Source organism: Peribacillus sp. N1 (genome assembly GCF_054600815.1).
This window is the reverse complement of sequence record NZ_BAAHZO010000001.1, coordinates 173,014-288,356: the sequence shown is the minus strand read 5'-3', so window position 1 is coordinate 288,356 and position 115,343 is coordinate 173,014. Positions and strand designations below refer to the sequence as shown.

The 115,343-nt window shown below is 38.5% G+C and carries 106 protein-coding genes and 6 pseudogenes (2 of these 112 only partly in view); 29 read left to right on the top strand and 83 right to left on the bottom strand.

The genetic code is table 11. The features are described 5' to 3' along the window. The 8 genes from ACYP5M_RS01355 to ACYP5M_RS01320 all read right to left on the bottom strand — a co-directional run. On the bottom strand, positions 1-420 hold the 5' portion of the coding sequence (locus ACYP5M_RS01355) for a PTS sugar transporter subunit IIA (RefSeq protein WP_157830959.1). 45 nt of this gene lie to the left of the window's left edge; only the first 420 of its 465 coding nucleotides appear in the window; it begins with the start codon at positions 418-420; its stop codon lies beyond the left edge, outside the window. Positions 421-442: 22 nt separating this feature from the next. After that, positions 443-2,497: a BglG family transcription antiterminator gene (locus ACYP5M_RS01350; protein WP_434169295.1), complete on the bottom strand. Its 2,055-nt coding sequence runs from the start codon at positions 2,495-2,497 to the stop codon at positions 443-445. Positions 2,498-2,864: 367 nt separating this feature from the next. Continuing rightward, a complete protein-coding gene (locus ACYP5M_RS01345; RefSeq protein WP_434169294.1) occupies positions 2,865-3,059 on the bottom strand; it encodes a YkvA family protein in 195 nt (64 codons plus the stop codon). Between the two features lie 364 nt (positions 3,060-3,423). Then, positions 3,424-4,539: an o-succinylbenzoate synthase gene (gene menC / locus ACYP5M_RS01340; protein WP_459734521.1), complete on the bottom strand. Its 1,116-nt coding sequence runs from the start codon at positions 4,537-4,539 to the stop codon at positions 3,424-3,426. 96 nt (positions 4,540-4,635) lie between these two features. Continuing rightward, the gene (locus ACYP5M_RS01335) at positions 4,636-5,466 is read right to left on the bottom strand and encodes a GNAT family N-acetyltransferase (RefSeq protein ID WP_459734520.1); all 831 of its coding nucleotides are present in this window, start codon (positions 5,464-5,466) and stop codon (positions 4,636-4,638) included. 143 nt (positions 5,467-5,609) lie between these two features. Beyond that, complete coding sequence (locus ACYP5M_RS01330; RefSeq protein ID WP_101221686.1) at positions 5,610-7,094, bottom strand: amino acid permease; 1,485 nt, start codon at positions 7,092-7,094, stop codon at positions 5,610-5,612. A 27-nt stretch (positions 7,095-7,121) separates the two neighbouring features. After that, positions 7,122-8,252, bottom strand: coding sequence for an amidohydrolase (locus ACYP5M_RS01325; RefSeq protein WP_459734519.1), 1,131 nt, complete (start codon positions 8,250-8,252; stop codon positions 7,122-7,124). A 34-nt stretch (positions 8,253-8,286) separates the two neighbouring features. After that, positions 8,287-9,141 carry a MurR/RpiR family transcriptional regulator gene (locus ACYP5M_RS01320; protein WP_459734518.1) on the bottom strand — a complete coding sequence of 285 codons (855 nt, stop codon included), beginning with the start codon at positions 9,139-9,141 and terminating at the stop codon, positions 8,287-8,289. Between the two features lie 643 nt (positions 9,142-9,784). Between ACYP5M_RS01320 and ACYP5M_RS01315 the strand changes: the two genes are divergently transcribed. Further along, positions 9,785-10,201 carry a PaaI family thioesterase gene (locus ACYP5M_RS01315; protein WP_459734517.1) on the top strand — a complete coding sequence of 139 codons (417 nt, stop codon included), beginning with the start codon at positions 9,785-9,787 and terminating at the stop codon, positions 10,199-10,201. 152 nt (positions 10,202-10,353) lie between these two features. Here ACYP5M_RS01315 and ACYP5M_RS01310 read toward each other — a convergent pair whose 3' ends face one another. The 6 genes from ACYP5M_RS01310 to ACYP5M_RS01285 all read right to left on the bottom strand — a co-directional run bounded on the left by ACYP5M_RS01310 (position 10,354) and on the right by ACYP5M_RS01285 (position 16,708). Continuing rightward, positions 10,354-10,929 carry a hypothetical protein gene (locus ACYP5M_RS01310; RefSeq protein WP_459734516.1) on the bottom strand — a complete coding sequence of 192 codons (576 nt, stop codon included), beginning with the start codon at positions 10,927-10,929 and terminating at the stop codon, positions 10,354-10,356. 549 nt (positions 10,930-11,478) lie between these two features. Further along, the gene (gene rbsK, locus ACYP5M_RS01305; protein WP_137018012.1) at positions 11,479-12,393 is read right to left on the bottom strand and encodes a ribokinase; all 915 of its coding nucleotides are present in this window, start codon (positions 12,391-12,393) and stop codon (positions 11,479-11,481) included. A 13-nt stretch (positions 12,394-12,406) separates the two neighbouring features. After that, on the bottom strand, positions 12,407-13,432 hold the full coding sequence (locus tag ACYP5M_RS01300) for an aldose 1-epimerase family protein (RefSeq protein ID WP_459734515.1): 1,026 nt from the start codon (positions 13,430-13,432) through the stop codon (positions 12,407-12,409). 78 nt (positions 13,433-13,510) lie between these two features. Further along, positions 13,511-14,857: an L-fucose:H+ symporter permease gene (gene fucP / locus ACYP5M_RS01295; RefSeq protein WP_137018013.1), complete on the bottom strand. Its 1,347-nt coding sequence runs from the start codon at positions 14,855-14,857 to the stop codon at positions 13,511-13,513. A 60-nt stretch (positions 14,858-14,917) separates the two neighbouring features. Then, the gene (deoC, locus tag ACYP5M_RS01290) at positions 14,918-15,583 is read right to left on the bottom strand and encodes a deoxyribose-phosphate aldolase (protein ID WP_459734514.1); all 666 of its coding nucleotides are present in this window, start codon (positions 15,581-15,583) and stop codon (positions 14,918-14,920) included. A 102-nt stretch (positions 15,584-15,685) separates the two neighbouring features. Further along, positions 15,686-16,708: a LacI family DNA-binding transcriptional regulator gene (locus tag ACYP5M_RS01285; protein WP_137018015.1), complete on the bottom strand. Its 1,023-nt coding sequence runs from the start codon at positions 16,706-16,708 to the stop codon at positions 15,686-15,688. A 443-nt stretch (positions 16,709-17,151) separates the two neighbouring features. On the opposite strand from ACYP5M_RS01285, the gene ACYP5M_RS01280 reads away from it, so the two are divergent. Further along, positions 17,152-17,889, top strand: coding sequence for a hypothetical protein (locus ACYP5M_RS01280; RefSeq protein WP_459734513.1), 738 nt, complete (start codon positions 17,152-17,154; stop codon positions 17,887-17,889). Between the two features lie 92 nt (positions 17,890-17,981). Here the strand turns inward: ACYP5M_RS01280 and ACYP5M_RS01275 are convergent, their stop codons facing one another. The 7 genes from ACYP5M_RS01275 to ACYP5M_RS01245 all read right to left on the bottom strand — a co-directional run bounded on the left by ACYP5M_RS01275 (position 17,982) and on the right by ACYP5M_RS01245 (position 26,911). After that, the gene (locus ACYP5M_RS01275; RefSeq protein WP_459734512.1) at positions 17,982-19,589 is read right to left on the bottom strand and encodes a long-chain-fatty-acid--CoA ligase; all 1,608 of its coding nucleotides are present in this window, start codon (positions 19,587-19,589) and stop codon (positions 17,982-17,984) included. Between the two features lie 62 nt (positions 19,590-19,651). Then, entirely contained in the window at positions 19,652-20,056 is a 405-nt protein-coding gene (locus tag ACYP5M_RS01270; protein WP_101221671.1) for a PaaI family thioesterase, read from the bottom strand. Positions 20,057-20,142: 86 nt separating this feature from the next. Then, complete coding sequence (locus ACYP5M_RS01265) at positions 20,143-21,327, bottom strand: thiolase family protein (RefSeq protein WP_459734511.1); 1,185 nt, start codon at positions 21,325-21,327, stop codon at positions 20,143-20,145. A 69-nt stretch (positions 21,328-21,396) separates the two neighbouring features. Beyond that, a complete protein-coding gene (locus ACYP5M_RS01260; protein ID WP_230176518.1) occupies positions 21,397-22,545 on the bottom strand; it encodes an acyl-CoA dehydrogenase family protein in 1,149 nt (382 codons plus the stop codon). Positions 22,546-22,682: 137 nt separating this feature from the next. Beyond that, positions 22,683-23,855, bottom strand: coding sequence for a thiolase family protein (locus tag ACYP5M_RS01255; RefSeq protein WP_459734510.1), 1,173 nt, complete (start codon positions 23,853-23,855; stop codon positions 22,683-22,685). Positions 23,856-23,950: 95 nt separating this feature from the next. Beyond that, positions 23,951-25,219 (bottom strand): MFS transporter, encoded by a 1,269-nt coding sequence (locus tag ACYP5M_RS01250; protein WP_434169282.1) that lies wholly within the window; start codon positions 25,217-25,219, stop codon positions 23,951-23,953. A 93-nt stretch (positions 25,220-25,312) separates the two neighbouring features. Further along, positions 25,313-26,911: a long-chain-fatty-acid--CoA ligase gene (locus ACYP5M_RS01245; protein WP_459734509.1), complete on the bottom strand. Its 1,599-nt coding sequence runs from the start codon at positions 26,909-26,911 to the stop codon at positions 25,313-25,315. Positions 26,912-27,787: 876 nt separating this feature from the next. Here ACYP5M_RS01245 and ACYP5M_RS01240 point away from each other — a divergent pair. After that, the gene (locus tag ACYP5M_RS01240; protein WP_137024611.1) at positions 27,788-28,579 is read left to right on the top strand and encodes a GntR family transcriptional regulator; all 792 of its coding nucleotides are present in this window, start codon (positions 27,788-27,790) and stop codon (positions 28,577-28,579) included. A 141-nt stretch (positions 28,580-28,720) separates the two neighbouring features. Here ACYP5M_RS01240 and ttdB read toward each other — a convergent pair whose 3' ends face one another. Continuing rightward, positions 28,721-29,332, bottom strand: a complete 612-nt coding sequence (ttdB, locus tag ACYP5M_RS01235; RefSeq protein ID WP_101221665.1) for a L(+)-tartrate dehydratase subunit beta — start codon at positions 29,330-29,332, stop codon at positions 28,721-28,723. Then, complete coding sequence (ttdA, locus tag ACYP5M_RS01230; protein ID WP_230176523.1) at positions 29,329-30,240, bottom strand: L(+)-tartrate dehydratase subunit alpha; 912 nt, start codon at positions 30,238-30,240, stop codon at positions 29,329-29,331. Before ttdA ends, ttdB begins: the two co-directional genes overlap by 4 nt. 936 nt (positions 30,241-31,176) lie before the next feature. Between ttdA and ACYP5M_RS01225 the strand changes: the two genes are divergently transcribed. Together ACYP5M_RS01225 and ACYP5M_RS01220 are read left to right on the top strand one after the other, a co-directional pair. After that, positions 31,177-32,541: a citrate:proton symporter gene (locus tag ACYP5M_RS01225; protein ID WP_459734508.1), complete on the top strand. Its 1,365-nt coding sequence runs from the start codon at positions 31,177-31,179 to the stop codon at positions 32,539-32,541. A gap of 771 nt (positions 32,542-33,312) precedes the next feature. Beyond that, positions 33,313-33,720: an Hsp20 family protein gene (locus tag ACYP5M_RS01220; protein WP_101221663.1), complete on the top strand. Its 408-nt coding sequence runs from the start codon at positions 33,313-33,315 to the stop codon at positions 33,718-33,720. A 63-nt stretch (positions 33,721-33,783) separates the two neighbouring features. On the opposite strand, the gene ACYP5M_RS01215 is transcribed toward ACYP5M_RS01220, so the two are convergent. From ACYP5M_RS01215 to ACYP5M_RS01180, 8 genes are all read right to left on the bottom strand, one after another. Beyond that, complete coding sequence (locus ACYP5M_RS01215; protein WP_459734507.1) at positions 33,784-36,915, bottom strand: AAA family ATPase; 3,132 nt, start codon at positions 36,913-36,915, stop codon at positions 33,784-33,786. Beyond that, on the bottom strand, positions 36,912-38,057 hold the full coding sequence (locus tag ACYP5M_RS01210) for an exonuclease SbcCD subunit D (protein WP_101221661.1): 1,146 nt from the start codon (positions 38,055-38,057) through the stop codon (positions 36,912-36,914). The genes ACYP5M_RS01215 and ACYP5M_RS01210 overlap by 4 nt, the downstream gene beginning before the upstream one ends. Positions 38,058-38,219: 162 nt before the next feature. Then, positions 38,220-38,648, bottom strand: coding sequence for a DUF2621 domain-containing protein (locus ACYP5M_RS01205; RefSeq protein WP_137018029.1), 429 nt, complete (start codon positions 38,646-38,648; stop codon positions 38,220-38,222). An 80-nt stretch (positions 38,649-38,728) separates the two neighbouring features. Further along, positions 38,729-39,034, bottom strand: coding sequence for a DUF3219 family protein (locus ACYP5M_RS01200; RefSeq protein ID WP_101221659.1), 306 nt, complete (start codon positions 39,032-39,034; stop codon positions 38,729-38,731). Positions 39,035-39,162: 128 nt separating this feature from the next. Beyond that, the gene (locus ACYP5M_RS01195) at positions 39,163-39,390 is read right to left on the bottom strand and encodes a sulfurtransferase TusA family protein (protein ID WP_048685981.1); all 228 of its coding nucleotides are present in this window, start codon (positions 39,388-39,390) and stop codon (positions 39,163-39,165) included. A gap of 40 nt (positions 39,391-39,430) precedes the next feature. Further along, positions 39,431-40,486, bottom strand: a complete 1,056-nt coding sequence (locus ACYP5M_RS01190) for a YeeE/YedE family protein (RefSeq protein ID WP_202190537.1) — start codon at positions 40,484-40,486, stop codon at positions 39,431-39,433. Between the two features lie 157 nt (positions 40,487-40,643). After that, positions 40,644-41,120: a CcdC family protein gene (locus tag ACYP5M_RS01185; RefSeq protein WP_101221658.1), complete on the bottom strand. Its 477-nt coding sequence runs from the start codon at positions 41,118-41,120 to the stop codon at positions 40,644-40,646. 411 nt (positions 41,121-41,531) lie between these two features. Beyond that, entirely contained in the window at positions 41,532-42,239 is a 708-nt protein-coding gene (locus ACYP5M_RS01180; RefSeq protein ID WP_434169275.1) for a cytochrome c biogenesis protein CcdA, read from the bottom strand. A gap of 256 nt (positions 42,240-42,495) precedes the next feature. Here ACYP5M_RS01180 and ACYP5M_RS01175 point away from each other — a divergent pair, with 256 nt between their 5' ends. Further along, positions 42,496-42,669, top strand: a complete 174-nt coding sequence (locus tag ACYP5M_RS01175; RefSeq protein ID WP_101221656.1) for an aspartyl-phosphate phosphatase Spo0E family protein — start codon at positions 42,496-42,498, stop codon at positions 42,667-42,669. 184 nt (positions 42,670-42,853) lie between these two features. Here ACYP5M_RS01175 and ACYP5M_RS01170 read toward each other — a convergent pair whose 3' ends face one another. Next, positions 42,854-43,234 (bottom strand): DUF4183 domain-containing protein, encoded by a 381-nt coding sequence (locus ACYP5M_RS01170; RefSeq protein ID WP_101222215.1) that lies wholly within the window; start codon positions 43,232-43,234, stop codon positions 42,854-42,856. Positions 43,235-43,370: 136 nt separating this feature from the next. On the opposite strand from ACYP5M_RS01170, the gene ACYP5M_RS01165 reads away from it, so the two are divergent. Together ACYP5M_RS01165 and ACYP5M_RS01160 are read left to right on the top strand one after the other, a co-directional pair. Further along, positions 43,371-43,757 (top strand): DUF4183 domain-containing protein, encoded by a 387-nt coding sequence (locus ACYP5M_RS01165; RefSeq protein ID WP_434169274.1) that lies wholly within the window; start codon positions 43,371-43,373, stop codon positions 43,755-43,757. Between the two features lie 463 nt (positions 43,758-44,220). Beyond that, positions 44,221-44,619 (top strand): DoxX family protein, encoded by a 399-nt coding sequence (locus tag ACYP5M_RS01160; protein WP_101221655.1) that lies wholly within the window; start codon positions 44,221-44,223, stop codon positions 44,617-44,619. Between the two features lie 923 nt (positions 44,620-45,542). Here ACYP5M_RS01160 and ACYP5M_RS01155 read toward each other — a convergent pair. The 5 genes and pseudogenes from ACYP5M_RS01155 to ACYP5M_RS01135 all read right to left on the bottom strand — a co-directional run bounded on the left by ACYP5M_RS01155 (position 45,543) and on the right by ACYP5M_RS01135 (position 48,489). Beyond that, entirely contained in the window at positions 45,543-46,664 is a 1,122-nt protein-coding gene (locus tag ACYP5M_RS01155) for an NADH-dependent flavin oxidoreductase (RefSeq protein ID WP_434169273.1), read from the bottom strand. 68 nt (positions 46,665-46,732) lie between these two features. Further along, on the bottom strand, positions 46,733-47,047 hold the full coding sequence (gene trxA, locus ACYP5M_RS01150) for a thioredoxin (RefSeq protein ID WP_434169272.1): 315 nt from the start codon (positions 47,045-47,047) through the stop codon (positions 46,733-46,735). Positions 47,048-47,098: 51 nt separating this feature from the next. Further along, positions 47,099-47,482 carry an IDEAL domain-containing protein gene (locus ACYP5M_RS01145; RefSeq protein ID WP_434169271.1) on the bottom strand — a complete coding sequence of 128 codons (384 nt, stop codon included), beginning with the start codon at positions 47,480-47,482 and terminating at the stop codon, positions 47,099-47,101. A gap of 100 nt (positions 47,483-47,582) precedes the next feature. Beyond that, positions 47,583-48,002 carry an RrF2 family transcriptional regulator gene (locus ACYP5M_RS01140; RefSeq protein ID WP_459734506.1) on the bottom strand — a complete coding sequence of 140 codons (420 nt, stop codon included), beginning with the start codon at positions 48,000-48,002 and terminating at the stop codon, positions 47,583-47,585. Between the two features lie 179 nt (positions 48,003-48,181). Beyond that, positions 48,182-48,489: pseudogene (locus ACYP5M_RS01135) on the bottom strand (spore coat protein). Between ACYP5M_RS01135 and ACYP5M_RS01130 the strand changes: the two are divergent. Together ACYP5M_RS01130 and ACYP5M_RS01125 are read left to right on the top strand one after the other, a co-directional pair. Beyond that, positions 48,489-48,827, top strand: a complete 339-nt coding sequence (locus tag ACYP5M_RS01130) for a spore coat protein (RefSeq protein WP_459734505.1) — start codon at positions 48,489-48,491, stop codon at positions 48,825-48,827. The pseudogene ACYP5M_RS01135 and the gene ACYP5M_RS01130 sit on opposite strands and share 1 nt — an antisense overlap. 13 nt (positions 48,828-48,840) lie before the next feature. Beyond that, positions 48,841-49,978, top strand: a pseudogene (locus ACYP5M_RS01125) (zinc-dependent alcohol dehydrogenase). A gap of 323 nt (positions 49,979-50,301) precedes the next feature. Here the strand turns inward: ACYP5M_RS01125 and ACYP5M_RS01120 are convergent. The 6 genes from ACYP5M_RS01120 to yneA form a co-directional block, all read right to left on the bottom strand. After that, a complete protein-coding gene (locus ACYP5M_RS01120) occupies positions 50,302-50,517 on the bottom strand; it encodes a YneF family protein (RefSeq protein ID WP_034312934.1) in 216 nt (71 codons plus the stop codon). Positions 50,518-50,601: 84 nt separating this feature from the next. After that, a complete protein-coding gene (sirA, locus tag ACYP5M_RS01115) occupies positions 50,602-51,042 on the bottom strand; it encodes a sporulation inhibitor of replication protein SirA (RefSeq protein WP_101221647.1) in 441 nt (146 codons plus the stop codon). A 296-nt stretch (positions 51,043-51,338) separates the two neighbouring features. Then, complete coding sequence (gene tkt, locus ACYP5M_RS01110; protein ID WP_260357268.1) at positions 51,339-53,342, bottom strand: transketolase; 2,004 nt, start codon at positions 53,340-53,342, stop codon at positions 51,339-51,341. Between the two features lie 231 nt (positions 53,343-53,573). Further along, complete coding sequence (locus ACYP5M_RS01105) at positions 53,574-53,807, bottom strand: DUF896 domain-containing protein (protein WP_137020072.1); 234 nt, start codon at positions 53,805-53,807, stop codon at positions 53,574-53,576. Between the two features lie 65 nt (positions 53,808-53,872). Next, positions 53,873-54,529 carry a YneB family resolvase-like protein gene (locus tag ACYP5M_RS01100; protein ID WP_101221645.1) on the bottom strand — a complete coding sequence of 219 codons (657 nt, stop codon included), beginning with the start codon at positions 54,527-54,529 and terminating at the stop codon, positions 53,873-53,875. Between the two features lie 19 nt (positions 54,530-54,548). Next, positions 54,549-54,860 (bottom strand): cell division suppressor protein YneA, encoded by a 312-nt coding sequence (gene yneA / locus ACYP5M_RS01095; RefSeq protein ID WP_434169269.1) that lies wholly within the window; start codon positions 54,858-54,860, stop codon positions 54,549-54,551. A 155-nt stretch (positions 54,861-55,015) separates the two neighbouring features. Here yneA and lexA point away from each other — a divergent pair, with 155 nt between their 5' ends. Continuing rightward, entirely contained in the window at positions 55,016-55,639 is a 624-nt protein-coding gene (gene lexA / locus ACYP5M_RS01090) for a transcriptional repressor LexA (protein WP_101221643.1), read from the top strand. Positions 55,640-55,844: 205 nt separating this feature from the next. Here lexA and ACYP5M_RS01085 read toward each other — a convergent pair whose 3' ends face one another. Continuing rightward, the gene (locus ACYP5M_RS01085) at positions 55,845-56,459 is read right to left on the bottom strand and encodes a glucosaminidase domain-containing protein (protein WP_459734504.1); all 615 of its coding nucleotides are present in this window, start codon (positions 56,457-56,459) and stop codon (positions 55,845-55,847) included. 364 nt (positions 56,460-56,823) lie between these two features. Between ACYP5M_RS01085 and ACYP5M_RS01080 the strand changes: the two genes are divergently transcribed. Beyond that, the gene (locus ACYP5M_RS01080) at positions 56,824-57,111 is read left to right on the top strand and encodes a hypothetical protein (RefSeq protein WP_101221642.1); all 288 of its coding nucleotides are present in this window, start codon (positions 56,824-56,826) and stop codon (positions 57,109-57,111) included. Positions 57,112-57,491: 380 nt separating this feature from the next. Here the strand turns inward: ACYP5M_RS01080 and ACYP5M_RS01075 are convergent, their stop codons facing one another. After that, positions 57,492-59,024, bottom strand: coding sequence for an esterase/lipase family protein (locus tag ACYP5M_RS01075; RefSeq protein WP_459734889.1), 1,533 nt, complete (start codon positions 59,022-59,024; stop codon positions 57,492-57,494). 771 nt (positions 59,025-59,795) lie between these two features. Then, positions 59,796-60,020 (bottom strand): helix-turn-helix transcriptional regulator, encoded by a 225-nt coding sequence (locus ACYP5M_RS01070; protein ID WP_101221641.1) that lies wholly within the window; start codon positions 60,018-60,020, stop codon positions 59,796-59,798. 134 nt (positions 60,021-60,154) lie between these two features. Between ACYP5M_RS01070 and ACYP5M_RS01065 the strand changes: the two genes are divergently transcribed. Next, the gene (locus ACYP5M_RS01065) at positions 60,155-60,793 is read left to right on the top strand and encodes a LexA family protein (protein ID WP_459734503.1); all 639 of its coding nucleotides are present in this window, start codon (positions 60,155-60,157) and stop codon (positions 60,791-60,793) included. Positions 60,794-61,814: 1,021 nt separating this feature from the next. On the opposite strand, the gene ACYP5M_RS01060 is transcribed toward ACYP5M_RS01065, so the two are convergent. Both ACYP5M_RS01060 and ACYP5M_RS01055 read right to left on the bottom strand, forming a co-directional pair. Beyond that, the gene (locus tag ACYP5M_RS01060; RefSeq protein ID WP_452444832.1) at positions 61,815-62,504 is read right to left on the bottom strand and encodes an N-acetylmuramoyl-L-alanine amidase family protein; all 690 of its coding nucleotides are present in this window, start codon (positions 62,502-62,504) and stop codon (positions 61,815-61,817) included. A 312-nt stretch (positions 62,505-62,816) separates the two neighbouring features. Further along, complete coding sequence (locus ACYP5M_RS01055; RefSeq protein WP_452444831.1) at positions 62,817-63,581, bottom strand: alpha/beta fold hydrolase; 765 nt, start codon at positions 63,579-63,581, stop codon at positions 62,817-62,819. A gap of 144 nt (positions 63,582-63,725) precedes the next feature. On the opposite strand from ACYP5M_RS01055, the gene ACYP5M_RS01050 reads away from it, so the two are divergent. Next, a complete protein-coding gene (locus ACYP5M_RS01050) occupies positions 63,726-64,646 on the top strand; it encodes an aminoglycoside phosphotransferase family protein (protein WP_459734502.1) in 921 nt (306 codons plus the stop codon). 131 nt (positions 64,647-64,777) lie between these two features. Then, the gene (locus ACYP5M_RS01045; RefSeq protein WP_434169264.1) at positions 64,778-65,080 is read left to right on the top strand and encodes a CotD family spore coat protein; all 303 of its coding nucleotides are present in this window, start codon (positions 64,778-64,780) and stop codon (positions 65,078-65,080) included. A gap of 71 nt (positions 65,081-65,151) precedes the next feature. On the opposite strand, the gene ACYP5M_RS01040 is transcribed toward ACYP5M_RS01045, so the two are convergent. Beyond that, on the bottom strand, positions 65,152-65,613 hold the full coding sequence (locus tag ACYP5M_RS01040) for a GNAT family N-acetyltransferase (RefSeq protein WP_452444829.1): 462 nt from the start codon (positions 65,611-65,613) through the stop codon (positions 65,152-65,154). 252 nt (positions 65,614-65,865) lie between these two features. Here ACYP5M_RS01040 and ACYP5M_RS01035 point away from each other — a divergent pair, with 252 nt between their 5' ends. From ACYP5M_RS01035 to ACYP5M_RS01025, 3 genes are all read left to right on the top strand, one after another. Continuing rightward, positions 65,866-66,357, top strand: a complete 492-nt coding sequence (locus ACYP5M_RS01035; protein WP_452444828.1) for a DEAD/DEAH box helicase family protein — start codon at positions 65,866-65,868, stop codon at positions 66,355-66,357. A 758-nt stretch (positions 66,358-67,115) separates the two neighbouring features. Beyond that, positions 67,116-67,445, top strand: a complete 330-nt coding sequence (locus ACYP5M_RS01030) for a DMT family transporter (protein ID WP_101221634.1) — start codon at positions 67,116-67,118, stop codon at positions 67,443-67,445. Positions 67,446-67,470: 25 nt separating this feature from the next. Next, positions 67,471-67,818: a DMT family transporter gene (locus tag ACYP5M_RS01025; protein ID WP_452444827.1), complete on the top strand. Its 348-nt coding sequence runs from the start codon at positions 67,471-67,473 to the stop codon at positions 67,816-67,818. 117 nt (positions 67,819-67,935) lie between these two features. Here the strand turns inward: ACYP5M_RS01025 and treR are convergent, their stop codons facing one another. The 3 genes from treR to treP all read right to left on the bottom strand — a co-directional run bounded on the left by treR (position 67,936) and on the right by treP (position 71,884). Further along, positions 67,936-68,649, bottom strand: a complete 714-nt coding sequence (gene treR, locus ACYP5M_RS01020; RefSeq protein ID WP_402942096.1) for a trehalose operon repressor — start codon at positions 68,647-68,649, stop codon at positions 67,936-67,938. Between the two features lie 31 nt (positions 68,650-68,680). Next, positions 68,681-70,351: an alpha,alpha-phosphotrehalase gene (gene treC, locus ACYP5M_RS01015; RefSeq protein WP_452444826.1), complete on the bottom strand. Its 1,671-nt coding sequence runs from the start codon at positions 70,349-70,351 to the stop codon at positions 68,681-68,683. An 81-nt stretch (positions 70,352-70,432) separates the two neighbouring features. Continuing rightward, positions 70,433-71,884, bottom strand: a complete 1,452-nt coding sequence (gene treP, locus ACYP5M_RS01010) for a PTS system trehalose-specific EIIBC component (RefSeq protein WP_101221630.1) — start codon at positions 71,882-71,884, stop codon at positions 70,433-70,435. Positions 71,885-72,205: 321 nt separating this feature from the next. Here treP and ACYP5M_RS01005 point away from each other — a divergent pair, with 321 nt between their 5' ends. Together ACYP5M_RS01005 and ACYP5M_RS01000 are read left to right on the top strand one after the other, a co-directional pair. Next, positions 72,206-72,790, top strand: a complete 585-nt coding sequence (locus ACYP5M_RS01005) for a CGNR zinc finger domain-containing protein (RefSeq protein ID WP_452444825.1) — start codon at positions 72,206-72,208, stop codon at positions 72,788-72,790. 327 nt (positions 72,791-73,117) lie between these two features. Further along, a complete protein-coding gene (locus tag ACYP5M_RS01000; RefSeq protein WP_452444824.1) occupies positions 73,118-73,672 on the top strand; it encodes an HPP family protein in 555 nt (184 codons plus the stop codon). A 426-nt stretch (positions 73,673-74,098) separates the two neighbouring features. On the opposite strand, the gene ACYP5M_RS00995 is transcribed toward ACYP5M_RS01000, so the two are convergent. Next, positions 74,099-75,211, bottom strand: coding sequence for a DNA alkylation repair protein (locus ACYP5M_RS00995; protein ID WP_452444823.1), 1,113 nt, complete (start codon positions 75,209-75,211; stop codon positions 74,099-74,101). Positions 75,212-75,302: 91 nt separating this feature from the next. Here ACYP5M_RS00995 and ACYP5M_RS00990 point away from each other — a divergent pair. Beyond that, a pseudogene (locus ACYP5M_RS00990) lies at positions 75,303-75,391 on the top strand (IS6 family transposase); the annotation flags it as partial. 340 nt (positions 75,392-75,731) lie between these two features. Here the strand turns inward: ACYP5M_RS00990 and ACYP5M_RS00985 are convergent. From ACYP5M_RS00985 to ACYP5M_RS00965, 5 genes are all read right to left on the bottom strand, one after another. Continuing rightward, complete coding sequence (locus tag ACYP5M_RS00985; protein WP_063592958.1) at positions 75,732-76,526, bottom strand: XdhC family protein; 795 nt, start codon at positions 76,524-76,526, stop codon at positions 75,732-75,734. Between the two features lie 26 nt (positions 76,527-76,552). Beyond that, positions 76,553-77,419, bottom strand: a complete 867-nt coding sequence (locus ACYP5M_RS00980; protein WP_427572937.1) for an FAD binding domain-containing protein — start codon at positions 77,417-77,419, stop codon at positions 76,553-76,555. Next, the gene (locus ACYP5M_RS00975; RefSeq protein WP_034312987.1) at positions 77,416-77,880 is read right to left on the bottom strand and encodes a (2Fe-2S)-binding protein; all 465 of its coding nucleotides are present in this window, start codon (positions 77,878-77,880) and stop codon (positions 77,416-77,418) included. The genes ACYP5M_RS00980 and ACYP5M_RS00975 overlap by 4 nt, the downstream gene beginning before the upstream one ends. After that, positions 77,877-80,036 carry a xanthine dehydrogenase family protein molybdopterin-binding subunit gene (locus tag ACYP5M_RS00970; protein WP_452444822.1) on the bottom strand — a complete coding sequence of 720 codons (2,160 nt, stop codon included), beginning with the start codon at positions 80,034-80,036 and terminating at the stop codon, positions 77,877-77,879. Before ACYP5M_RS00970 ends, ACYP5M_RS00975 begins: the two co-directional genes overlap by 4 nt. 135 nt (positions 80,037-80,171) lie before the next feature. Beyond that, positions 80,172-80,771, bottom strand: a complete 600-nt coding sequence (locus ACYP5M_RS00965) for a nucleotidyltransferase family protein (protein ID WP_452444821.1) — start codon at positions 80,769-80,771, stop codon at positions 80,172-80,174. An 826-nt stretch (positions 80,772-81,597) separates the two neighbouring features. Here ACYP5M_RS00965 and ftsZ point away from each other — a divergent pair. Continuing rightward, positions 81,598-82,620, top strand: a complete 1,023-nt coding sequence (gene ftsZ / locus ACYP5M_RS00960) for a cell division protein FtsZ (RefSeq protein WP_452444820.1) — start codon at positions 81,598-81,600, stop codon at positions 82,618-82,620. A 423-nt stretch (positions 82,621-83,043) separates the two neighbouring features. On the opposite strand, the gene ACYP5M_RS00955 is transcribed toward ftsZ, so the two are convergent. The 6 genes from ACYP5M_RS00955 to ACYP5M_RS00930 form a co-directional block, all read right to left on the bottom strand. Continuing rightward, complete coding sequence (locus ACYP5M_RS00955; protein ID WP_434169253.1) at positions 83,044-83,946, bottom strand: aldo/keto reductase; 903 nt, start codon at positions 83,944-83,946, stop codon at positions 83,044-83,046. Between the two features lie 279 nt (positions 83,947-84,225). Next, positions 84,226-84,552 (bottom strand): PTS lactose/cellobiose transporter subunit IIA, encoded by a 327-nt coding sequence (locus tag ACYP5M_RS00950; RefSeq protein ID WP_459734501.1) that lies wholly within the window; start codon positions 84,550-84,552, stop codon positions 84,226-84,228. 24 nt (positions 84,553-84,576) lie between these two features. After that, positions 84,577-84,882, bottom strand: a complete 306-nt coding sequence (locus tag ACYP5M_RS00945) for a PTS sugar transporter subunit IIB (RefSeq protein ID WP_434169648.1) — start codon at positions 84,880-84,882, stop codon at positions 84,577-84,579. 30 nt (positions 84,883-84,912) lie between these two features. After that, positions 84,913-85,995, bottom strand: a complete 1,083-nt coding sequence (locus tag ACYP5M_RS00940; protein WP_459734500.1) for a DUF871 domain-containing protein — start codon at positions 85,993-85,995, stop codon at positions 84,913-84,915. Further along, entirely contained in the window at positions 85,992-86,288 is a 297-nt protein-coding gene (locus tag ACYP5M_RS00935; protein WP_053534586.1) for a hypothetical protein, read from the bottom strand. The genes ACYP5M_RS00940 and ACYP5M_RS00935 overlap by 4 nt, the downstream gene beginning before the upstream one ends. Then, the gene (locus ACYP5M_RS00930; protein WP_459734499.1) at positions 86,281-87,609 is read right to left on the bottom strand and encodes a PTS sugar transporter subunit IIC; all 1,329 of its coding nucleotides are present in this window, start codon (positions 87,607-87,609) and stop codon (positions 86,281-86,283) included. The genes ACYP5M_RS00935 and ACYP5M_RS00930 overlap by 8 nt, the downstream gene beginning before the upstream one ends. Positions 87,610-87,988: 379 nt before the next feature. Between ACYP5M_RS00930 and ACYP5M_RS00925 the strand changes: the two genes are divergently transcribed. Continuing rightward, on the top strand, positions 87,989-88,258 hold the full coding sequence (locus ACYP5M_RS00925) for a ribbon-helix-helix domain-containing protein (protein WP_459734498.1): 270 nt from the start codon (positions 87,989-87,991) through the stop codon (positions 88,256-88,258). 287 nt (positions 88,259-88,545) lie between these two features. Here the strand turns inward: ACYP5M_RS00925 and ACYP5M_RS00920 are convergent, their stop codons facing one another. Next, positions 88,546-88,971, bottom strand: coding sequence for a VOC family protein (locus tag ACYP5M_RS00920; RefSeq protein WP_459734497.1), 426 nt, complete (start codon positions 88,969-88,971; stop codon positions 88,546-88,548). A 204-nt stretch (positions 88,972-89,175) separates the two neighbouring features. On the opposite strand from ACYP5M_RS00920, the gene ACYP5M_RS00915 reads away from it, so the two are divergent. Next, a complete protein-coding gene (locus ACYP5M_RS00915) occupies positions 89,176-89,523 on the top strand; it encodes a potassium channel family protein (RefSeq protein ID WP_434169246.1) in 348 nt (115 codons plus the stop codon). Positions 89,524-90,204: 681 nt separating this feature from the next. Here the strand turns inward: ACYP5M_RS00915 and ACYP5M_RS00910 are convergent. The 8 genes from ACYP5M_RS00910 to ACYP5M_RS00875 form a co-directional block, all read right to left on the bottom strand. Then, entirely contained in the window at positions 90,205-90,792 is a 588-nt protein-coding gene (locus ACYP5M_RS00910; protein WP_459734496.1) for a cupin domain-containing protein, read from the bottom strand. Between the two features lie 438 nt (positions 90,793-91,230). Next, the gene (abc-f, locus tag ACYP5M_RS00905; RefSeq protein WP_459734495.1) at positions 91,231-92,859 is read right to left on the bottom strand and encodes a ribosomal protection-like ABC-F family protein; all 1,629 of its coding nucleotides are present in this window, start codon (positions 92,857-92,859) and stop codon (positions 91,231-91,233) included. 451 nt (positions 92,860-93,310) lie between these two features. Next, a complete protein-coding gene (locus ACYP5M_RS00900) occupies positions 93,311-94,180 on the bottom strand; it encodes a cation diffusion facilitator family transporter (RefSeq protein ID WP_434169244.1) in 870 nt (289 codons plus the stop codon). Between the two features lie 207 nt (positions 94,181-94,387). After that, positions 94,388-95,383, bottom strand: a complete 996-nt coding sequence (locus ACYP5M_RS00895; RefSeq protein WP_459734494.1) for a sensor histidine kinase — start codon at positions 95,381-95,383, stop codon at positions 94,388-94,390. Next, on the bottom strand, positions 95,380-96,051 hold the full coding sequence (locus tag ACYP5M_RS00890) for a response regulator transcription factor (RefSeq protein WP_434169242.1): 672 nt from the start codon (positions 96,049-96,051) through the stop codon (positions 95,380-95,382). The genes ACYP5M_RS00895 and ACYP5M_RS00890 overlap by 4 nt, the downstream gene beginning before the upstream one ends. Before the next feature lie 18 nt (positions 96,052-96,069). Then, positions 96,070-97,035 carry an alpha/beta fold hydrolase gene (locus ACYP5M_RS00885; RefSeq protein WP_459734493.1) on the bottom strand — a complete coding sequence of 322 codons (966 nt, stop codon included), beginning with the start codon at positions 97,033-97,035 and terminating at the stop codon, positions 96,070-96,072. Between the two features lie 144 nt (positions 97,036-97,179). Continuing rightward, positions 97,180-97,731 carry a dihydrofolate reductase family protein gene (locus ACYP5M_RS00880; RefSeq protein ID WP_459734492.1) on the bottom strand — a complete coding sequence of 184 codons (552 nt, stop codon included), beginning with the start codon at positions 97,729-97,731 and terminating at the stop codon, positions 97,180-97,182. Positions 97,732-97,796: 65 nt separating this feature from the next. Further along, entirely contained in the window at positions 97,797-98,642 is an 846-nt protein-coding gene (locus ACYP5M_RS00875; RefSeq protein ID WP_459734491.1) for a hypothetical protein, read from the bottom strand. Between the two features lie 207 nt (positions 98,643-98,849). On the opposite strand from ACYP5M_RS00875, the gene ACYP5M_RS00870 reads away from it, so the two are divergent. Further along, the gene (locus ACYP5M_RS00870) at positions 98,850-99,176 is read left to right on the top strand and encodes an antibiotic biosynthesis monooxygenase family protein (RefSeq protein ID WP_101221610.1); all 327 of its coding nucleotides are present in this window, start codon (positions 98,850-98,852) and stop codon (positions 99,174-99,176) included. A gap of 480 nt (positions 99,177-99,656) precedes the next feature. Here the strand turns inward: ACYP5M_RS00870 and ACYP5M_RS00865 are convergent, their stop codons facing one another. Further along, entirely contained in the window at positions 99,657-100,214 is a 558-nt protein-coding gene (locus tag ACYP5M_RS00865) for a GNAT family N-acetyltransferase (RefSeq protein WP_434169238.1), read from the bottom strand. A 492-nt stretch (positions 100,215-100,706) separates the two neighbouring features. Here ACYP5M_RS00865 and ACYP5M_RS00860 point away from each other — a divergent pair, with 492 nt between their 5' ends. Both ACYP5M_RS00860 and ACYP5M_RS00855 read left to right on the top strand, forming a co-directional pair. Further along, a complete protein-coding gene (locus ACYP5M_RS00860; protein WP_459734490.1) occupies positions 100,707-101,117 on the top strand; it encodes a hypothetical protein in 411 nt (136 codons plus the stop codon). A 376-nt stretch (positions 101,118-101,493) separates the two neighbouring features. After that, complete coding sequence (locus ACYP5M_RS00855) at positions 101,494-103,314, top strand: laminin G domain-containing metallophosphoesterase family protein (RefSeq protein WP_452445479.1); 1,821 nt, start codon at positions 101,494-101,496, stop codon at positions 103,312-103,314. A 113-nt stretch (positions 103,315-103,427) separates the two neighbouring features. Here the strand turns inward: ACYP5M_RS00855 and ACYP5M_RS00850 are convergent, their stop codons facing one another. From ACYP5M_RS00850 to ACYP5M_RS00825, 6 genes and pseudogenes are all read right to left on the bottom strand, one after another. After that, positions 103,428-104,324, bottom strand: a complete 897-nt coding sequence (locus ACYP5M_RS00850) for a DMT family transporter (protein WP_452445478.1) — start codon at positions 104,322-104,324, stop codon at positions 103,428-103,430. Between the two features lie 602 nt (positions 104,325-104,926). Further along, positions 104,927-105,751, bottom strand: a complete 825-nt coding sequence (locus ACYP5M_RS00845; RefSeq protein WP_459734489.1) for an ABC transporter permease — start codon at positions 105,749-105,751, stop codon at positions 104,927-104,929. A gap of 20 nt (positions 105,752-105,771) precedes the next feature. After that, entirely contained in the window at positions 105,772-106,587 is an 816-nt protein-coding gene (locus ACYP5M_RS00840) for an ABC transporter ATP-binding protein (protein WP_063576690.1), read from the bottom strand. Between the two features lie 27 nt (positions 106,588-106,614). Beyond that, on the bottom strand, positions 106,615-107,670 hold the full coding sequence (locus tag ACYP5M_RS00835) for an ABC transporter substrate-binding protein (RefSeq protein ID WP_452445476.1): 1,056 nt from the start codon (positions 107,668-107,670) through the stop codon (positions 106,615-106,617). 361 nt (positions 107,671-108,031) lie between these two features. Next, positions 108,032-108,724 (bottom strand): DUF1796 family putative cysteine peptidase, encoded by a 693-nt coding sequence (locus tag ACYP5M_RS00830; protein ID WP_459734488.1) that lies wholly within the window; start codon positions 108,722-108,724, stop codon positions 108,032-108,034. A gap of 602 nt (positions 108,725-109,326) precedes the next feature. Continuing rightward, a pseudogene (locus ACYP5M_RS00825) lies at positions 109,327-109,607 on the bottom strand (VOC family protein); the annotation flags it as partial. A 374-nt stretch (positions 109,608-109,981) separates the two neighbouring features. On the opposite strand from ACYP5M_RS00825, the gene ACYP5M_RS00820 reads away from it, so the two are divergent. Beyond that, positions 109,982-111,199 carry a cytochrome P450 gene (locus ACYP5M_RS00820; protein ID WP_459734487.1) on the top strand — a complete coding sequence of 406 codons (1,218 nt, stop codon included), beginning with the start codon at positions 109,982-109,984 and terminating at the stop codon, positions 111,197-111,199. A gap of 341 nt (positions 111,200-111,540) precedes the next feature. On the opposite strand, the pseudogene gloA2 reads toward ACYP5M_RS00820, so the two are convergent. Continuing rightward, positions 111,541-111,887: pseudogene (gene gloA2 / locus ACYP5M_RS00815) on the bottom strand (SMU1112c/YaeR family gloxylase I-like metalloprotein). A 511-nt stretch (positions 111,888-112,398) separates the two neighbouring features. Then, positions 112,399-113,643 (bottom strand): MFS transporter, encoded by a 1,245-nt coding sequence (locus tag ACYP5M_RS00810; RefSeq protein ID WP_459734486.1) that lies wholly within the window; start codon positions 113,641-113,643, stop codon positions 112,399-112,401. A 171-nt stretch (positions 113,644-113,814) separates the two neighbouring features. Between ACYP5M_RS00810 and ACYP5M_RS00805 the strand changes: the two genes are divergently transcribed. Next, on the top strand, positions 113,815-114,699 hold the full coding sequence (locus tag ACYP5M_RS00805; protein WP_434169230.1) for a LysR family transcriptional regulator: 885 nt from the start codon (positions 113,815-113,817) through the stop codon (positions 114,697-114,699). A 354-nt stretch (positions 114,700-115,053) separates the two neighbouring features. Here the strand turns inward: ACYP5M_RS00805 and ACYP5M_RS00800 are convergent. Next, a pseudogene (locus ACYP5M_RS00800) lies at positions 115,054-115,343 on the bottom strand (ABC transporter ATP-binding protein) (it continues 529 nt past the right edge of the window).

Here is a 115,343-nt window from a genome sequence, read left to right as displayed (position 1 = left end):
CTTAGACATACTCGAAATTTCACCTAGAGACCCTTCTTCTTTAATTAACTCAAAAATTTGTTTTAGAATATTTAAATGCTTTGTACTTTTCGACAAACCTAGTAGAAAAATGACTTTCACATTAATACTATTGTTTTTATCCACCATATCTTGAAATAATATTGGTTTATCCAAAACAGCTACAGCAATAGAATCTTGCTTAACATGTTGGGGTTCAGTGTGGGGAATGGCAATTCCCATGTCATAGGTTTCCAAGCCCGTTGGAAAATTTTTTTCTCTTTTTATCAAGCTTTCATAGAAACTATCATGGATAAACCCTTGATCTAAAAGTGAGTCTGCCAGTATCCTTAATGCCTCCTCTTTATTGGATACTTCTAGATCAGTGAAAATAGATTTTTCTGAGATAATAATTTTGGACATTTTCTCGCTCCTTTCGCTTTTTTCATTTAGAAAACTTCTCAATAACCGAGAATATTTCTTTCTTTGTTTCTGCATCTTTTATTTTTTGTATATCTTTTTGGCTCTCTGCCATTCTTCTAAGCTGTAATATAGGGCGAATATGTTGTTCCTTATCCACTGCAGCAATAACGCAAATAAGCTTTACAAAATTCCCACCTTCAAATTCCACTGGTTCATTCAACTTTAAAAAGCTCATACCTACTTGATAAACATCGTTTTCTGGTCTGGAATGGGGAATGGCAATATTTTTTGCTAACATAATATATGTACTATCGTTTTGATATTGTTCGATCATTGCCTCCACATAGTTATGACCAATACAATTGTTTTTTAACAAAGGTTCTGAAGCAAACCATAAAGCTTCTTTCCAATCTTTCACCTTATCTCGGATGTTGATTGTTTCATCATATACTAGGTCCTTAAGCGTTAATTTTGATTTTGTTTCAACATTCGTAGCACTTACAAAGCTATTTTTATTAAAAAAACTACTTAAACCTTTCAATAACCCACTGGAATCTTTGACCTCAGCATGTTTACTAATGACTTGTATAAGTTCGTTTAAATCTACATTGTTAGGTACAAGCCCATATTTTTCATGAAGTATAGTTTTCCTAATCTCGTTTTGCTCTCTCTCATTTATTAAAGATGGAACAATATACTGTTTAATATCAGTAGGTAATCTTTGTGTAGTAAATAAGACATCAATTTTTCCCTTATAATTAGAAAACTCTCTGTGGGACATAGACTCAAGGAACATAAACTCAGGAAATAGGGATTTTAAATTTACTTGCAGTAATTTTGATACTGATACACCATTAGGACAGACAACAGCTGCAATTTTCTTGTGGTTTAGTTGAACACCATGTTGAGTCAACCATCCACCAACAATCATGGTTAAAAAGGTACTCTCACTCTCAGGGATGGGACAGCCCATTAAGGATTCGATAGGACTAGCAGATACCTTGACAATCTCATGTAGATCCTCTAATTTCTCATCGAACTTAATAAACATTGACGTCATCAAACCTAAATTATATTTGATTCTATAATAGGCCGGCTTTACATGAAGGAATAACTTATCTATCAATTCCTGTTTGTTTGGAATATCAATAGCACTAATATTTTCAATAATTTTAACCATCTCAAATAGTGAGCTCTTTAAGTCTGACAACTTATTATCATTCAGAACTTGAGATGAAGATATATTCATAGTTAAAAGCTGCAAAGTAAGAAAAAGTAATTCCTTAGGTGGTATAACCTCAAGTTCAGAGAAAACTTTTGTTACGGCATGATATTCTTTAGTTTCTTTAAGATCAGAGAAATCAATATTAAAATTAGGCTCAAGGATTTTCCCTTGTTTCACTCTATTTATCCAAACAGCAATAATATAAGGTAGTGTCACTAACCTCTCGTCCGTAAATTTTATACTTAAGTGAACTTCAATCTGCTCAAGTTTTTTACGAAGAGTTTCCACCTCTCTATCCTTAAAAGAGGAATACTGTAGTAGAACCTTTTCCCCTTTATAGAATGAGACTATCGACTGGATGACCGTAATTAGTAATCGTCGTTTATCAAACTCTTTACCTTGAATTCTGTAACCGCTTTGGCGTGAGTAAATAATTTTAAGCTGATATTTTTCCAACTCGTATTGAGCTGCCTTTATTGTCCTTAATACAGTATTCTTACCAACTCCAAGCGCTGAGACCAAATGAATTAATGACAATTCCTCGTCTCTACTAAGTAGCATGAGAAGAATAACGGCAATACGCTCATTCTCAGAAAAAATATATATCTCCACATCATTATCATCATTATCAATTGGGAGTATATGCTTTAATGACGAAGAAACAATGAAATTTCCAGTTTTCGTTCTTTCAATTTTTGTTTGGTCTAAACTGCTTAACCAATTATTGATCTTTTCAAAGCTATAATTAATCTGACGCCGATTAATTCCAAGTTTGCTCTCTAAAACCGATAATGTTGTGTTTTGATTATTTAAAATTTCTTGTAATAATTTCATGCTTCTTTCATCAATCACTTAATACTCACCTCCTCCTTGACTTTATTGTAAGCGTTAGCATCATTGTCGGTATACACTATTTCATCCCCTCTTTTTGTATGTGCATTGATTCACATAAAAATATTGTTTTAATATTAAATTATTTTAAAAAACTTTACGTCAAGTAAAACTATTACTAGTTTTGTATTGCGGAAGAATTTTCACATCACAATCAGAATGAGTTGGTTATTTGGCGCAAGCTAGTAAGATCCCTGAAAGATGATTAATACTATTATCGAACCGACTATCCAATACTTCTGCTTATCGTTTTTCATCATTTCTTCTGCCTTACATTCACAGTCGGTTAATACAGTCTTTGGTATCATCTTTAATGCAATAATTATCCCTAATTGAACAAGAAATAGTAACCAAGAACGGGTATAAAATCAGGTATTAGGTCGATCGGACTGAATGCATAAGCTACAACACAAGCCGTAAATACTTTTGCATACCAAGGCACCCGTTCATCTTTACAAGCAAAGTAAAGGATAAAAAATCTGTCGTTTTGAATTTCTCGTCCAGTCTTAATATTCTCTATCATATTATCTCCTAATAATACCTAATAATAGTTAAGCTTTTATTCCTATTATAACAAAATAGGATTTACTAAAGATTGTTATTCCACTAACCTAATCATTAAACTAATCACGATTCCTCTATAATTCATAGGATTTCATAGCGATATCATTATCCATTATCTATGTAAGTTCAGCATTACTCCTCAAGGATAGGGATTTATCGAATAGCAGTCTTTACCTTTACCTTTGCCCTAGCATTGCAAGTACTTCTAATCATTAATGTTTGTGTTCAAAAAAAGGCATGCTCCCTTTTTCGGGAGTCATGCCTTTATGTAAGGAAAATAGATGTTGCAGGAAGTAACTACCCTAGCCATTTCTATCAACATTCTAAATTAAATGATAGGTTTGACTTTGTATAGTATACTTATTGATTTTTTCCATGCTTGGTTCAAAGCCAATACCGGGCAATTCTGGAACACTGATTATTCCGTTTTCCACTGTTACTTCAGGGTCAGTAATATCTTCTGCCCAATAGAGGGAGGAAGCTGCGGTATCGCCGGGAAGCGTGAAGTTAGGCAGTGAAGTGATTGCAATATTATGTGCTCTTCCGATGCCTGATTCCAGCATACCCCCACACCAAAGCGGAATTTCATGTTCAAGACATAAATCATGAATTTTCCTGGATTCAGTCAAACCTCCGACACGGCCAATTTTGATATTAATAATTTTACAGCTGCCCAATTTAATAGCTTTCCTTGCATCCGCTAATGAGTGAATGCTTTCATCCAGGCAAATAGGTGTTTTTAACCTTGACTGTAAATCTGCATGGTCAATGATATCATTATAGGCAAGCGGCTGTTCAATCATCATTAAATTAAAATCATCCAAGACGGATAACCCGTCAATATCTTGTAAGGTATAAGCTGAATTTGCATCTGCCATGAGCGGGATATCAGGATATACTTTTCTGACCTTGTCTATTAATTCAACATCCCAGCCGGGTTTGATTTTTAGTTTAAAGCGTTTATAGCCTTCACCGAGTCGAGCTTCTATTATATCTAGTGTCGAATCAATCGAATCCTGTATACCGATGCTTACCCCCACTTCAATTTTCTTTTTTGTTCCACCTAACGCATTTGAAAGAGAAGCACCCTGTTTTTTGGCATACAGATCCCAAACAGCACCCTCTAAAGCGGCTTTTGCCATGTAATTGCCGCGAATATGGGTGAAATATTTTTCGGAAATTTCATCAGGATGCTTGATTTCATTTTTAAGGATAATTGGAATTAGATAATCTTCGAGTATATGCCAGTTCGTTTTTAAGGTCTCTTCATTATACAAAGGGTCGAGCATCGCAACCGATTCAGCCCAACCGGAAATGCCATCATCACTTTTTGCTTCCACAAGGATAAAATCCCGATTGTATTCCGTCCCAAAGCTAGTTGTAAAGGGGTGAAGCAAGTCAAGCTTCAGATGCCTTAAAATAACTTGTTTAATTTTCACTAGTAGATTCTCCTTTTGGGGATAAAACTGTTTGCCCCAGTATTTTTAATAGCTGACAACAGCATATTGTTAATTCATATGTAAATATAAACCTGCTTATTTCCTTGATAGCACATAAAACTGAACGGGAATTTCCGTCATGGAATTCTTCATAAAATCTGTTACCTGCCATCCTTGCTGAAATAAATCACTAAAAATGTCCCTCGTTTTCATCCGCCATTCATTAGCCGCTTGAATATTTGTGGCTCTTATTGTTCGGAAGTCCTTTGGAATGGCCACAAAAGCTGTATCACATTTTTGTTCAGGCAGCGGAAGAGTGAAAGAAGGAACAGGCACTCCCTCATCAATGGCATCCCATTGGATAAGCGAGTTTTCTATCACAAAGTCCAACGGTAATCCTTGTCCGTTAGAATCCGTTTTCTCCTTTTTACCAATATGCCATTCGACAAGAAAGCGGTCAGAAGGAATTCCGCTGTTTAATAGATCTTCCATTTCACCATAGCAGTTTGGTATATAGGTGGAACATACCCCGCCAAGCTTGGCTATATTTAAATACCCATTAACACTTTCTAATGGATCGTATGTCCAGGTAATAAGGGAATAGCCGAGCTTTATCGCCTCGTCACGTTGTGCTGACTTTAACTTTTCCCCTATACCTTTGTTGCGAAATTGCTCATCAATTCCTAGAATATGTGAACAAAGATAGGCTGATTGCCCATTGAATCCCGGAAAGCTGTATTGAAATCCAATCAGCTTCTCCTCGCAATAAGCTCCTATAACCAAACCTCCGTTTTTCACAGCAGTTATGGTTTGGTGTGAAGGGATTGAGTCGGTTTCTCCCCAAATGGCGGATTCTAGCTTTCTTACTTCCTCTAGCTCTTCAATTCGATGAAGAGAACGAATTGCAATTTCATGTGTATTCGTCATGGTAAACCTCCTATGAAAAGCACAAGCGCCTTGATCGGCCCAACATAAGATGGACAAGTAAGTTCCACAGCTGACGGCTTATCTTGCAAGGCGCTGGAGCTATCTTTTAAATACTTTATGTTTACGAAATACTCTCTTATTTGTTATTCCACTTTACTGAAATCAGCCTCTTGCAATGGAATCACTTTTGTCCTCTTTACGATTTTATAACCTAGAAAAGCCAGGAAAAATAAAGGAAGCCCGATATAAGAAATTAAAATTCCATACCAGTCAATCTCAGGACCGAAAAATGCAGAGTAATTTTGCCCCAGGATAGCCGTAACACATAAAAATGTCGCTAATATCGGACCAAATGGATACCATTTTGATACATACGGCAAATCTTTTAAATCTCTTCCTTGTGCTATATATGCCTTCCGGAATCGATAATGTGTAATCGAAATTCCTAACCAGGATAAAAAGCCGGATAAACCTGCAGCATTCAATAACCAATTGTAAATCGTACCTTCACCGAAGAAAGAGGTCAGGAAAGCTGCCATCCCAACGATGGTAGAAAAGTACACAGCATTCACTGGAATGCCGCCTGAATTCACCTTTTTTAGAAACGAAGGAGCTTTGCCTTCTTTCGCCAGCACCCAAAGCACGCGAGAAGCTCCGTACATGGCCGAATTGCCCGCAGAAAGAACGGAAGTAAGAATGACAACATTCATAACAGAGGCAGCGATGGCTAGCCCTGCGTTTTGAAAAACTAGTGTAAAGGGACTTACCGCAATATCTTCAATATTCGAGCTTAACAAACGCGGATCATTATAGCTTATTAAAAATCCAATCACGATTATTGCCAATACATAAAACAAGAGCAGTCTCCAGAAAATTTGCTTAATGGCCTTTGGTATATTTTTTCTTGGGTTTTCACTCTCGCCGGCTGCAATTCCTACTAACTCGGTGCCTTGAAAGGCAAACCCGACCACCATAAAGACACTTATAACGGATAAAAAGCCTCCTTTAAACGGTGCCTCCCCTTTGGTGATATTTTCAAAACCTACAGCATCCCCTCCCATGATTCCTACAATCATTAATAACCCTACTGCGATAAAGATGATAATCGTCAAAACCTTTATAATGGCAAACCAGAATTCTGATTCTCCATATCCTTTTACCGATAAAATATTAAGGCCAAATATGAGTGCAAGAAATAATGCGCTCCAAATGATGCCCGGAACAGAAGGCAGCCAATATTTCATAATAAGGGAGGAAGCTGCTAATTCCAATGCGACTACGATTGCATTGTTATACCAATAGTTCCAGCCGATCGCAAATCCTAAAGCCGGATCGACAAACCTTGATGTATATGTACTAAAAGAGCCTGTAATAGGAATAAGGGCAGCCATTTCGGCTAAGCTTGTCATCAGGAAGAAAACCATGATTCCGGCAATTATATAGGCGGCTACAGCTCCTCCCGGACCCGCAGTATGAATAATGGAACCGCTTGCTAAAAATAGCCCTGTTCCAATGGTTCCGCCGATTGCGATCATTGAAAGATGCCTTGGTTTGAGTTTTCGCTCCAGTTGTTTTTCTTCAGCAGCTGTTTGGTCCCCGGTTTGTGATGTTAGTGCGGTATTTTCCATAAAACACCCCTTCATTAATTTTCTAAGTTATTCTCCTGCCGTCATCAATACTGTGTTAATTAAAATTTTCGTTCCATAAATTAGTGCTTTTAAATTGAACATCATATCCGGATGGTGCAGACCAGGCGTTAGATCGCAGCCTAACCCTATCATGGTTGCTGTTAATTCAGGATTTTTGGCTGTATAAAAATGAAAATCCTCGCCTCCTTGAGAAACACAGACCGGAACGACATTTTCCGCCCCAAGGATATCTTCTATTGCGGCCTCAGCCAGCTTTATCGCTTTTTCATGCAAGGTTGCAGCGGGGACATATTCTTCGGCTGACCAGGAGATGGATGTTTCAGTTTGTTCCATTGTCTGGTCAATAGCATCCTTCGTTAAGCGATTCAGTTCATTCATTACATCATTAGACTGCGCTCTGGCATCAATAGCAAAGAAAGCTGTTTCCGGGATGACGTTTGATGCTTTGTTGTTTGTTTCAAATTGAGTCATTTTGATGGAATAAGGAGTTTCGGTTTCCAGATTAAGCTGCTGTAATTTTTGGACAAGCAAAGCTGCTGCCTCGATTACATTTATTCCATCTTGCGGACGGGAAGCATGGGCCTGAATGCCTTTGATTGTTCCCCTTATTGTTTCGGCTGAGCCATGGACAATGACGGGGGAAGCCTTCATATAAGGAACTTCCGTACTGGGTCTTACATGAATCCCGAATAAATATGTAACATTCTCCAACGCGCCATCATTGATCATTTGAAGAGCGCCTTCCCCTTTTTCTTCCGCAGGCTGAAATATAAATCGGAGAGTGTGTTTAGGCCGGATTCCGCAGGAGGCAATGGCCAATGCTGTATATAAAACCATTGTGCTATGTGCGTCGTGTCCACATGAATGATTTGCCTTTACAACTCCATCTACTTCCTGAACAAGCGCATCCATATCAGCCCTTAATGCCACAATCTTTTTTGAGATGCCTGGAATCTCGGCAATGATTCCAAAATGGCTCTGAAATGTTTTTACGGTTATTCCCGCGTCCCTAAGACATTTTAAAATATAGCTAGACGTTCTTTTCTCCTGCCAGCTTGGCTCAGCCAAGGAATGCAGGTCATGATAGGACTTTAACAATAATTCTTGATGCTGATCAATATATTGAATCGGGTTCATAATGATGCACCTCCCCCTTTACATGAATTTAAACTCATTCATTAAACACTTCATAACTTGAATATAGCCTTTCTAATTTTTGCTGATGGGTATATATCCGTTTTGCGTCTTTTTGATGTATGCCTGCAATAACCAAGTCCAATAAGCTAATGACGGAAGCGATTGAATTCGTTCCGGTTTCTGCGTTTTCTTCAGTTGTCAGTGCAATATCAGAGATACGGCCAACAGGTGACAGGAGGCGGTCTGTAACTGAAATTAAACAAACTCCTTGTTCTTTTGCACACTCCGCAACTGTTAATGTTTCATTCGCATATCTTGGAAGGGAAAAAACAACTATCACAGATTTGTTAGTGAGATTACAAAACTTTTCATAGAAGTCGCCTGTTGGTGAACATAAACTTACATTTTCCCTTAATGAACTTAACGTATAGGAGAACCAATAGGCGGCGGCATGGGAAATACGATGCCCTGCAATTAATATTTGGTCAGCCTTGATCAAGACATCGACCGCTTTCCATATATCCTGAACGTTCGTATGATCTAATAGATGTCTTAAAATATGAACTTCGTTTTCTATCACTTTGGTAAATGGATCTTGCTTGTCATCAATGCTAAGAGTGGAATCACTATTGGATATATCCGATTGGTTTTGGTGCAGCAGCTGTTTTTGAATTCTATCCTGCATTTTACTAAACCCTTCAAATCCCAATGAATAGGAAAACCGAATGACCGTTGTTTCACTAACCTCAGCTTCCCGCCCAATTTGAAAAGCCGTTTTAAAGGCAGCTTGATCCAAATTTTCAATCAGGTAAGCGGCAACCTTTTTTTGACCTGTCGATAGATGGTCAAATCTTTCTTTCACTAATAATTTAAATGGTAGATTTTCCACAATATCACTCCTTTCTGGTGAATCAAATACTTCTTTTTAATGAAATGATGAAGGTAATACTTCTTTATTTTATACACTATCACAATTTAATTAGAAAAAGAAGAAGTTTTTGATTTTTTTGATAATTATTAACTTCGAACTTCCCTACAGTTTTTTATAAAATAATATTCCCGTAGATTTCAGAAATCCGCTCCCTTTCCGCCGACTGTCTGCCAAGCCTCCTCGGCCCAAGCGTCTGTGGGGTCTAGGCTAGCCAGTTTTTCGGCAGGAGTGTCGCAAATTTCTTCAACCTAATATGGATCACAGTACAAAAACATGAAGGATAATCCAGTCTTAAACTTGGTTCGGAATGGACCAGCCTGGCAGTTTTTATTTAAAAAACGTTCCCGGTGATTAGATCGGAAGGTGCGAGACTCCTGCGGGAAAAACGTGTAAAGGAGAGACCCCGCAGGCGGAAGCCGAGGAGGCTCCCCAGACCGCCCTCGGAAAGCGAGTACCTGAAGTGGGAATCAAATCCACCACCATATTACATTTCTTGGTTCGGGTCTCTAATTACTTTATTTGTAAAATCAATAACTTCATTGACATTAAGATATATGTTAGAATATTCTGTAGTTTCAACTTATTCAAGGGGGGCTATTTAATGGGGGAATCATCTAAAGGACACGAACTTTTACAAGTTATAACGGAAGGGAAACAGCCTCCGAATTGTGATTTAACGTTACAGATTAAAGCAAATTATGCCCAGGATGGAATTGCGAGAGGTGTATGGAAAGTAGATGAAAAGTTTATTAACGGAATTGGTGTAGCAATGGGTGGATTTGTCACTTCTGCAGCAGATATTATGATGGCTTATGCGATATCATCTAAATTAAGCATCGGACAATCCTTCGCATCGATTGATTTACATACTACCTTTCATCGACCAGTAAGATTAGGCGACGTACAAGTTGAAGCAAAAGTAGACCGAATCGGAAAAAAAACAGCTTATGTACTTGCAGATTTATTTCAAAATGATAAAAAAGTGGCGAGCGTTGTGTCATCAGTTATGATCCTTTAAACCATAAAAAAAGCATGTTGCACAAAAAAGCCCTTCGTAACATGCTTCTTTCATTTAGACATTCGATAAAATCAAGAGAGCACAAGATTCACCGCTTCGCCTAATCACCTCATTGTAAATCAATTTTATATTTTCTTTGGATAGACACCTCATCAAACAAGCCATCGCAGCACAGGGCTTTGGAGATCCATGGTGAATAGACCGTAATCAATGACGACCATTTCATCATTCTCGTTATATCCGACATTATCTAAACGCAAATCTATTGGGATAATACCGTGCCTCAGGAATTTTAATTCCAAACTGATCAGTTTCGTATATTCCTTGATTGCAAACGGCACTTTCGTGTCTACCTTCTTCATGATAATCCAGCCCGTCCCATGCTCCTTAACCGGACAAATATCCTTTTTGACTGCCTCATTACAGTTATTATAGATATAAGCTTCATTTGCATTGCTTATTAGTCCTACTTGTGACAATGCAATTTTTAAAATATAGCCATTATTTAAATCATAGACGACCCGATTAAAACCATACCCGATCATTTTATACTTGAACTTTAGCGTTTTTCTGGCGGTAGATACTAATTGTCCAGCGGTTATATAAATTTGGAATTTCCCTATTTGAGATATCCATGACTCAATGGCTTTTATCTCTTGCATGGACAGCATTGCACTTTTATTCGGCTGATGTAACCTTTCCTTACCATAGTTAATTGGCCACAACATTCCCTAAACGTCTCCTTTTTTTAAGATTTATTACTAGAGAGATGGGTTTCCAGTGAGCTGTTACAATAAGAAGATACGATAATAAGTAAAAGATTGTGTTTTGAACATTTTCTGAAAACAAACCACTATTACCCAGTTTCTTACGAATCTCTCTTCGTAACAAGATATGATATTTATGAAAAATGGCTTGTACAATTACTGAGAAATTAACATACAACAAGAATGCCCTGGTATCCCAATGTGTCCAACTCTTCCCATCCGTTGATTCACCTTCCTATACCTTAAGAAAGAGCAGCTGAATTATAGTAAAGTCCGTTTTCCTTTAACAAAAGATATGAAAAGACAGATGACAAATAGTTTGCCATCTGTCCAGCTATACTTTACTTCGACTTTGAATTAATAAAAATTAAATTTTTTTAAAAGTGCGTATGAAGATCAACTAAAAAACTTAACCATCCTCTTTATACTTCAATCCTAAAGCTGTGAGTTCACACAAGGGTTATGTTCGGCTTACAAAAGCGCATTTTTGATCACATACATTAATTTATCTCACTTATTCAAAAACTCTTCTAATTCTTCAGAAGTTGGATAAGAAGACTGTGTACCACGTTTTGTGACACTTAAAGCAGCATATGCTGTAGCCATTTTTATAGCATGAAGTACTTCGCCATTTTTCACAAAGAAATGTGCAAAACATCCTATAAATGCATCTCCAGCGCCAGTAGTATCATTCGCAGTTACTTTATGTGACTCGACAGTTTGAGTTTTTTCCTTTGTTACCCACATGACACCCTTGCTTCCCATTGTCACAATGACATTTTTTACTCCTTTTTTAATTAACCCGGACGCTGCTTCTCTAATTTGGGCCTCAGAGGCCACAGGCATTCCTGTTAAAATCTCCAATTCGCTCTCATTCGGAATAAAAAAGTCACTTTTGCACACATAATCAAAATCAAGTTCTTTTGATGCCGGTGCAGGATTCAAAATGACCGGAATGCCATGCTCATAACCAAATTCAATTGCACGGTAAACGGTTGGAAGCGGGATTTCCAGCTGAAGAACAATTAACGAGGCTGTCTTAAGTTTATCAGTTGCTCGCTCCACGTCTGCCGGCTTCAGGTGTTGGTTTGCTCCCTTAATAATCAGGATGCGATTTTTTGATTCTTGATCGACAAAAATCGGTGCAACACCGCTTGATATGCCGCTGACTTTATTGGTAAACTCAGTATCTATTCCGTGGCTTTCGAGGTTTTGAATGGTGTTATCGGCAAAGAGATCATCGCCAACCTTTGTTACCAACATAACTTTTGAGCCCATTTTGGCAGCTGCCACTGCCTGATTTGCTCCTTTCCCCCCACATCCAATCTTAAAGTCAGGCGCCTCAAGTGTTTCTCCTTCTTTCGGCATCTTATCAATGTATGAGATCAAATCAACCATGTTAGATCCAATTACTGCTATATCCATTTCCTTTTCCCCCTTATTTCTTCCCGGTTATAATCGTGAAAGACCTCTCTTCCCCTACTCCGAGCGTAATCAATGTTCCAGCTTTTTCTGCAGCATTGAAGCCTTCTGGACGGCATGTTGCAGGCAGCACGAATGATGCAACTTGCTGATTTGCATTATGTAATACCCACCTTGTGGCATAATTCAATTCCGCTGTTGAAAAACTTGTAAAGAAAGTAACTCCATCGGGAGAAGCCATTTCAAACTCAACTTCTTCCTGATATAAATTCAGCTCATCCCCAAAAAATACGATCTCTGGATCATACATTTCCGGATTGTTTAATACTGTGAGCGATTCTTCGCCATTTAGCAGCTTCTTATTATAAACCAACCATTTTTCTGTCGGCTTTACATGACCTGGAATCGATTCTCTAAGCTTGAAAACACCGTCTGGAATGTTCTGCTTCATAACTGCATTTTCTAAATATGAATAGTTGGTGTGGCACATATACTGAAGTGGCATTTCTGCACCCGATAAATTTTTTACATTCATGCTCATTTTAATAAAACCTTTTTCTTTGAACATTTCAACACTCGGAGTGGCAAGATAATGGTGACCGAACCCTTTGACATACTCTGTCTGACCAATTACTTTTATACCAATATCCGTTACTTCAATCCAAGCTCTATCCATCTCGGCACATGGCATTTCTCCATGCATTTCATGGTCATCATTCGATCCCGGACAGCCATTGCTGATTAATCCAGAATGAAAGGCAAAACATCCATATGTATCTACGATCCTCTCAACCTTTTTAGGTTGAGAGAACATGCTCTTCATTTTAAGATCTACACCGTCAAATTCCAAATCCCAAATCATCTGACCCATATATGGGAGGACAACCATTCTTCCTCGTGAATTTGTTAGCTCAATCGCTTCAATACCTGATGGATAGCGGAATAAGTTTACACCGAATTCATTGTTGGTAAAAAAGACTGTTTTGTTCTCCTTAAAATAGTCCCGTTGCAGTTCAATTGTTCCCATCATGCTTTCCATCATGCTTTCCATCCCTTTCCTAATTATATCCAAAAAGGACAGCAAAGTTTAACTGTCCTGGTCAGATGACAATTTTCTAAATTAGACTGATTCCACTGGCTTTTCTGAAGGCTGGACCGATGCACTTTGCTTTTTCATTTCACCGAAGAAATAGCAACCGACGTAGATAAAGCATGCCATCGATACAAGAAATGCTAATTGCATGGAACCGAAGAAATCAGATACAAACCCTTGAACTGCAGGGATGACCGCTCCGCCTACAATAGCCATGACGAGGATTGCTCCTGCCGTTTCTGTATATTTCTTCTCTTTTATAACTTCAAGTGTTTCAGCATAAATCGTCGCCCAGCATGGTCCAAACAGCATGCTGACAGCAACTGCAGCGTACACTGCCGTCATGTTCGGAACAAAAGCCACATACGCAAGAAGAGCTGAACCAATGATGGAGTAGCTAACCAATACCTTAGATGGAGAAAAGCGGGTCATCAAGAAATTGGCTATGAACTTACCTACAAAGAAAGCACTAAAGCTATATACCATAAAGGTTGAAGCTGTACGCTCGTTGATGTCAGGATTTAAATCGAGCGCAAGCCGAATGGTAAATGACCAAACCGTTACTTGCATACCGACGTATAAAAATTGTGCAGCAATTCCGTTCCGGAAGCGTTTGTTTCCACCTAAGTATTTCAGTGTTTCTATGATTCCAGGTGTTTTCCCTGTAACTTTGCTGCTATTCACTTCCGGCTTACAGGACGGGAACTTAGTGAAAATAAACAGTACAAGTATACCGATAAGGACAAAAATCATATATCTGTAGGGTTCTAGAGTATTTTCAAGCATTTTCAATCCAAAAGCCTGTGCCTCCGCAGGAGACATAGTCGCCAATTGCGCCTCAAGACTTGCTCCTTTCTGGAAAACAAGGTATTTCCCAAGTAAAATTCCTGAAATCGCACCAATTGGATAAAATGTTTGGCTAATATTCAATCGAAGAATCGCATACTTGCGCGGGCCAATCATGGAACTATATGTATTTGCAGCTGTCTCAAGAAAACCTAAGCCAATTGCGATGGAAAAAATAGCAAATAAAAACATTGTATAGGTAGCCATATGCGAAGCTGGGTAAAACAATGAGCATCCCACAATATAGAAAAGCAAGCCTGTAATTATGGCAAACTTATAATTAGTTTTCTTTATTACCATTGAAGCAGGTATAGCTATCAGAAAATATCCTCCATAAAAAGCACTCTGTACTAAAGCACTCGCAAAATCACTTAACTCAAACACATGTTTGAACTGTGCAATCAAAATATCGTTCAAACTGGCAGCTACCGCCCATAAAGGAAAAAGCAAAGACAACAGGATAAACTGAAAAAAAGGTGTACGATTCAAATAACCATCTGGCAGCTGAATTATGTTTTGTTTTTTCATTATCTAACATCCCCTTGTGTCTATAGTTTTTTTAAGCGCTTATGCAATTCTTAATCAGAATCAGTATCCATCCAATACTGATTCACCTTTCATAATCCTCACGCCCGAGCTTGCACCGACACGAGTAGCGCCAGCCTCAGCCATCGACTTCAAATCTTTTAAATCACGAATTCCCCCGGATGCTTTTACACCAGCCTTATCCTTAACAATCTTATGCATTAATGCAACATCCTCTACCGTTGCTCCCCCTGTTGAGAATCCAGTAGATGTTTTCACGAAATCGGCGCCTGCACGAAGTGAAATTTCGCAAGCAAGAACCTTCTCTTCTTCAGTAAGCAGTGATGTTTCGATGATCACTTTGACAAGTGCCCTTGTTTTAACAGCATCAACCACTGCACGAATGTCAGCTTCAACCTCCTCATATTCGCCTGATTTCAATAAACCAATCGCTATGACCATATCCACTTCTTCGGCGCCATTTTGAATAGCATTCTCTGATTCAATCACTTTTACTGCAGTCGTTGACGCTCCTAGAGGAAAACCAATGACTGTACATACCTTCACATCGCTTCCTTTTAGCTCCTCTGCTGCCGTTTTCACCCAGACTGGGTTTACACAAACGGAAGCAAAGCCATATTCTCTAGCTTCTTCACAAAGATTCACTATCTGTTCTTTTGTTGCCTCAGCCTTTAAAAAGGTATGGTCAATCATTTTTGCAGTACTCATTTTAATCTCTCCTCTTTCTCTAGTTAAAATAAAACGCTTTCAATATATAAAAAGGTATCGGGCGACCAGATGGGTTAAACTCCTAGTCCCCTTTTCATATAATCAAAATGTATGATCCACTGACCGGCAAGAATCCCTGATTTTAAGCTCTGGAGACAATAGATACTCCCGCTTCGGAAGCTCTCCTTTGAAACAAATCCGCTCATGCAAAAGCATAAAGGCAATCTCTCCTATAGCATTCATTGGCCTTGCAACTACACTAAGTTTCGGGCTCAAAAATGTCGCTATATCCACATCATCAAAACCTATAAATGACACCTCGCTGCCAAGCCTCCAGTTTAAATCGGCCAGCGCTTTCATACAGCCGATAGTCATCATATTGTTGGAAGAAAAAATAGCAGTTGGCCTATCATCAAGCTCAAACAGCTTTTCAGTACACTGATAGCCACTTTGCTCTCCGAAATCTCCATTAATGACATATCGTTCATCCAATTCAATGTTGTAGTCATCTAGGGCATGTTTATAACCCAAGAACCGTTCTAGCCCAGGGGTCGTGTTCTGTGGACCGCATATAATCGCTATCTTTTCATGCCCCTGAAGAATCAATTGCTGGACAGCCTGATAGGCCCCCTTCTTGTTATCAACAAGAACAGTATCCACTTCAAATTTTTTGATGCTTCGATCAACTGCTACTACAGGAATTCCCTGTTCTTCAAGCAGTTTTAGGTGCTCACCATCTTCATTGGCCGTAGTGATAATCACACCATCCACACCTCGCTCAATAAAATTTCTCACAATCTCTTCCTCGATTTTTGGGGATTCATTTGTACTGCTTAAAATAGTAAAGTATTCTTTTTCACGAGCTTTTTGTTCAATCCCTGCCATAACAAGCGGAAAGAACGGGTTCATAATATCAGGTACAATGACCCCGATTGTATTCGTTTCTTTTCGCTTCATTGTCCTTGCTGCAGCACTGCGAATATAGCCCAGTTCCTCAATGGCCTTTAGAATACGCTCTTCCGTTACTTTCCGAACGCCTCCTTGGTTATTAATGACCCGGGATACAGTTGCAATAGAAACGTTTGCAAGGTTTGCAACATCCTGAATATTTGGCTTTGACTCCATCTTTTAACACCTCAAAATGTAAACGTTTAGATTTTTTTAAAAAAAATGAGTATAAAACAAGTAAAAATCATAAAATTAATTACATTTAAAATGTAAACGTTTAGATTATTCTTGAAATTAGATTACCAGGTTGTTTGTGTAATAGCAAGTTTTTTTGTATGCGGTTACATGGAATTTTTTCACCAAGTCACTTGGATGATTTACTTTCACGTCTTTTTTACCTTTTCTAGGTTACTTCCTTTTTCCGCTTAGCCCTATTCTTTTTTTTATAATGGGTTAAGTTAATCCGCACAAGATGGACCTTTGGGTACTCCCCTTTCCTTCTTTTGCAAAGAAAATGGTATATTATACTTTGACATCAACGGTTTAAGATAAGGAGTGATGAAGTATCCGTAAAAGATGGATCATTTCTTCAATAGTTGGGTTATTGCTTATTTGTATAAGTGTTAATTGCCTACAATTATTTCGGGAGCGATAAAACTGAAAAAGGGAAAAATGCGGAAGCCAAGGAATCCAAGTTTCCTGAGGTGGAGGAATATGGCGGGATCCATCTTAAAAAAGTCGGCGATAAGGTTCGCCAAAAAAATTGGGGATCATTCACATTACTAGAATCGAAGTCTATTAATGAGTCATTTGAATTGGCACCGATGGTCATCACAGTCAAGGATATCCGCAGGATTCAATTATCATCACTCACAGATGAAGCAAAGGAGGAGCTCAAGTCCTATACAGGATTGAGTTTTGAAGAGGCATATTCGTTATATTATAAAGAGAATTTATCCATGGAGGAAATCGATCAACAGGCGGCGTTGTCTAAAACGGATATCGATGAAGAGGTTTCTTATCTAGAGATAACTTATTCTATTGAAAATAAAGATTCGAAGGAACTTCAGTTCTTCAGCATGGAAAATGTTACTTTCAATGATGATCTTACATATGATGTGCCTTCTAAAAATTTCATCCATTCCGGGGATACTTTTATAGGGACAAAAAAAGTAAGTCGATCAGATTACCAACCAGGAGAATTGAGAAAAGGCACAATTGGTTTATTGGTTGATCCAGAGGCAAAATTAGATCGGCTCGATTCCTTTTCATTCACTACCGATGATATAGCGGATGGTGAGTCTCATGAATTACTGGTGGATGGGACTTCATTTGAAATTCCCCTAAAAGAAAAGTAGTTTTATAGTCTATAAACCCTAAATAAGGGGAACCTCGAAAAAAGGTTTCACTTATTTAAGGTTTCATCTGAGCTCACTGATAACTGATATGCTTATCTCTCCCTGGCAATAGGACTCTGCGTTGCTTCCTCCATTAATATTCTGCGCAATATTTTCCCGACAGCTGATTTTGGCAGTTGCTCCCTGAACTCAAAACTTCGCGGCACTTTATATCTGGCCAATCGTTGCATGCAAAACTCCCTGATTTCCTGCTCCGAGACTGACTTTCCTTTCTTTAAGACTATAACCGCTTTTATCGTTTCCCCACGGTATGAATCCGGTACTCCATACACACAAGTCTCTTTTACGGCTGGATGCTGATAAATAATATCCTCGACTTCAATTGGATAAACATTATAACCACTTGCAATGATCATATCTTTCTTCCTGCCTACGATATAAAAATATCCGTTTTCATCCATCGTCGCGATATCCCCAGTGTAAAGCCATCCATCTCGCAAAGCTGTTGCCGTTTCCTCTGGATTTTTCCAATATCCCATCATTACTTGCGGACCTTTAATGATCAGTTCGCCTGTTTCTCCTGCTGGCAATTCATCAACACCTGATTTCAGATCGACGATTTTAGCATCGGTATTGGGATACGGAATTCCGATACTTCCTGGTTTTTTCTGTCCTATGACTGGATTGCGGTGGGTAGTGGGAGATGTTTCTGACATTCCAAAACCTTCCAATATTGTAACCCGGAATTTTTTTTCGAACTGATGAATGATTTCTATCGGGAGCGGCGCAGAGCCACAGCTGCAGTACTTAAAGCAACTTAAATCGTCAGCCGTTATATCCGGGTGATTCAGTAAAGCAATATACATGGTCGGGACACCAGGAAAAATGGTTGGCCTATGTGTTCGAATCAAATCCACTACCTTATCTATTTCAAATCTCTCTAATGTGATATAAGTTGATCCGGCATATATGGCACTATTCAATCGTCCATTACCAAACACATGGAATAATGGGGTCAAGCCAAGCATCCGTTCGCCAGGCCTTTGGAGATGAAGTGCATTCGCCGTGAAGGCAAAGTCTTGGAATACATTCGAGATCAAATTAAAATGCGTAAGCATGACCCCTTTTGATTTCCCTGTAGTCCCTCCTGTATATTGAAGAACAGCCACAGCCTCCTTGGGGTCGATAGCCAGGGCAGGAAGTTCCTTATCTTTCCTTGATAAATCCGTTTCAGTTTCTATTAATTCCTCGGCAGATATGAACGTTAATCTATCAGAAAAACTTGTTAGCACTAATTTCCCCCTTTGTTCCTCACGCCCAATGAACCAATTTGCTTCTGAATCCCGTAATATATAATCCAATTCACTAGACCGATATAGCGGGTTCACTTGAACGACCATACCTCCCAAACGATGAATGGCATAATAGGCAATGATATATTCTAGACAATTTGGCAGCATGATTGCTATGCGATCGTCTTTTTGAAATCCTCGTTTGTCTAAATTCACAGCAAAACGATCTGAGGCATCCTTTAATTCCATATATGTCATTTCCCGATCCCCATCTATTACGGCTTTGCAGGTTGGGTAAAGTTGGGCTGAACGTTCAAGGAGTCCATATAATGACAATGTTGGAATATCAATTTCAGCAGGAGTTTCTTTCGGATAAAATCCATGCCAAGCTCTAGTCAATTTTTTCACACCTCATTCTTTTCTAGTAAAATGGAGCATAGTCACTTATCAGCCGACTTGATATCCTTGCCTCATTTATCACGAATGATTTTAAAAATTCCTGTGCCCTTTGCAATGATGTTGCCTTCAGTATCTTTTATTTCTCCTTCAGTAAAGGCAATTTTGTATCCTTTTTGAAGGACTTTTGCTTCCGCGAATAGTTCCCCGCTTGATATGCTGGCTAAATAATGTACAGTTAAGCTTGTCGTCACAACTTTAGATTTGGTAACGGAACGAGTCACCATTCCTAGAATGGTATCCAGCATGGTGGCATGAATGCCCCCGTGCAGTGATCCATTAACATTAAGTAAATGTTCTTCAATGTTTAGCTTTATTGTTACATTCCCTTCTTCAAACCGAATGATTTCAAACCCTATATGTGAAAAGAATGCACTACTTTCGAATTGATTCCGAATATCCTCCACTTCAACTGGCAATCTTTCTCCCCCTCACTTATGCGCGATACAACTTATATACGGAAAGGAGCAGAAACGTATAGGGTTTCCACTCCTTTATCGTTGGCCTAAATCGTTTCAATCATGATAGCCATTCCCTGTCCGCCGCCAACACAAAGTGTAGCAACTCCATATCTTTCTTTCCTGCGAATCAGTTCATGAATTAGCGTTGTCACGATCCTTGCGCCCGTCGATCCGACTGGGTGCCCAAGTGCAATGGCGCCTCCGTTTACATTCACCTTGTTTTCATCTAGCGATAAATCCCTGATTACTGCCAATGCTTGTGAAGCGAACGCTTCATTTAATTCGAAAAGCCCAATTTCTTCAACTTTTTTCCCGGTGCGCTCCATAAGTTTTCCAACGGCTGGTACTGGACCAATTCCCATCACTTCAGGAGAAACTCCGGCAGTCGCCCAATCGACGATCTTTGCGATTGGCTGTACTTGCAACCGTTCCGCTTCACTGGCCTTCATTAATACCAATGCAGCTGCCCCGTCATTACGGCCACAAGCATTCCCTGCAGTGACGGTTCCGTTTTCCCTGAATGCCGGTTTTAAGCTTGCAAGCTTTTCCATTGTGGTATCAGGGCGTGGATATTCATCCGTTTCAATTGTAACCGTACCCTTCCTTTCAGAGACCTGGACAGGAACGATCTCATCCTTGAACTTTCCTTCTTTTATCGCTTGGGCCGCTCTTCGTTGACTTTCCACTGAAAAGGCATCTTGTTCTTCCCTGGAAATGTTGTATCGCTGTGCGACATTTTCAGCGGTAATTCCCATCCCTAAACTTTTTCCATAAATTTCTTGAGGCTGCTGTCCAGCTTCAGTATTAGAATCCACTAGTCTTGTCCGGTCTCCCCCAAAACGGGCACTTCTTAAATAAAGCGGTGCGCGGCTCATGCTTTCCGTACCGCCGGCAACGACTATATTTGCTTGACCTGAGCTTATTTGCTGTGCTGCTGAGGTGATGGCCTGCATTCCGGATGCACATAAGCGGTTTACCGTAAAAGCCGGTGCCGAATCGGGAATTCCTGAGCGCAGTGCTGCAACTCTGGCTACATTCGAGGATTCGGTCGTTTGCCTAACCTCCCCGAAAATGACTTCATCCACTTGTTCAGCTGCAATATTCGCCCGCTTGATCGCTTCTTTAATGGCAATGCTCGCCAAATGACCGGAACTGATCTCTTTAAATGCTCCACCGTACCTTCCAATTGGTGTTCGTACAGCACTCACGATCACGATATCTTCTCCCATTTCGTTCCTCCCCCTTAAAATCCGGATACCTGGGCAAAAGAGAACCTGCCCGAAAAAAACAGTAAACACTTAACACTCTTCCAAGACATTCCTAGCAATGATTAAACGTTGGATTTCATTCGTTCCTTCATAGATCTTCGTTATGCGGGCATCCCTATAAAAACGTTCAACTGGATATTCGGCCATATATCCCATTCCTCCATGAATTTGAACCGCTTTATCCGCCACCCGATTAAAAACGTCTGAAGCGAACAATTTTGCCATTGATGCTTCCTTGATCACTTTTTTTCCTTCATCAATCTTTTGTGCCGCCATCATCGTCAATGCCCTTGCGGCTTCCGTTTCGGTTGCCATATCAGCAAGCATCCATTGGATCGCTTGGTTGTCTGCGATTGGTTTACCGAATTGAATGCGCTCTTTTGCATATTTGGCTGATAATTCAATTAATTTACCGCTTGACCCCACTGCTCTTGCAGCCAAACCTACACGCCCTTCACCTAAAATTTTCAGGGCAGAGATATATCCCATTCCGACTTCGCCGATAACATTTTCTTCAGGTATGATACAATCCTCGAAAATGACCTGTGAGGTATATGATCCCCTCAACCCCATTTTTTTGTCCTTTTTGCCGACAGTCAAACCGGGAAAATCTCTTTCTACTAAAAAAGCGGTAATCCCCCCCTTTGCCCCTTTATCTTTATCCGTTAGAGCGAATACTGTATAAACATCAGCTATCGGCCCATTCGTGATGAAATGTTTCGTCCCATTCATCACCCAGTAATCACCCTTCTTTTCTGCACTTGTTGCCAAATTGGTTGCATCCGATCCCGCTCCGGGTTCAGATAAAGCAAAGGCACCAATTTTCGTGCCTGCTGCCATTTCTGGCAAGTATTTATTTTTCAAATGTTCGGATGCAAGCTTAACCAAACCTGTACTTCCAATCCCGGTGTGAGCGCTTATTAAAGAAACAAAACCATTATGGGTCCTTCCTAACTGCTCTAATACGGTAGCTTTTCCCACCGAATTTAAGCCAATTCCACCGTATTGTTCGGGAATGCTTATCCCGAATAAGCCAAGGTCTTTTGCTTTTTCCACCAAATGCTCAGGGATGGCATCTTCTTCTTCAATTTGTAAGGCGTAGGGCTCCACTTCCCTTTCAACAAAATTACGGATCATTTCCTTCATTTGCTGCATTTCCTTGGTTAAAGTGATTGTCATGAGTTTATTCCTCCTTAGGTCTGTTCATGTATAGCAGCCATTGTACAAGTTTTCTTAATAGGGCATATAGAGCTGAATGCTGTGTCATCTAACCATTTAACGGAATTCAATGTATTCTGCTAAACACACTTACAAAATCAAGCTTCACGTTCAATTATCGTAGCAATTCCCTGTCCGCCTCCAATGCAAGCCGTAATAAGAGCAAACCTTCCGGCAGAACGCTTCAATTCATGAACCGCTTTCGTAATGAGGATGGCACCCGTCGCACCTAGTGGGTGTCCATGTGCTATGGCTCCCCCATTCACATTCACTCTGGCGGGGTTCATATCAAGCTCCCGATTGCAAGCAATGACTTGAGCGGCGAATGCTTCATTAATTTCAATGATGTCCATTTCATTTAAGGAAAGCCCTGATTTCTCCATTACCTTTCTTATAGCGGGAACAGGTCCTATTCCCATATAATTTGGATCTACCCCTGCAACGGCCTGTGCCCTGATCGTCGCTAAAGGTTTAATCCCCAATTCCACCGCTTTTTCCCTCGACATGATGACCAATGCTGATGCTGCATCATTCAATCCCGAACTATTGCCTGCAGTCACGGACCCGCCTTCTAAAAACGCAGGCGATAATTTGGCTAGCCCTTCTTTCGTTATTTGCGGTCGTGGATGTTCATCCAATTTAAATTCAATATCGTCACCTTTTCTGACGGGAATGTAAATAGGTGCAATTTGCTCATTGAAACGGCCCTCTTCCACGGCTCTGGCCATATTTTTTTGGCTTTGTAGAGCGAATTCATCTTGTTCTTCCCTGCTGACCTCATATTTTTCCGCTAAGTTTTCAGCAGTGATTCCCATCGGGGGATCGCCGATCACCTTCGGGGACAACCGTGACTTTCTGAACTGTGGCGGCTTTGCACTGTATGCTTTTTCCGGACGATCCATCAAGTATGGCGCCCTGCTCATGCTCTCGACCCCACCGGCGATATAGACATCTCCTTCGCCAGCCCGGATCGCTTGTGCAGCCAAGTTGACAGCATTTATTCCCGAGCCGCATTGACGATCGACAGTCAGTCCCGGAAGATGAATTGAGAGGCCAGTTTCCAGTGCAGTTAACCTGGCAATGTTTCCACCCCCGCTTAACACATTCCCCATGATTACATCATCTATCATTCGAGGTTCGACATTCGCTCGTTTCAAGGCTTCTTTCATCACTTCTGCTCCAAATACATGGGCAGGAACAGATGCAAGTGCACCTCCCTGCTTTCCAATTGCTGTTCGAACTGCAGAAACTATGACGGCTTCTCTATTCATGTCCCATCCGCTCCTTTTCCTTTTATTCACTCCATTATTTGAAGGCATTCCTTCTCTTCACTAGTTTCATTGAATGTAAGCAGGTTCGACCCTGCTTATGAGGACTTAAGGTCAAAATTATCAGAACTTTTATTTTTAAGTTTCCCGGCCGGTTTAACGAATATGGCAAACAGGATGCCAAAAGCCAGGACAAGGATGGCCATGAACAATATCGATAGATTATAACCCAATAGTTGATTTCCTCCAGCTAGACTTATGATATAGCCAGTTAATAGAGGTGCAACAATTCCCGCTAGATTTCCTGATGATGTTAAGATGCTTGTCATCAATCCCCCCCGCTCCTGCATTTCATTGATCATGATCGTTGGTCCGATCGGTAAAATGGCATATGTAAGGCCCTTTGCTAAACACATGGCGACTATCACCCAGATTGGATTTTGAAATACCATGATTGAGGAAAAGAACAATGCACCAAGAATCATGGCGCCCGCGACGACGAATACCCTTGATGATCGCCAATTCTGATTCTTCTTGAATAAATGATCGGACGCCATCGAAACACCCATATAAATACATACGGAAACGATTCCGATTACCGCAACACTTGTTCCCATTTGACCTGGAGTCATTTTTACGGCTTCCACTAAATAAATCGGGAGCCAAACTGAAAACCAAACAACTAAAATATATGTTGAAAAATAAGCTAGTGTAGTAAACAAAGCAGTAGGTGAGGCCAGTAGCAGTAAAAAGTCTTTCACTTTTATTTTTTCAAGTTTTTGTTTCTTTTTCTTTTGTACGTTTTCATATACTTCAACTGGATTTTCCTTTGTTAAAAATTGAAAGAGGAAGAACCAAACAAGGCTTGCTGCACCAAGTGCTGCAAAGGCAACCTTCCAGCCGAATATCGTAATTAAGGAAACGAGGATCGGTGCCACGATCATCGCACCAACGGTCCCTCCGCCAACCACCACCGAATTGGCAAAGCCTTTCAGTTTCGGCGGAAACCACTTATCGGCATGACTGTAAGCAATCGGGCTATAAGGCCCTTCGAATGCTCCCAGCAAAATCCTGTATAGAATTAATAATGGAAGTGCGGTGATGGCTAAGACCCCGAATTGCAAAACGGTCCATGTCAGCATGATGAATCCCAGTACCTTTTTAGCCCCCAGCCGATCGGCCCATGCTGCCCCAAAAATCCCTGTTACTGGGTAGAGCCAATAATAACTGCTTCCAACAAGACCCCACTCCGCATAGGTAAGATCGAATTCCTTCATGATGGGAACAGCTGCGAGACCTACGATCGATTTATCTGCAAAATTGATGACGGCTCCAAAGAATAATAGAATGAGAACAACCCAACGCATATGAATCCCTCCTCTTCATTATTTTTGTTCACAATCTGGCATGCCTTCCAACTTAAGCTTCAACTTATATGTTGGAACCACATTCCCCCCCTTTCAATCCTTTTCTAATTCCTCTTTAACTAACAATCTTTTTAAAAGTTTTCCCACTGTATTTCGCGGAAGTTCTTGTCTCAATTCAAATACTTTTGGTACCTTATAAGGCGTCAATTGGGAATAACAATATCCTTCTATTTCTTCAAGATCCACGGAAGCGCTTTCTTTAGGTACGATGAATGCTTTTACTATTTCGCCTTTTTCTTTATGGGGGATGCCCACCACAGCTGCCTCTTTAACTGCCGGATGTTCATACAGAACCCCTTCTACCTCCTGTGGGTAAATATTGAATCCGCCGACGATGATCATTTCTTTTTTCCTGCCGACGATATAGAAATAACCTTCGTCATCCATCACAGCAAGATCGCCAGTATATAACCAGTCATTCTGTAAGGCCTTTTTGGTTTCGGCTTCGTTATTCCAATAACCCTTCATGATTTGCGGACCTTTTATGAGCAACTCCCCAACGCATGTGTTAGGCACTTCATTATTTTCATCGTCAATGATCATACAGTCAGTGCCTGGAAAAGGGATGCCAATGCTTCCTATTTTCCTTTTTCCGAAAGGCGGATTACGATGAGTGGATGGTGAGGCCTCCGACAACCCGAAACCCTCTCCGATTTTGGCACCGGTCAGCTCCTCGAATCGCTTAATTACTTCAACCGGCAGGGGCGCCGATCCACAAGAACAACTTTTTAAACAATTCAGTCCATAGTTTTCAATTCCAGGATGATTGACAAATGCATTATACATTTTTGGAACTCCTGGAAAGAATGTCGGACGATGCTTTTTTATTTTTGCAAGTACTTCTTCAAGTTCGAATTTAGGAAATAAGAGGATAGCAGCTCCAATATAGATACCTAGATTCATTGCACTAGTCATGGCATATACATGATAAAGAGGCGTAGCTGCCAAAACGATTTCTTCGCCAGGCTTCAGGGAATCCCCATACATTTCAAAGCTCTGCACGACATTGGAGGTTAAATTATGGTGAGTAAGCATGACACCCTTCATCTTCCCAGTGGTGCCGCCAGTATATTGGATGACTGCCGTATCTTCATGCGGGTTTATCATTTCGGGCTTCTCAATGGCCTCCCCGCTTCTAATCATCGTTTGAAGGGAATAAGAGCCATTTTGATCATTTTCCGTATCAATGCAAACATCAAATTCATATATCGTTTTCGTTTCTTGGATTGTATTCGCGGCCGTATGGTCAAAAACAATATTCTTGGTATCCGAGTCTATTAAAATTTGTAATAGTTCCCGCGGTTTATACATGGGATTAATTTGGACAACTAACAGACCTAGTGCCTGGGCAGCGTAATAACTGATAATGAAATTAGGATGGTTGGCCATCATCAGACCAATCCGTTCACCTTTAACAAAGCCCATTTCTCTCCATTTACCAGCAAGTTTGTCTACCTGCATTTTTAAATTCTCATAGTCCATTGACTGGTCTTCATAAATGATAGCTGTATGGTGTGGAAACTTACTTGCTGTTATATCAAGCAGTGAATAGACGGATATTTCCGGTAGCTTCATAGATTTCATACTTTCAACATACCATTGCTCCCATGGTTTATTTATCGTTTTTCGCACCATTATCCCTCCACACATAAACGAATTTCATATCGTGCATGTTTATTTTATACTTATATGATTATGCAACTTGCATGCCAAGTCCTATAAAGGAGTAAAACAGCAAGATTTTACGTACAACTCAATTCATTTATGAATTTTATACACAAATAATGCCTTTCTGTAGAGGATTCATCGAAATGCCCATAATTCATTTTTGAATTTCAAACAAACTCCGATTGGTTTTCTAACGATTTTAAAAAGTAGGTTTTTTCCATATTATAGATTACATCTACTCACAAATCATGATTTTGAGTTTATCATGGTGTATAAAGAAATTTGAAAAGCCTATCCAGCTAAGGATGGGCAAGTGTAATATTTAATGAAACTTGGCTTACGAGTGTATTAAATAAAGAGCTCAATCTCCATTCCAGGATTTTTTAGCGTAGGCGCATTCGCAGACTGATTTTTCCGGCGCTGAATCCAAGACTCACCCAAGCCACATAACTGGTTCAATCGATCGGACCATCCTGTTAAGACCTAATATCTCGTTCTTTCACTTTTTAGTATCTCTCTTAGCGTATGTTTGATGAACAATTCATATAAACTATGTGTCGATTAAGAAAAGGGGCTGCCGCAGCAACCCCGTTGTTTAACGAAAGCTCCCTCAAATCCTCTGGATATAGAGTGTTTTTTTGTGAATAATAAGATAATCATCACTTATGACCTTTACCAAGATTATCTGTTTTTCAATTTTACCAATTGAGAGAGTGATTGTTTTTCTGTTATGATTTACTTGTAAAGTCATAATATAACCTTGTTAATCATAACCTACTCAACATTATTTGGTTATGTATTACATAAAATTTGAAATTTGTCGGGATGAGTGATAAGGAAATGAATAATCAAAAAACACCTCAAACACCTGATTCTAATGTTAAAAGACTAGATCAGTCTGACCTTTCTCTAGCTGTTCGTTCATTTTTATCTAATTTAGATGTAAATGGAGAGTCACGATTGCCACAACGTGCTTATCTAGCTGTTCGACATGCGATTCGCCACCTTCAATTGCCGCCTGGACAGACTGTACTAGAGAGGGAAATGGCAGAAATCCTGGGCATGAGCAGGACACCTGTACGTGAATCACTTGTCCGTTTGGAAACGGAAGGCTGGGTACGGCTCATACCGCGTCGTGGTTTTATTGTTGCACCACTTGTAGCAGATGATCTTCAACAGATTTATGAAGTGGTGGAAGCGCTCGATGGTGTTGCTGGCAGACTCGCTACCGGTCGTGCTACTCACCAAGAGTTAAACCAACTTGAACATCTGATTGAAGAACAAGAAAAGGCACTAGAACTAAACGATCTACTTGCATGGACAGAACTCGATGATCAATTTCATAATTATATTGTTGATTTAGCTCAAAACCCACGCCTAAGAGGGATTGTTGATAGTCAGTCTGACCAACTCTATCGCGCACGCTTATACACAATTGGGCTTCGACCAAAGCCAACACGATCAGTGACTGAACATAAGGCGATTTTAGCAGTAATGCGAGCAGGCGAGCCTGAAGCTGTACGAACTATGTTGCAATCTCATCGCTATAGAGCGCGCAACGAAATTCTAGATGCTCTTCAATCTATGCCTCCATTACCGGAAGAAACGGGAAATAACGAGACTTTTCCATGATTTAGACATTCGTACTTAATATTTTATCATCATAAACTACCCATTATGGAAATTCCGTAATATTAAAAAAGGCTGTAGTTGATTTCTGTGAAATCTCTACAGCCTTAATTTATTAATAATGATAGATTTTTACTCCATAACTTACTTGATGAATCTTACTTGTTTACTGATTAACTCATATTGTTCTTCCTTCTTTTTATTGAACTCCACCTTATTTTCTTCAAAGATGTTATTTCCTTCTGTATCAATGGAAACGATAAGAGGACCGAACTCATTCACTTCACATACCCAAAGAGATTCTGGCATCCCAAGGTCTTTCCAGTGTACTTCTCTGATCTGTTCAACCTTTGTTGCCGCATAAACTGCATTTCCGGCTGGATAGACGAGATGCAGCGCTTTATGATTCTTGCATCCTTCTTCAGTGTTCTTCCCCATTCCACCTTTTCCAACAATAAGTTTAACACCTGTTTCTTCGATAAATTCCTTTTCGAATTTTTCCATTCTCATACTCGTTGTTGGACCAATAGAAACAATTTCGTACTGTTCCTTTCCAAGGTCTCTAACAATGGGACCTGCATGAAATATGGCTTTGCCCTTAAGATCTACAGGTAAAGGGATCTTCTCTTCTATAAGTCTCCTGTGGGCAACATCTCTGCAAGTAACCAGTGTACCTGATAGGTAGATAATGTCTCCAATTCTTATGTCCTTAAGATCCTCATCTTTTATAGGTGTGGTTAATACTTTTTTACTCATAGTGTTACCCCCTCGTGAGTACTAATTTCATAGTTCAAATTACTGTCAAAGGTGATCTTTCCTCTTCTATGGGACCAGCACCCTGTATTAATTGCCACACCAATAGTAGAAGGATGCCTTGCCGTATTCACAACATTTACACCCATGACAGATTTAGATCCCTTAAGCCCCTGAGGTCCAAGGCCAATAGCGTTAATTCCATCTTCAAGAAGCTTTTCCATCTTAGCAGCATTTTCATTTTCATTACGACTTCCAACAGGTCTCATAAGAGCTTTTTTAGAGTTCATAGCTGCTGTTTCTACAGAAGTACCGACGCCTACACCAACAAGAAGTGGAGGACAGGCATTAATTCCATAACTAGTCATCCGATCGAGAACAAACTTTACCACGCCTTCATAGCCTTCACCCGGCATTAGAACCGTCGCCACTCCAGGAAGGGTACAACCTCCTCCTGCCATATAAGTATAGATTTCCACTTTATCACTGTCTTCTGCAATTTCCCAGAAGATGCTTGGTGAACCGTCACCGATGTTCTTTCCTGTATTGTACTCATCAAATGTTTCTACAGAATTGTGTCGCAATGGAGTTTCTTGAGTTGACTTATACACACTATCCCTCAGAATGCTATCTAACTGTCCAATCAGGGGGAAGTTCTGTCCGCACTTAACAAAAAACTGGAGAACACCTGTATCCTGACATGAAGGTCTCTTTAACTCATAAGCCAGCTTTTGATTATCAAACATGGTTTTGTAAATGATTTTTGCAAGCTTATTATCTTCCTCTTCACTTAGTTCTTTCAGTTTATTTTCCACATCATCGGGAAGTTTGTAGCTGACAAGGGAGACAAACCTCGCCATCAAATCAGTCATCTTTTCTTTTTGCTGTAACTTTTCCATAATAACACTCATAATAACTCTCCTTTTTTTATCTTTAATATTTTGTGTAGAAAGAGAAGAAAATCGGTAACTGTCTTCAAATCTCAATGTAAGAATATTCTGACATCAAAACTCCGGCTCCAGCTATATCAATTGCTAAGTAAAGCTTTTCTAAATCCCTTAGCATCCACCATATGCCCATTTTCGATATACCCACAACCTCAAAGGGAGGAATCAAATTTCTTCATCAGGGATAGATGCGAAAAAAGGTTTTTCCTTCATTGCTAGCTCTCCTACCACTATTCACATCTCTTGCATGTGAACCAGAGTAATGTAAATATCTTATGAGCTAATTATTAAATAACGTATACATTAAAGTCAATGGTTTTATTTCATATTATTAAAATTAATTTCCGGGTAAAAACGTAACTTCGCCACTATATTATGTATTTTCTACATTATTTTATAAATCTCATATTAAAAAGGTTGAATATTCTAAAAATTAAGTTGACATTAACGTATACATTAACATACAATCAAATTTAGAAATACAAGGAGTGATATTATTGGTTGCGCTTTTAAACAAAATTTCCATTTGTAATCATTCTTAATCTGGAGAACTTAGATTTTAGAAAAAAGTCCTGTCACTCAAAGATTAAAGAAATGGGGGTGTACGTAAAAAAAGAGAACGTTTAATAACATTGCCCTACCAATGTATTCTCCTACATCCACGATTTGTTTTTTCGTATTATCATAAGTGATGAACATTTTTGTATACGCTTCCATTTCTAGCGAGTTAGTTTCATCAAATAAATAAAAAAGAACCTAGAACCTCATTTAAAGTTGGCCCTTCTGATAAGGTTCTGGATAAAAGATAAATATATTCAAAGCTTAATTTCGTAGTCATATACTTAACTATTTAAAATTACAAAAAACTTAGGTTCATACTTTATACGGGAGCTGGTTTGTATGTTAACATTCCTAGCATTATTAATGATCATTGTATTCATTGTACTTCTCTCAAAAAATAAATTATCTGTTTTCGGGGCATTAACAATTATTCCATTTGTCTTTGGAGCAATTGCAACCTTTGTAACGGGCGCTTCCTTTTTGGATCTGTTTGAATGGATTAAAGAAGGTATTTTATTTAGTGTAGATGAAAAAACAGGAAAGGTTTCTACTGGGGTTATTTCACCTGCTATCGTTATCTTATTTGCGGTGTTGTATTTTGGTTTAATGCTTAATGTCGGTTTGTTTGACCCTTTATGTGAATTCTTTATAAAAAAAGCAAAAGGGGACCCATTGAAAGTTACAATGGCAACCGTTTTAACTGCGACAGTAGTCACTATGAATGGTGATACTACTACAACTATTATCATTTGTGTTGCTGCTTTCCTTCAACTTTATAAACAAATGAATATTAAGCTAATTTATTTAGCAGTAATTATCGTTACCCCTATTGGAATTTTTAATCAGTTACCATGGGGAGGCCCAACAATTGCTGCAAGCACAGCAATGGGTGTAAGTATTAGCGAATTGTTTAAAGATTTATTGCCAGGAATGCTAGTTGCTGAAGTATTTGCAATTTTTATGGCTTATTTTATCGGAATAAAAGAAAGAAAACGCTTAAACTTTGATCCTAAGACAGCTAAAGATATTTCTCCAGAGCAATTGGAAAGTATGTTAAACGCTATTCGTCTAAAAGATCCTGAATTAAAGCGACCTAAACTATATTCTTTTAATTTGATTTTAACGCTAGCTATTTTAGTTATGCTTGTGATGGATGTTGCACATGGCGGTGTTTTATTTGGTATAGGTGCAGCAATTGCCCTTACGGTAAACTATAAGTCTACAAGTCTTATTAATAAACGAATTGATGACTTAGCGGCAGATGCTTTAGCACCAGCTTTGGCAACTTTGGCTGCCGGAGTTTTCTCTGGCGTATTAACAGGTAGCGGGATGTCAACCGCTTTAGCAACATCTATTACAGCTATGATCCCAGAATCACTAGGCTCAAATATGGCACCAATCTACGCATTAATTGCAGCACCTGCAATTACATTTTTACCGCAAGATGCTTTCTATTTTGGGATTGCCGGCGTTATGTCAGATGTTATGGGCCAATATGGAATTTCTGCTAGCGAAGCAGCTGTAGCTTCCATGGTGGGACAAGCATTCCGTCTAATTTCACCAGTTATTCCAGCTCTATATATGTTAGTTGATTCTACAGAGACAAACTTTATAGACTTTCAAATAAAGTATGTAATTTATGCTTGGCCCATCATACTTATATACCTAGTTGTTTATACATTAACCGGGGCATTGCCGATTTAGAAAAAAATCCTTATAAGAGCTTGATTGAAACAAATATCTTCCATTTCACTGCAACACAAATATACGCAGAATGTACATACACAAGAATAAAAGCATTCTATCAAAATCTTGTCGCTGCTACTGAATATAAGGCGTGTTTATTGAAAAGATGTAAAAGGATTACACAAATTAGTCCTGACTAATTTGTGTAATCCTTTTTTCAAAGCAAAATTCCCCTAAAAGTTACGACGCGAATCACTAGATTACTATTTACAGGAAGGGTCTCGTTGATTTTTTTGCCATTAGCATTACATTCTAACTATATATCTAGTGAATCCATAATAAACTAAGTTTCAACTTGATAAATTCCAAAAGTGAACAGTGGGATTTCAGAAATATACGGTTCTGCTGAATTTATAACATAGTTTGCTTAAGAGGAAACAGATCGAATATCTTCAGAATCGTAATTATTTTTGGTGAATTATATAAAAAATACATTTAATATGACATTTGTAGTTGTATTAACTTTAATAGCATGATCGATCAACTTGATTGTTTATAAAAAAATTACCAACTCAATTAAAATTGGTCATCACTTTTTTATTGAATTCCTTCTACTTTTTGATTCTCTTTTATACCCACATACCCATCGTTCCTTTGCATTGGGTGGCTTTTTCATTTTTTCCAACCACGTTTTCGGAGAACTTATTATCATCATCAATTTCACTTTTTCATTCACCATTCCTCATGCCCCAACATATAATACCTCAAAGGAAAACCGGGGGTATCAACATGCAAGACAATCAACATGGATCGCAAATGAATGAGGTTGAAAAGTTTGATGAATGGGTAAAAAGTTTTTTTCTGGATCCGGAAACTTGTGCGTTGGATCATCAACTTTTTTCAATTGATATATATGAAAGTGACGATGAGTATATGGTGGAAGCGGTTTTGGAAGATCATGATGTGAAAGATATTAAAGTATGCCTAAGTGATAATGAGCTATCGATCATCGTTGACGATACTCATAAGCCATTTCTTGATAAAAAAGAAGATAAACTACCCACACAGAGAAAAATCCCTTTCCCCTTTTCGATTTGCTCACGCAGAATTACCGCTGAATTCTCGAATCCGATCTTGGTGATTCGCATCCATAAGTTTTCCCCCGGAAAAACAGCAGAAGATATTAACATTGAGTAGTCCGTTCATTAAAAATAAAAAGAATGGCCTGGGGAACTCCCCTTAGCCATTCTTTTTTGTTGATTACCCAGCAAAATAAAAGGACGTCCGACTTCCTTTTTGTGTCGAAATGACTTGAAGCTGGGCATCGATTCTTTCTTTCAATTCCGGGACATGGGATATTATCCCGACCAATCTCCCGGTGCTTTGTATATCCATTAATGCTTCAATTGCATGATCAAGAGATTCAGGGTCGAGCGTACCGAAACCTTCATCGATGAACATCGTTTCAAGTGAAATTCCGCCAGCATTCTGCTGGACAACATCCGCAAGACCCAAGGCAAGTGCAAGGGAAGCCTTAAAGCTCTCTCCTCCCGAAAGGGTTTTGACATGCCTCTCTTGTCCTGTATATTGATCATACACAGATAACTCCAGACCGCTCTGGATATTCCTGCGTGTAGGATCAAGCTTTCGCAATAACTGATATCTTCCGCTTGTCATTTTCAGCAGCCTTGAATTGGCTTCTTTTAGGATATCATCTAAAAAGGCTGCCAATACATAACGTTCAAAAGTTATTTTGAAGGAGTTTTGACCTTTGGAAATCTCAGACAGATGACCGACGATACTGTACCTTTCATCCAAACTTTTCTGTTCTTCCCTGATTTGCGCCAATTTCCTATCGATTTCTTCGTTAGTCCGTTTTTCAGCCTGCAACTCATTCTGATTTAGGCGTAAAGACTCCAATTCTCCATCTATGAAATCGAAAGTCTTTTTCAATCCTTCAAGATCCGGTTTGGTAACATCTTTTAATTTCATTTCCAAGTCATGAAACAGACTTAAAACACTTTGCCAATTTTGATTATACTGCTGAACTTGATCTTCCAAATTTCCAAGAGCAGCTTCCGATTTTTTTGCTGCCGTATATTCTTTATAATTGGAAAAGCCCTGATTGGTCATTTCCGTAATTAACTTTTCCCGCTCCTCTTTCAATTCTGTCTTGAAAGCCTCTATATTTCCACTTAAGGATTCTGTTTTTGCAATGATGGCCGATTCTCTTTCCTTCACCAGTTGAAGGTTTTTTTGTGCATCTTCCAAGGCCGATTGTAAGCGTTTCTGTGTTTTTACAGCCATTTGATAAACAGCATTATATTCTTCCTCTGTCCTTATTCCGTCAGGCAGGGAATCGGTTAATCCTGTTAGTTTTGTAGAGTTTTCAATATACCTGGTTTTCCCTTCGTCCTCTTTTCTTTCTAAAGAGATTAGATTCTCCTTTAGCTGGGTTGCCTGGTCTTTTAAATCAAGTAACCTTTTTTCCAGATCATTGAATACAGACTTTTTCCGCATCAATTCTTTTAGCTGCTCTTGCAGCACTTTGCCTTTTTGTACAAACTGTGTCAAATGCTCTTCAATATCCTCAAACCTAAACTCCGGCAAGTCATTTTGTAAGTCACAAAGCTTTTCTTGTGAAGACTCTGCCAGTGCATCATATTTGGATTTCGCTTGATAATATTCACTTTCCGCTTGGCTTTTTTGTTGTTCCGCAGATTTCAGCTTGTTTTCTTGCTCTTTCAGTTCCAAATCCGTCGGCATATGCTCATGCATTTGCGCAGGTTTTGGATGGCTTTGCGAACCGCAAACAGGACAATTTTCTCCTGAGTGCAGCATGGAGGCAAGCATACCCGCTTGGCCTGATCTCCAGTTCCGATTCAGGGTTTCCAGTTTTTCCTTCTCCTGAGTTTGTATTCTTTGTAACTCATGGAACCGAATATTCTTTTCATCCAGAACCCGTTTCGTATTAGTTATTTCATTAAGAACTTCTTGAAGCTTTTTAATTTTCGATAACGAAGAATTAGTTCTTTCTGCTTCAATTTCCTGATCACGATAAAGGGCAGCTGCTTTTTCCGCTTCTGTTATTTCTTGAGCGACTTTCTCTGCTTCCGCTTCAATCGCCAGATGTTCCGAAACAGTTTTTTCACGAAGTCGTTTACTCGTTTGCCACTCTTTTTCGTCTAAAGTAACCTGTGCTTTTAAGCTTGCAAAAGTCCTGACAGCCTCTTTTACCTGCTCAAGCTGATGAACAGTTCGGACTGCCTGCTCTCTTTCATTTCCCTTCAACATTTCCTTATCATAGGAATCCTGCTTCTCAATGCGCTCAGCCCGTAACTTCTCGGATTGCTCACTTAACTTTTGAAGTTCGGTACTAGCATCTTGTACTTGTTTGCCGATACGCAAATAGTATTGTTCCTGCTTTTCAAGCGATGCCGCTTTGTGTGCCATTTTTATTTGGACTTTCACTAGTTCCATTTCTGGCAGCTTTGCTTCAAGGTTTTCCTTTTCTTTTCGCAGTGTTTCTTTTTCCGAAAATCGATTTAATAAATCGACAGCTTTTGAAAGTTCTTGATTTACTTGATCACGGGCTTTTTGCTTTTCCTGTATTTGTTTATTTATATACTCATTTTTTTCTGTTGCTTGCAAAATGACTTCCTGTAACAAAGGCAAGACCTGCTGTTCATTAGGCTCTTCCCCTTGTAATTGCGCCTGCAATTTTTCATGATTGCCAGGCTGGATGCCTTTCATTAATTCGATTCTCCGCTGAGCACTTTTTTCACTTTGCTTTCTTAGGATCGAAGCCTCTTCTTTTAACTTTTCTTCTATTCGTTTATAAAGTTCAGTATGAAATAATTTCTGAAGAATCTGTTCCTTATCCTTGCTGTCGGAAGTTAACAGTTTTCGGAATTCATTTTGAGGAATCATCAGGATTTGCCGAAATTGATTCGCATCAAGTCCAATGAGTACTTTTATTTTTTCTTCAACTTCTCGTACATTTGCACCCAGCAATTTTTTTCCTTCGGCCAATATCTCATATAACTCAGCCTTTGCTCCAACCGTTGTTGTTCCTTCACCTGCTTTTTTCTTGCGTTCCTGCTGCGGCGACCGGGTCACCAAATACGTTTTTCCTCGCAGGGTAAATTGTAATGAAACTTCCGTCAACATATCATCTTCTGCAAACTGACTTCGCAAATCTTGCCCGCTGCGATCTTCACCGCTGGCTTTACCATATATCGCAAAACTAATCCCATCAAATATCGTTGTTTTCCCTGCGCCTGTCTTTCCAGAAATGACAAACATGGTCCGTTCTCCTAGGGAATTAAAATCAATGGTTTCCCTTCCTGCATATGGTCCGAATGCCTGCATCGTTAAAATATCCGGTCTCATTTCAAAGCCTCCTCTTTCTTAACAGCTTCAATTACCGAAACCATCAAATCCTGCTTTTTGGAATCAAAGGCCCGATCTGTCATTTCTTGATAAAACGTCTCGAACAGGTCCAATTCCGATTTCCGTTCATCTTTTACTGAAGAGAAGGAATTTTTTCTCCTAAGGTCGGTCAAATCCCATTTACGTTCTAGATGTAGTACGTTCGGATAAATCTGGCGCAAGCGATTTATGGGATCGATGAGTGCCCCCTCATCATTTAGTGTTATTTTTAAATAGTCATCCTTTTTTTGCGATTGATAAAAAACGGGATCAAGCAACTCTTCCATCGATCCGGATATTTCCCTCATATCGAACTTGGGCGCCAAAGAACGATAGCGAATATCAAAGCTTCCATCTTCTTGCATATCGACGATCGAAAGCGACTTATTCTGCTTGGCCTCGGAAAAAGAATATTTTAATAGTGATCCAGAGTAAAACACCTTAGGATGACGTATCGCGTCTGGACTATGTAAATGCCCAAGTGCCGTATAATCGAACGCATCGAATAAGTCGGATGAAACACAGCCAGAACCACCTACCGACAAGATCCTTTCCGAATCGCTCGTTTTTCCGCCTAATACAAAAGCATGTCCTACGAAGACATTCGGCTCATCCTTATTGAAATTCTCAGCAATCGTTCCGGTTATCCGCTTCATAGCTTCTTGATGGGAATGGATACTATCATCTTCAAAAAGATGGCGAACCGTCCCGGGTTCTGCATATGGAACACAATAAAAGTTCACTCCCTTGATGCGAACCGGCTCACATGTTTTTGTCAATTTCCCATGAATGTATAACTGGCTATGACGATACCATGATGAACCGAATGCCAGTCTTTCCGCAGAATCATGGTTTCCCGATATCGCAACGATCGGTGTATTCATTTTCACATTAATCGTATAAAGGATTTCATCAAGCAGCTCCACCGCTTCAGTCGGCGGAACGGAACGATCATATAGATCACCGGCGATCACAACCGCATCCGGTTTTTCCTCTTCGACAATTTCTATGAATTGCAAGAGCGCATGCCTTTGGTCATCTGTCATATGTACCCCGTGAACGATTTTCCCTAAATGCCAATCAGCCGTATGGATAAATTTCATAGTTTCACTCCGTCCTAATTTTTACTTACTATTATTATATCAAAAATTTTACGAATAGCATGGTTTGGGTACAGACGTTCTAATTTTTACCACACCGCACCATTCTTTTGAATTATTCAGAATAAAAAAAGCAAACTCCAAAAGAGTCTGCTTTTTTCATCATTAGCTGAATAAGTGTTCATATGGACCCATATTCACCTTTCTTTCAGCTAATTTTTTTTGTAAAAATTTATGATCACGTTTTGGTGTGGCAATGATATAGCCGCGTATCACTAAATCTTCCGTAATATCGCCCGCTTTTTCCTTTAACGCCAACTCTCCGATTTTCCCTGCGATTTTATGTCGTGCAACATCACGAAAAAGTTCTGGCACAGGGCTCACTAAATCTTCTAGTAATTCCTTTTGCTGCTTTGACCATAAGTGCTTTGTTTGTTCCAAATAGTATTCTTCCCAATCCATATCGGATTTCCCATCTTCTTTGGGAAATCTTTTCAGGAACTTTCGAAACATGAAAAAGCCACCTATGCTCATCAATATAATTAAAAGGGCTACCCAAAATAGAATAAACCATAAAAACCATCCGCTAAGCAAAGTACCACCTCATATGTATAGAATGATCGTCACTATTATTATAGACAGTAACCCATATCTTTACAAGACTGGCAATGCAATCATTCTTGACCGTTCACTTCCAGCAAGACAAGCGAAAAATCCCCCACCGCATTTTCTTCATATAGATTCGTGACCGAAGTTGCATAGTTAAAGATCTCTGCACGAAACTCCTCGTTTGACTGTGGAATCTTTATATCAAATACCATTTGATAAAGCAATGTTGTAATATCATGATATTCACTATGTGTAACCTTAAAGTTAAAACTGATTTTCCTGATTTCCTTACCTTCAGAATCCTTTACATTTTCAGCATGAAAATCAGTAACATGAATTGGAACATCGTTTAAAATGACCTCGTCTACCATTATCAACATCTCCTTAATAAAGTGGTTAAAGACATGTTATCACTAGGAGCTTTCAGCGCCAATCATTCAACCTTGAAAAAATGAAAAAACGTGCACAGGAAACCCGCGCACGTTTTTTTCCAATCAATTTACTTTCCCTTTTTGACGATTATTCTCCATTTAGCATCATCGATTTGCTCAAACTCCGTGATTTCATGACCTTCGGTAGCAGCCCAACGGGGAATGCTCTCCGTTGCTTGTGTGCAATCGAAATTAATGATCAATTCCTCTCCTTTTGCCATGTCCACTATCGCTTCTTTCGCTTCCACTAAAGGGAATGGACATACCATCCCAGTCGTTTCCAATACCTTTGCCATTTATATTCCACTCCTTGATCAAAAATTTTCGGCTCGTATCTTAAGCCGCTTTGGATGCAGCAGCTGTCTGCTTTTGCTTACGGATAATCGTGAAATAAGTTGCTACCCATGTACCCAGCAGGAAAAAGACAATCGCGATCCAACCTTGCCAAGCAAATAACGCCGAGTTCACCAGTCCATTTCCGATTGTGCATCCTCCGGCAACACTTGCGCCGAATCCCATGGTTACACCGCCAATTGCATTGTTACGTAACGTTTTCATATCAGGCAAACGCCAACGGAATTCCCCGCTCCCTTTGGCTGCAATGAAAGCACCAAGGAAAATGCCCAATACTAAAAACGTACCCCAATCGATTAACGCATCATCTCCGGTTATAAGGAAAGTTAAAATGTTCGCGGAAGGCGCTGTAATTCCCAGTCCGAACATTCGGCCTGTCATTGCACTTAGCGGCCATGCCATGATTGCAATAAGGCCAACCAATAATGCTGTAACAAAAGGATGCCAACGTTTCTCGAATAAGATGTGGGCCAATCCCGTCTTTTTCGGCTTCATTTTAAAAATTGGCAGTTTCGGCTTTCTCAATTCACGAATCACCAATATGCCAACCAAGAGTGTCACAATAATCACAAGCACCCAAGGCGAAACATTTAACGTTTCATGAATATACGTATCATTTGTACGATATGATAATAGATTATCTCCAGCCACTTTCCATATACCATATTTCGTCATTGCTGCCCCTAGCATATATCCAAAAAGGGCAACCCAACTTCCGATCATGCCCTCTCCGGCACGATACCATGTTCCAGTGGCGCAACCTCCTGCCAGAACCATACCAATACCAAAAATAAAGCCACCCACGATTGTTCCCAACCATGGAAAACCATCATTTCCAAACTGAATGACCCCTGTATCATTCAATGCATAAACACCAATACTTTGTATCGCTATAACAACAAATGTAGCCAAAAACATCCGTCCATCTTTAGCTAAAATCAAATCACGATATGCACCAACAACACAGAAACGGCCTCTTTGAAGCACAAATCCAAGCAATAAACCACAAATAATCCCGAACACAATCATTTGTAACATGTACCGTTTCCTCCTTAAGTAAAATAATAATAATACTAATATAATATAATCCGGATGAAATTACTAGGTTTTTGGATTTTTTTTTTTACTCATGAAAAGTTCCAGGCAAATGAAAAACCCGAGTCATCATGAATATCGACTCAGGTTTTTTTGATTATCACACCATACTGCTTCTGCCGAAACTGGCTGCTTTAACTTTTTTATATTGGTAAAGCATGGCAATTCTCCACGGAACGATCATCGCGAAAGCAAGTAAGAAAAACATTCCGCTCAATACACCGATTTCAATCGTGCTTCCAAGCATCAGTTTTGCCACCAGTCGAATCACCATGAGACCAATCAATATGAATATGAACGCTTTAGAGCGCAGAATATAAATTTTTTCATCTCTTACTTCAAATTTAGATGTTTTAATCAATAAGATGGAAAATAACATCCCTGCAACAATAGCCTCCAGCAATTCGTATCGAGTCACACGGAACATCGGGAAAATAAACATTAAAGCGCCCGTACTCATAAACAGCGGCGGTAAGATGATTTTCTTTTCATTCACTGGTTTTTTCGTTTCCTTCATCCGTAATATGAAAACACCTATAGCCATCACGATCGCTATACCTGTTGATATATATATCATCTCTTAACCATCCCTTTAAACTAAAAATAGGTAAGTACCATTAAAAATTATATATGACTTCAATTTATAAACAAAGTATATATTACCTATTTGAGATAAACAAGGAGGTGTTATTGAATAAGCTACCTTTTGATGCTTCCAATGCCCCGCCTTCGTCCAAAGGCTTGAAGAAAAAAATCTTGCACCCTGGCTTACTATAGCCTTCGATAACCATATTTTTGCTGACCACCTATAGCAGAGCTTATTATAACCTTTGCGGCATGAAATTCCTTTTTAATTTCTTAGGTCAGGATTTAATTTATATACCGACAATTCAGTGAATGACCTTAGACCCAAAATAAACGAAATTGATACCATAAGACCTAATAGCAGGCAATCAACTAGAATATTGAAAAAATAACTTATTATGGACTAAAAACCCGTGAAGCCACCGAATAGTCTAGACAGGACTGCAATTATTTTGGTCATCCAATCAAAAAACAAAATCACACCCATTACAATCATTAAATATCCGCCAATCTTCATGATGTATTGGCTGTACTTTTTGATCCATTTCAATTTTCCGACAAAGAAGGATAATATGAAAAACGGTATGGCAAATCCTAAAATATAGGCAGTCATATAGCTCATGGCGGCACTAGGATTTGTTGCACCCAGTGAAATGACAGCGCCTAATAGCGGACCTGCACAAGGGGTCCATCCAGCGGCAAAGGCCAGTCCGATAAGAATGGAACCTATATATCCGCTAGGTCGGTTCTTGAATTCAAAGCGGCTGTCTTTCATCAAAGATTTCGGCTGAAAGATTCCTACAATGAATAAACCAAAAATGATTATCAGGATGGCGCCAATCTGACGAATTAATTCTTTGTAATCCGCGAAAAAAGAACCTAGGTATGATGTGCTAAAACCTATTGCGATAAAAACCAGAGAAAACCCAAGCAGGAAGAATAAGGTATGCAGCATGCTCCTTCTTTGGAGCATGGCGTTCTCGGATTTGATTTCACCAACACTCATACCAGTGATATAAGATAAAAAGGCCGGATATAACGGTAAGCAGCATGGCGAAATAAAACTCAGGAATCCCGCCCCAAATGCTAAAAACATATTAATATCATTCAAATAAGCTCACTCCTATGTATGTCAACCTATAAACATTGTAACAAATAAGATAAAAAAATACATTTATGGAACTGTGAATATTTCATGACAGCCAATTGCCTAAAAACAGAATGGGGCGACGGTTTAATTTTCAATAAGATAACTTATTTGAATTCATTAGTCCAAGCCGATATAATTGTTATATTCATACAGATTTTACAACGAACACATAAATTAATGGTACCATGAAAAAATGTTGGGCCAGAAAGGAAATATAATGGCTAAAAAGAATGAATTTCTCGAACAGATTGAATTGAAGAGAAATGAACTTATCAAGATTGTCGCTAAAGATGGTTTGAACTCAAATGTTGCCGTTGAATACAGCCAGCAACTTGATCAATTATTAAATAAATATAATGAACTTTTTTATAAAACAGGTACAAATTTTTAACCCAGTACCTCTCCCATTGATAACCACATATATTATTATATGATTTATTTTGCTGTCAATCTCCCCTTTTTCATTCTTTCACAATTTGAATACATAGGCATGACATTTTCTATATTAAAAAACAGGCAAGCACTATGGGCGCTGCCTGTTTTCCTGTTTTTTCATTTAAAATAATGCTTAGAAATCATGTAGCAATATCAACATCGGATGTCGGTGCATAGTTTGTCACAACAAGAACGATAGGAGATCCAGCTAAGATGGAAGAACCGTCCGGAACAGTGATCACAAGACTTCCTACCCCAGTGGCACCTGGTGTGTACGTTGTTAAATCCTCCATTTGAAGCACCCCATTAATAAACACCTCATATGAACTGTTTTCAGTACTTAATACAGGCAGTACAGTCGCAGGGTCACCAGTATCCGAGAAAAAGCTTGCTGGATCAATTGAAAGCGTGGTTGGACCAGTCGATGCGGCAGGCACCTCATAAAATAATCGGGTGACCAATGGATTCACATTGATCACAGAGGTAGCCGCTATCGCTAATTTCATTATTTTTAACGGCAAAATATTCACCTCTCTTCTCTCCATGCTATGACTTTGCAAAAGGAATTATATAGACAATTTTCAGAAATGGTCCTCACGATAATCTGTACTTTAGATAAAATGTATAAGGAGATAAGAAAAGGGGAGAGTTTTAGAAATGCAAAGTAAATATTTCCGTTTCATTAAAGAAGATACAGCTATCCCGAGACCTTTGTTGTTTTTCCCTAAGTGCTCTCCCAACGAAGTTCGCTCGAGGATCCCAAAAAGAATCATTTCTTATGAATTTTATGCTATTGCAAATGGGTGCCAACGGATTTATGAAGAAAAAGACGGAATAGCTGACATAGACAATCAGGTAATACTTGATCCATCAAATGTATCCTATATGAATTTATTCATAAATGGTGTATTGCAGCCCCACGATAATTACACCGTTGAAAAAGGAAAACTTAAATTGAATACGATTGATATCCAGTACACCAATCATTTTGCAAATGTTCATTATTTAAATGAGCGGCCTGTTCCTAAACGATTCCTAAATTAAATAAAATTGAAATTGAATTTCAATATACTGATCATGAGGAAAATTGAGTAATTTACGAGTAATTGCGCGGAATTCACGAGTAAAAGTATAAAACTTACGAGTAAATGAGCAAACCTCACGAGTAAAAGTGTGAAATTTACGAGTAAGATAGATATAGCAGTAGGGTATCCGTTTGAAGACCTTAATTGCGACTATGAAATTCAAACTGAAGCTAACCTACAGTAGGAAAAAGGAATGTGTTACGGTTCTGACTTATTGTTTTGCTCCAGGCAAAGTTCATCTGTTTTCCAAAAACCCTCCTGTTGAAATAAGCCATAAGAGATAAAATTATGTTTGACAAATCACTAAAATAAGATTATCTTTAATTAAAGATAAATTAATTCGAGATAACATCTTTTTTTAAAATCACAAATCTCGAATTAAAGATATCTAAATTCAAATTAAATTCCAGGAGGAATCATAAATGATTGGTATAGGCTTATTAGTTATACGTGTAGTTATCGGTTTATCGTTTGTAGGTCATGGGGCACAAAAATTATTTGGTTGGTTTGGCGGTCATGGCTTGAAAGGTACAGGAGGCTGGTTTGATTCTATTGGCATGAAGCCAGGAGTTACTATGGCCCTATTTGCTGGTCTATCAGAGCTTATTGGCGGTGCTTTGTTTGCATTAGGTCTCTTTACACCCTTTGCAGGTATATTGATTGCACTTACAATGCTCGTTGCGATCGTTAAAGTCCATGGAGCAAATGGCTATTGGGCAACTCAAAACGGTTATGAATATAATCTTGCCATCCTTGCAGTGGCGATTGGCATAGCGTTAACGGGAGCTGGCCCATACTCACTTGATTCCTTTCTATTTTAAGGAAATCGGTGGGTTTGCTAAATCCCTACATTACGGATAACACGGAGTGGGTTTAATCCACTCCGTGTTTTTTCTTTTTCCCCATTGCTCAGAAATTTTTATCTTGGTTATCAAAGCTTAAAAATCGAGTAATGGATACTTCGATTATTGTGTTGAGGAAATAGGAACATAGGTTGTCCCATATTTAAATAAGATGGTTTCAATATTGTAATGCAAACTACCTGTGAAATCACTGCTGTACAGTAATTTTTACAAATGAGTTGGAACAATGCCATTAAATTCGAATCCTATTCTTTATGTTCCTCCAAACAATTGTTCCTAATTTGAAATATCATGTCTAAAAACCAAGACTCATAATCAGGAAAAATAGAGTACAGTAATAATGAGAATGATCATAACCTCATGTTCTTTTATCTCCGGGTGTTATTAATCTGTTGTTAGAATGGGGGGCCCATGAGGCAAGTCATTATTAATTTCATTTGCATTCTAAATAATATCAGTGATTTTATTTTTTATCTTTAGCTATGATGCTTCTTTAGATGAACATTTTATATTGTCTCTTTTACTTATCATTTCTCTGCAAATATCTTTGATATTAGCTATTCTGTTAAAAAGAGGGTAACACCAGAAGAGCAACCATTAATTAATGGTTGCTCTTCTGGTGTTACCTAACGTCCTTCCTAACCTTTTTCAAGTGTTCCGTAAAGAAAGCCCCTTTCCTCACCAAAATTTCCGAATGCATCTGCTGATGAGACTTAATTTCTAGTCAATGAAAATTCTAAATCTTTCCCCTGTTTTATTTTCCGAAACAGCTTAGAAATAGAATACTCAGTTTAAGGATTCAATTTGAAATTCACTTAATAGATTCTCACTCCTATAAGTGGTATCTCCATAAACATAAAAACCAGAATGCATTTTTTACTTTATTCTACCCCTGGGAACCATCCTGGAGAGTGGATGATCGCTTGCCATAATGGATCTGGAATATCTAGTTGCAGCTGATTATCTTTGTTTATTTTTGTCACGATTTCTGCTTCCCTGCCTTGTTCCACTTTTTGTACCCATTCAGGATCGATTATGATTTCACGGCCTAATGCGATTAATGGAATCCCGGATTGCAGTGCTTTAATCGCATCATCCGCTGTATAGATGGAACCAACTCCAATGACGGGAACTTGATCTCCGATACGTTCTTTTATAATTTCTATCCGAGGTCGGTCAACGTCGGCTCCCCGTCTTGCTTTCGACCAGAATTCCATTAATGAAACATGAAGATAATCCAAATCCTTTGTTACAAGTCCATCAATCAATGCAAGTGTATCATCCATGGTTATTCCTGGAGTTTCCGGCTCCTCCGGTGAAAAACGATATCCAACGATGAAGGGATCCTTTGCATGTTCAGCAACAGCCTTTTTCACTTCGTCCACAACCGATAATGGAAAAGTCAGGCGCTTTTCAAGGGAACCGCCCCACTTGTCTTCACGACGGTTTGAATGAGGAGAAAAGAATTGCTGAAGCAAGTACCCATTAGCACCGTGAATTTCTACACCGTCAAATCCCGCTTCAATGGCACGTCGGGTGGTTTCACCAAAGTCGAGAATGATCGATTCTATTTCCTTTTCAGAAAGTGGACGCGGAACTGCTTTCCCTTCGCCTTCCGACGGGATATTGCTTGCGCTGACTACATCACCATCTACTAATTCCGGTGGAACCTCTCGGCCGCCATGAAAAATCTGGAGAATTGCCTTTGCCCCTTTCGCTTTAATCGCTGATGCTAATCGATTTAGACTAGGTATTAATTCATCCTTATCTCCGCCAAATTCCCCATGAAAACCTTTTCCATTAGCCGTCACGTAAGTACAAGCCGTTATAACCATGCCTACACCGCTTGACCGGCGTTCATAATAATTAACTTCTGCGTCGGTAACGGTACCGTCAGAATTAGAAGAGAAATTTGTCATAGGTGCCATCACCAATCGATTTTTCAATTCTATTCCCTTTCCTAAATTGAACGATTCAAATAATGGTGTATATTTAGAATTCATTTAGTAATCCTCCATTTTGTAACCCACTGGTTTGTATAATAAATCAAATCCGCAAACTAATTTAAATATCATGCATACTTTGCAATTAATGCCGAAATGGCTTCTTTTGGCTGGAAGCCAATAGCTTGATCTACCTTATCTCCATCTTTAAATAGAATAAGTGCTGGAATTCCCATCACTCCATATTCGCTTGTCGTATTTGAATTTTCATCCACATTAAGTTTTACGATCTTAACCTGATCACCCATTTCCTCATCGATTTCATTAAGAACTGGGGCAATCATTTTGCACGGACCGCACCACGGTGCCCAAAAATCAACCAATACCAAACCTTCCTTGATTTCACTAGCAAAATTATCATCTGTAACATGTTCTATTGTCATGATCATTTCCTCCTTGTATTATCCGAAATATTTATGGTCTTTACTCACCATCTATTTAAAATCAAGTTTTGCGATTCTATTTCCCGGGATAAAAGCCTCTGATTTCCTGGCATTCATTTTCGGATGGATTTTGATGGATTCCAATTTACCGGATAACTCCATGAACCATGTTTCATCTTTAGAAAGTAAAGCCAAATCAATTAAGGCCAAAAGATGTGTTTCGTTACTGATTTCTAGATCCGGCAGCTTTTCAGTCCATCTACTTGGAATCCAAATAGATTTCCCAACCGCTTTTTCATTGTCACTTTCCACCACATTCACTTTAACAATTTCACGATTATCGCTCACGTTTTCAACGAAACCATGGATAAGTTCTCCATCTCTTGATTTTCCCTGTACCCAATCCCCATTTTTGAACAGATTGTTTTCAACCATTTCCTTAACACCCCTTTTATATTCATTTAATATTAAAACTATAGTTATTAACTGTATTAATAAAATATACATTTTGTGCAAAGAAAAAACTAAATCAATATCACGGACATTGTTTAATTTTTTCCAAAAAAGTGCTGAGAGTTATATCTTCCAAATATTTTTCAAAATACAATTCTGCTTCATCGAATATTTGATCCATGACTACCTGGGTATTGGAGGATATGACACATTTTTTCTCCGGATCGCCTGTACACCATTTCGGTTTCAAGGTTCCATGTGAGACCGTTATATAAATATCTGCCAAACTTACCTCTTCAGGATTACAGTCTAGAATATAACCTCCGCCCACACCTTCTTTCGTTTTAACAAATCCCTTTTTTCTTAAGCAGCTCATCATTTTCCGAATCCTTGCCGAGTTTGTACAAACGTTTTCTGCGATAGACTCACTGCTTGCCATATGATCTGGTAGAAAAGCTAAATAGACCAAACTATGCACAGCTATTGTAAAATCACTATTCACTTTTCGCATCCTCCTCAAGGAGATTACTGTAATTTTAATGTTTACAGTTGGTAAAGTCAACTCAAAAAACTCAACAGAGTTCTCAACTTTGTTGATTACTTTATGATTGCTATGAAATTCCCTCCTATACACAAAGGATTGAGGGAATTTCATTCAGCTAATTTTACAAACCGATAATATCATCGTTGAGAAAGATTCAAAGCCGTACTAATACTAGCCGCTTTTAGATTCACTTTCGATTGCTCAATTATATCCTGAGGATGATAATAACCTTTTGAAACCGTGTAATCACTTATTAGCCCATGTGTTTCCACAGCAGACCTCAGCTGTTCCCGTAATGCAGCCCTCAATTCAGGGGAAGCTGTTTCTGTTATGGCGAGAAAGCCGTATTTCTTATTCCAGATTTGGCAGCATTCAGAAAGTCAGTAGCAATAACCTGATCGGTCATACCACCCATCCCCGCCATATTTTGCAAAAAGTTAGTCATTGTCTTCCCTCGCCTTGGTTTACCAGGATTTCTCCTCTTTTGCCCTGGATTTCCTACTGACGGTCAAAAGCGGTATTCATACGTATGGTATCGCTTTGTCAGAAACAGCGAGTCCAGGATTGCGACAAGCATTATACCGGCAAATGGAGCAATCCATTGATTTACATGCAGAAATAACCGATTTAATGATAAGTAAAGGCTGGTTCTATCCAAATGATGTTGGAAAGCAAGTTGAATTGGATCTGAAATCAGCTGATATGGCAGTCAGCATCGCTGGGATGAAGCTGTTCCCTAACGATACTGATAGACTCGGAATGTTCGCAACGCCGAGAAAATAGAGGAGGTAGTTTAATGAGAGCCGTAACTTACCAGGGCAATAAAAACGTGCAGGTCAAAGAGGTTAAAGACCCCCAAATCAAAAATTCTGATGATATCATCGTAAAAATTACTGCTTCGGCCATTTGCGGTTCGGATTTGCACTTGATTCATCAAATGATTCCCAATATGCCAACCGATTATGTTATTGGCCATGAGCCAATGGGTGTTGTCGAGGAAGTTGGTCCTGGTGTAAATAAATTGAAAAAGGGAGATCGTGTAATCATCCCCTTTAACGTTAGCTGCGGAAGCTGCTGGTATTGCGACAACGACCTTACAAGTCAGTGCGATAACTCGAATCCACATGGGGAAATGGGCGGGTTTTTTGGATATTCAGAAACAACTGGCGGGTATGCTGGAGGACAAGCAGAATATATGCGGGTCCCTTATGGGAATTTCACTCCTTTTAAGATTCCAGAAGACTGTGAGATTGAAGATGAAAAATTGATATTACTCGCCGATGCAGCTTCAACCGCATTTTGGAGCGTTGATCATGCAGGAGTAAAACCAGGTGATACTGTAATCGTCTTAGGCTGCGGTCCCGTTGGATTACTCGTACAAAAATTCGCTTGGTTCAAAGGAGCGAAAAGGGTCATTGCCGTCGATCATCTCAACTATCGTCTGGAACATGCAAAAAGGACAAATAAAGTCGAAATCGTAAATTTCGAACAATATGAAAACGTAGGGGATTATCTCAAAGACATAACTAAAGGCGGAGCCGATATTAGTAATTGACTGTTCAGGCATGAGTGGTAAAATGACTCCCATGGAATATCTTGCAACGGGGCTTAAGCTTCATGGCGGTGCAATGGGTGGTATTGTAATCGCCTCACAAGCGGTCCGTAAAGCAGGAACCATTCAAATAACTGGTGCTTACGGAGGGCGTTATAATGGCTTTCCGCTAGGATATATATTTCAAAGAAACGTGGATTTCAAGACCGGAAAAGCTCGCGTTATCCCTTATATGCCATATCTCTATAATCTAATATCTGAAGGAAAAGTTGATCCTGGCGATGTCGTAACCCACGTACTACCATTGGATCAAGCTAAACATGGTTACCAAGTATTCGATACAAGGACAGACGGATGCATTAAAGTGGTGTTAAAATCGTAAGTATTATATAAAAAATTGAATGGCCAGGCATTCAAATTCAGAAACGATACATGAATTATAGTAAGTTTCTGAATTTGATGAATCCTGTGTAGTAGTTTGAAAGTCACATGAACTAGATTCCCTCTATATGAAACCTTTCAATCCCATGATTGCCCTCTTGCTTATCTCCTTACAACACAAAAAACCCCTCTCTCTGATTTAGTTTCCACCAGAGAAAGAAGTTTCGGATTAGTAACGAAAGATAAAGCAAAAACAAGGAAAATTTATGATGAAAGATTCACTCTTCACGGTAGTTATGATTTGCTTATCTTATAATTGCTATCTTATTTTGTTTGTTGTTTATTCATGGCGCTCATCATTTGATTAATTTTCTTTTGGGATGGTTTCATACCCATTTGCATCATCATCATTTTCAGCATCTGTTCGTTAATTGGCGGATTTTTCTTTAAGTAATCCATCATGTATTTACGAGCGATGAAAAATCCCAGCACTACTCCAGCAATCAATGCCAGTACGCCAACTAGAATGTAAACCCACATACTATTTCCTCCTTCGTGTTGTCTAACATCAGTGTACTAGACCAAAGGTTATTATACAATACCCGCTACTGAAAAGTCCCCCATTTAGACAAATTTTCTTTCTTTTATCGGTTTTAACCAACCGTATTTTTCATGTTCAAAATCAATGGCCAGAAAGCTCGCTTCATATTTTCGAATACTTTCAAAGAAAGCGGTCTCCGCTTCATAGTCTCCTTCAGCTTTTAGAATAATGGAATCATGCTGAATGATTAAAACGGCCTTACTTGATCCGTTTGTTTTTTCTAAATAGTATTTTCCATTTTGAGTCCAATAATTCATCTTTTTTTGCAAACGTTGTTCAATGGCTAACTGCAACTGGATAATCGGGACTGTTTTGGTGACATATTCGATTTGTTTTTGCAAAATACTCTTCAGTCTGCCCTTTGCTTGAATATACTCCAAAAACAAATTGAAAAATAGCCTTTCTCTTCCATAATAATGATGGGCAAATTCATCTTCGATTAAATAAATTTGATAGGTTCTCATCAGCCAATGCCTCCTAGCTTTCCTATTTTGGTCACGAAAATAACTAACCACCAGGACATTCTCCACTATTTTCCACTATTAATAACTTTCCCCTTTAACTGACACATTTAAACGAAATTTATTTATTCTCATTATATATTGACAAACTAAAAAGATATGTTGTTTGCTGGAGAAATTTTCTTCTTTTTTTGTCGAATGGAAGATTTCCCTTAGAATGGAAGCACACAATATAAATCAGGATTGTTTTTGATAAAAAAACTGACACCAAACTAGTTGGTGTCAGTTCTCCATTACTATTAGTTAAGCATTTCCTTAACACGAGCAACTACATTTTCTACAGTAAAACCGAATTCCTCCATGATCTTACCGCCTGGTGCAGAAGCTCCAAAATGATTGATGGCCAATATTTCACCCTCATCACCTGCATAACGATCCCAACCAAACGGTGAAGCCACTTCGATAGCTAGACGTTTTTTCACTGCCGGATTGATTACGCTTTGTTTATATTCTTTAGATTGAGTTTCAAATCGATCCCATGATGGCATGCTGATAACAGAAACATCAATTCCTTCGTTCGCCAAAGCTTTCTGTGCTTCCACAGCCAAGTTCACTTCGGAACCAGTCGCAAGAAGTAATGCATCGGCTACTTCTTTCTTAGAAGCAGAGATGATGTAAGCTCCTTTTGAAACACCTTCATACGCAGTTTCGGAAGTATCTTTAATTGTTGGCAATCCTTGACGAGTCAGTACAAGGGCAGTTGGTTTATTTGTAGACTCCATAGCCACTTTCCAGGCTGCTGCCGTTTCATTGCCATCAGCTGGACGGATTACCCCTAGGTTAGGCATTGCACGCAATGATGCCAATTGTTCGATTGGCTCATGTGTCGGTCCGTCTTCTCCTACAGCAATGCTGTCATGAGTGAATACATAGTTTACAGGCAGTCCCATTAGTGCTGCCATTCTTATGGCTGGACGTAGATAATCAGAGAATACGAAGAATGTTCCTCCGTATACTTTTAATCCACCATGAAGTGCCATTCCATTTAAAGCCGCACCCATAGCGAATTCACGTACACCGAACCATATATTACGGCCACTGTAATTACCAGGTAATAGATCAGTCTCACCTTTGATGGCAGTATTATTAGATCCGGCTAAATCCGCAGAACCCCCAATGAAGCTAGGGACCCTTTTGGCAATAGCATTTAGCACTTCCCCACTTGAAGCACGGGAAGCTAATGTTTTACCTTCTTCATAGACCGGAATTTCCTGATCCCAATCAGCAGGCAGTTCACCTTTGATGGCCAACTCCAATTGCTGTGCTAACTCAGGATGTGCTTCTTTGTAATTTTTGAACAATTCATTCCAAGCTTCTTCTTTTTGAGCGCCTGCATTAACAACAGATTCATTAAAGTGTGAATACACTTCTTCCGGAACATGGAAGTCCTCTTCAAATGTCCATTTATATGCTTCTTTTGTCAATTTCAGCTCATCTGCACCAAGCGGAGCGCCGTGAACAGCAGATTTACCTGAACGGTTTGGTGAACCGTAACCAATAACCGTTTTCACTTCGATTAATGTTGGGCGTGCATCGTCGGTTTTCGCTTCTTCAATCGCTTTAGCAATTTCCTGAAGATCATTCCCATCCTCAACGCGGATATATTGCCATCCATAAGATTTGAACCGGTCTGCTACGCTTTCACTAAATGATTGGCTTAAGTCGCCGTCAAGAGAAATATCATTAGAATCATATAAAACAACGAGTCTTCCGAGTTGTAGATGTCCAGCTAATGAAGCGGCTTCTGCAGAAACACCTTCCATTAAATCTCCATCTCCACAAATGCCATATGTATAATGATCGACCACATTATAAGAATCGCGGTTATAGCTTTCTGCCAAGTGACGTTCAGCCATTGCCATTCCTACTGCCATTGCGATACCTTGTCCAAGCGGCCCGGTAGTTGCATCAACACCAGCCGTATGACCGTATTCAGGATGTCCTGGAGTTTTACTGCCCCATTGACGGAAGCTTTTCAAATCATCGATAGATAAGCCATAGCCCGATAAATGAAGAAGGCTGTATAACAGCATAGAACCATGTCCAGCTGAAAGAACAAAGCGATCTCTATTAAACCAATCGGGATTTTTCGGGTTATGGTTCATATATTCGGTCCATAGTTTATACGCCATCGGCGCAGCACCCATTGGCATACCTGGATGGCCGGAATTAGCCTTTTCAATTGCATCAATTGATAATGTACGAATCGTATTGATAGAAAGTGCATCTAATTTATCTAACATATTGTAAAAACATCCCTTCCTGTAATGTACCTCTTTATATTATAGTGACAAGCATAATATCACAACTAAAATCACTATTTACTGCCTCAATATTGCAATTTTCTATAATAACAGAAGTCCCCTATTTAGATTAAACTAAATAGGAGAATACATACATGCATGCACTCCCTTTTTACTCCTAAATGCTAACAGGATACTCAAGCGGAATGTTTTATCAGAAGGATCCAAGCATTAATGTAAGTTTCTTTTTTCTTTTATATTTTTTATCTTTTGAGGAGTGACGTCATTACCTTCTGGATCAACGACCTTCACATGCTCCAACGTATCAGTCATGGACTTTCTGAATGTTTCCAAATACTCACTTCTCAATTGGGTTTGCTCTTTCGCCTCAACTTCCGTCAAACCTTCAGCCTTCGCCTTTTTAGAAAGTTCATTAATACGGGCTATTTTTTCTTTTGATAACATAATTTCGCTCCTTCATAATCTCCGGATATTGTCATGGTATTAAAAAAAAAGCGAAATTACAAGTTCTAAGATTTACTTTCATTTGTATTCAGTTGATGTTCGAGAAAACGCCTGTTCACAGTAGCCTTTGAAACATTGTATCCAAAGCCCCTTAAAGTGGCTGCGATTTCTGCGAATGTCAATCCATTGGCCCGAAGTTTAATAATTTCTTCAATAGGGATTTCCATACGGTCCCTTCCAGTGGAATTCCTTTGATTCTGAAGGTTTTTTTGAGGACGGTATCCTTTTTCAACGGCTCTTATCATCCCGCGCTTTATTTTAAGATTATGTAGTTTCCTTTGGTATTCTTCTACAATACCGACTATCTGGATGACCATGGCATCCGAATCCGATAACTCAAGCTCCCCGTCATGTGAGAGTGTATAAATTTTAACATTTTCTTTAAGGATGACATGGAAAAGGGCTATTTTGGCATTCCCTCTTCCCAGCCTTGTTTCATCCTGGATTAATAGTACTTCAGCTTCTTTAGTTTTAAATAGTTCGAGCATGTCAAAAATGCCATCCCGATTCAACTCATAACCACTTGCCTGCTCTTTTATTATGGATATAACTTCAACATCCATCTTTTCTGCCAATTTGACTAACTCATCTTCCTGCCTTGCCAATGATGTTTCCTGTGACTCTTTTTCTGTGCTGACCCTACAATAGATTACCGCCTTCATAATACCCTACCTTCACTGCTTACTGCTCACTGGCCAAATTCTGGACAAGTTCTTCCCCTTTAACCGGTATGACGATGACTTGACCAGGTTTAATTGTATCCGCCCTGACACCATTATGCTCTTCTATCCAACCAATGAATTCTTTTTTTGTCAAATTTGCTTCTTCGTATTCTTCGGCGATTCCCCATAGGGTATCACCTTCACTTACTTCTATAGAAAGGAAATCCTTTTTTGGATCATTGTTCAATGTACAAGAGAATAAAATTGAAAAGATGAATACTGATCCCGCTAATAGAATCGTATAAATATAATTTTTGTATAATTTTTTCATAAATATCCCTCCAAAGCGAATGTTCGTTCGTGTTTTATGGTCAAATTATAATACGAACGTTTGTTTCAGTCAACAACAAAATTCGAACTTATGTTTGTATAGAATTGGGGGCCATGCTATAATGTAGCAAAGAACATTGGGGAAGAGGTGCACATATGACTAAACTATCAAAAAGGCAGCAAGATATTCTTGATTTCATTAAAGAAGAAGTTCGCCAAAAAGGGTATCCACCTTCCGTACGGGAGATTGGTGAAGCAGTGGGACTTGCTTCAAGTTCAACAGTACACGGGCATTTATCACGCCTGGAAAGCAAAGGCCTGATTAGACGTGACCCAACCAAGCCAAGGGCCATTGAAATAATGAATTTGGAGGAAGCGAACAATATTCCCAAAGTCAATGTCGTGAACGTGCCGTTACTTGGAAAAGTAACAGCGGGAATGCCGATAACGGCCATTGAGAACATAGAAGAATACTTTCCGCTTCCCGAAAGCATGGTTCCACATGATGACCATGTATTCATGCTGGAAATCATGGGTGAAAGTATGATCGAAGCAGGAATTCATGATGGGGATTATGTCATCGTGAAACAACAAAGCAATGCCAATAATGGAGATATCGTCGTGGCCATGACGGAAGATGATGAAGCCACTGTAAAACGATTCTTTAAGGAACCGGATTACATAAGGCTTCAGCCTGAGAACTCGAATATGGAACCAATTATTTTACGAGATGTTTCGATACTTGGAAAAGTAATAGGCTTATATAGACAAATACACTAAAAGCGCTAACCGCGCTTTTTTTGTTTGTTTAATCTATGTCCCGAATTCTCTCAATATGCATATGGAATTTTAATAGAATCAAGTTTTCATGGGAATTTAAACATCCTTAATTACGAACGGAAGTATACGATCGCCTAATATGTACTTTGGTAACACTCTGATTACAATAAAAAAGAGAGCTTTAACTACCGCTCCCAGTTAAAATTCACTTCACTCGTAATCTTTGGTTCACTTTAATTAGGTTAAGATCTACCAAGCCGTTCCACTGTTGAATCTGCACTTGTGTAGAACCGTATGCTTTTGCAAGCGCAGAGACGGTATCCCCTTTTTGGACAATATGATAAACCTCTTCTATACTTGCATCATATTTTGTTAAATCGCTTGTTTCGATAAGGTTCACCAGTTTTTCAATATAGTTGGGATCCGAGGCGTACCCAGCATCGAAAATTGCTTTGAGTGCTTTTCTGTAATCTTTTTCTCCAATGACAGCCGTATAAAGACTTCTATTCCATGAAGTCCCCTTTGCATATAAATTGGCAAGATCTCTAAGACTTTCTTCCCAAGATGGGTATTTTCTGAATTTGTTCCATACTTGAACGGGTACGCCATTGACATATTCCATTGTCTGAATGATGACAGACTCACCCTTGAAGTCACCTTTTGTACCGAATATATTTTTTCCTTTGCTTGCTAATAAACTTGTCCCATATCCACTCTCCAAACAAGCTTGTGCAATGACAACAGAAGGTAATATTTTAAATTCCTGTTGAATTTTCTGGGCATAGGGAGCAATTTCCTTAATAAATGTTTCCTTGCTCATTAGAACCTCCCATCAATGGTTTTACTTTATTTTTCACTGTTCATCTTCATTCTTATCGTATTCTCATCTATTAAAAAGGTTACGGCCAGTCCCATACAAAAGGTTCTGATGTTTGGCTAATTGTTTTTATTATAGATTTCTTACCTAGAGTTGCCTGCTTCGAGTATTATTTATCCATTTCCCTACCAAACAGGAAAAGCCGTCAATCCATTTAATTAAATGGATTGACGGCTTTTCCTATTGAACACTGAAAATCTTCAAAACTTGTTCGTTAATTTTAAATTTGTAATTATTTATTTTTGTATAAAACCTTGATGAAAAACAAAAACTATTTTTAAAAACTTCATTTCAAGGTGGTGAAATCATGGACTACCCAACCGTCCATACAAACTTCTGGGATGCAGTGATAGCCATTCCTACCATCATGATTCTTACTCAACTTATTAAGGTCATGTTTCATATTCATCCAAAATTCGTCCCTACCATCGCTTTGGGTCTTGGCTTGTTCATTTCCATTTTCATCAGTCATCGTCATCACTTGGTTTCAGGAATTTTCATGGGCTGGTTTTATGGCTATGCAAGCATAGGCAATTATGCTGCACTCAAAACTGGTATTTTGTCTTATAGAGAATCCTACAAAAAGACGGATTAAATCTATTCTTGTTGCCTAGCTGAAATTCATCAATCTTTTTATTGCTAGATGACCTTACTAGCTTTATTTCCCATCGAACACCATTAATTTAATCGCTGTATTAGTAATTACAAACTGGCTGAATCCTTTGGCTAAAACAAACCACCCATGTTAGCACCACATTACATCAAAAAACCCTTTTCAATTAAGAGAAGGGATTTTTTTGTCGGGAAAAGTGGGTTATTATGTTTTTTACACTCCTGCCGAGGCGGCTTGGTAGGATCGGCGGAAAGGGAGCGGATTTCTGTATTCAACAGGATCTATTTTTCAAGAAAAGATTGGAGGCAAACTTCGAATTTGTCTACAGTCTGATACCCTCTCAAAGAAGAGAATGCATTTCACTATTTCTCAATATAGACCGAACGAATCAGTGTCCGGGTTCTTTCAGTACCATCCACATTTTTTTCCTTGACATCTATTGTTACATTATAAACCCCTGACTTAGGTACTTCCGGAAGTGTGCCAGTAAAATTTTCTGTATCCATTGCCTTAATTGAGCTTTTTTCACTAATTTCATTACCTGTTTCATCTATTAGATGAACCAAAAATGTTGTGCTGATTGGCCTTTTTTTATCATGCATTGGGTTCTTTATTAAAAATTTCGCATCTTTTTGCTTAACTTTACCAGCCATACTTAATGTAATGGGATTCTTTTCGTTAAATTGTGCTGTGAACAGGTAGGCGTCTTTTGGCGATTTAGTCTTCATACGCACTTTCCAATCACCAATTTCAAGGTTGTTTCTATTGAATGATTGGACGGTTGCACCATTAAAAAAGGAAGTTTCGTTTTTGGCTGAATGAACCATTAAGGAAGGTGAATACTTTTTATTGGATGGAGAAATCATTTCAACCTCGACATCATTTGATGCTGTATATATGTTTATATTGCCTGGGGCTGATTCATTTACATGGAAGCTTAGTTCGATCCAGACATTTTGTTTCAGGACATCACCCAGAACGGTTTGAGCGAGTGCGGTGGTAATGACATCATCTTCAACCCGTTCTTTATAATTGACATTATATTCATGGATTCCAGCGGTGGAGGTGCTTCTTAAATATGGTTCAATTCTTGAAAATACAGCTGAGCCGACTCGTATATTGTCGTGATCAAAGTTGGGATCTGAAAATAAATGTGTTGCATAGGGTATTTTTGTACTCCATACATTCACTAGACCATCATTTTCCCCATATGAAGATAAATATTGTCCACCCATTGATAAGGCTGATAGAACCGGGCCTCTGTTCATGCCTGCCACAGTGAAATACATGTTTTTACGAGAATTAACATGGTTATCCGTGACCGAACGAAATTCAGCCATTTTACCAACTTGTAAAGAATAAGTTCCCTCATCTTTTTGACCTAATAGGGAACCAAGCCAGCCCGCATACCAGCTATAGGCCAAATCAGCTAGGTGAGAACCATGATGGGGGGAAGCTAAAGTGATCACCCTTCCAACATACTGGTGTGCTCCATAGTGCACTAGAGCCGCTTGGGTATCTGGGCCCCCTTTGCTGTGAGCTATAATATTTACTTTTTCACCCCCGAAATGGTTACTGATTTCTGCAAGCATTTGAGCTAAAAGCCTTCCATTAGCATATTGGCTCACTGATCCATTTCCAGCTGAATCATGAAGCTGAACAAAAACAGTTTGGTAGCCTGCTTCATACGCTTTGGTATACATATCATTGACACCATGATAATCCGTTTCACCGTACCAGCTGGTTGAACTGCCGTTTTTCCCTTGAACAAACACGATCGGTGGTTTCTTTGTATCAAGATTGGGAGGAATACTTCCAAGAAACCAATCCCCTGGACTGAAAGTTTCGGATGGGGGATTTAATTTTCCTGCTGAGGAAATATCTGGCTTGGCCATAATTAATATGGTTAGAATGAGGACAAGAAAAACGATATAATTGATTACATTCCTTTTCAATTGTTATCTCCTCCAATATCATGTGGAATTCTTTCGAACTCATCCTATTTTCAACGCCCTCCTTCCATGCCTTTGATAGCCTTCATTAGTATATATTTGTACTTTTGCATACCATTACCTGCTATCTTCATAAAGATAGGAGAAAAAAACTAGAAAAAGTTCATAAAAAATGGAGATATAGTATGATGGTTTGCCTTCAATTCGTTTATGTATACAGTCATTTTCCAATTATGAAATTATCCTTATAGAGGAAATCCATATATCGAATGCTGTATGTTCACGAAAAAAGAGAATAAGCCCTTCTCCTGCAAAGGATGTAGGGCTTGACTTTATTTTTGAGCATCCAAATATTATTCTTCGAATTTGCCACTGTCCAATTGCTCCTATTCATGTTGTTTTGAAGTCCATCCAATACATTAAGTAAATTGTTGAAAAAATTCTTTCACAGCAATTGGCTGTCATTCATAGGGATCTCAGTATCAATCGTGTATTTGGATTATTAACTCCTTAAAGCCCTCCCCTAAACGCCACATACGCGTATTTCACAATGAGAACTGGATAAATAATATCAGGGCTATGCTCGCTCTTCCAATTGTATAATTTAATTATCTGATTTTCCTTTCCCATTTTTTCACCCTGTTTCGATCATTACTTAAATTTTGCCCCAGGAACGGTTACTTTGGTGAATAAATGATTGATTGTCTTGATCCTTTAACTACATTTGAAGTGTAGGTGGGGATCAAAAAAAATAATATCGTCGATCGAGAACCCTACACATTCAGCAAACAAATAAGCCTTATCGATTCGCAAAGGAATCTTATATTGCTCATAGTCAATGTAAGTCCTTTTGGCCATCTTCAGCACTTTAGCCATTTCTTCCTGTGTTAAACCTTTATACTTCCTCGCTTGTTTAAGTGTGAACTTAACGTTTGTCATATCTTGTCACCACCTATCTAAAAAAATGATATCACACTTGAAGTATAGTTACCAACAATTTTTCGCAAAATTCACGCACTTTAAGTTTACTCACCTTCACTCATGGTGTATATTCAAGTAAGAGGTGAAGAAATATGCACATTGGTGAACGGATTAAAATGTTAAGAAAAGAAAGAAAAATGACACAAGAAGATTTGGCAAATATATTAAAGGTGGCACCAACGGCAGTATCAGCATGGGAATCCGGACGGAATAAACCTTTAATGGATAAATTGGGCATGATGTCCTCATGCTTTGAAATACCGCTATCCCACCTCATCGAAGGAGCACCTAACGTTAGAAATGCTCCAGGAATGGAATTTCTAAATGAAAAGAATGTAAGATTAATTGGAGTATATGGCAATATCCCTGCTGGAGATCCTAATTTTACCAATGAATATATAGAAGCCTATATGCCGACATTAAATTCGATGCTAAAAACGAATAAAGAATATTTTTTCCTTAGAGTGAATGGCAATAGCATGAACAAAGAATTCAGTGACGGATCATTGATTCTCGTTGAAAAAACAACCTACGTTGATAAAGGAAAAATTGGAGTGGTCTTGGTAAATGGTCACGATGCCACTGTCAAAAAAGTGAATATCGATGAAGAAAATATCACACTCACTCCCTGCAGCACGGATCCTTTTTATGAAGAAAAAACCTATAACATCAAAAATGATAGAGTTCGAATTTTAGGAAAAGTGGTTCAAGCCATTAAAATATACGATTAATATCGACTTAGAGTTTCTTTATGGAGTATTAATTAAGTTCTCTTTGTTGACCGATACATATTAGGTACAAGCCATCATGGTTTGTGCTTATTAGTATTGTTCTTTATATATGTCTTTGCAAAAGATAATTAAAATTTGTGTCAGCCTATATACAAAGGCATATCCGTTTTCCCCAGATTACTTATTTCATTGAGTGAATGTTTTTGGAACTCTAAGCTTCCTAGGGCTTTTATTTCAGATTTCCCTTTCATGCAGAATGAATATAATTGTCTGTATTAGGCAATCAAATTATCATATTTTTATTATTCGGTTCACAACCTCATATGGGAATCTTATAATAGGATGATAAGCATTTGCCTCTGTAGCTCTAGAAGGGAAGAGCGCCGGAAAACATTTGTAGCCACCGGGTCGCAAGGTAAGGGTTTCAGAAGCACCGAAAAGCAAATAGCTGAGGCAGGCGGAATTCCTGCCGGTGAAAATCCGTAGGGAAGCGTGTTCTCCCCTAGCCTATGCTTACGAAAGGAGTGCGGGTTCGAATCCCGTCAGAGGCTTTTTTCTTGGAAAATGCGAGTATATATTCAATTCCACTTTAGCCCTCTGTGCAAATTTATTTATTTTTCCCTTTCACTTCTTCCGCTATTATCTAAGTACTCATTTAGGACAGTAGAATGTACACGACTATTTTATTACACGCATATTCCTGAACGAGGAAAAGCCCCTCTCTTTTTGAGAAGGGCTGAGTTTGTAGACAAAAGAGGTTCTCTCTAAAAGTTAAAACAAAGTTGATTGGAGCGGGTGGCGAGACGCCTGAGGGAAATGCGTGTCCAAGAAAACCCCGCCAGGCGCAAAGGCGTCGAGGAGGCTTCCGGACCGCCCGCGGAAAACGAGTGCCTGTAGTGGAAATCAACGTTCAAATTGTACTAATCCTTAAAAACTGTAGACAAACTCTTTTTGAGAAAGGCTTCCTGTGTGGTGTGCTTCTGGAAGTTAAAAATAATTTAACCAGGCAACTATTAATTATTCATTTAACCCGCAATTTCTGGTTTACTGTAATAGTGTACTGACTGTCAAGAGCGTTCCAATGTTTAATTTGCTGAACCGTACTGCCATAAGCCATGCTTAAGGAGTATACGGTGTCACCATTAACGACTGTGTGGTATACAGCTGTATTTTTCTTTTTAAGATCGAAGCATTTAACTAAACCGTTTACATGCCCGCGAGCCAGTGATTCGATAAAGGCTGCCGTTTTCAATTTGGCTGCGTCATTGACATTATCGATAAATCCATTTTCAGTCAGTAGTGCAGGCATGTCCGTTTCACGGAGCACATGTAAATCTCCTGTTTTTTGTCCTCTGTCTTGGATGTTGATAAGCTTCAAGACCTCTGAATGAATATGATCTTGATACGTTTTCGTAATCTGATTAGTAGACGTATAAACGTAATCCTCATACCCAGTGCCGCCGCCGGCATTGATGTGGATGGAGAGATAAAAGTCGGCTCCCCACGCGTTCGCTGCATTCGTCCTATCGTTTAAAGAGGGGTACGTATCTTGGTATCTGCTCATTTTTACAGAAACGTTATTATATTCTATTAATAAGATGTCTTTAATTCGAGTTGCAATGGATAAAGTTAAATCCTTTTCTCTCAATCCATTCCCCACCGAGCCTGGATCCGTACCGCCGTGGCCGGGATCAATAAATACTTTTACCATTTCTATCACCTCTATTAATCTTATGTTACGTATCAATAAATGCTTGTACACATAACTATCTGATTAAAGAAATTTCAAAATAAAGAATTCATCTCTCGGCCACAGTTCCAAAAAAAATACACCCTAAGGGTGTTATGGCATTATACGATAACATTCGCCAAATGGACGCAGAATTTTTTAAAGCCTTCTTCCATTTTTATACTTTTCTATCAGTAATTATTGGGCGTCTACAAATAAAGTGATAGAAGGAGATAGAGAGATAAAAAAAGTCAACATTATTAACAAAAAATCTAACAAAATGCTTGTATTTATTTAGTTATGGTTTGTTTTATTTAATTGTTCTGCACAATCTTTGATTGAGTCAATCACTATAGTTGGTTCTGATAATTGCGGAAAATGCCCACTTTTTTTTGCGACAATGTGATTGCTGTTTCTTGACAATGAAAGCAATTCCAATTGATTCTTAAGTCGTTTTTTTCGAATTTCCTCTGGCATCATTCGATTTTCTTGTCCACCAGTAATGACAAATACAGGTATTTCGGGAAATGTATCAGTTTGCTGGATTTGATCCACAGTTTTTTTTACAAAATTAACTTCATTGAATTGTTTATGCGAGGATAAGGAATCAAACACCTTGAACATCCTATTAATGGTTTTTACGGCCTTGCCTTGGTATTCATTAAGGCTTATATCTTTCGTTGTACTGGATTCTAAAAAAACTAGTCCCCCCACTTCATTTGGGTAAAGTCGGGCATATAAATTAGCATATAGGCCGCCTAGCGAATGTCCGACCAATAAGTATGGAGGTTCAAACCCCACCGTTGTTAATGCCTCACGTAAAGTGTTAACAATACTTTCCCCGTCTTGGCTTTCCTTAGGTTTATCGCTGCCAGCAACACCAAAGCGATTATAGGAAAATACAGATGATGTTTCAGAAATTACCGGTAGTATTTTCATCCAGCCCTCTATCGGTCCAGAACCACCATTAATCAAAACAATATTTGGTTTGCCTTTTCCACTAATATTATATTGTAACGTCCCTTTTGGTGTTTCCACTTTATATTTTTCTATTTTCAATATCAGCGCACCTCACTTTGTTTAGATTACTCTACGTGTGTAACGAGCTTTGGTTTCATTTATTGAAGTTCTAACATAATGCTTTAATTACGAAAGTTATCTGGGAACTTATCCTATAGCTAAAATTTTTTAAAGGAGAGTTGTATGATGAATGAATATGGTAAGTTTGAACAATTGGTTCAAAAGTTTGATCAAGGAAGCAAGCTAATTCGCGCATGGGAATTAAAAGGCGGAATTTCTGCACAGGTTACAGGCCTTGAAGTATTACATCCTTCAGGGCGGCTCATGAAAATGATCGTTCGTCAGCATGGTGATCCTGACCTAAAACGGAATCCAAATGTTGCAGCTGATGAACACAAGCTCCTAGGGATATTGAAAGCTGCAGGTTTGCCTGTACCGATGCCATATTACCTAGAGCAATCTTGCGAGATTTTTTCCAAGCCATGCATACTTATCGAGTTTATTGAGGGGAAGTCAGAATTCACACCCTCAAATCTCAATGATCATATCTTACAATCGGCAATAAATCTAGCAAAAATCCATCGTGTTGATTGTGCAAATCTATCTTTATCATTCCTGCCTAAATTAGAAAATACATATATCGAAATGTTAAATAATAACGATAGGGTAATCCTGGACGAAACATTAAATATGAGATTGATTAGGGATTTGTTAAAATATTTCACCCCTTTACCATCCATTAATAAGGAAGTGATCCTTCATGGTGATTATTGGCCAGGAAATCTATTATGGATAGAGGGTAAACTAGTTTCCATAATTGATTGGGAAGATTCAGGCTTAGGGGACCCTTTGATTGACCTTGCCAATAGTCAACTCGAAATCTTTTATCATTTTGGAATGCAAGCGATGAATGACTTCACCAATCAATATAAAACCCTGATGCCTGAGGTGAATTTTACAAACTTACCCTACTGGCAATTATTTGCCTCATTACGGTTATCTACATTTCCTGAATGGGGCTTGGAAAAGAGCAAGGAAAATAACTGGCGAAAAAGACACAAGTCATTTGTTCGTCAAGCGATTAACCGAATTCGTTTAAATTAATGCTTTTTAAAATGAGTGAAAAATCTGATATGCCCAGGATATTTTTGATAAAGGCATTTATACTAGTCCCTTTATCATTTATTTTCATAAACTAATAATGACTTTCAAAAAAAAATCCAGGAGGTGTTTAAATGTATAATAAGCCCTGGGGGCATCTGAAAGGCGGTCAATGCCCACGACAATATTGCCCACCTCACAGAATGCCTACACAGTATAATCCACCTCAAATCTCCCCAGCAAAGCAATATGTAAAAACCAATGTCATCAACACGGTGATTCCGGTTTTTCACCCGACACATACAACTACGGTGAATAAACACTTCAACACATATATACCGCATACCCGAAGTATCGTGAAAGAGTGTTATTCCCAAAGCTTTATTTGTGGAGTTCCTCAACCCCCTAGTTTTTCAAGGAGACTGGTAAGATATTAATTAAAAAAACCCCAATTCGGGGTTTTTATTAATTCCTTCCTCCATCCTTTGAATAATGAGTGTCAAAGGATTTACAACTGTCTAAATGCAAACTCCCTATACTTTTTAAAGTGTTGTTTTTGATAAAACTCTTTTGCAGCTTTGTTTTCAAACCAATAATCCAGTTCAATTAAATCTATATCATTCTTTTTGGCAATTTCATAGACCTCATTCATTAGTATTTTACCGTAACCTTTTTTGGTTTGATTTTCAACGATACTAAGCTGATGCACATAAACTGATTTATACGCATTTTTAAAAGCACTTTCTGGATATTTTTTAATTTCAATCCATACGTAACCGATCGGTTCTTCATGTTCTTTTAAAACGAGAAAAACAAAACTGTTATTTCCAACCAAACTTTTGAAAGATTCCTTCATTGCACTATAATTATATTCCTTAAAATACTTAGGATATAGTTTTGCATGCAGATCGTGGACATTTCTATTTAGTTTTGCAATTACTTCATGATCCCTGGTTTGACTAACATACATAATTATCCCCCTGACTATATCCTGTGAATTTCCATATACCAGTAATGTTCATATTCAAAGTACATTTTTTATATAGGCCAGTCAATAGCCTTAAAGAAGAATCACATTTCTAGAGAGGCAGGCAAAGTTCTTTTTTCATACTGGGTAAAAAAAAGATGCGAATTAACAGTTTGAACATACTAATAAATAAAGTGGAAAATATCATTATGATATTAGTAACCTATTTCCTTAATATACTGGAAGGTGATGATCATGACTTACCCTCTTTTTATTGTGACTGGCATTAGTGGCTCAGGTAAATCAGCAACTTCACTGGAATTGCAGAAAATCATGGTGGATTTCAATGTATTTGATATGGATCTTATCGTTAACAATGACGATTATCAAACAGCATGTGATAATTGGTTGAAGGTTGCCTATTATAGTGCTTATTCCGGACGTAATTCCGTATTATTCGGCAATGTACCCGATCCCTATAATGTTGAAATTTGCGACCATTTCCCTTTATTTGATCCAGTTCATTACCTACATCTTTATTGTAACGGTGAAGCGCGTACACAACGATTATCGGCTCGTGGCAAATGGACGGCTGACAGCATTAATTATATGAATGAACTATCTGAGAAGTTAGTTCAAGAAGCCAAAACATCAGTTCCACCAATACCTACTATAGACACTTCTACCACTTCCCCGCCCCAAGTCGCTAAGTTAATTAAACAATGGATAATGGAGAAGCTTGCCTAAATAAAGGAAAATCTTCTTATAAATGCAGATATGGACCTTTCTGATGAAATACGTACGTTTATTCCGAAATCCACTCTTGTCTGCTGCTGGCTTTCTTAGCCAAATAAACGTACCGGTATAACCAAAGCCTTTTTGTTTAGCTTTTGATTTAAGGGTCGTTAGTTGAAGAAGTAGTAAAAAGGGATCTTCCTATAGAAAATCCCTTTTTACATCCCGGTAACATCTGAATAAATTAACTAGCTTTGTATAGAGTATGCACTAAAGTGGGATACCTAAATTGTTGTGAACGTGATCTATTCTCCGCAGAATTGGAGCCCTAATCCTATTAAAGTTGTTGCTAATAGAGATGAAATACGGATTCTAAGTGTAGCTACATCATCAATTTATTCTATCGAGGTATATTTTAAAATAAATAATATACTTACAGAGGCTCTTCCCACAGTGTAAAAGTAAATTTATCCGAATAACTATTAATTAATTTCATATTCTACCGTTTCCCTATTTCTTAAGTAATATAATCGTTAAAGGAATAATTCGACAAAATTCCTAGAAATCCCTGTTCACCCTTCTTATATGTTGCTACCAGGTTCGAAGAAGCGGCTTATTGTATCACTTTAAGATGAATATTGAGCGTGAATTGCAAAGACAGAAAATATGAAACTGACTATAGGTGGTTTTAGTTTAATATGAGTCCTTTAGATGATAAGATTCTTGGGGGAAGTGGTCGAAAATAGATCAATATTTAGGAGGAGTTCATCTTGAATCCTTATGCGTTTTTGGCAATAGCCATCCTAAGTGAAGTGTTTGGCAGTTCGATGTTAAAAGTATCAAACGGGTTTAAAAGGTTATTCCCTTCCATTGGTGTGGTAATTGGAATGGGTTTGGCTTTTTATTGCCTGTCATTATCATTAATAACCATACCGCTTGGAACGGCTTATGCCATTTGGTCGGGAATAGGCACTGCTTTAACTGCTTTAGTGGGAGTTATCGTTTATAAAGAAAGCTTTAACGTGAAAAAATTTTTAGGTTTAGTCCTGATCATTGGAGGAGTTGTTGTTTTGAAACTCTCTAGTGGAGGCACTTCTTAACAATTTAGTAATCGGAGGTAATAATATGAACGGATACATAGCCTTAGGAATATCAATCATTAGTGAAGTATTTGGTACGACCATGCTTAAGTTGTCTGAAGGCTTTACACATTTATTCGCTTCATTTGGAGTTATAATTGGGTTTAGCATTGCATTTTATAGCTTATCTTTATGTCTTAAAACAATTCCGTTAAGCTTAGCCTATGCCATTTGGTCAGGAATAGGCACAGCTTTAACGGCAATGATTGGCGTACTATTATGGAATGAGCCATTTAGTATCACTACATTAGGCGGTTTAGTATTAATCATTGGCGGAGTGATTTTACTAAATGCTTCCCATACCACTAAACAAGCGGAAGGAGAGACAAACTAAGTTTGACTCTCCTCCTCTCCCCGCTCGTTCAAAAATAAAAATATCTTCAACGGCGGGGTTCTCATTTTGAATGGGACTGAACTTTCAAGAGTCAGTCCTTCATTTCTTCCTTAACCTTCACCAAGTCCTTCGTGCAAAGTCAGTGAACTTGAATTTATCGGGTCTATGCCTGGATTCGCTATATTGAAACAAGCTTCCATCGATTAAATGGACCGTACTTTTCACAACTGCCACCATATCGAAGTCTTCAATGTCCAATAATTGTTTATCTTCCTCACTGCATGGCTCCACGGTAATTTCCTTGTTGGAAAAACCAATCTGGAGCCCGAGATCCTTTTCGATATATCCATAAATAGAATCCTCACAAATTTCCTTGGTCAGGTTAGTTACGAATTCGCTTTTGAAATAGTCTTTGTCCAGTATGATTTTCTTCCCATTGATTTGGCGTACCCGGAACACCTTCCATATTTCACCATCATCAGTTAAGTCTAGAAGCTTGGCCATTTTTGAGTCGGGGGTCTCAAGCTCCAACTTGTGGATGATCGTTTTGGAATGCAAATTCAACTTTTCCACCATTTCTTTATAGGAAATCAACCCTGCTACAGGAAAATTAAATTTGCTAAAATCCAAGACAAAGGAACCCTTGCCTTTGATTTTATGGATATATCCATTTTGTTCAAGCAACTGTAAGGATTTTCTCACAGTATCCCTGGATATGTCATACTCCTCCATGAAGCTGCTTTCGGAAGGAAGCTTTGAATTTGTCGGAAAGGTTCCTTCTTCAATTTTTGAAACGATATCACCATATAGCGATAGGTATTTGCTGTTCATTTCATCACCACAATATATTTTTCTTAGTCTGTTACTCGTCCTTTTTCAACAAATAGACCACCGATTCATAGGGACGAAGGATAAAATCACCTGCAAGTTCTTTCGAATCGATATAGTTTGAGAGAAGGAGCTCTGAGTTGTATCCGGATAGGTCTATATCCTTTGGAATTTCGAAGACCGTTTCTTTTGCATAAAAGTTATTGACGACCAAAAGTTTCTCGTCTTCATAATTGCGTACATAAGCGTACAATTGGTCATGGTCGCCAAGAATTTCCTGATACTCCCCATATGCAATGATATCATGTTTCTTGCGTAAGAATATAAGTTTTTGGTAATGATGAAAAATGGAATCCTGATCCATAAGTGCGTGTTCAGCATTGATGATTTTGGCATTATCAGGCACTGCAATCCATGGAGTCCCTTTTGTAAAGCCTGCATGTTCCGCATTTCCCCACTGCATGGGAGTTCTCGAGTTATCACGGGATTTAGCTTGAAGGATTTCGATTATTTCCTTTTCTTCCTTGCCTGCCTCTTTTAAAATATTGTAATAATTAATCGATTCCACGTCCCGATATTGTCCAATATCATTGAATTTCGGGTTGGTCATCCCTATTTCCTCCCCTTGATAAATATAAGGGGTTCCCCTAAGCATATGAATGGCTGTTGCCAGCATCTTGGCCGATTCCTTGTGATACTCTTGATCATTCCCAAACCTGGATACGATCCTCGGCTGGTCATGGTTACACCAGAACAGGGCATTCCATCCATTTCCTTCTTGCATCCCATATTGCCAGCTGCTTAGGATTTCCTTTAACTGACTGAAGTCAAAATCTGCAAGTGACCACTTTTCCCCATCCTTATAATCCACCTTTAGATGATGGAAACTGAATACCATTGACAGCTCCTTTTCAACTGGAGATGAATATTTGATGCAATGGTCAATGGTCGTCGATGACATTTCCCCTACAGTCATCACCTCTTCATCTTTCCCGAAAGTTTCTTCATTCATCTCTTTTAGGAATTGATGAATCTTGGGACCGTCTGTATAAAAGCATCGTCCATCTCCATCTTTGTCATTTTCATAGATGTCAGGTTTCGAAATAAGATTGATGACATCCAAACGGAATCCTTTGACACCTTTATCCAGCCAGAAGTTTACTACATTGAAGATTTCCTCCCTCACTCTGGGATTTTCCCAATTAAGGTCAGCTTGTGTCCGATCGAACAAATGGAGGTAGTATTCATCATGTTCCGCTACATATTCCCATGCAGGTCCTCCGAATTTCGAAATCCAATTCGTAGGGGGCTCTCCATTTTTCGATTTCTTGAAAATATAATAGTCCTTATATTCTTTCTCTCCAGCCAATGCTTTTTGGAACCATTCATGCTCTGTTGATGTATGGTTGAATACCATATCCAACATGATTTGGATATCCCGCGAATTAGCCTCCTTCACCAATCTTTCGAAATCATCCATCGTCCCAAAAACAGGATCAATGGATGTATAATCAGCTACATCATATCCATTATCATTTTGAGGTGAACGATAAAAAGGGGTCAGCCAAATATAATCCACTCCCAGTATACTCAAATAATCAAGTTTTTCTATAACACCATTTATGTCCCCGATGCCGTCACCGTTCGAGTCCTTAAATGACTTCGGATAAATTTGATAGATCGTACTATTTTTAAAATCCTTCATTGTAATTCCTCCCCTGCTATCCCTGATGTATCTTTTGCCAGTATGGTAAAAAAAGAGGGAGAATGCTCTCCCTCCGCGTTATTAAGCATTTAATTTCGTTGTTTTCGTTCTTGTTTTCAAGTTCATATTAGGTCGCTTGGAGAATGCTATAGTCAAAATGAATGGAACAACGAATGCAACCAGCATCGCAAGTGCAAACATTCCCATATGCTGCGGCTGGATGGATAGGATACCTGGAATCCCTCCAACACCGATGGAATTTGCCATTACGCCAGATCCGACTGAAACGATGCCTGCGAAAAGTGAACCGATCATACCCGCTAAGAACGGAAAGCCGTATTTCAGGTTAATGCCGAACATGGCTGGCTCGGTTACACCGAGATAACATGAAATCGTGGCGGGTATGGAAACCTGTCTTTCCTCCTGGTCTTTTCTGTTGATGTAAATCATTGCTAGCACTGCCGTACCTTGTGCAATATTGGATAATGCGATCATTGGCCATAGGTTCGTACCGCCAAGTTCACTCATAAGCTGAAGATCGATTGCGTTGGTCATATGATGCAGGCCTGTGATGACAAGCGGTGCATAGGCAAAGCCGAAAACGGCAGCAAACAGCCAGCCAACTGATGAAGTCAATCCGGAATATACAACCGTAGAAATTACAGAACCGATTTTCCAGCCTATTGGCCCCAGAATGGTATGGGCAATGATTACAGTTGGAAGTAAAGCAAAAAATGGAACGACGATCATGGAAATGGAATTATGCACTTTATCTCTCAAGAACCGTTCTAAATACGCCAAGACGAACCCTGCAAGTATCGCTGGGATGACTTGTGCCTGGTAGCCGATCATATCGACTTGGGCAAAACCGAAATCCCAAAAAGGTATGTCACTTGCCTTTGTGTTTGCCACTGCATATGCATTAAGAAGCTGTGGGGAAACCAGGGTCAAACCAAGGACGATGCCGAGAATTTGAGTCGTGCCCATTTTCTTCGAGATCGACCATGTAATCCCAACAGGAAGAAAATGAAAAATAGCTTCACCTATCAGCCAAAGGAAGGCGTGTACCCCTGCCCAAAATTGTGAAATATCCACAAGGGTCTTTGTGCTGTCATCGAACATTTTTATATCCCCAATAATATTGCGGAAACCAAGAATGAGTCCGCCAACGACTATGGCAGGAATTAGCGGGGTGAAAATATCCGCAAGATGTGCAATCATACGCTGCAGCCAGCTCATATTCTGTTTTGCTGCATTTTTCACATCTTCTTTTGACGCTTCCTGAAGTCCAGCTATGGAAACGAATTCATTATAAAACGATGATACTTCGTTCCCGATTATGACCTGGAACTGGCCAGCTTGTGTAAACGTTCCTTTCACAAGCTTAATCGATTCGATATTCGTTACATCCGCCTTGGCGGGATCTTTCAACGCAAAACGCATTCTTGTCGCACAATGCGTAACCGTCGCAATATTTTCTTTCCCTCCGACATGTTGGAGCAAATCCGTTGCTGGTTCTGTGTATTTACCCATTTCACTACTTCCTTTCCCTAGAAAGCAAAATATAGTTGTTTTTATAACCTGTACGTATAGGTTCTGTATACGCTTTCATATTATCCTGTACGTACAGGATTTGTCAATAACTTTTTTACTCACTTTAAAAGGATTGATTATCATGTACTTTCAATCACTATTCTTTTATTGCTAATATGGATGTTTGATCACATTTATGTTATCCCGTAATTCTCAAGATAACGAGTAGCTGAAAAAATCCGAAATAGGGTATAATGATGACATAACCTCTCAATTAACATTTTACTGGTTAGAATTTAGCGGAAAATGGGAGATGAACTTATGTCTGAAACTAATAAATTTCCACTTATATCAGGTAATCTTTCTCTGGATTTAGTGAATACGGAACTGGTCAGTCGTGGTCAACGGCAAGACTTATTACTTTCAGAACGGGATGTGCTGGACTGGCTTGCTGTAATAAAAGGGAAAAACTCATTTTGGGATAATCAGCTATCCTTAAAAATTAAAGAGAGAATCGGGCAGGTATTTGTAGGCATTCTACAAATGCGTACTATTTTAAGAAAACAATTTGAGTTAATAGCAGATGGGAATCCGATTCCTGATGAGTTTATCGCCTTTTTAGAAAATAAAATCGAAAAATCACCTTTCACTTTTAAATTAAGTGATCAAAAACTTGTTCCCATACCTGTTGGAGAAGCGGAAGATATCCTGCAATCTTATATTGCCTTTGACTCCTTAAAATTAATTGAAGAAAATAAGCTGTCATCACTAAAGCGATGCTCGAATGATGATTGCGTCCTGTTATTTATCGATGAAAGCGGGAGACGCAAGTGGTGTTCAATGAAAATATGCGGAAATAGAAAAAAGGTAGCACGATTTCAACACCGGAAATCTGATGATGAATGAAGATCTAACTTATTAAATAAGTTTGTCTAACAGTTTTTTTAAGTTTGTACAATGTGAACGCTGCCTCCAGGGACTCGCTTTCCGCGGGCGGTCAGCCCTCGGCGCCTTTGGTGTCTCCCCTGGACGAGCTTTTCCCTCAGGAGTCTCGAACACCCGCTCCAATCAGCTTTGTTTTTACTTCTAGATAAAACCCTTTTGGCTAAAGTCTTTCCAACTTATTATATAAGTTGGTTTTTTTATGGACTTTCAAACTAACCTTTAAAATTAGTTTTGACAGGTTAGTTAATTTCATATAAAGTCTAATTATATAAAAAAGGAGGGGTCATATTGGACCGTATTTCAGTATCGAGTCATAAAGAAAAACGTTTTTTTCATATTCGTTATTTATCGAAGATGAAGGGAAAAGGAAGAAGCCCTTTACAGATAAATGTAAAGGACGCAATAACGGGACTTATTGGAGGGTTTTTAACTATATTCGCTTTAATTCTTTTAACAAAAATAACATCAGCAGTGTGGTTAATGGCTCCATTTGGTGCCAGCTGTGTACTGGCGTTCGGTCTGTGGAACGCACCATTATCACAGCCACGGAATATTATTGGCGGCCATTTCGTTTCAACATTCGTAGGTTTAGCTTCCTATCATTTTTTTGGCGACGAACCTTGGGCAATCGGATTGGCTGTCGGATTAGCAATTGCGGTGATGATGCTGACAAAAACGACGCACCCTCCAGCTGGGGCAGACCCGCTTGTAGTTATGCTTGGCCAGTATAGCTGGAGTTATTTATTTACACCTGTTTTAACTGGTGCTGTGATAATCGTTTTACTGGCATTGTTAATTAATAATTTACGCAGCAATCGGAGCTATCCAACTTTTTGGATTTGATGTAAATAGTATAAGCCTTTTGATGCGATAAACGATTTTAACGAAGAATATTCAAAATCGGAGAAAAGTGAATAATCTTCACATATATCTAAAAAACAAAAAGAGGAGCTAGGGTGCTCCTCTCAGACTGTTGCAAATTCGATATAATTGAATTTGTTCACAGCTTTTTTAGGTTTTTTTATATATGACCGTTGATTTCACCTCCAGGCACCCGCTTTCGGCGGGCGGTCCGAAAGCCTCCTCGGCGCATTTGCGCCTGCGGGGTCTCCCTTGGACGCGCTTTCTAAACAGGAGTCTCGAACACCCGCTCCAATCAACCTTGTTTTAACATTTAGATAGAACTCCTTTTGCTTACAGTCATTTTTGTTTTAAAATTGAAGTATTATAACCCTTTCGTTAACAACTGTTCTGTTCATTCGTAAACATTTAAGTTTCAGTGTTTAGTTTGACTTGTGTTTCTGCAACTTCCACACCATTTACAAGAAGTGATATTCGATGGATTCCCATATAATGTCGCCGTGTCGTCAGGTCTTTCCAATTGTGATTCCTCACTCTTTCAACTTCTTCACTACCTGAGAAATCCCTATCTAACAAAAGGAAAATTTTACGGGAAGTTTTCTGATTTGCTTTTACAAAATCGATGGCATACTCGATGCGTAGTTTTACTGAGTTCTTTTCTTGAACTCGAAAGCCGAAATGAAGTTCACTCGTTTCCCCAATAAAAATCGAGTCTGGTTCATTTCTAATAAATGCGTTTGTAATGATATTCGGATTATTCAATACATCCGTGTATCCAAATAATGAAAGGACTTCTGGATCTGCTTGTCGAACTAAGGTCCTGCATCCCCGTCTAATAATCCAAATCGTGTTGGGTTCTCCGCTTTCATACCAGCGCTTAGCTGTTTCTATAACGGTTTTGGGATGATCTTTGGCAATATCATTCAAGTTATTGGCCACACTTTTGCGAACATATAGGGATGGATCGTTTTTCAGGTTCTCAAGTAATTCCAAGACGGGTGCCGGATCGGATTTGAACATCGGTAAAGCTTGCCCCCAAGGTAACCTGGGCCTGCATCCCTCGCTAGCCAGCCTGCGGACATGCTCATCATCATGATTGGTCCATTCCTTCATCTTCTCGATCATTAAAACGGGATCAAGCAAGATAAAAGCACGGATTGCAAACTCGGAGGATGACCTTGCTGTAAAACGCTCCAACGCGTCTAGCGATAACGGCCAATCTTTCTTATTCAATCCATGTACCTCTACAAAATCCGGGAAAAATAAATATCTAAAACCTTCACAATCCTTATCAAGCCGATACAAAATATCCAAAGAATCTTGATAATCACTTGGAAGATGCTTTCCAAGAGTAATGGAAATGTGTCTTATTCGTTCTTTTAACTTCCTCTCGTCCCAATGCTCATCAATCACTTCCCCTATAAACGATTCAGTAGAGAAGGACGGATGGACACCCTTTACTTTTTCACCGAATTCACGAATGAACGTTTCATTATATAAATCCTTTAAAGGCTCAGCCATTTTTTTCACTTCTTTTCTTCAGGTTAAATTTGCTTTTGGATACTTGCACTACCTATCAGCAATCATTTCAAACTATGTTATGCACGATACAATCATTAAAAAAGGACAGCTTACTTTACAGAACAAGTCTGTCCAAAATCAAGTGAAGTTCATTCATCACTATTTGGAATGGCTGCATAATAGTTGATTCTATAGGAATCTATATACCTTTTTCCAATGGATGTAATCTTTGCACCAGAACCCGTTTCCCATAAGTCCATCTAATATCCCCATACAAAATACCTCCAGGAGTTTTCCTTTGTGTATAGTATGATAGTAGTAGCATATAAAGTAAAATATTCCTACCATATTAATGAATTAATCAAAACGACAAAAAGCCCACTCTGAAGAGCAAGGGCCTGCTTCTAGCTTTTATCAAAGAAAAAGGGTCAGTCCCCACTGAGTTAATACTTTAACACAGTGGGGACTGACCTAATTGTCTATTAGAAATTTTGATTTTAGCTTTATCTGACCTTTCTACTTATCTATTTAATTGTTTCACTTTTACAGGCTTTTTTTCCTTGCTTAATTTGATGATTTGACCGATAATACTGATGGCAATTTCTTCTGATGTTTCCGAGTCAATTTCCAATCCGATTGGAGAATGTACCTGCTCCAACTGTTCTTGCGTGACCCCTTCACTTTTTAACTTTTCAAATATGCTTATGACCTTGCGTTTACTGGCTACCATCCCAACATATGCAATCGGAAATTGCAGTGCCGTTTTTAATACAATATCATCACAATCTTTTGTAACAATTACCACATATGATTTTTCATTTAGGTTGGCTGCGAGCAAAGCCTTTCCAATATCCTCGTTCACAAAAAGGTTTGTCGCATTCGGAAAGCGTTCCTTTGTACAATAACCAACGCGATCATCGACAATGCAATAAGGATATTCAAGGAAATCAGCGAGCTTTGCCAACGCATGGCCTAAATGACCGGCCCCAGCCAGAATGAGTTCAGGCCTGCTTGTATAGACTTCAATAAAGACCCGTAACGTGCCGCCACAATTCATCTGAATTCCGTCTTTTGCATGTTTATTCAATTTATATTCAACGATTTTCGATTGGCCATCTTGGATCGCCTTTACACTATCTTCGATCACATAGTGTTCAGCCAAGCCCCCTCCGACAGTCCCTTCAATGGTACCATCCCGGTAGACAATCATTTTTCCAACATGCCTGGGAGTCGAGCCCTTTGATTCAATAATCATGGCTAAAGCAAAGGTTTCGTTTTGACGCGTCAGCATGGCCACTTTTTCCATCAGCTGCATGAAAAGCTCCCCCCTATCTTTAAACATTAATTCGGTTGATATTGCTTCATGCTGAGAAAATAACGTAAAAGATGTAACGCAACGGTTTTTCTGTAAGCCGCAGTGGAGCGTTGATCGTCGATTGGTCTAATGATCTTATCGAAGGCTGCCACAATTTCAGCGATGTCTGCATCGGCTAATGGTATCGTTTTTCCAACCAGCTTCCTCTCAATATCAATGGAACGAACCATCGTAGGTCCGACCGCCCCGAAGGCAAATCGAATGTCATCGATTCGATCTTTGCTTATCCGGACGAAACCCGCAAACGATACTTTGGCAATGGCATCTGCGTTGCGGTTGCCAACTTTCTCGAAAACGACATGTGAATCTCCTAATACGAACGGCAGAATAATCTCCGTTACTATTTCATTGTGAAAGCGTTGAACCTGTCGTGGACCTTGAATGAAATCGCTAATCGCAACCATGCGATCACCATTTACGGAGCGCAACAGAAGCTTTGCATTGTATACATATAATAAAGGAAGCATGTCACCGGCTGGAGAGGCGTTGCAAATATTACCGCCTAATGTTCCCCGGTTTCTAATTGCCGGGGCAGCAATTGTTTTAATTGCATTCTTTAAAGCAAAAGGAATCAACGGATTTTCAAGTAATTCACTATAGGTACAGCAGGCCCCGATGTGGAGATCCTTGTGATGTTGATACACCTGCTTTAATTCGGAAAGATGATTAATAAAAACAATCGGTTTAGGGATTTTTGGAGGTACTCCCCTTCTACTTTTGTGAAGAACCATAACATCGGTGCCTCCGGCTATGATTGCACAATCTTCTCTATTCAATTGGCTCAAAGTTTCGTCTAAACGCTCGAAGCGATACGCTGTTATTTTCTCTATCATAAGCCATCACCTTTTTTAGCTGCTAGGTTAATCGCCTCAACAATCATATTGTAGCCCGTACATCGGCACAAATTTCCGGAGATGCCCTCACGAATTTCAGCCTCTGAAGGATGAGGATTTTCAGATAACAAAGCTGCACTTGCCATAATCATTCCCGGTATGCAATAGCCGCATTGCACTCCCCCGGCTATGGAATAGCTTTCATCTAAAATTTTAAATTGTTCCGTTTCAATGATGCCTTCGATCGTTTGAATATCGGCACCAGCAATCGAGCCAATTGGAATAAGGCAGCTGTTTTGCAGGAGGTTATTCACAAAAACACTGCAGGCTCCGCACTCCCCTTCACCACAGCCTTCCTTTGTTCCGATTAACTCAAACTCATCTCTTAGTAAATCTAGTAATCTTGCTGTAGCAGGGGCGTCAGTTTCTACCGTTCTTCCATTTAGTGTGAATTTAATCAACCCTCTTCACCTTCTTTCATCCAAAGACTTTCAATAATGACTTCCGGTGTAATCGGAATTTGCTGAAAAGAAGTGTGCAGGGCATCCTCAATCGCAGCTTGGACTGCTGGAGCGCCTCCGATTAAAGTCAATTCACCTGCACCCTTCGCCCCGTATGGACCATCAGCATAGGGGTTATCAAAGACCTTGCTTTCAATTGAAACAATATCCAATGAAGTCGGCGGTCCATAATCCGATATGCTTTTTTGTTGGATTCTACCTTGTTTTGACGTCATCTTTTCTAGATAACCATATGCTAGCCCTTGAGCCAAACCACCGTCAATTTGGCCTTTCATAATCCGTTCATCGATGACCTTCCCAACTTCATAATTGCCGTATACTTTTTCTAACTTTAAATTACCTGTTAACGTATCAACTTCTACTTCAACGATATTAACGCCCCATGAATAAGCCGGGTAGGCATCTCCAGTGAAGGTTTTCTCGTCCCAAGGAATCATTTCACGGTGAACATAGTGCTCAACCACTTCCTGTTCCACCCCTGTTTGCCACTGATTCTTAAGTTTTTTTGCGGCCCGCTCAAGCAATTTTCCGACAATCATCGTCGTCCTGGAAGCTACGGTCGGACCCGAGTCGGGAACCTCTTTTGTGTCGGGATAAGGGTACAAAATATCTTCGAACGGGAGGTTAAGTTCTTTGGCGACAATTTTACACAACGTAGTCAAAATACCTTGTCCCATATCAGAGTTTGAGATTTTTAGTGATACCTGGTCGTCCTTTGATTTAACCAGTTTCACCTTTGCTTTAATATGATCTCTTTCGCCACTGCCAGTAAATCCACAGCCGTGGAGGAACAGCGAAGTTCCTATGCCTTTTTTATAGCGCTGATTTTGTTGATTTAAGCGCTGAAAGTCTTCTTTTTTCTTGTTGTATTCTGACACGTTGAGTACGTCCTCAATCATATCTTCCACTAATATCGGGTCGCGGAATTTACCTTTGGTGATGGTGGGGTCTCCTTGTTTGACGAGGTATTTTCGTTTATATTCAAGCGGGTCGATTTTTGCCAGTTTACTAAGATGTCCAATATGACTTTCGATTCCGGCAAAGCTTTGAGGAGCACCAAAGCCTCTGAAGGCGCCGTTCGGAACGGTATTGGTTTTTAAGACATAGCCTTTTGCATGAAAATGCGGAATTTTATAAACACCGGCACTGTTTAATAATGCGCGCTGCAGCACGACAGAGCTCAATCCAACATTTGCCCCTCCATCGAGAAAGATGTCAACACACATGCTCAAAATATTTCCTTCCTTATCAAGGGCCGTCCGATATTTGAGTTTGGCCGGATGCCTTTTCGTCGTTACCAGCATATCCTCAGAACGGTCGAACACGAGCATTACCGATTTTTTTACTGCTCTTGCGGCAACGGCTACGTGACAAGCCATCATAGAAGGATAATCTTCTTTGCCGCCAAAACCTCCGCCGGTAGGACTTTGAACAACTCTAACTTCATCGTCACCACAGGCTAATGCGCTTAGCAATGCATTTTTTATATAATAAAGACATTGCATCGATCCCTGGACGACAATTTCATCATCCTTATAAACGGCGAGCATTCCTTGCGGCTCAAGATAGACATGCTCCTGATAACCCGTATCATATTCTTCTTCGATGATTTGATGGGCTCCCTGCTCGATAGCTGAAATGTTGACTAAGCTTTCCCCAAATTCATAGCTTGCCAAAACTAAGGATACTGATTTTTGCTTGATCGCTTCGTCCAATGTATAAATAGCCTGATGTTCTTCAAATTCAACCTTCACTTCATTTAACAAACTGTACAGGATATCCAGATCTTTGCCCGTGAGCATGAGAATTGGCTCACCAATATAATTGACCCACTCATTGGCAAAAATGGGCTGATCTTCTTTGATAATTTTGACATAATTCGGTCCGGGGATATGCTCTGCTCCAACAGCTTCATACCCTTCTGGAAGATTAGGTAATTGAATGGATATTATTTTTCCATATGCAATTGGCGATCGATACAAAACACCATAAACCATATTTTCCACTTTTACGTCACTAATATAGGGCAACTGGCCCGATACTTTACCTTTATGGTCCTTTTTGGGCACTGAGGTGCTTATGTCATTGAGATTCATTGCAACAACACCCTTCGACTCATTTTTTTAATGGGACATATTCTGAATAGAAACCTCTTCCAATGATTTTATCAATGAGAATGATCTTTTATGATTCATTTCTATTCAAGATTTTCGTAGTTTTTATTTTTATTTTTACTTCGAGAAATTTAAAGCATTATCATATTCAATGGCTTTTTGGTAATCCTCCGGTGTATCAACATCCATTAATACTCCCGCATCATCTACATTCATGTATTGCTTTTCGTAACCGCCCAGGACCACACGCAAATTACTTTCTGGATTGGTTTCGAGAATTTTCTGTTTCACTTCGCTTGATAATTTAATGGGATGGCCGCCTTTATAGTCAAAGCTGGGAATAACCACGTTTCCTTTGTGTTTTGCTAGTAGCTGAACAGTCTCTTTTTTTACAAGCGGACAATCGCCGGGTGTTATAAAGAAGGTTGGGTCATTCACTTCGTTGCAGCCCTTTTGAATGGAATGAAACATTCCCTGGTTAAAGTTTTCATTATAAACAAACTTGATCTGAAATGAATAGGCATTTTCACTGATAATTTTGACAATTTCCTCTTGGATGATTTCCGCTTGAAATCCAGCTACGACGATGACCTTGTTGCATAATCCTTCAAATTTAGAGATCGTTTGCTCCAACACGCTCATTTGCCCCATCGGCAAAGTCATTTTAAATGCATTCGCTCGGCTGGAATATCCAGCAGCCAGGACGATTGCTTCCATATTCGTCACCTTCTACCTATCATTTTTCTTTAATATCACAATAAAATCACAAGCGGAGGAAGGATTTGCTGTATGGACTATTAAGAGAACATAGTGTTTTTTCTTTATATGCGTAAAAGCCTCATTATATTACTCATGGTACGCTTCACCGTAGTTATTTAAGAGGCAAAAAACAGACAGGATAAATATTTTCCTGTCTGTTTTAGTTTATTCAAAATAAGAATCAGAATCATTTCACCCCTAAATTTTCACAACATTGAAATTATTTTAGGTGTAAACTATGTTCCCACATACTATATGTGTAGAGTGCTGACGGTAGGAAAAATACAAAATAAAGATGAGATGTAGTGGTGCATCTTTGCTTATCTATTTTCTTGTTCATGAATTAAAGGTATACAGCACGGTAATTTAACTAAGTTAGTTTCACCTTTTAAAACTCCTAAAGATATCATTATCTTTAACCTTATTAGGTTACACACTGTAAATAATTCTAATCAGATGGTCGTCGCCATCTTCATGAATACGTATTTGTTTATAATAATGTATATATATTGATTTAATAGTGGAATTACCTTAGAATTAAAACAAAGATTACCTTTTTAGGATATCGAACCCACCCACCTTTAGCAAAGAATGGAAGGGTTCAATGAAAGGCATTGTCGTTAGAAGTCTCCTTTACGGGACCGCTAACGACAATGCCTTTTTCTTTAACTAAATCTAAATATAAGAAAGACAAAACATTTCTAATAAAAGAATGAGTGTTGTTTCCGCTATTTATTTGAATAATTTGAAATAAGGTAATTTCAATGACTAGGAGGTCTTATAAATGGAGTTTGTTACAAGTGTAAACTCATCAGTCAACATTAAAGTAATTGGTATTGGCGGCGGAGGAAATAACGCCGTTAACCGTATGATCGAACATGGAGTTAAAGGTGTAGAATTTATAGCTGTTAATACAGATGCACAAGCTCTTAATTTATCAAAAGCAGAGATCAAGATACAAATCGGTGCAACATTGACAAAAGGTTTAGGATCAGGGGCAAATCCAGAGGTAGGTAAACAAGCAGTTAAAGAAAGCAAAGAGCAGATCCAAGAAGCATTAAAAGGTACAGACATGGTACTCATTACAGCCGGAATGGGCGGCGGTATAGGAACGGGTGCTGCCCCTGTCATTGCTCAAATTGCCCGTGAGCTTGACATACTAACCATTGGCGTTGTAACACTTCCGTTTGCGTTTGAGGGCAATAAGCGTGCAACACAAGCAGCAGGAGGAATCTCCTTAATGAAGAAAGCAGTGGACACAATAATTGTTATTCCAAACGATCGCTTATTGGAGATTTTACATAAAGATACACCAATGCTTGAAGCATTTCTTGAAGCGGATAATGTTATTCGCCAAAGTATCCAAGGTATATCGGATTTAATTGCTGTACCAGGTTTAATCAACATTGATTTTGCAGACGTGAAAACAATCATGTCCAATAAAGGGTCTGCCTTAATAGGCATTGGCAGAGCAACAGGTAAACATCGCGCTGCGGAAGCTGCAAAGAAAGCCATTTCCAGTCCGTTACTTAACACTTCCATCGACGGAGCCCAAGGTGTGCTAATGAAACTCACAGGCGCCAATATAAGTCTATATGAAGTACAAGAGGCAGCAAATATTGTTACTTCCGAGGCAGACTCAGAGTTAAATATGATTTTCGGTTCTGTTATTAATGAAAACTTAAAAGATGAAATTATAGTAATTATCATTGCTACTGGCTTGAATGATCAGGAGGTTCCATCATTGAAAATGCCTGCGCGCCCTTCAATAACAGAAATGGAAAAACGGCTTTCACACGAGTTTTGATGCAAAAATTTACTGTTTAGTATTTGACCGAACCCTGGAAGTGTAATACTCAAAAATATTTAAAATTATTGAACAATGCCACAAAGACCACAGTTAGTGAAAGTCAAATAGAAGGTATGGGGCAAGAATTATCTGAAAGTCCAGAAGATGGGACATAAATAGTTTCTATTAAGCTCCTTTTAACCTTTTCATATCCATAAAAAAGGTATGGAACCTGAAAACAGTAATAGATCAGTTTGTTTTCCCGCTTTTTCTATTAATAGATTGCTTTCTTCCACATATCATATTGAAAGGAAATGAATTGTACCTTAGGAAACATGGGAAAGTGGATTGATATGGATTCATTGAAATTTAAGAATGGGGACCTCTTTACGGAGGTCCCCATTAATGAAGGCAAGGTTTCTTGTTCAACGGTACAATTCATTACGGAATATCATGTCCCATCGAGCTTGTTAAAATGTTAAACCATTGTTCTTTTTCCATGCTTAGGTTTAGTGAATCAATGGCGCTGTCCAATCGTTCTTTCTTACCTGATCCAACGATCGGAATGATTTTTGCAGGATGTCTCAACAGCCATGCATACATCACTTCATCTATTCCATTGGCCCCGATTTCTTCTTTTACGATTTCTAACGTTTTTCTTAAGCGGACAGCCTTTTCATTCGACTCCTCAAAAATGCTTCCTCCTGCAAGCGGTGACCATGCCATCGGCGCCACGCCCATTTCCTGACATAAGTTCATGGTTCCGTCTTCGAAGTTTTCAAGATTATATGCAGAAAGCTCCAGCTGATTCGTCACAAGCGGATATTCTAGATAAGATTGAAGCATATCCCATTGCGGTTTTTTGAAGTTCGATACTCCAAAGTTACGGACCTTCCCTGATTCCTTTAATTGATTAAACGCCTCAGCCGTTTCCGCAGGGTCCATCAGGGGATCAGGACGATGGATAAGTAATAAATCAATATAATCCGTTTTAAGATTCATAAGAGATTGATCAACAGACTTTATGATATGGGCTATACTAGTGTCATAATGGTGACTTTTATGGGAAGGACGGTTTTTTGATTGAAGAACTATGCCACATTTCGTAACGATCTCCATTTTATCGCGTAAAGATGGCTTTAATGAAAGTGCGTTCCCGAAAATTTCCTCACATGTATAACTTCCATATATATCGGCGTGATCATATGTAGTGACGCCACGATCCATTCCGTGTTCAATAAGAGATAGGATTTCCTCTGTAGAAAATCTCCAATCCGCTAATCTCCACATACCGTGTACAATTCGTGAAAGACTAAGCTCATCAGTTAGATTGACTCTTTGCATGTTTTTCTCCCCTTTGATCTTGCTAATTAATTGTTTGTATTTCTATCATGATTATCCTACGTTAATTTGTGTCAGTATCATTCGCTGCTGCCTTGAACAATAGTATAATTTAAAATTTCGGAGAATCCTAATTTTGAGTGACCCTATGCCATATTTCTTTTGTTAAGGTTCATGAACTTTAACAAAAGAAATCTTGTCGTGCCATTTCACACGTTAGGTCCATTAGAAAAAGGCTGCCGCAGCAACCTCTTAAACCCTCTATCAGCATGAATCACTTCGTTAGTTCTTTTGTGTTTTCTCGTGTAATTCCACGATTTCTATTGCTAAATCTTTTGTTGTCATGGAAGTCATCAAGTGATCTTGAGCATGGATCAGGAGCATTGGAATATCGAATTCCTCACCATTCACTTCTTGTTGAATCAATGCGGTTTGGATTTTATGTGCCGCAACGAATTCTTGTTCCGCTTCCTTTAATTTATCCTGGGCATCGCTTGATTTACCTTGTTTTTGCAAGGCGATGGCTTCCATTGCACAACTGCGGGCATTCCCGCTATGGAGAATTAATTGAAATGATAATTCAGAGAGGTCCTCTTTCGTTTTCGTCATATTAACACCCCTTTTGATAGTATGTTATTTTGATATTAATTGGAGGGCCGTACGCAATACTTCCTTGCCATTACATGATCCATAATGCATGGGATTAATCGTATCTACCGGTACTCCTTTTTCATCCCCTATTTTCTTTATATCATTAAGTAAATAACGAACTTGAGGGCCTAAAAGTATAACATCGACCTCATTTATATGGTTTCTTACTTCCATAGTGGCAACAGCCTGGATTTTCACGTTCAATCCTTCTTCCATCGCCGCTTTCTCCATCTTATTAACCAATAGACTTGTGGACATTCCTGCAGAACAGCATAATAGTATATTCATCATTATTCCTCCTTAAAAATTAGGTTCAGGTTATTTAATCAATCTAAATGTGCCCCATGGTTTAATGTAATCCAGCAAAAAATGTTCCTCTGTTACAACATGGGCGACTGCATTTTTTCGTTCATCCAATGGCATGTCCCTTAAGATGACTTGAAGTTCGCCTTTGTATTTTCCAAAAGAATCATTGCCGATGAAAACGGACCCTTTGCACTGTGGGATACTTTCCCGGACTGTAAAATCTTCATTCGCATATTTTTTCCGGACCTCCACTGAACGGACCATATACTCACTGATATCACCACGGCGAAGGTGTAATTCATCCAACACAACCTTTTGCTCAATTGGTGACGCATCCGAATGGAGTTCCACTTTCAGCTCGATCATGTCACGCTGTAATGATCCCAGCATTCTTAGTTCCTCTTCACTAGCGTAAGCATTCCCGATGATGACATCATCAATTAAACCCGTTGCCCATAGATGCTTGGCTTGTACATCAATTGAAAGCTCACGATGCTGTTCTAATGTACATAATCCATCATTTATACTCCAAGGACCTATATCACCAGTTTGTGAAGTAACAAATGCAGCTGTACGAATGCCATGTTCTTTAAAACGTTTACTGCAGGCAATGAAAAAGTCGTAAGGAAGACCTGTGAATTTTTGGGGATAGAAATTATGACAGCCAATGATTTGATTTTTATTCCCTTGATGCGTCAGTATGTTCGATAAATAATCGACATCATTACTCATATTCAATTCGATTTTCAATCCGTAAGGGTTATAGGTCATTTTAGCTTCTTTCAAGCCATCGAACCCAAGGTCCAGACGAACGCCGTCAGCTCCCATTTCTGCGAAAAAACTTAAATCATCATAACTAATATCAAACTTGTCGAAAACAGCTGGAGCAACATCAAGAATGACTTCCATATGTAGCGCTTTCGCATAAGAAATAATATTTTTATATTCTTCCATGACAATTTCATATGGTTTTGAAACCGATAATAAACACGTGAATATTCGTTCAAAACCATAACTATGGGCAAGTTTAATATATTGCTTGTCTTTATCCGGTGTAGAGTGTTCCGGATAAATTGAAATACCTAATCTTCTCATAAGCTATCATTCACTCCTTTTCTACTTTCTTTCCATTGAGCCCGCTTAGCCTGTAATCCCATTAAATAATCACGGTAGCGGGAGGATACCATTACAGAACAAATAATCGTTGGTACAATGACAATTAAATAATAAGTCGATCCCATTGCGGTAAACAGAAAGATAGAAAAACTAATGATTAAAATAGACAGGCCAACCGATTTCCAGGGTGTTAATTTTTCACCTAGCCCTGTTCGGGAAAAAATGATTTGTGCCCCTACAAATGATAGAGTTGCAAATATTATTTCAAGCATATTTAATGTCCGCTTTCTTTTCTTCCGGTCCAGCTTCTATTTTATTTTCATCACGTAAATGCTGCTTCTCGAACATCTTGAAAAAGGGAAAATAGATCATTAAAGAGATGACAAAATTCAATAAAACCAGAACCCCTGCCATGATTGTCCAATTTGTACTGATGACAGCGGCAATTGGACTAAAGACCGTAAACGGCAGTTTAGCCATTATCATTGGTATTAACCCTAATTGAAAGAATGTATAAGAAACGATGACATTTACCAAAGGGGCAACGATGAACGGAACCATTAAAATGGGGTTCATGACAATCGGCGCTCCAAAAATGATAGGTTCGTTTATATTAAAAATCCCTGGAACAAAGGACAGTTTACCCAGTTCTTTCAAATACTTCGATTTTGAAAATAGGAATAGTACAACAAGTGATAATGTCGATCCCGCCCCGCCAATCCATACGAACCATTGAATGAATTGTTCGGTAAATAGATTGGGCAAATTTGCCGCATTACCCGTTCTCGCAAATGCATCCATATTCTCTAGAATCGCCGAATCCCACATCGGCCGTATGATCGGACCCAATATTGCCGGTCCATGAATACCCAGCGACCAAAAGAAAACAATGAGAAAGACTGTAAGCAGGCCACCTATTAAACTATTACCAACCAATAAATTTTTGAGAGGTGACACCAAAGTAGTGATGATCGAGTTAATGTCAAAGCCTAAACCATAACGAATGCCCCAGAAAAGAAGGACCACGACCAATGTTGGAATCAGGGCTGCAAAGGAATTCGAAACCATTGGCGGAACGCTTTCCGGTAATTTGATTTTTATATCGCGTTTAATCAAAAAATGAAAAATCTCGACGGAAATCAACGATGTTACTATTGCTCCGAATAAAGAGGCTGCGCTTAAAGAGCTGATAGGTAACCAGCGACCCGCTTCTATTACTCCTGGAACGGATTCCATGACTTGGGTAGGCACAACGCATGTAATCAGAAAAGCTAAGACTGATAGAAGACCTGCACTGAGCTGATCTAATTTATAATGTCCTGCCAGCGCTGACCCAACCCCAAAAGCTGCATATAAAGCCATTGCTCCCACTGTAAACCGAAAAGGAACATCCAAAGCGGCACGATAAGGTGCAATCCATTCGTCATACCCAGCGATTGGAAAATTCAACAAAATAACAAAGAATGATCCAATGATCGTCAGTGGAAGTGTTGCCAGAACACCGTGCCTGATCGCTAGCAGATGTCTTTGTGAACCAATTTTGTTTGCAACTGGAAGCACTTTCATTTCGAGTAACCCCATAAAATTATTCAATAACTTTTCCCCCTTTTTGAATAAGAGTCTGAAAAAACAAACAATTACAATAAATAAACATTATAACGTTATATTGATTATGTCAATATTTTTATTGAAAATATAGTTTGTGTTACAAACTTTGAAATATAGGAATACACAGTGCAGTTTTATAGCCGCTGTTGATAAAAGAGGTGCAAATCCTTCTCGTGACTCCCCCAAGTACAAAAAAAACAGGAAATTGATCACTGTCAATTTCCTGCTTTCTTTTTAAAATTACTCTTCACTTCCAGAATTGGAAAGAAGGAGGGCCAAAATGAACCACAAGCATACTTACATTTCCCTACACTATATTTGTTTAACATCAATTAAAGGTATATGATAGATTAAAAGTCTGAAGGTGGAACGACCTATCAATTCTGAAACGAAAAAACCTATAAACATTACCATCAATCCGCACTTGACTAATAGACTCGCTAATTTGGCTGAAGAAAGAGGTATCCCCATCGAAAGACTGATGGATAAAGCGGTAGACTTGCTGCTTGAATACATGGAAGACAATGAGACGGTTAATCAGGTGAAATTCAGTAACAACGAAGCGATTGAAAAGAATAAAGAAATGATTGCAAGAAGTAGAGAATTCATCAATAAAAAACAAGCACTTACCTAGGTAAAGTGCTTGTTTCATATAAACTCGATGAAAATCAATTTTGCCTACAGTTTTTTATGATTTTTACAATTTAAACGTTAAATCACTCCAGGCACTCGCTTTCCGCGTGCGGTCCGGTAGCCTCCTCGGCTTACGCCTGCTGGTTTCCCCTAGACCCGCTTTTCCCGCAGGAGTCTCGAACACCCGCTCCAATTCTTTGTTTTAACATTTGGATAGAACTCCTATTGCTACAGTCTTTTTTGTATTAAAATAGCAGGACTAAACTTGAATATGAGGATGCTTTCTATTCATGATTCTATGATATCCCACTGCGGATTCCAAACGACTTCCCAAAGGTGTCCATCAGGGTCTTGAAAGTGTGCAGAGTATCCTCCCCAGAAAGTGTCATGTGCCGGATTGGTTATGATCGCGCCAGCTTTTTTTGCTTTTTCCAACACAATATCCACTTCCTCTTTACTGCCTACATTGTGACCAAGGGTAAATTCAGAAGGGCTTGCCGGAGACAAAGGAACCTTGGCCTCATGAGCTATATCCCTGCGATTCCATATGGCAAGCTTTAGGCCTTCTTGCAGGTCGAAAAAGGCAACGGCTCCATGCTCAAATTCTTTGCCCACTATTCCTTCTGTTTGAAATCCCAGGCCATCCCGATAGAATTCCAGCGATTTTTCCAAATCATCCACACCTAATGTTATGACAGTAATACGTGGTTTCATGATTGTCCCCCTTTTTACTTACTTTCTCCTTCTATTGTTTACCAACTCTTTTAGTTCAAACGAGATCAAAATAAATACGGTTTTTTTGTCAATCCAAGCTGAATTCCTGTATAGTAGAATGATTGACTGATCGAGCTCGAATATCAGGATTTACTCATTCACCTTACTTAAAATGTAATGAACCGAAAGGAAATTCAATTACCAATGATTTCATTTATCCTCACCTTGAAACGTTTCCTAAAAGCACTCTGGTCCGCTTTTAAATTGAAGAACTTCCAGGTTCTTTTCGTATTGGTCCTCGTTATGTTATTTTCCGGCACGATTTTCTATGTTAAGCAGGAAGGTCTATCTGTGATTGAATCCCTTTACTTCTGCGTTGTTACTCTTAGCACGGTTGGGCATCCCAGTTTTGAACCACAGACAATATTAGGAAAAGTGTTTACAATGATTTATATTGTAGGCGGCACCGGATTATTTATCGGCTTAATAGGATACCTAGCATACGCAATCTTAAAGAAACCGGAAAACGAGAGCAACAGCAGCAAAATCTGAATGCAAAGGAATGCTTATAATAATCGGCATTCCTTTTTTATCGTAATACAATCACCCTTCACTACAACAAGTGCAGGTTCTCTGCCGAATAACAGTTGTTTACGTAGGGGCACAAATCCCCCTTTATATTGGAGACCGTCGAACTTTCATTAACATAGGATGTTAGTGAGACGGCATTCGAGGTGAGCAATATATATTTTATTAAAAATAATAATTTTTTTCATAAATAAAGTACTAAGCAACAATCAAAAAGAATTCAATATTAATTTTCCAAGAGACTATATTGATGCTGAAGATTAAAAATGGCGGGTAGCTCAAATATCATGCGGTGCCCGTAAATTTTAAAAATTCTTGAGCTGTTGACCTACATTATCTTTATGGAATCAAAAAAAATGTCCCTACTCAAAGCAAGTAGGGGCTTTTCAATGTTTCGCAGTCAAAAATAGGTGTAGGGTATCCACGTTATTCTTTTGTATTGATCATAAAAAACAAAAAAGACCCTCTATAAGAGTGGGCTTTGAAAGATGGAGGTACCTTGTGGAGATAATACCGTAGTTTTATTATCTCCATTAGATTTCTAATTGTTCACCTTACAAAATAAAAAGGGTCAACCAATCTGTCAAAACCCTATCTGTATACTTTTGCTCTATATATACATTTTCTTGCTGAAGCATATACGATCTATTGCCATAATCGTTGCACTTCTTCTGCAGTCACTGCATCTGCTTTGGTAACATGAACAGTACCAAATGGATGATTAGGAGGAGCATATATCGAGTAAAGCTTTAGAGGAATATTACCTGTATTGGCTACATTATGCCATGTGCCAGCAGGTATCATTATTGCATAATCATCATAGACGGTTCTTACAAAGTTTAAATTATCCTTTCTATTGCCCATTTGAACAACCCCTTGACCTTGTTCAATACGTAAAAATTGGTCAACGTTTGGGTGAATTTCTAAACCAATATCTTCACCAACTTTAAGACTCATCAATGTAACTTGCAAATGTTTTCCTGTCCATAAGGCGGTACGGTAAGTAGTGTTTTGTTTCGTACCCTCATTGATATTCAATACAAATGGCTTTGGTCCATAATCTTTTACCTCAATATTATTTCTTCCATTTGATGATTGTAAATAGCCCAAATGGTTAACATTATTTACACTCCAATAATCAGGATTTCTTAAATGGTTATACATTGGTTCATTAACATAATAAGAATTTTGATATTGATAGGGATGGGGATGGATATAAGGAGCATAGTACATTTTTCTCAACCCTTCACAGTTTATAAAATTATCATATGCACTTGTTAAGTGAATGTACTTGAAACATAAAAAGCCCCTACTCATAAAAGTAAGGGGCTTAGATTTTGCAGGAACAAGTCAGTAATAGTGGCTTTGCCAGCATTCTTATCAACAGAAAAATTTCTGGCCTTCTGGAACTTATATTAAGCTGACTCTGTACTCTTTCCTCATATAGTACACACCTTTTTCAACAGTAACGATGGCTGCCTTAATCTTAGCTCCCCATTGCCATTTGATCAAATTTTCATTTGATCTCCAATCAGGATGAGTCCCTCCTTCATAACTTGTTCAATTTTACCATTTTTCACCTTAATCCTTTTTAATGGTCTTTTAATAAATGTTAAATAACTAAATCATAAAGGCCCCTCTCGATTGAGAAGGGCCTTTAATGGGTTGCACTTAATCTTCAAGCTCCTTTTTCTTCTTCAAGAGTTGGAGATATTCCCTATCCAATTCCTCTTTTTCCTCTTCCTTCACATCACTGGATAGTTTCCCAAGTGTCTCGATGATTTGCACTTCAATCATAAGAAGTTCAGCCTGTTTATCTTGATGATCATCCTTGCGTGTAGCCGTTTTTGTTGCTTCCTGATTGATAGCACTTACTCTCGAAGGTTCATCTTCAAATGAAAGTGAATGCGTTGCAAGCGATTGGATAAATGAACGATCATGAGTCACAAAAACGATGGTTCCTGGATATGCTTTTAACACTTCGGTTAAAGCCTCTTTAGTATGAATATCCAGGTAATTTGTAGGTTCATCCAGAACCAATACATTATAATTTCCCAAAAAAACTTTAGCTAGGGAAGCCTTGACTCTTTCCCCACCGCTTAAAAGTGATACTTGTTTGTGAACGTCATTTCCTTTAAAAGCTAATCGTGATAATAGCGTACGAATAAAAGCCTGATTGTAGGGACTGTCCTCCAATATATTTTCAAGAACCGTTTTACTTTCATTCAAATTTTCTTGTTGTTGTGCAAAAAATCCAATCTTTGCCGGCTTTGCGACATATAAATCTGGGTGCCTTTCCACTATCTTTTTCAGTAATGTCGATTTTCCTGAACCATTTTGACCATTGATGGCGAGTCTGCAAGCTAGTTGGACATCTCCAAAAATATGTTGCTTCAGCATCCTTGATCCAACTTTCAGGGAACAGCCATTAAATCGAATGACCCTTTTGCTATGCAAAGATGGAAATTCTGAAATATCAAAGATGATAGGGGGATCCTCCCTCGGTTTTTCTTTTTTTGCTAATTTTTCAATCCTAGTTTCAATCGCTTCAGCAGAACGGTTCAATTTCGCCTTCTGTTTCCCGGCGCTGCGTTTATGGAGCCTTGCTTCTGAATTACCCATTCGTTTAGGGGCTTTCCTAATCGAATCAGATTTGGCTTGGAGGTTTTGTGCTGCCTGTTTCAACCGGTTCTTTTCGCGGGTATACTCTTCATATTGCTTATTTTCCTTTTCTGTTATTGCTTGCTTTTGTTTGATATACGCTTCGTAATTCCCTTCATATACCGTTACCTTGCCTTGCTCAACTTGCCATATTGTTGTACACAGATGATTCAAGAATGCTTTATCATGTGAAGTAAGCAAAATAGCGCCATTAAAAGATTTTAAATCCTTTTCCAATTGTTCAATTCCGAATATATCCAAATGGCTGGTAGGTTCATCCGCAATCAATACATTCGCATTGGAAGAAAGGGCTGCGGCGATTTTTCTTCGAGTACGTTCGCCGCCGCTTATGTTTTCTTGATCCTCATTGGGCAATTTCCATATGCTCGTTAATACACCGCTTATTTCTTGTTCAGTTTCTTCCATCTGCGGGATATAGCTGACTGTTCCATAGCTCTCTATATAACCGGAATCGGATTCCCTCACGCCCGCTAGTATAGAAAGCAGGGTCGTTTTACCTTCTCCATTCCTACCAACCAAACCAACACGGTCATGACTATAAAGATGAAGTGTATCTACAGAAAGAACTTCACGGCTCCCGTAGCTTTTCTTTAAATCATTCGCTTTTAAAAATAACATGAAAAAATCCCCCTCCATTTTTCTAGAGAGAGATCGCCTGCTACTAAATTAATATACATAAACCAAATATACCTCATCTGCTTTGATAACAGAAAAAGTAGTTGTATATGAATTAGTACCTATAAACGAACAGACGTATCCCATCTCTAAACATAATCATTAAAAATCTCACATGGGTATCTAAAAAGATTCTTGTTCAAATGAAAAAGTGAATTCACTTAACTTACCGATAAAACCGGTAAGCAAACAAAGTGACGCGTTTTTCATTGAATATATCTAACCGATAGCACCCATTGAAATTGATTTAGATTTACTGTTTATTTGATAAGATTACTGCTTCATTGTATAAGGTACCTATTCCTTCCAATGTAATGAATTAATGATTGCATATTATTAATATGTTTGTAAAGCAGATTTATACCCTTTTTTCTTAATTCATAAAAAGAGAAAATTAATTGGGCTCTACATGGACATGAACATCATACACTCCATGATCTGTCATCATCACTTTTTCTACATGTGTCGCTATATCATGTGCTTCTTTAATATCCAAGGTAGAATTGACAAGGATCACAACATCAATCACTTCGTTGTTACCGTAATTTCTCCCTTTAATCTCTTTTATCCCCTTGACTCCATCGACATTTGTAATTACATCCTTATATAGATGAATTTTATTTTCATCAAATCCGTCAGAAAGTTCATGCGAGGCTTGAATGAAAATATCCCAGGCTGTTTTGCATATTAATAAACCAACAATGATTGCAGTAAGGGGATCCAGCCAAGGCATGTTTAATTGGGAGCCAAAAATCCCTATAGCTGTTCCGATACTTACCCAAGCATCGGAAATATTATCTTTCGAAGCTGCCATAACGGCTTTACTGTTAATTTTCATAGCTAGCTTTTTATTATATCGGTATACAAAATACATGGCTATTGCTGATAAAACACCTACATACCCGGCAATAATGTCAGGAGATTCCTTTCCACCTTTGAGCATGGAAGCAACTGCATCTATTAAAACTTGTACACCAACAGCAAACATAATAAATGAAGCTACCATCGATGCAATCGTTTCACTTTTCCAATGACCATAACCATGATCTTTATCGGGGGGTCTTTGAGCTAGCCTTAAACCGATCAGTACGGCAATGGACGCAATAATATCAGTCGTGTTATTCAAACCATCCGCTTTCAAGGCCGCTGAGTCGCTTATGTATCCGATAGCCAGCTTCATGATCGATAGACAAATATAAGCAATTATACTGATGATTGCTCCACGTTCGCCTAATTTGAGATCATTATATTTTTGTTCTTCCATTCAACTTCCCCCCACAATTAAGTACCTGAATATCATATCAACTTAAAAATGGGTGGGTCTATAGCAACCTTTTTGTATCGCTTTATATAAGTAAGTGATAGATAACTATGTTGCATATGGCAAACTATCTGAATAGAATGATATTGATGAGTCTCTGACAAAATCCACGGATGTCATCCCCGCAAAATAACTTAATTCAAATGAGATTCATATTGTATTTTCGAAAGTAAAACAAAATAAAGTTCCGCTTTCATTTGAATGCAAATTATATTTTATATGAAGTGTCTTAGCTATATCCTCGATTATTTTTAAGCCAAGCCCCTTACTACTATCGATATCAAAACCAACCCCATTATCCTTGATACTGACCTCGTTATTTTCAATGGTTATCACAAGTTTATCAGCCCTCGAGTGATTCAACACATTTTGGAAAACGTTATCGAATAACCTTTGGACCCACAAGTCATTACTTATCCATTCCAACTCTTCATTTATAGGCCGATATACTAGTTCAATACCATGCATGTTATACAAATAGGCCCATTTTTTAACCATCATTTCTATTAAATCGTGCATATTCACTTCGTCATTTAATATATAGGAATTATCGAGCGTATCTGTGGATTGAATATTATATTCATTTGTTAATTCGGCAATATAATTTATTTGTTGATATAGTGATTGTAATAATGGAGCTTGATCCGTATATTGACCTTCTAAATAGAATAATTGTAATCTTACTGCTGTTAAAGGTGTATTGATGTCATGCCTTAATTTATTTAAGAGTTCCTTTTTCATTTCTTCTTGTTGCTTTAGTTCCAATTCCCGATAGGTCGTTCTTTCAATTAGTAAGTTTACCGATTTAGTTAATTCCCCGATTTCATCATTGCTATTTACCTCTAATTTATTCGGAATCTCCTCATCACTGGCAAAATTCCTGATGGTTTCATTCAATATATTTATTTTATTTAATAGCGAGTTAATAGATTTGGAAAATAAGAAGGCTAACAATAATAGTGATAAAATAAATACTCCCAGCATTGTAGGATATGCAAAAGATTCATGAAAAGGAATGTCACTATTATTGGATTTAAAGGCCATATCATAAACTATTGACATAAGGATACTGATGAACAGCAATATAAATGGCACGCTAATAACGGCAATAAATAACAATATCTGGTATTTTTTCTTTAACTTCATTTCTTTATATAGGTATTCAATCTATACCCTTCTCCATATATATTTTGGATGATCTCTCCGGTGTTATCATTGATTTTTGTTCTAACTTTTTTTATATGTACATTAATGATATTTTGATTCCTATCTTCGAGCTGCCATAAATATTCAAAAAAATGTTCCTTCGTTAAAATCTGATTCCTATTTTCATATAAATAGAAAAATATTTTACGCTCTATCGCAGTAAAAACCACTTCATTATGCAAGTCATTATTGAATACCTTTTTATGTTCGGCATCAATATATAAATGTTTAATTTGTGTAAAAGTACCATATTGATTTTCCAGCAATTTCTGCATTCTTAGTAATAGCTCCCTGGGATCAAAAGGCTTAGTCATATAATCCTCACCAATTGTCAAACCTTGAAGTTTGCTATCCATATCATTTCGGGCGGATAGAAAAATAACTGGAATATTTAATCCTAGACTTTTTACTTTCTTGGTAATTTGATAGCCATCATCTCCTGGCAGCATAATATCCATAATGACTAAATCCATCTCATGGATTATATCTATAATTCCTTTTCCTTCTTTCATCCAACATACATTATACTCTTCGCGCTGCAAAATCTTTTTCAATAAATCACCAATCATCAAATCATCTTCAACAATTAAAATATTATATCTTTTCATCACAGGACCTTTCTATATTCATTTGATAAATTCCATGGCAAGATCATATATTTCATCTGGCGCGTATAGATAAATGCTGTGCGTCCCTTTCAGTTTTATTACATCCGCTTTTAATAGTTTCCCTGCAAACTCCTCATAATCTTCATTTTTTTGTATTGTATATTTCGAATTTTTATTTTCATCGGCAACCGCATCTAAAAATAAAATGGGTGTTTCTTTTGGAATCGGCAGGTTAAAAGATTTTTTACCATTATTGTAACTTTGTAAAAGCTCTTGCTCCATATCATCATTAAAAAACTGTTTATATGATAGTGCTTTATACATTTCTTTTTCATGGTCAGTCAAGAATGATTGCCGGATCACTTCGGGATTATAAACAGCTGAAGGGATAAGACGGTGCAAACCCATTTTCGTTAAAATATTCACTCCTCTTACTGTCAATGAATCAACCATGCCCATTTTATGAGTTACATATTGGTGCGGTAAACCAATATCCAAAGCAATAATTCCCTTTACTTCACTTGGGTATTTTTGTGCCCAGTAAATAGCTTCAATACCTGATAATGAGTGTGGTACCAAAATATAAGGAGGTTTATTACCACTTTCCATTAAAGATTTCCTGCTTTGTTCCAAAATTGCATCAATATCCCTATCATCATGAAAAACATCACTGTATCCATATCCCGCTCTTTCAATGACTGCAATCTTATTTTCTTTTGCAAACTTACTATATAATCCCTTCAATTCATAAACAGGAGCAGCAATCCCGGAACCGGACATAAAAACGTATGTATCCTCCCCGTTGCCTTCCGTATATACATTAATTTCTTTGTTATTAAAATCAATGGATGTTCCTACATTAATTAATGATGATTCCTTGCCCTTTTGATAATTATGGTAAATAAAAACAGCTAATACTACAAATAAGAAGGAAGCAATGAAGGTAAAAAATATATTCTTTAATACTTTCAACATTTTTCTCATATAGAAAACTCCTTTCAAGTTATATTGAAAGGATATATGTTAAAAATAAATTTCTAATTAATTTTCATTGTATATTTTCAATAAAGAAAAATTCACCTTTTATTGTCCATTGATTTGCATTAAAAAAGCTGCGCCAGCGCAGCCCTAAGGATAAATAATATTATATGTCGGTTTAATCACACCGTTTGGGAATTGTTTCATTTCAACTAAATCTAATTTTAGACTTGGCTTAACACTGCCGAAAAGAGGGATGCCTTCTCCGATTATGACTGGATTCACTTTAAGCACCAATTGATCAATGAGTTTATGTTTTAATAACGTTCCAGCCAGTTCTCCGCCCCCGCAAAGCCATAGCTTTCCGTCACTTTGCTGTTTGAGGTTTTCTATAAACGCAACGGCGTCTCCTTCGATAAGTTCTACCTCTTCATTCGATTCAAACTGAAGGGAGCTCGAGAATATATAATGTTTCAAACCCTTATACCCTGGTTCACCCGGTTTAGCTCCGAATTGAAATCCAAATTCATATGTTTTACTTCCCATCAACACCGCTTCATATTGCTGGATATCGGATAAAAAGTCCGGGACATGATCTCCTTCAAATAAGAAAAAAGAATGATTGATATCCCCTTCCAACATTGCTTGGTCGGCAATGAAATTATCAAGTGAAACGGCTACATGATATACCAATTGTGCCACTCAGCATCCCTCCAATAGAGATTACACATTTTACACGTACTTTATTTCATTAGCCTCATATGGTATCAGATAGCCATATCGATTATTCTTTTGATATGGTCTTCATTTGTTTCGACACCCACTTGAGTACATAGGTATTCATTTAGTCTGAGGAATTCTGGGATCATACGTCTCAATGTTTTAATAATTTCATTTGAATTGCGGCCACAATCCCAACTTTCCAACAGAGATAACTGCTTTCCAGCTAATTTACTTCTATTGCCCTCGATTTTTGCCCATACTCCATAGGGGACATCTATATGCTCTTCCATTTCCATATACCAACCAGACACAATCAGCCACCGTATCCTATCAAGATTGGATAGTGCATATAACATTTCTCTTCTCATAACGGCCCTGTAGGTTTCATGGACAAAAGCAAGCAGCTTTCCTCTCCAATGCTCAACTTCATCAGGTGTAGGTTTATACACTTTCTCTGCCGATTCTTTTATAACAGGACTCATAATATTAAAAGGATCATAGATGACTTCAACCTCTTTTAACCAGATGGAGGGAACAATTTCTTCTGGTGCATGATACCAGCTATCAACTTTCACAAAGGTATTATAATGAGTGACGACATACGGTGAATAAGGATTGCAGTCTTCGTGAAATGAAACATCTCCCCAATTATTGGCTCTATCCCTTTTTCCCTTTAAAAATTCTGGTTTACATTTTGGAATAACAATGGTATGCAAATCTATATCGGAGTATTGATCATCGTTTCCTTTTGCTAATGAACCAGCAATGTAAATAGCCAAAACATCAGGATCTGCCGATAAATCTTTTAATGCATTTTCCAAAAGAATATCGCGTTGTTCCGGTAAAAATGCATCTCTTTCTATATGTTTGCTAACGAATCCCGCACACAAGACCATCTCCTTTTTTTGTAAATCGTCAAAGTAATATATATTCGTGAATCAGAATAAAATCCCTTTAGCAGAATTGCCGTGTCAGAGATATATACTACTTTTTACCTCCTGGTTTTCTTTGCTGAGTACCTCTTTACCGGGCAACTATCCTCATTCTCGCCTATGTGGTATTATTTTGAATATTAAGTTAAAAGGAGGCATCATTTCATGTTATTTGCAAATACTCCCGAACCGCCCTATTACGCTTGTATTTTCACTTCGCAAAGAAGCGATAAGGATGCCGCAAGCTATAATTCAACCGCAGAATTCATGGATGAACTTGCCGCTCAACAAGATGGCTATTTAGGAGTCGAAAGCGTAAGAGATCAAAACGGGTTAGGAATTACCGTATCCTATTGGAAGTCCCTGGATGCCATTAGACTTTGGAAGGAAAATGCCGCTCACAAAAAGGCACAAGAAAAAGGTATGAAAGATTGGTACTCGTCATACACTACCCGAATTTGTAAGGTTGAAAGAGATTATACAAGCAAATAATGACTTCAGTTTAAAAAACGTTCTAACCGCAAGCGTCTTTGGTATCTGCCAGTTACTCTCCAGGAGTATGGTAAATTTCTTCAATCTAATAAGTGTTTCATAAAAGAGTAAAAACCCATAATGGAAACTTAGTCTTAAACATGGTTTGTGATGAACAGACTAAAGTGTAAAAAAAATTCTAGTTGATTGAAATGGAAGGTACGAGACTCCTGCGGGAAAAGCGAGTCCAAGGGAGACCCCACAGGCGCAAAGAGCGCCGAGGAGGCTCCCGGACCGCCCGCGGAAAGCGAGTGCCTGGAATGGAAATCAACGTTCAAATTTACAAACCCTAAAAAAGTAAAAGCGGTTTTTTTATGGGTAAAAATTCATAAATTTTATTTCTAGTGATACATTGAGTTAGTCTTCAACATGGGACCGCTAAAATCCCCTTAAGATCGGTAATAATTCCCTCAGAAAAATCGCAAAAGAGCTTCGGGTTAATTAAAAGGAAATGCCGTTAAGGTCTTCTTTTATGAGTGAGTACATATATAAATCATCGAATTTGCCACAGGTATATTCATAATGCCTTAGCAATCCTTCTCTTCTAAACCCTTGCTTTTCCACTAGCTTTTGGGATGGGAGATTGTCAGGTTCAATCAAGGCTTCAATCCTTTCCAGGTGAAAGTGACGATAACCATACATAACCACGGCTTCCAACGCTTCACTCGCAATACCTTTTCCCCATTGTTCTTTAGTTAATTCATATCCAATTTCAGCTCGATGATGTTTGGAGACCATATTCAGAAAACCACAACTTCCTATAACCTTACCGGAATTCTTTAATGTAATTCCCCATCTGATTCCCGAACCTTCTTCGAATATAGATTCGTACCACTTAATTTCATCCCATACATCATTTACTGTCTCGAATGGGTCTAACCCCATTGGCTTCACCACATCTGTATCAGATAGATATTTGAACATGTCACCCGCATCTTCTAGTGTTACTTCCCTTAATATCAATCGTTTTGTTTCAATAAGTGGAAATACCTTCTCCATCCAATTTCCCTCCTCTAAATCCCCTTTTCCATATTTAACTATTTTAATCATTACCTAATTAAAGAAGATAATCAACGCATTATTGCTTAAAAATTAATGTTAATAACTAAAAGGCGTCCCTACTTTCGTAGAAACGCCTTTTTCCCGTTTTATTTAATTCCTTCATTAAATGAATTTTTTGTTTCCTTTACTGCTGAAATGATTAAAAACATGGGTCTTCGATTTTCATCTTTCATTTCAGGAACACTTTTTAACATTTCATTAGAAGGCATCGGTTCCTTTACTGCTTTAATGCTGAACAAAACAACTTAAGCACTATTAGTGTTTAAAATTCAATATGAGGCAAAAAAAACAGCCATTAATATTGTTGTCTTTTATTTTGACAACAATAAATAGGCAGCCCTGTTTTGTTGTCCATCATTGTCCATATAGGACCCTTCCCACCCTTTGTACATAGTCTGAAAGGGTAAACAAAAAAGGAGGATTTCTTGAATGTATAATTATAATTACGGCGCTTATTACCCTAATAATGTGCATTATTATATAGATGGAGAACGAATACCTGGCCCGGGCGGCGGTCAATGGGACGGACACGGCGGTGGTCATGGCGGCGGTCACGGCGGCGGTCACGGCGGCGGTCATGGCGGCGGTCATGGCGGCGGTCATGGCGGCGGTCATGGCGGCGGTCAATGGGACGGACACGGTGGCGGTCATGGCGGCGGTCAATGGGACGGACACGGTGGCGGTCATGGCGGCGGTCAATGGGACGGACACGGTGGGGGTCATGGCGGCGGTCATGGCGGCGGACACGGTGGCGGTCATTGGGAACACGGACAATGGATTCCACGCTGTAGGAGAGTATGGGTTCCCGGATTTGGTTGGACTTGGATTTGTAGATGGTGAAAAAAAAGACAGCTTATGGCTGTCTCTTTTTTTGCTTTTTCTTCGTTTTGTCCATTAACTCCAATTACCAGTATGCTTGTTTTCCTACTCCCCATCTGATGTTCAAATTCCTTCAAACTACATCTCTTCATATTGATTTCTATCGATTGAAAACCTTGATTTAAAAGTTAAACAATCCATTAGGACTTATTCCCTAATGGGTTTTGTGGAAATAAGACTTTTTTACTCATCCTTAATAAGTTATCGAGAAGATAAGCAAACTATACCATATTGCAGCTGTACGGAATCTACCTTGGCTTAGTAAGCTACAAATTAATCCAGGTAGTAAAAAGGATAAATGTATATCGCTTAATCAAAATGTAATGGGGTGATGTTTATGAGAATGAAAAAAGCTTTAATAGGTCTCTCACTCTTATGTATGATTGTTCCTGGTATTGCCAAATCGGCTGATTCCGTTGCTGAAAATAATCGAAGCAATATCGTGGCAAATTGGAAATTCACAAAACAACATGTTAAAAGCGGTTCAATCGATAAAGGTAATTTAATTATAGAAGATACAAGCAAACATGGAAATGATTTAGAGTTAGTGACGATAGGGGATCCTGCCTCGCCTGAATTAAAAAATATGATTCAATGGTCCGAAGAAGATTATCATGATCAAGAAAAAGTGGATAGCTTGGAGTTCGCTAATTACGAAAACGCCCCTTCAGGAAGATATTTTAAAACCAAAAAGGGTTCCCCTATCAATTCGGAGGAATTCGATAAGGGGTTTACCATCGAAGCGGTGTTCAAGTTACCAAGCGATTCCAAGAATGTCATGGGGCTTTTTTCTAGACAAGGACAGGCAGCAGATCTTAATAAAATGGAAGGCGAGAAGAAAATCCTTTCTGCTTTAACTGTATCCAGTGATCAAAAAATCCACTGGACAAGCCATCCATCTAATTTAAATTATAATGTAAGCAATTGGTCTCGATCATTAAATGCTGATGAATGGTACCATTTGGCGGTTGTTAATGATGGTGACACGACGACTCTGACTTTGAATGGCGTCAGCGATTACGGAAAATCGGAAAAAGTAATCGGTATTGCAGCAGTTAAAGGGAAAGGCTGGAACATCGGAGCATCTGAGTGGGGAAATAAGTTTAATGCACTATTCAAAGGGAATATCCAGCAAATACGAATTGCCAATAAGGCTTTAACTGAAAAAGAATGGCTTGTACAGGATGCCCGTGACGATGAACCATTCGAAGGATCAAACAAAGCTTTACCTTTTCTAACGAATAAAAGGAATTATAATTTTCTATTTGTCCCGGATACCCAGAAATATTCGAGCCAAAATCCAGAGATTTTCAATAGCCAAATGAACTGGATTTCCAATAACACTAAGAAGAACAATATCATCATGAATACATTTGTTGGGGACATTGTCGATAGTGATTCAGAAAAACAATGGCAGAATTCCCTCGGAGCCATTTCCCATTTGGATAAAAAGGAAATTCCATATTTGATGGCGGCTGGGAATCATGACTATGCGAACGGCGATCCTTTCTTAACGCATTATGGGCCGCAGCGTTTTTTGAATAAAAAATACTATAAGGGGTCGTCTCACTCTGGGTATAGTTCATATGCAATCGCTAAGGCAGGGAGTTATGAATATCTAATCTTGATAGTGGATATGAAAAATTTGCATAAGGATCTGGAATGGTCAAAAAAAGTTTTAGACCAGCATAAAGATAAACCGACAATCCTCGTCTCGCATGATATTATATTCCCGAAGATTAAGAATGATAAAACCATTGCCGTCGAATCTTCTAATGGCCGGGTGATTTGGGATGAACTCGTAAAGGACCATAATCAAGTATTCATGACGGTTAATGGACATTATTATGGGATAGCACATCGGGTAAAACAAAACTCAGCAGGAAATGATGTCATTCAAATGCTGGTCAATTACCAAACGAATTATCGAGGGGGTAATGGCTGGCTAAGACTTGTAGAATTTGATGAAAAGAAAAATGTATTGTTATTCCGGACCTATTCGCCATTTGTCGACGAAATGTCCAAAAAAGAAAAATCCTATATCGATTATAAATTTTTAACAGGTGAAAATAATTCATTTAAATTAGATTGGGACTTTAAAAAAAGATTTAATTTCAGAAAGGCGGAAAAATCCAATTCCCCAGGTGTATCTGATTGACCTCATCAACCTGGGTGAATTCCTTTTTTTGGTACCTCCCCTTTGTGTTTAGTCATACATCCTCAATGATGATTCAAGAATGCTGCGATTATACTAGTCTGTTTAAGCATCTTTCATGCTGCTTTTTTCATCACCGACTTATACTTTCCGAACCCATTAACGACAAGAACCCCAAATATAGCAATAGCGCCGCCAATGACTGAAAGGGTACTAGGGACCTCCTGCAGCCAAACCCAAGCGACAAAAATGGCAATTACAGGCTCAATGTATAACAGACTGGATACGGAACTGGCTTTTCCTAATGATAGTGCAACTGCCCAAGTTACGTAACCGATGGCCGCAGGGAAAACACCAACAAAAACCGCTGATAAATGACCTTCCATCGTTGCATGTTGAATTTCTTGAAATAGCCCAGGAAAAAATATAAAAAAGGGTATTGTACCAATCCATGTGAAATATGCTGTCAATTCAATCGGATTATAACTGCTGAACAGTGGCTTTTGGAAAACAAAAAACACTGCAGAAGCAATAGCCGACATCAGCACTAAAAAGGCTCCTTCAGAAATATTCAGGGAAGGGCCTGCAGTACCTAAAGTTATTAAGGTGATTCCTGTGAACCCTATTCCTAAACCGATCCATCCGAATAGGCCGAGGCGTTCTTTTAAGACGAAAGCAGCAATGATCGCTATGAAGACAGGTGCTGAACCAATCAGCATTCCAGCCGTTCCCGCCGAAACAGTTTGTTCCCCGAATGTCACCCCAATATGGTAAATACTAATTCCAATAAATGCAAGGATCGATATCCTCAACAAATCCGCTTTTTTCGGGAGTCGAAATTTCACCCCAGGCCATAGAGCATAAAGGACAAAAATCCCTGATGCTATAAGATAACGAACAAGTACCAAATGGCCAGCTGAATACCCGCCATGCAAGCTTGCACGAATAGCAGCGAATGTAGATCCCCAAATAATAACTGTAATTGATGCCAATATAAATGCCTTAGTGTTCAAAACCTATTCCTCCCATGACCATTCACTATAAACTGAAGGTATCATGGATACGGGAGAACTTCAATAAATTTTCTATCTCACTGTGAAGTGGAACAGTAAAAATACGAATAAGACTACATTCCCGAGATGTAATCATCTGTGAAGAAATCTTTGCCATATGGGAGTGGATAGGAAATCTTCCTTTATAGATCGATCAGGTTAGAAAAGCATGCTAAACAAAAGGTGCTTCGTATAGGAAGCACCTTTTGTTTAGACTGGAGACAAACTCGATATTAAGATTGCCTATATTTTTTTGAGTGAGTGTAAAATATGAACGTTAATTTCCACTCCAGGCACTCGCTTTCCGCGGGCGGTCCGGGAGCCTCCTCGGCGCTCTTGGCGCCTGTGGGGTCTCCCTTGGACGCGCTTTTCCCGCAGGAGTCTCGAACACCCGATCCAATCAACTTTGTTTAAAAATTCAGATAGAAACCCTTTTGTCTACAAACTTGTTTACAATTACCTTTTCCAAATTTAAGCTTACTTGAAATATTGTCTTGAAGCTTTTACACTGTAACCGTTTTGTGCTGCAATACTGAAAAATAACGTTTAAAGTGTAAATTTAATTAACTATTTTCTGGTTTCCAAGAAGAAAAGCGTCTTTCAATAATGCCTAATAATGAAGTAAGAATGATTCCCGTAATCGTAATGACTAACACTCCAACAAACATACGGTCTGTTTGTAGATTTTGACCATTGCTTGTCAATTGATATCCGATACCAGCTGTCGAAGCGAATAATTCACCTACAACTACAGCAATTAATCCTTGGCCTATCCCTAAGCGAATACCGTTTAAAAGGAATGGTACCGTCGAAGGCAAAGCAATTGTTTTAAAGATCTGAAATTCACTTGCATTAAATGTTCTTGCTGCTTTTATTAAGTTTTGATCTAATGTTAACATAGCTTTTTGAGCGCTCATCACTATTGGAAAGAAGGCCATCAAAAATACTATAACAATTTTTGATGCTGGTCCTATTCCAAATGCAATAATGATTACGGGTAAAAGTGCAACTTTAGGCGTTACATATAAACCTGAAATGAAAGGGTTAACTACTGCATTAAAGTTAGAATTCCAGCCAGATAACACACCAAGTGGTATTCCAATCAGTATTGCTAAAACAAAGCCTGAAACAAATTCGTAACCACTCACCTTCATATTTTCCCAAAAAGATACTTCCTGGACCATTAAAACTGCCGCTTGTGCAATTTCAACTGGTGAGCTAATGAACAATGGATTTATCCATTTGTTTTGAGAGGCAACTTCCCAAAGCAACAGGAATATTAAAACAGATGCAACACTGATAAAAAATGATTTTTTTTCTTTTTTTATTTTCTTCGCCTTTTTTATCTTGTGCTTTGTTTGTGTAAGTTGGATCGTACTCTTCGCCATATTATTCTCCTTTCACTATATTATTTTTCTTTATTATCGAAACCTTGTTTTGAAGACTCCTGTTCAATAATGGACCATATATGGTCTACAAACTCTAAAAATTCCGGGCTGCGCTTCACATGAAGATCTCTCGGTCTAGGTATATCAACATCAACAACCTCCACTACACGTCCTGGTCTTGCTCCAAAAACAAAAACTCTATCAGCTAAAAATACCGCTTCATCAATTTGGTGTGTAATAAAAAGACTTGTCTTTTTTGTCTCATCCCATATTCTAAGTAACTCACCTTGCATAAACTCCCTGGTTTGTGCGTCCAATGCCGAAAATGGTTCATCCAGTAATATTAAGGACGGGTTTACCGTTAATGCTCGAGCCAAGTTTACCCTTTGCTGCATCCCCCCTGATAATTCGTGGGGATAATGATTTTCATAACCTTTTAAACCGACCATTTCAATAAATTCCTTCGCCTCTTTCTTTTTCTCTGCCGTTATTTGCTTTAACAGTTCAACTCCATAGAGAACATTTTCCAATACTGTTCTCCAAGGTAAAAGACTCGGGTTTTGAAAAACCATTGCCCTGTCCTTGCCGGGGCCATCAATTTTTTGCTGATCTAATAGAATTTCACCCTTACTTGGCTTAAGTAATCCAACTACAGTATTTAAAAAAGTGGTTTTTCCACAGCCGCTCGGCCCAACAATACATATAAATTCACCATCTTTGATATTCAAGTTTATATTCTGCAGGGCAATCACTTCTGCACCAGTTTTATTGTTTACGTAAGTAACATCCAAAAAACGAGTAGACAATTTGAAATTTTCCAGTTGTGCATTTTCCATCTTACCTATCATCTCCTTTCTATCTAATTATTTTTTAAATGCTTCTTCTATATAACTATTTGTCCAAATAACATCTTCAGTAGTATCCTGTTTAGTAGAAACGCCTGACAACTTGCCGAATTCAACTAATGGATCCTGGGCATTATCCCAAGCTTCTTGATTCATTTCCCCATAGCCTTTAAAAGTGTTTTTCAATCCGATTAGTGATTCCTCTAGGATATCAACATCAATTCCATCAAAATAAGATACGATTGATTCGGCTGCCTCTCTTGGATTATTACGTGTGAATTCCATACCTTTCCCTATTGCCCGAACTACTTTCAAAGATGTTTCCTGATTTTTTTCTAAATATTCCTTTTTAGCAAAAACAGCTTCCCAGACCATATTCCCATACATTGGCTCTTCACTTGTATTGATTACAATCTCACCAACATCTTTACTTTCCGCCTGTAAACCCATTGGAGGCGATGCTATACCACCGTCAACAATCCCCTCCTGCATACCGCCAATCTTCGATCCATCTCCTGCCAATTTGACAGATTTAAGCGTATCGGGGTCAACACCATGCATTTGCATTAAATAGCGGGTGTATACGTCTCCAGAATCACCGACAAGATTTGTACCAATAGTAGCGCCATTCAATGAAGCCACTCTATCTTCAAATGATGAGTCTTTAGAAACATTCTTTTTCTTTTGATATTGTTTAGAAAGAGTAATTTGATAGGTTAGCGCTGAATTTAAAGATTGAATCGCCATTAATTCTTCACCTTTATCAAGAGGAGTAAACATACTTCGAGGACCCGAGACCGCAAACTGAGCTTCACCTGATAATACAGAAGCAATTACTTGTGCTCCTCCACCACCAGATACAATCTCTGCTTCAATTCCTTCTTTTTCAAAAAAACCTTGCTCGATGGCTACATACAATGGGGCAACTGACAATAACCGTGCAGGTTCCGTAAAAGTAAGCTTTACCGCTTTTCCTCCGGAACTTCCTTCTGTAGTCGTTTCGTCACTTGGACCGCATGCAGAAACTATTAACACCAAACAAATCAGAACGAACGCCAATTTTTTCTTAAACATATTACTTACCTCCCTAAATCAATTTTTAGTCAATTGAAAATTCTCCATAAAAAGATATTACTATTCCCCCTTATTTTAGTTTTATATACAAAACATAATTTCATATATACACCAATTCTAAATCAGCTGTCCCATTTGGGTCAAATATAATTTTGGAAAATTTAGATAATTCAGTGGATTACTGCACAAAAAAACACTCTTTTAGAATAATGAGTGTCCTTTAACTCTTAAGATAAAATTTTCTTCTTCCGTAAAAATAACTCTTTTGTTCCATCCTTCAAATAAAGGAAAAAGACTTATTCTCAATCCATTAATGCTTCACCAAATTTAAACGTTTGCAATAAAAAAAGTGAAATCACTACTAAGAATATGTTTTTGTTAAGGTTAGCCCATTATAAACATAATCCCACATTGAATCATCATTAGGACCATCACTGGGTACTTGCACTGTACAAATGCCTTTGATTCCCCAGTCGATTTCATTAACACCTTTTACCTCCGCTAGTGGATCAAGGAAGAGGATATTAAATTTCCCCGGTATCATTTCGGACAAGACGGATTGCAATTCAACTGCACCGTGAACCGAAACTGCCCCCCATCTAACAAATAAGACGGATTTGCTATTTGAAATTATTTCAATAAACTTATTTATTCGGTAATTAAGTTTTTCTTTGTAAGCAGGGTAAAGATGAGTCCAATCTTGATTAGGTATTATTGGGAAATCATGGACTGAAATAATATTATAATAGGTATCTTGGATAAAATACGCGTCTTGCTGCTTACCGCCATCATCAGAAAAAACCGCATCTCCATCATCAAGATAAGAAGCGATGCCATCTACCTGCTTCATATTGTTTAAGTCCATAAATCCGACAAATCTGTTCTTCAATAATCTGCTTACATCCGGGAGTGAGTTAGATACAACCCAATCAAGAGGAAACGAAAACCGCCTCAAATTATGCCGCCTTAAATTAAGAGAAGGTCCACACCAACTGCCTAGGCTAATGATTACATCATAAGATCCTTTTATATCTTGTAATTTCAATTCAGTCATCCTCTCTACTAATTTCCCTATTTCATCAAATCCTTTTGGTAGTTAACTAATTTTAATTCCAGTCTTTTTCACTTTGTTCCGGAATTATATAGACAATCCAGCCATAACGAATTTTCAGCTCTTCAGCCATTAGGCGGTTTCTTTATCAGGAAATGTACCTGTTACTAAGCGGAAACGGTTATTTTCCGCGTTAATTATTTTTTCTTTCAATGCTTGTACCTCCTTTTTTATATCTTATGAAGCTTCCTGGAAATCTGTATAGTACTTAATAGATTACTAACAGCCCTTTTTATGTTTCTGAAAAATAAAAGAAGCCCTACTTGGATAAAGTGGACCGTTGGGATCTTAAAGAAATATCGGGAATGCAAACAATATTAATGGAGAAGACTGCCTAACCTAAATACTGCCCCCTTTCCACCTTTTATTGTAGGGTCAATAACCTTTTTCGTAATAGTGCTGAAATCATGAATCTACCGAATAACACTAGTGTAGCGATATTGCATTTCAACCGCTTTTCAGCTTTTGAATTCAACCAAGTTTTACCTCCCAAAAAACTTCATGTCTTAAAGTTTCACGCATTTTCCTAGCCAAGCTTGTAATTCCTACTTTTCATATATTTCAAGAGGCAAATCATCCGGATCACCAAAAAAAGTAAACCTTTTTCCTGTTAACCCATCAACACGGATGGGTTCACCAGGAATGTTTTCTTTTCTAAATTCTCAATTTCTTGATGAATATCTTCCACTTCAAAGGCAAGATGTCTAAGTCCTCTTGCTTCAGGATAACTTGGACGATGGGGGCTATTAGGAAAGGAGAACAATTCCAGCTGATACTCCCCTCCGACCATTAAATCCAATTTATAGGACTTCCTTTCTGCCCGATAGTTATGAAATTTCCCTTAACTGTACACAGCATCAGTAGATTGAAACACCCTTTTCAGAAACCCACGCATTGCTTAAGGTAAAAACTTCAGCAGCAGACTTAAAATAATAGTGGATAAGGGTGCAGTAAATATAGTTACACTGCTGGCATGACTTGTGGTACCGGCATGACCTTAAACGGGAAACTATGAAACTCAAAAGAGTTTTTCAATAGGTGGGGAATCAAATTTTCCGAGTTATTACTTTCTTCTCATTGAAAAATATCTCAATTTATGTCAATTGAAACCAAATTTCGAGTTTGTTATCTTAGTTAATGAACCGGTTCATGACTATTTTCTGTATGAATATTAGACACAATAAAAGGAGAGATGAAACCATGACACAAGAACGTAAATCAACAAGCGCAGTGGAGCAGTATGCTAATCTCATCCCCATGAGCGAAATTGCTTCGAACGCAGATCAATTATTTCCTTTTCCAATTTTTAATAGTTTACGACAAAATACTCCTGTAAGGTACGATGAGGCTCGAAGCTGCTGGGATGTGTTTCGATATGAGGACGTACATTATATTCTAAAAAATCCAAAACTGTTTTCATCGGAACGAGGGTCTGGAACTCTTCAAGGAAGCATTTTGACAATGGACCCTCCTAGACACACGAAAATGAGAAACTTAGTGAACAAGGCATTCACTCCTAAAGCAGTGAAGGATTTAAAAAATAAAATCGAAGAGGTGACACATTACCTTCTCGATCAAGTTAATGAGAAGGGGACTATGGATCTCGTTCATAACCTTGCTGGTCCGTTGCCTGTCATAATAATTGCCGAATTATTGGGGGTCCCTGCTAAGGATCGGGATCTTTTTAAAACCTATTCTGATGTTCTCGTGGCAGGCGCCAAAGATAATTCAAATGAAGCCTTCCAAAGAATGGCACAAAAACGCAAGGAAGGAAGTGGGTTTCTTAAAGAATATTTCAAAAAAATAATTTTAGAGAGAAAAGTTAATCCTGAAGAAGATTTAATTTCGCTATTATTAGCAGCAAAAATTGATGGGGAAAAATTAACAGAAGAAGAGGTACTATCTTTCTGTGTTTTATTATTAGTTGCGGGAAATGAAACAACAACTAATTTGATTACAAATGCCGTACGCTATATGACAGAAGATAAAAACATTCAAGAACAAGCTAGGACAAATCTGACTTTAATACCAAAATTGGTAGAAGAAACACTACGCTTTTATCCTCCAATACAGGCAATTGGCCGTGTTGCAAAGGAACATGTCAAAGTTGGGGGCAAAACAATCCAAAAAGGGGAACAAGTAATTTGCTGGGTCGCTTCGGCAAACCGGGATGAACAAAAGTTTGCAGAGCCTAATCGGTTTACGTTAGAAAGGAAATTAAACCCTCATTTGAGTTTCGGGTTTGGTATTCATTTTTGTTTAGGTGCCCCGCTTGCACGTCTAGAAGCAGAAGTAGCTCTCGTGACACTATTAAGTACATTTGCAAAATTGGAAGGTGTAAAAGGGACTGAGCTGGAGGCGATTCCAAGTCCGTTCGTTTTTGGAGTGAAAAGACTTCCTTTAAAATTCACAAGATAATGAGCCTTGCTGCCTAAGAATATATAGATTAAGTAATACAAAAACCTATCAATAACAAAAAATGAAGTTTTTTATAACCTCAGTGACCTTTTAAAATTGAATATTTGGAAAGCATTTGTTGGAGAAGATGTTAAATCCTATATTTATCCAGTTATTAGAAATCACACTGTACTAGGTTGATAAAAACTTAATATATAATACGGAATTATGACCTAAAAAATACAGAAACAAAAATGGAAATCACAAAATGAGTTCCATTTTTGTTTTGAGTGCTATTTTGTTTTAGGGCACCTTGATGAAAGACTTTTCTTATCAAAATATACATAACCCTACTGCAAATACTAATTTCCATATATTTCAAGAGGCGAATCATCCGGATCACAAAAAAAGGGAAACCTTTTTCCTGTTAACTCATCAACACGGATAGGTTCGACTGGAATGTTTTCTTTTTCTAAATCTTCAATCGCTCGATTAATATCTTCCACTTCAAAAGCAAGATGTCTAAGCCCTCTTGCTTCAGGATAACTGGACGATTTGGGCTATCAGGAAATGAGAACAATTCAAGCAAATATTCCCCTCCGACTATTAAATCCAATTTATACGACTTCCTATCTGACCGATATGTCTCCTTCTCGATATCACACCCTAATTTTTCATAATCGGAACAAATTATTGCTACATGATGTATTTTTTTACCTTCATTTGTTTCCTACCTAAGAACATTGATTATTTTAATAATCTAATTTTACCAAAGTTCTTTCGGATTCTACTGCGCATTCGTCGCTCGAGGTGGTGATTATCTCTTTATCAACTCAGACCATATTGATGAGACCAACGCATTTTCATTGTGTAACTATCGAAATGCCTCTTCCACCACTCCACCAGCTAGTTTAATTCAGCACATTAGTAAAAACTGATATACGTTTCAAACACCTCAACCTTTTTCCTAGCGAAAAAAGCGATCCAGTGAACAAATTACCTGCAAATAGTAATAACAAAATCATGTTTAGATTTTGACCGAACACTAATTTGAAAAGACTAATAAAGTTCTATTTCGTACTCGAAAAGGAGCTGAATATATATTGCATTTGTTGAATGTATGTTCGGGTTATTCTTAGTTGGTTTAGTTTATTAAAAAATAAAAGGAGAGTACATATTTAAACAAGGCAAATATGTGCTCCCCTTTATTTATTGACGATTCATGGGTTACCTGAGGTTTGTTTCAATGGGTTCTGAGGTTTTAAAACATCATAATGTTTGTATCGGTATTGGCGCTTTGAAAGGTATACTGAAAGTATAAGAGCAAGTAATAAGAATCCCGAAATCATGACGATTAGTCCATCCCATCCGAATATGGACCAAAACACACCTCCGACTGTTCCACCTACACTCGATCCAGCGTAGTAAAGAAATAGATATAATGAAGATGCTTGTGCCTTGTTATGTGAAGCACGTTGTCCGACCCAACTACTAGCAATCGAATGACAGGCAAAGAATCCAAAAGTAAACAATCCAAGTCCTAGTATCTTCACAAACAAATCAGAATCCAAAGTTAAACAGACTCCGAAGAACGAAATCAAAAGATTAATGATTAATATTTTTTGCTTACCGTGTCGATCTACCAATTTCCCAGTCCAGGCAGAGCTAAACATTCCAACAATCATAACTATAAATATCCAGCTTACTAACGTTTGACTTAATGAATAAGGCTGGGCAATTAATACATATCCAATATAATTGAACAATGCTGCATTACTTCCTAAAAGCAAAAACCCCATCGTATATAAGCAAATTAATTCTGGATCCTTAAGATGGTCAATTAAGGATTTCCCTAACCTTCCAATCTCTAATTTACGAGGTTGGAAATTTTGCGAAGGTGGTAAGCTAATCCAAAAAATCAGGGTGGCCACTAAGCTTATTAGACCGATTCCTCCTATTGCTATGTGCCAACCAAGGTAGTCGCTCAGCATACCAGAGATAATTCTACCACACACAGCGCCAATTGCATTGCCACTGATATACAGGCCCATTGCGGTTCCAAGGCTTTTAGGATCTATTTCTTCTCCAAGATAGGCCATTGCAATGGAGGGAAGGCCAGCCAATGCAATTCCTACCATAGTACGAAACACTAGTAAGAGATGAAAATTAGGGCTGAATGCTGTAAGAATACAAAGCACCGAAGCAAGGATCATAGAAATAACCATGATGGGCTTACGTCCCCATACTTCAGACAAAGAACCAAAAACCAGCATGCTGATGGCTAGAGCTATTGTTGTGACCGAAAGTGACAGACTTGCAGTAGTTGGAGAAATACTAAACTCTTTAGTGAACTCTGGCATTAAAGGCTGCGCACAGTAAAGAATAGCAAATGTATTGAAACCAGCCGCAAAGAAAGCAAAGCTAGTTTTGCGAAAGACAGGTGTACCTTGTTGAATATATCTCATAATACAATCAACCTTTGCCATCTATATTGCATAAAAAATCATTCCTTTTAACAAATTCTATTCTTGAATTTTATATTACCACCGATACCTTATGATGTATAATTCATTATAATAATGGTTTTAATGATTATATGGAATGAATGAACAGATTTATGAAAGAGGTGTCTATGGATGGAATGGCAACAGTTTGAATATTTCCAAACTCTAGCACGTATGCAACACGTGACGCGTGCGGCAGAAGCGTTATCAATCACCCAGTCTGCCCTCAGCCGATCTATTGCTCGTTTTGAGGATGAAATAGGTGTTCCATTATTTGAACGTCAAGGGCGTTCAATTAGATTAAATCAATATGGTCACATCTTTTTAAAGAGTGTGGATAGTATGATGAAGGAATTCCATAAAGGTAAACAAGAAATTCAAGAGTTGCTCGAGCCAGAGCAGGGACAAGTCTCCCTTGGTTTTCTACACACGTTGAGCACGAATCTTATTCCAGATTTAATCGCTTCTTTTCGTATGCACTATCCAAAAATCAATTTTCAACTCACACAAAGCCCATCCCATACTCTTCTTGAGCAATTACAATTAGGAGAATTGGATCTTTGTCTAATTGCGCCTATGGAAATGAAAGCGCCACTCCAATGGGCGCAACTTTGGACGGAGGAACTCTTTGTTATAGTCCCTAAAGGGCATAAATTCGCCAATTATGAAACGATCACTTTAGAAGAAATTGCAGCAGAATCGTTTATTCTTTTAAAAAAAGGATATTCCCTCCGCATAACTGTCGAACAATTGTTTGAGGAAGCAGGGATTACACCTAATATTACATTTGAAGGAGAGGAAGCAAACACCGTAGCAGGGCTTGTAGCTGCCGGGCTGGGAATCTCAATTCTACCGACCCTGAAAGGGACAGACCAAAGTGAAATATCGCAAATACGTGTTCAATGGCCGCAGTGCCAACGGGTAATTGGAGTTTCTTGGGTCGAGGGAAGATATTTATCACCTGCAGTTCGACAATTTAAACAATTTGTCTTTGATCATTTCTCCGGAGAGGAATAAGAATTTCTGTAAAGGAAGTTTTATATAAAATAACTGACTGAGTTACTAATAGAAAAACTATAGCAGTATGTAAAATATATAGTTTTTCCTTTTTTTATATACAGTTATGAATTAAGGGGATTTGACTAGGGTGAATGATGGAGCGGTCCCTCTTTCCAACCGCGCCATCGAGGATCTAGTTAAGAAATACACAAAGGCCATTCTACATATTGGGATAAATTAAGATGTCCTAACGAGTATTATTATGACCTTACTAAATTAAGTTATTTAATTAGGCCCTCCAATAAGTAATCTATATTCATCTTGTAGTTCTACCATTACGACTGCTTTACTTTACACTTCAACATACTTGGTTTATTTTTTCTCAGTAAATAACAGGGATTTAATCCGGATCCAGGGACGCTCATTCTCCCATTCTACTTTGACTGGGACCCGAAAGGTCTTTTCCAATAATTATTCGGTTAATACGTCCCTTTTTTCTCCTTTATCCATAACGTTCCCCGAATTGATTAACATAGCATGGGTTATAGATGGTACAATTTCTTCAATATGATGTGTAACATATAAAATGGTTGGGCCGTTCGGTGCAGCAGTCATATCTTCAATAGATGTTAACAGCTCTTCTTTAGAGTAAATATCCAGTC

What these genes read in the sequence shown, in the direction of transcription:
- ACYP5M_RS01240 (WP_137024611.1), top strand. Translation starts at nt 27,788, where the DNA reads ATGAATAATCAAAAAACACCTCAAACACCTGATTCTAATGTTAAAAGA.
- ACYP5M_RS01175 (WP_101221656.1), top strand. Translation starts at nt 42,496, where the DNA reads ATGGCTAAAAAGAATGAATTTCTCGAACAGATTGAATTGAAGAGAAAT.
- ACYP5M_RS01310 (WP_459734516.1), bottom strand. Translation starts at nt 10,929, where the DNA reads ATGTTGTGGCCAATTAACTATGGTAAGGAAAGGTTACATCAGCCGAAT.
- ACYP5M_RS01325 (WP_459734519.1), bottom strand. Translation starts at nt 8,252, where the DNA reads ATGAACCCGATTCAATATATTGATCAGCATCAAGAATTATTGTTAAAG.
- rbsK (WP_137018012.1), bottom strand. Translation starts at nt 12,393, where the DNA reads ATGGATATAGCAGTAATTGGATCTAACATGGTTGATTTGATCTCATAC.
- ACYP5M_RS01080 (WP_101221642.1), top strand. Translation starts at nt 56,824, where the DNA reads ATGGACTACCCAACCGTCCATACAAACTTCTGGGATGCAGTGATAGCC.
- ACYP5M_RS00820 (WP_459734487.1), top strand. Translation starts at nt 109,982, where the DNA reads ATGACACAAGAACGTAAATCAACAAGCGCAGTGGAGCAGTATGCTAAT.
- ACYP5M_RS01225 (WP_459734508.1), top strand. Translation starts at nt 31,177, where the DNA reads ATGTTAACATTCCTAGCATTATTAATGATCATTGTATTCATTGTACTT.
- ACYP5M_RS01045 (WP_434169264.1), top strand. Translation starts at nt 64,778, where the DNA reads ATGTATAATAAGCCCTGGGGGCATCTGAAAGGCGGTCAATGCCCACGA.
- ACYP5M_RS01165 (WP_434169274.1), top strand. Translation starts at nt 43,371, where the DNA reads ATGCAAAGTAAATATTTCCGTTTCATTAAAGAAGATACAGCTATCCCG.
- ACYP5M_RS01025 (WP_452444827.1), top strand. Translation starts at nt 67,471, where the DNA reads ATGAACGGATACATAGCCTTAGGAATATCAATCATTAGTGAAGTATTT.
- ACYP5M_RS00885 (WP_459734493.1), bottom strand. Translation starts at nt 97,035, where the DNA reads ATGAGAAAAATGTTGAAAGTATTAAAGAATATATTTTTTACCTTCATT.
- tkt (WP_260357268.1), bottom strand. Translation starts at nt 53,342, where the DNA reads ATGTTAGATAAATTAGATGCACTTTCTATCAATACGATTCGTACATTA.
- trxA (WP_434169272.1), bottom strand. Translation starts at nt 47,047, where the DNA reads ATGACAATAGAACATGTTACAGATGATAATTTTGCTAGTGAAATCAAG.
- ACYP5M_RS01330 (WP_101221686.1), bottom strand. Translation starts at nt 7,094, where the DNA reads ATGGAAAATACCGCACTAACATCACAAACCGGGGACCAAACAGCTGCT.
- ACYP5M_RS00945 (WP_434169648.1), bottom strand. Translation starts at nt 84,882, where the DNA reads ATGAATATACTATTATGCTGTTCTGCAGGAATGTCCACAAGTCTATTG.
- ACYP5M_RS00980 (WP_427572937.1), bottom strand. Translation starts at nt 77,419, where the DNA reads ATGATAGAGAAAATAACAGCGTATCGCTTCGAGCGTTTAGACGAAACT.
- ACYP5M_RS01195 (WP_048685981.1), bottom strand. Translation starts at nt 39,390, where the DNA reads ATGGCAAAGGTATTGGAAACGACTGGGATGGTATGTCCATTCCCTTTA.
- ACYP5M_RS01155 (WP_434169273.1), bottom strand. Translation starts at nt 46,664, where the DNA reads ATGAATTCTAAATATACACCATTATTTGAATCGTTCAATTTAGGAAAG.
- ACYP5M_RS00995 (WP_452444823.1), bottom strand. Translation starts at nt 75,211, where the DNA reads ATGGCTGAGCCTTTAAAGGATTTATATAATGAAACGTTCATTCGTGAA.
- ACYP5M_RS01065 (WP_459734503.1), top strand. Translation starts at nt 60,155, where the DNA reads ATGCACATTGGTGAACGGATTAAAATGTTAAGAAAAGAAAGAAAAATG.
- ACYP5M_RS00810 (WP_459734486.1), bottom strand. Translation starts at nt 113,643, where the DNA reads ATGAGATATATTCAACAAGGTACACCTGTCTTTCGCAAAACTAGCTTT.
- ACYP5M_RS00985 (WP_063592958.1), bottom strand. Translation starts at nt 76,526, where the DNA reads ATGCAGCTGATGGAAAAAGTGGCCATGCTGACGCGTCAAAACGAAACC.
- abc-f (WP_459734495.1), bottom strand. Translation starts at nt 92,859, where the DNA reads ATGTTATTTTTAAAAGCGAATGATTTAAAGAAAAGCTACGGGAGCCGT.
- ACYP5M_RS00865 (WP_434169238.1), bottom strand. Translation starts at nt 100,214, where the DNA reads ATGGAGAAGGTATTTCCACTTATTGAAACAAAACGATTGATATTAAGG.
- ACYP5M_RS01085 (WP_459734504.1), bottom strand. Translation starts at nt 56,459, where the DNA reads ATGAGCAAGGAAACATTTATTAAGGAAATTGCTCCCTATGCCCAGAAA.
- ACYP5M_RS00830 (WP_459734488.1), bottom strand. Translation starts at nt 108,724, where the DNA reads ATGACTGAATTGAAATTACAAGATATAAAAGGATCTTATGATGTAATC.
- yneA (WP_434169269.1), bottom strand. Translation starts at nt 54,860, where the DNA reads ATGAAAAAATTATACAAAAATTATATTTATACGATTCTATTAGCGGGA.
- treR (WP_402942096.1), bottom strand. Translation starts at nt 68,649, where the DNA reads ATGAACAGCAAATACCTATCGCTATATGGTGATATCGTTTCAAAAATT.
- ACYP5M_RS00950 (WP_459734501.1), bottom strand. Translation starts at nt 84,552, where the DNA reads ATGACGAAAACGAAAGAGGACCTCTCTGAATTATCATTTCAATTAATT.
- ACYP5M_RS00910 (WP_459734496.1), bottom strand. Translation starts at nt 90,792, where the DNA reads ATGTACTATGCTCCTTATATCCATCCCCATCCCTATCAATATCAAAAT.
- ACYP5M_RS01345 (WP_434169294.1), bottom strand. Translation starts at nt 3,059, where the DNA reads ATGATAGAGAATATTAAGACTGGACGAGAAATTCAAAACGACAGATTT.
- ACYP5M_RS01160 (WP_101221655.1), top strand. Translation starts at nt 44,221, where the DNA reads ATGATTGGTATAGGCTTATTAGTTATACGTGTAGTTATCGGTTTATCG.
- ACYP5M_RS01300 (WP_459734515.1), bottom strand. Translation starts at nt 13,432, where the DNA reads ATGATGGAAAGCATGATGGGAACAATTGAACTGCAACGGGACTATTTT.
- ACYP5M_RS01075 (WP_459734889.1), bottom strand. Translation starts at nt 59,024, where the DNA reads ATGGCCAAGCCAGATATTTCCTCAGCAGGAAAATTAAATCCCCCATCC.
- ACYP5M_RS01005 (WP_452444825.1), top strand. Translation starts at nt 72,206, where the DNA reads ATGTCTGAAACTAATAAATTTCCACTTATATCAGGTAATCTTTCTCTG.
- ACYP5M_RS01050 (WP_459734502.1), top strand. Translation starts at nt 63,726, where the DNA reads ATGATGAATGAATATGGTAAGTTTGAACAATTGGTTCAAAAGTTTGAT.
- ACYP5M_RS01220 (WP_101221663.1), top strand. Translation starts at nt 33,313, where the DNA reads ATGCAAGACAATCAACATGGATCGCAAATGAATGAGGTTGAAAAGTTT.
- deoC (WP_459734514.1), bottom strand. Translation starts at nt 15,583, where the DNA reads ATGAGTACTGCAAAAATGATTGACCATACCTTTTTAAAGGCTGAGGCA.
- treC (WP_452444826.1), bottom strand. Translation starts at nt 70,351, where the DNA reads ATGAAGGATTTTAAAAATAGTACGATCTATCAAATTTATCCGAAGTCA.
- ACYP5M_RS01255 (WP_459734510.1), bottom strand. Translation starts at nt 23,855, where the DNA reads ATGAATAGAGAAGCCGTCATAGTTTCTGCAGTTCGAACAGCAATTGGA.
- ACYP5M_RS01200 (WP_101221659.1), bottom strand. Translation starts at nt 39,034, where the DNA reads ATGGTAGACGAGGTCATTTTAAACGATGTTCCAATTCATGTTACTGAT.
- ftsZ (WP_452444820.1), top strand. Translation starts at nt 81,598, where the DNA reads ATGGAGTTTGTTACAAGTGTAAACTCATCAGTCAACATTAAAGTAATT.
- ACYP5M_RS01190 (WP_202190537.1), bottom strand. Translation starts at nt 40,486, where the DNA reads ATGTTACAAATGATTGTGTTCGGGATTATTTGTGGTTTATTGCTTGGA.
- ACYP5M_RS01145 (WP_434169271.1), bottom strand. Translation starts at nt 47,482, where the DNA reads ATGGTTGAAAACAATCTGTTCAAAAATGGGGATTGGGTACAGGGAAAA.
- ACYP5M_RS01100 (WP_101221645.1), bottom strand. Translation starts at nt 54,529, where the DNA reads ATGAAGGCGGTAATCTATTGTAGGGTCAGCACAGAAAAAGAGTCACAG.
- ACYP5M_RS01105 (WP_137020072.1), bottom strand. Translation starts at nt 53,807, where the DNA reads ATGTTATCAAAAGAAAAAATAGCCCGTATTAATGAACTTTCTAAAAAG.
- ACYP5M_RS00855 (WP_452445479.1), top strand. Translation starts at nt 101,494, where the DNA reads ATGAGAATGAAAAAAGCTTTAATAGGTCTCTCACTCTTATGTATGATT.
- ACYP5M_RS01120 (WP_034312934.1), bottom strand. Translation starts at nt 50,517, where the DNA reads ATGTGGGTTTACATTCTAGTTGGCGTACTGGCATTGATTGCTGGAGTA.
- sirA (WP_101221647.1), bottom strand. Translation starts at nt 51,042, where the DNA reads ATGAGAACCTATCAAATTTATTTAATCGAAGATGAATTTGCCCATCAT.
- ACYP5M_RS00845 (WP_459734489.1), bottom strand. Translation starts at nt 105,751, where the DNA reads ATGGCGAAGAGTACGATCCAACTTACACAAACAAAGCACAAGATAAAA.
- ACYP5M_RS01210 (WP_101221661.1), bottom strand. Translation starts at nt 38,057, where the DNA reads ATGAAATTTATCCATACGGCTGATTGGCATTTAGGGAAAATCGTTCAC.
- ACYP5M_RS01265 (WP_459734511.1), bottom strand. Translation starts at nt 21,327, where the DNA reads ATGGGAGAAGATATCGTGATCGTGAGTGCTGTACGAACACCAATTGGA.
- ACYP5M_RS01070 (WP_101221641.1), bottom strand. Translation starts at nt 60,020, where the DNA reads ATGACAAACGTTAAGTTCACACTTAAACAAGCGAGGAAGTATAAAGGT.
- ACYP5M_RS01040 (WP_452444829.1), bottom strand. Translation starts at nt 65,613, where the DNA reads ATGTATGTTAGTCAAACCAGGGATCATGAAGTAATTGCAAAACTAAAT.
- ACYP5M_RS01185 (WP_101221658.1), bottom strand. Translation starts at nt 41,120, where the DNA reads ATGATATATATATCAACAGGTATAGCGATCGTGATGGCTATAGGTGTT.
- ACYP5M_RS00965 (WP_452444821.1), bottom strand. Translation starts at nt 80,771, where the DNA reads ATGGAAGCAATCGTCCTGGCTGCTGGATATTCCAGCCGAGCGAATGCA.
- ACYP5M_RS00860 (WP_459734490.1), top strand. Translation starts at nt 100,707, where the DNA reads ATGTATAATTATAATTACGGCGCTTATTACCCTAATAATGTGCATTAT.
- lexA (WP_101221643.1), top strand. Translation starts at nt 55,016, where the DNA reads ATGACTAAACTATCAAAAAGGCAGCAAGATATTCTTGATTTCATTAAA.
- ACYP5M_RS00900 (WP_434169244.1), bottom strand. Translation starts at nt 94,180, where the DNA reads ATGGAAGAACAAAAATATAATGATCTCAAATTAGGCGAACGTGGAGCA.
- ACYP5M_RS00870 (WP_101221610.1), top strand. Translation starts at nt 98,850, where the DNA reads ATGTTATTTGCAAATACTCCCGAACCGCCCTATTACGCTTGTATTTTC.
- fucP (WP_137018013.1), bottom strand. Translation starts at nt 14,857, where the DNA reads ATGAAAAAACAAAACATAATTCAGCTGCCAGATGGTTATTTGAATCGT.
- ACYP5M_RS01215 (WP_459734507.1), bottom strand. Translation starts at nt 36,915, where the DNA reads ATGAGACCGGATATTTTAACGATGCAGGCATTCGGACCATATGCAGGA.
- ACYP5M_RS00805 (WP_434169230.1), top strand. Translation starts at nt 113,815, where the DNA reads ATGGAATGGCAACAGTTTGAATATTTCCAAACTCTAGCACGTATGCAA.
- ACYP5M_RS01335 (WP_459734520.1), bottom strand. Translation starts at nt 5,466, where the DNA reads ATGACGAATACACATGAAATTGCAATTCGTTCTCTTCATCGAATTGAA.
- ttdB (WP_101221665.1), bottom strand. Translation starts at nt 29,332, where the DNA reads ATGAGTAAAAAAGTATTAACCACACCTATAAAAGATGAGGATCTTAAG.
- ACYP5M_RS01285 (WP_137018015.1), bottom strand. Translation starts at nt 16,708, where the DNA reads ATGGAGTCAAAGCCAAATATTCAGGATGTTGCAAACCTTGCAAACGTT.
- ACYP5M_RS00890 (WP_434169242.1), bottom strand. Translation starts at nt 96,051, where the DNA reads ATGAAAAGATATAATATTTTAATTGTTGAAGATGATTTGATGATTGGT.
- ACYP5M_RS01060 (WP_452444832.1), bottom strand. Translation starts at nt 62,504, where the DNA reads ATGGTAAAAGTATTTATTGATCCCGGCCACGGCGGTACGGATCCAGGC.
- ACYP5M_RS01250 (WP_434169282.1), bottom strand. Translation starts at nt 25,219, where the DNA reads ATGCGTTGGGTTGTTCTCATTCTATTATTCTTTGGAGCCGTCATCAAT.
- ACYP5M_RS00915 (WP_434169246.1), top strand. Translation starts at nt 89,176, where the DNA reads ATGATTTCATTTATCCTCACCTTGAAACGTTTCCTAAAAGCACTCTGG.
- ttdA (WP_230176523.1), bottom strand. Translation starts at nt 30,240, where the DNA reads ATGAGTGTTATTATGGAAAAGTTACAGCAAAAAGAAAAGATGACTGAT.
- ACYP5M_RS01315 (WP_459734517.1), top strand. Translation starts at nt 9,785, where the DNA reads ATGGGGGAATCATCTAAAGGACACGAACTTTTACAAGTTATAACGGAA.
- ACYP5M_RS00955 (WP_434169253.1), bottom strand. Translation starts at nt 83,946, where the DNA reads ATGCAAAGAGTCAATCTAACTGATGAGCTTAGTCTTTCACGAATTGTA.
- ACYP5M_RS01260 (WP_230176518.1), bottom strand. Translation starts at nt 22,545, where the DNA reads ATGACAATCACTTTAACCAAGGAAATGCAGCAAATGAAGGAAATGATC.
- ACYP5M_RS00940 (WP_459734500.1), bottom strand. Translation starts at nt 85,995, where the DNA reads ATGAGAAGATTAGGTATTTCAATTTATCCGGAACACTCTACACCGGAT.
- ACYP5M_RS00835 (WP_452445476.1), bottom strand. Translation starts at nt 107,670, where the DNA reads ATGTTTAAGAAAAAATTGGCGTTCGTTCTGATTTGTTTGGTGTTAATA.
- treP (WP_101221630.1), bottom strand. Translation starts at nt 71,884, where the DNA reads ATGGGTAAATACACAGAACCAGCAACGGATTTGCTCCAACATGTCGGA.
- ACYP5M_RS00840 (WP_063576690.1), bottom strand. Translation starts at nt 106,587, where the DNA reads ATGGAAAATGCACAACTGGAAAATTTCAAATTGTCTACTCGTTTTTTG.
- ACYP5M_RS01035 (WP_452444828.1), top strand. Translation starts at nt 65,866, where the DNA reads ATGACTTACCCTCTTTTTATTGTGACTGGCATTAGTGGCTCAGGTAAA.
- ACYP5M_RS00895 (WP_459734494.1), bottom strand. Translation starts at nt 95,383, where the DNA reads ATGAAGTTAAAGAAAAAATACCAGATATTGTTATTTATTGCCGTTATT.
- ACYP5M_RS00935 (WP_053534586.1), bottom strand. Translation starts at nt 86,288, where the DNA reads ATGCTTGAAATAATATTTGCAACTCTATCATTTGTAGGGGCACAAATC.
- ACYP5M_RS00970 (WP_452444822.1), bottom strand. Translation starts at nt 80,036, where the DNA reads ATGAATCTCAATGACATAAGCACCTCAGTGCCCAAAAAGGACCATAAA.
- ACYP5M_RS00920 (WP_459734497.1), bottom strand. Translation starts at nt 88,971, where the DNA reads ATGAAACCACGTATTACTGTCATAACATTAGGTGTGGATGATTTGGAA.